Source organism: Altererythrobacter sp. B11, from assembly GCF_003569745.1.
In the GTDB taxonomy this organism is placed as follows: domain Bacteria; phylum Pseudomonadota; class Alphaproteobacteria; order Sphingomonadales; family Sphingomonadaceae; genus Croceibacterium_C.
On record NZ_AP018498.1, the window covers coordinates 2,003,788 to 2,119,130 of the forward strand.

Annotated in this window: 98 protein-coding genes, 1 tRNA gene and 1 pseudogene (2 of these 100 only partly in view); 60 read left to right on the forward strand and 40 right to left on the reverse strand. The window is 66.3% G+C overall.

The window, feature by feature from the left end; translation table 11 throughout:
• A protein-coding gene (gene ligD, locus AEB_RS09600; protein ID WP_119082991.1) for a DNA ligase D crosses the window boundary here: on the forward strand, nt 1–1,297 show its 3' portion. 1,217 nt of this gene lie to the left of the window's left edge; only the last 1,297 of its 2,514 coding nucleotides appear in the window; its start codon lies off the left edge, out of view; the stop codon is at nt 1,295–1,297.
• Between the two features lie 17 nt (nt 1,298–1,314).
• Nucleotides 1,315–1,587 carry a DUF3175 domain-containing protein gene (locus AEB_RS09605; RefSeq protein ID WP_119082992.1) on the forward strand — a complete coding sequence of 91 codons (273 nt, stop codon included), beginning with the start codon at nt 1,315–1,317 and terminating at the stop codon, nt 1,585–1,587.
• A gap of 29 nt (nt 1,588–1,616) precedes the next feature.
• Here the strand turns inward: AEB_RS09605 and AEB_RS09610 are convergent, their stop codons facing one another.
• From AEB_RS09610 to AEB_RS18565, 6 genes are all read right to left on the reverse strand, one after another.
• Nucleotides 1,617–2,468, reverse strand: a complete 852-nt coding sequence (locus tag AEB_RS09610) for a glucose 1-dehydrogenase (RefSeq protein ID WP_119082993.1) — start codon at nt 2,466–2,468, stop codon at nt 1,617–1,619.
• Between the two features lie 17 nt (nt 2,469–2,485).
• Nucleotides 2,486–2,674 carry a DUF3008 family protein gene (locus AEB_RS09615; RefSeq protein WP_119082994.1) on the reverse strand — a complete coding sequence of 63 codons (189 nt, stop codon included), beginning with the start codon at nt 2,672–2,674 and terminating at the stop codon, nt 2,486–2,488.
• A 163-nt stretch (nt 2,675–2,837) separates the two neighbouring features.
• Nucleotides 2,838–3,119 carry a hypothetical protein gene (locus AEB_RS09620; RefSeq protein WP_119082995.1) on the reverse strand — a complete coding sequence of 94 codons (282 nt, stop codon included), beginning with the start codon at nt 3,117–3,119 and terminating at the stop codon, nt 2,838–2,840.
• On the reverse strand, nt 3,116–5,665 hold the full coding sequence (locus AEB_RS09625; protein ID WP_119082996.1) for a cbb3-type cytochrome c oxidase subunit I: 2,550 nt from the start codon (nt 5,663–5,665) through the stop codon (nt 3,116–3,118). Before AEB_RS09625 ends, AEB_RS09620 begins: the two co-directional genes overlap by 4 nt.
• Nucleotides 5,662–6,609 (reverse strand): cytochrome c oxidase subunit II, encoded by a 948-nt coding sequence (locus tag AEB_RS09630; protein WP_119082997.1) that lies wholly within the window; start codon nt 6,607–6,609, stop codon nt 5,662–5,664. The genes AEB_RS09625 and AEB_RS09630 overlap by 4 nt, the downstream gene beginning before the upstream one ends.
• Nucleotides 6,610–6,617: 8 nt before the next feature.
• A complete protein-coding gene (locus AEB_RS18565; RefSeq protein ID WP_331851736.1) occupies nt 6,618–6,833 on the reverse strand; it encodes a hypothetical protein in 216 nt (71 codons plus the stop codon).
• Nucleotides 6,834–7,087: 254 nt separating this feature from the next.
• Here AEB_RS18565 and AEB_RS18405 point away from each other — a divergent pair, with 254 nt between their 5' ends.
• The gene (locus AEB_RS18405; RefSeq protein WP_231958647.1) at nt 7,088–7,819 is read left to right on the forward strand and encodes a c-type cytochrome; all 732 of its coding nucleotides are present in this window, start codon (nt 7,088–7,090) and stop codon (nt 7,817–7,819) included.
• Between the two features lie 10 nt (nt 7,820–7,829).
• Here AEB_RS18405 and AEB_RS09645 read toward each other — a convergent pair.
• Together AEB_RS09645 and AEB_RS09650 are read right to left on the reverse strand one after the other, a co-directional pair.
• A pseudogene (locus AEB_RS09645) lies at nt 7,830–8,354 on the reverse strand (cytochrome b); the annotation flags it as partial.
• Nucleotides 8,351–8,983, reverse strand: a complete 633-nt coding sequence (locus tag AEB_RS09650; protein WP_231958648.1) for a cytochrome c oxidase assembly protein — start codon at nt 8,981–8,983, stop codon at nt 8,351–8,353. The gene AEB_RS09650 and the pseudogene AEB_RS09645, both read right to left, overlap by 4 nt.
• Nucleotides 8,984–9,345: 362 nt before the next feature.
• Here AEB_RS09650 and AEB_RS09655 point away from each other — a divergent pair, with 362 nt between their 5' ends.
• Entirely contained in the window at nt 9,346–9,813 is a 468-nt protein-coding gene (locus AEB_RS09655; protein ID WP_119083001.1) for a superoxide dismutase family protein, read from the forward strand.
• A 44-nt stretch (nt 9,814–9,857) separates the two neighbouring features.
• On the opposite strand, the gene AEB_RS09660 is transcribed toward AEB_RS09655, so the two are convergent.
• From AEB_RS09660 to AEB_RS09685, 6 genes are all read right to left on the reverse strand, one after another.
• Nucleotides 9,858–10,463, reverse strand: a complete 606-nt coding sequence (locus AEB_RS09660) for an isochorismatase family cysteine hydrolase (RefSeq protein ID WP_231958650.1) — start codon at nt 10,461–10,463, stop codon at nt 9,858–9,860.
• Between the two features lie 269 nt (nt 10,464–10,732).
• Nucleotides 10,733–12,559, reverse strand: coding sequence for a glucans biosynthesis glucosyltransferase MdoH (gene mdoH, locus AEB_RS09665; RefSeq protein ID WP_331851737.1), 1,827 nt, complete (start codon nt 12,557–12,559; stop codon nt 10,733–10,735).
• The gene (locus AEB_RS09670) at nt 12,556–14,067 is read right to left on the reverse strand and encodes a glucan biosynthesis protein (RefSeq protein WP_119083003.1); all 1,512 of its coding nucleotides are present in this window, start codon (nt 14,065–14,067) and stop codon (nt 12,556–12,558) included. The genes mdoH and AEB_RS09670 overlap by 4 nt, the downstream gene beginning before the upstream one ends.
• A gap of 105 nt (nt 14,068–14,172) precedes the next feature.
• Nucleotides 14,173–15,372, reverse strand: a complete 1,200-nt coding sequence (locus tag AEB_RS09675) for an efflux RND transporter periplasmic adaptor subunit (RefSeq protein WP_119083004.1) — start codon at nt 15,370–15,372, stop codon at nt 14,173–14,175.
• Nucleotides 15,369–16,400 (reverse strand): TolC family protein, encoded by a 1,032-nt coding sequence (locus AEB_RS09680; protein WP_119083005.1) that lies wholly within the window; start codon nt 16,398–16,400, stop codon nt 15,369–15,371. The genes AEB_RS09675 and AEB_RS09680 overlap by 4 nt, the downstream gene beginning before the upstream one ends.
• Before the next feature lie 148 nt (nt 16,401–16,548).
• The gene (locus AEB_RS09685; RefSeq protein ID WP_231958652.1) at nt 16,549–17,658 is read right to left on the reverse strand and encodes a YihY/virulence factor BrkB family protein; all 1,110 of its coding nucleotides are present in this window, start codon (nt 17,656–17,658) and stop codon (nt 16,549–16,551) included.
• Nucleotides 17,659–17,680: 22 nt separating this feature from the next.
• On the opposite strand from AEB_RS09685, the gene AEB_RS09690 reads away from it, so the two are divergent.
• The 4 genes from AEB_RS09690 to AEB_RS09705 all read left to right on the forward strand — a co-directional run bounded on the left by AEB_RS09690 (nt 17,681) and on the right by AEB_RS09705 (nt 27,025).
• Entirely contained in the window at nt 17,681–20,017 is a 2,337-nt protein-coding gene (locus tag AEB_RS09690) for an autotransporter assembly complex protein TamA (protein WP_231958654.1), read from the forward strand.
• Entirely contained in the window at nt 20,017–24,261 is a 4,245-nt protein-coding gene (locus tag AEB_RS09695) for a translocation/assembly module TamB domain-containing protein (protein ID WP_119083007.1), read from the forward strand. The genes AEB_RS09690 and AEB_RS09695 overlap by 1 nt, the downstream gene beginning before the upstream one ends.
• Nucleotides 24,261–24,458 (forward strand): hypothetical protein, encoded by a 198-nt coding sequence (locus AEB_RS09700; protein ID WP_119083008.1) that lies wholly within the window; start codon nt 24,261–24,263, stop codon nt 24,456–24,458. The genes AEB_RS09695 and AEB_RS09700 overlap by 1 nt, the downstream gene beginning before the upstream one ends.
• 137 nt (nt 24,459–24,595) lie before the next feature.
• The gene (locus tag AEB_RS09705; RefSeq protein ID WP_119083009.1) at nt 24,596–27,025 is read left to right on the forward strand and encodes a TonB-dependent receptor; all 2,430 of its coding nucleotides are present in this window, start codon (nt 24,596–24,598) and stop codon (nt 27,023–27,025) included.
• A gap of 60 nt (nt 27,026–27,085) precedes the next feature.
• On the opposite strand, the gene AEB_RS09710 is transcribed toward AEB_RS09705, so the two are convergent.
• The 8 genes from AEB_RS09710 to AEB_RS09745 all read right to left on the reverse strand — a co-directional run bounded on the left by AEB_RS09710 (nt 27,086) and on the right by AEB_RS09745 (nt 34,990).
• Complete coding sequence (locus tag AEB_RS09710) at nt 27,086–27,298, reverse strand: hypothetical protein (protein ID WP_145985289.1); 213 nt, start codon at nt 27,296–27,298, stop codon at nt 27,086–27,088.
• Nucleotides 27,299–27,391: 93 nt separating this feature from the next.
• Complete coding sequence (locus tag AEB_RS09715; RefSeq protein WP_119083011.1) at nt 27,392–28,429, reverse strand: UDP-glucuronic acid decarboxylase family protein; 1,038 nt, start codon at nt 28,427–28,429, stop codon at nt 27,392–27,394.
• Complete coding sequence (locus tag AEB_RS09720; RefSeq protein WP_119083012.1) at nt 28,426–29,511, reverse strand: CgeB family protein; 1,086 nt, start codon at nt 29,509–29,511, stop codon at nt 28,426–28,428. Before AEB_RS09720 ends, AEB_RS09715 begins: the two co-directional genes overlap by 4 nt.
• Nucleotides 29,508–30,599 carry a CgeB family protein gene (locus tag AEB_RS09725; RefSeq protein ID WP_119083013.1) on the reverse strand — a complete coding sequence of 364 codons (1,092 nt, stop codon included), beginning with the start codon at nt 30,597–30,599 and terminating at the stop codon, nt 29,508–29,510. Before AEB_RS09725 ends, AEB_RS09720 begins: the two co-directional genes overlap by 4 nt.
• Complete coding sequence (locus tag AEB_RS09730; protein WP_119083014.1) at nt 30,596–31,708, reverse strand: CgeB family protein; 1,113 nt, start codon at nt 31,706–31,708, stop codon at nt 30,596–30,598. Before AEB_RS09730 ends, AEB_RS09725 begins: the two co-directional genes overlap by 4 nt.
• Nucleotides 31,705–32,781, reverse strand: coding sequence for a glycosyltransferase family 4 protein (locus AEB_RS09735; protein WP_231958655.1), 1,077 nt, complete (start codon nt 32,779–32,781; stop codon nt 31,705–31,707). Before AEB_RS09735 ends, AEB_RS09730 begins: the two co-directional genes overlap by 4 nt.
• A gap of 26 nt (nt 32,782–32,807) precedes the next feature.
• Complete coding sequence (locus AEB_RS09740; RefSeq protein ID WP_119083016.1) at nt 32,808–33,878, reverse strand: SDR family NAD(P)-dependent oxidoreductase; 1,071 nt, start codon at nt 33,876–33,878, stop codon at nt 32,808–32,810.
• The gene (locus AEB_RS09745) at nt 33,875–34,990 is read right to left on the reverse strand and encodes an NAD-dependent epimerase/dehydratase family protein (protein WP_119083017.1); all 1,116 of its coding nucleotides are present in this window, start codon (nt 34,988–34,990) and stop codon (nt 33,875–33,877) included. Before AEB_RS09745 ends, AEB_RS09740 begins: the two co-directional genes overlap by 4 nt.
• A 231-nt stretch (nt 34,991–35,221) precedes the next feature.
• Between AEB_RS09745 and AEB_RS09750 the strand changes: the two genes are divergently transcribed.
• The 9 genes from AEB_RS09750 (at nt 35,222) to AEB_RS09790 (ending at nt 43,469) form a co-directional block, all read left to right on the forward strand.
• Nucleotides 35,222–35,818 (forward strand): histidine phosphatase family protein, encoded by a 597-nt coding sequence (locus AEB_RS09750; RefSeq protein WP_119083018.1) that lies wholly within the window; start codon nt 35,222–35,224, stop codon nt 35,816–35,818.
• Nucleotides 35,815–36,639, forward strand: a complete 825-nt coding sequence (locus AEB_RS09755) for a TIGR04290 family methyltransferase (protein WP_119083019.1) — start codon at nt 35,815–35,817, stop codon at nt 36,637–36,639. Before AEB_RS09750 ends, AEB_RS09755 begins: the two co-directional genes overlap by 4 nt.
• Nucleotides 36,636–37,571 carry a beta-xylosidase gene (locus AEB_RS09760; protein ID WP_119083020.1) on the forward strand — a complete coding sequence of 312 codons (936 nt, stop codon included), beginning with the start codon at nt 36,636–36,638 and terminating at the stop codon, nt 37,569–37,571. Before AEB_RS09755 ends, AEB_RS09760 begins: the two co-directional genes overlap by 4 nt.
• Before the next feature lie 24 nt (nt 37,572–37,595).
• A complete protein-coding gene (locus AEB_RS09765; protein WP_119083021.1) occupies nt 37,596–38,702 on the forward strand; it encodes an inositol-3-phosphate synthase in 1,107 nt (368 codons plus the stop codon).
• Between the two features lie 5 nt (nt 38,703–38,707).
• Nucleotides 38,708–39,676, forward strand: coding sequence for an MDR/zinc-dependent alcohol dehydrogenase-like family protein (locus tag AEB_RS09770; RefSeq protein WP_231958656.1), 969 nt, complete (start codon nt 38,708–38,710; stop codon nt 39,674–39,676).
• Nucleotides 39,673–40,662 (forward strand): Gfo/Idh/MocA family protein, encoded by a 990-nt coding sequence (locus AEB_RS09775; protein WP_119083022.1) that lies wholly within the window; start codon nt 39,673–39,675, stop codon nt 40,660–40,662. The genes AEB_RS09770 and AEB_RS09775 overlap by 4 nt, the downstream gene beginning before the upstream one ends.
• 134 nt (nt 40,663–40,796) lie before the next feature.
• Nucleotides 40,797–41,456 (forward strand): SRPBCC family protein, encoded by a 660-nt coding sequence (locus AEB_RS09780; protein ID WP_119083023.1) that lies wholly within the window; start codon nt 40,797–40,799, stop codon nt 41,454–41,456.
• A 1-nt stretch (nt 41,457) separates the two neighbouring features.
• Nucleotides 41,458–42,681 (forward strand): zinc-dependent alcohol dehydrogenase, encoded by a 1,224-nt coding sequence (locus tag AEB_RS09785; protein ID WP_119083024.1) that lies wholly within the window; start codon nt 41,458–41,460, stop codon nt 42,679–42,681.
• Nucleotides 42,678–43,469: an SDR family NAD(P)-dependent oxidoreductase gene (locus AEB_RS09790; RefSeq protein ID WP_119083025.1), complete on the forward strand. Its 792-nt coding sequence runs from the start codon at nt 42,678–42,680 to the stop codon at nt 43,467–43,469. Before AEB_RS09785 ends, AEB_RS09790 begins: the two co-directional genes overlap by 4 nt.
• Here AEB_RS09790 and AEB_RS09795 read toward each other — a convergent pair.
• Both AEB_RS09795 and AEB_RS09800 read right to left on the reverse strand, forming a co-directional pair.
• Nucleotides 43,466–44,218 carry a Crp/Fnr family transcriptional regulator gene (locus AEB_RS09795; RefSeq protein WP_231958657.1) on the reverse strand — a complete coding sequence of 251 codons (753 nt, stop codon included), beginning with the start codon at nt 44,216–44,218 and terminating at the stop codon, nt 43,466–43,468. The genes AEB_RS09790 and AEB_RS09795 overlap by 4 nt on opposite strands.
• A gap of 187 nt (nt 44,219–44,405) precedes the next feature.
• The gene (locus AEB_RS09800; protein WP_231958658.1) at nt 44,406–45,089 is read right to left on the reverse strand and encodes a queuosine precursor transporter; all 684 of its coding nucleotides are present in this window, start codon (nt 45,087–45,089) and stop codon (nt 44,406–44,408) included.
• 120 nt (nt 45,090–45,209) lie between these two features.
• Here AEB_RS09800 and AEB_RS09805 point away from each other — a divergent pair, with 120 nt between their 5' ends.
• From AEB_RS09805 to AEB_RS09835, 7 genes are all read left to right on the forward strand, one after another.
• Nucleotides 45,210–46,529 (forward strand): NupC/NupG family nucleoside CNT transporter, encoded by a 1,320-nt coding sequence (locus AEB_RS09805; protein WP_119083028.1) that lies wholly within the window; start codon nt 45,210–45,212, stop codon nt 46,527–46,529.
• A 9-nt stretch (nt 46,530–46,538) separates the two neighbouring features.
• Nucleotides 46,539–47,465, forward strand: coding sequence for an isopenicillin N synthase family dioxygenase (locus AEB_RS09810; protein ID WP_119083029.1), 927 nt, complete (start codon nt 46,539–46,541; stop codon nt 47,463–47,465).
• A gap of 217 nt (nt 47,466–47,682) precedes the next feature.
• A complete protein-coding gene (locus AEB_RS09815) occupies nt 47,683–51,108 on the forward strand; it encodes a TonB-dependent receptor (RefSeq protein WP_119083030.1) in 3,426 nt (1,141 codons plus the stop codon).
• A gap of 99 nt (nt 51,109–51,207) precedes the next feature.
• Nucleotides 51,208–52,899 carry a bifunctional metallophosphatase/5'-nucleotidase gene (locus AEB_RS09820; protein WP_172593051.1) on the forward strand — a complete coding sequence of 564 codons (1,692 nt, stop codon included), beginning with the start codon at nt 51,208–51,210 and terminating at the stop codon, nt 52,897–52,899.
• A gap of 99 nt (nt 52,900–52,998) precedes the next feature.
• Nucleotides 52,999–53,760 (forward strand): trehalose-phosphatase, encoded by a 762-nt coding sequence (gene otsB / locus AEB_RS09825; RefSeq protein ID WP_119083032.1) that lies wholly within the window; start codon nt 52,999–53,001, stop codon nt 53,758–53,760.
• On the forward strand, nt 53,745–55,580 hold the full coding sequence (locus AEB_RS09830) for a glycoside hydrolase family 15 protein (protein WP_119083033.1): 1,836 nt from the start codon (nt 53,745–53,747) through the stop codon (nt 55,578–55,580). The genes otsB and AEB_RS09830 overlap by 16 nt, the downstream gene beginning before the upstream one ends.
• Nucleotides 55,577–56,977 carry an alpha,alpha-trehalose-phosphate synthase (UDP-forming) gene (locus AEB_RS09835; RefSeq protein ID WP_119083034.1) on the forward strand — a complete coding sequence of 467 codons (1,401 nt, stop codon included), beginning with the start codon at nt 55,577–55,579 and terminating at the stop codon, nt 56,975–56,977. Before AEB_RS09830 ends, AEB_RS09835 begins: the two co-directional genes overlap by 4 nt.
• Here AEB_RS09835 and AEB_RS09840 read toward each other — a convergent pair.
• Complete coding sequence (locus tag AEB_RS09840; protein ID WP_119083035.1) at nt 56,974–57,960, reverse strand: threonine ammonia-lyase; 987 nt, start codon at nt 57,958–57,960, stop codon at nt 56,974–56,976. The two genes, AEB_RS09835 and AEB_RS09840, sit on opposite strands and share 4 nt — an antisense overlap.
• A gap of 80 nt (nt 57,961–58,040) precedes the next feature.
• Between AEB_RS09840 and AEB_RS09845 the strand changes: the two genes are divergently transcribed.
• The 5 genes from AEB_RS09845 to AEB_RS09865 all read left to right on the forward strand — a co-directional run bounded on the left by AEB_RS09845 (nt 58,041) and on the right by AEB_RS09865 (nt 63,502).
• The gene (locus AEB_RS09845) at nt 58,041–59,252 is read left to right on the forward strand and encodes a saccharopine dehydrogenase family protein (protein WP_119083036.1); all 1,212 of its coding nucleotides are present in this window, start codon (nt 58,041–58,043) and stop codon (nt 59,250–59,252) included.
• Between the two features lie 4 nt (nt 59,253–59,256).
• Nucleotides 59,257–59,607, forward strand: coding sequence for a DMT family protein (locus AEB_RS09850; protein WP_119083037.1), 351 nt, complete (start codon nt 59,257–59,259; stop codon nt 59,605–59,607).
• Complete coding sequence (locus tag AEB_RS09855) at nt 59,607–60,785, forward strand: carboxynorspermidine decarboxylase (RefSeq protein ID WP_119083038.1); 1,179 nt, start codon at nt 59,607–59,609, stop codon at nt 60,783–60,785. Before AEB_RS09850 ends, AEB_RS09855 begins: the two co-directional genes overlap by 1 nt.
• 229 nt (nt 60,786–61,014) lie before the next feature.
• On the forward strand, nt 61,015–62,217 hold the full coding sequence (locus AEB_RS09860; RefSeq protein WP_172593052.1) for a type III PLP-dependent enzyme: 1,203 nt from the start codon (nt 61,015–61,017) through the stop codon (nt 62,215–62,217).
• A gap of 226 nt (nt 62,218–62,443) precedes the next feature.
• Nucleotides 62,444–63,502 (forward strand): hypothetical protein, encoded by a 1,059-nt coding sequence (locus tag AEB_RS09865; protein ID WP_145985290.1) that lies wholly within the window; start codon nt 62,444–62,446, stop codon nt 63,500–63,502.
• Between the two features lie 7 nt (nt 63,503–63,509).
• Here AEB_RS09865 and AEB_RS09870 read toward each other — a convergent pair whose 3' ends face one another.
• The 3 genes from AEB_RS09870 to murI all read right to left on the reverse strand — a co-directional run bounded on the left by AEB_RS09870 (nt 63,510) and on the right by murI (nt 67,552).
• Nucleotides 63,510–65,342 (reverse strand): diguanylate cyclase, encoded by a 1,833-nt coding sequence (locus AEB_RS09870; RefSeq protein ID WP_119083041.1) that lies wholly within the window; start codon nt 65,340–65,342, stop codon nt 63,510–63,512.
• A gap of 88 nt (nt 65,343–65,430) precedes the next feature.
• Nucleotides 65,431–66,651 carry a 5-aminolevulinate synthase gene (hemA, locus tag AEB_RS09875; protein ID WP_119084571.1) on the reverse strand — a complete coding sequence of 407 codons (1,221 nt, stop codon included), beginning with the start codon at nt 66,649–66,651 and terminating at the stop codon, nt 65,431–65,433.
• Between the two features lie 106 nt (nt 66,652–66,757).
• The gene (gene murI / locus AEB_RS09880) at nt 66,758–67,552 is read right to left on the reverse strand and encodes a glutamate racemase (protein WP_119083042.1); all 795 of its coding nucleotides are present in this window, start codon (nt 67,550–67,552) and stop codon (nt 66,758–66,760) included.
• A gap of 112 nt (nt 67,553–67,664) precedes the next feature.
• Here murI and plsY point away from each other — a divergent pair, with 112 nt between their 5' ends.
• The 6 genes from plsY to AEB_RS09910 all read left to right on the forward strand — a co-directional run bounded on the left by plsY (nt 67,665) and on the right by AEB_RS09910 (nt 74,879).
• On the forward strand, nt 67,665–68,246 hold the full coding sequence (gene plsY, locus AEB_RS09885) for a glycerol-3-phosphate 1-O-acyltransferase PlsY (protein WP_119083043.1): 582 nt from the start codon (nt 67,665–67,667) through the stop codon (nt 68,244–68,246).
• Entirely contained in the window at nt 68,243–69,346 is a 1,104-nt protein-coding gene (dprA, locus tag AEB_RS09890; protein ID WP_119083044.1) for a DNA-processing protein DprA, read from the forward strand. Before plsY ends, dprA begins: the two co-directional genes overlap by 4 nt.
• 86 nt (nt 69,347–69,432) lie before the next feature.
• Nucleotides 69,433–72,015, forward strand: coding sequence for a type I DNA topoisomerase (gene topA / locus AEB_RS09895; protein ID WP_119083045.1), 2,583 nt, complete (start codon nt 69,433–69,435; stop codon nt 72,013–72,015).
• Nucleotides 72,012–72,191, forward strand: a complete 180-nt coding sequence (locus AEB_RS09900; RefSeq protein ID WP_119083046.1) for a hypothetical protein — start codon at nt 72,012–72,014, stop codon at nt 72,189–72,191. The genes topA and AEB_RS09900 overlap by 4 nt, the downstream gene beginning before the upstream one ends.
• 53 nt (nt 72,192–72,244) lie before the next feature.
• A complete protein-coding gene (locus tag AEB_RS09905) occupies nt 72,245–73,666 on the forward strand; it encodes an MFS transporter (protein ID WP_119083047.1) in 1,422 nt (473 codons plus the stop codon).
• 277 nt (nt 73,667–73,943) lie between these two features.
• Nucleotides 73,944–74,879: an OmpA family protein gene (locus AEB_RS09910; RefSeq protein WP_119083048.1), complete on the forward strand. Its 936-nt coding sequence runs from the start codon at nt 73,944–73,946 to the stop codon at nt 74,877–74,879.
• Between the two features lie 197 nt (nt 74,880–75,076).
• Here AEB_RS09910 and era read toward each other — a convergent pair whose 3' ends face one another.
• From era to lepB, 3 genes are read right to left on the reverse strand one after another with little or no spacing between them, the layout of a single operon-like run.
• Nucleotides 75,077–75,982: a GTPase Era gene (era, locus tag AEB_RS09915; protein WP_119083049.1), complete on the reverse strand. Its 906-nt coding sequence runs from the start codon at nt 75,980–75,982 to the stop codon at nt 75,077–75,079.
• Nucleotides 75,979–76,656: a ribonuclease III gene (gene rnc / locus AEB_RS09920; protein ID WP_119084572.1), complete on the reverse strand. Its 678-nt coding sequence runs from the start codon at nt 76,654–76,656 to the stop codon at nt 75,979–75,981. The genes era and rnc overlap by 4 nt, the downstream gene beginning before the upstream one ends.
• The gene (gene lepB / locus AEB_RS09925) at nt 76,656–77,510 is read right to left on the reverse strand and encodes a signal peptidase I (RefSeq protein ID WP_442858061.1); all 855 of its coding nucleotides are present in this window, start codon (nt 77,508–77,510) and stop codon (nt 76,656–76,658) included. The genes rnc and lepB overlap by 1 nt, the downstream gene beginning before the upstream one ends.
• A 160-nt stretch (nt 77,511–77,670) precedes the next feature.
• Here lepB and pgi point away from each other — a divergent pair, with 160 nt between their 5' ends.
• The 6 genes from pgi (at nt 77,671) to AEB_RS09955 (ending at nt 85,153) form a co-directional block, all read left to right on the forward strand.
• Nucleotides 77,671–79,191, forward strand: a complete 1,521-nt coding sequence (gene pgi / locus AEB_RS09930; protein ID WP_119083050.1) for a glucose-6-phosphate isomerase — start codon at nt 77,671–77,673, stop codon at nt 79,189–79,191.
• A gap of 252 nt (nt 79,192–79,443) precedes the next feature.
• Nucleotides 79,444–80,835 carry a DEAD/DEAH box helicase gene (locus tag AEB_RS09935; protein ID WP_119083051.1) on the forward strand — a complete coding sequence of 464 codons (1,392 nt, stop codon included), beginning with the start codon at nt 79,444–79,446 and terminating at the stop codon, nt 80,833–80,835.
• Nucleotides 80,836–80,959: 124 nt separating this feature from the next.
• Entirely contained in the window at nt 80,960–82,306 is a 1,347-nt protein-coding gene (gene gor / locus AEB_RS09940) for a glutathione-disulfide reductase (RefSeq protein ID WP_119083052.1), read from the forward strand.
• A gap of 81 nt (nt 82,307–82,387) precedes the next feature.
• Nucleotides 82,388–83,914 (forward strand): acyl-CoA carboxylase subunit beta, encoded by a 1,527-nt coding sequence (locus AEB_RS09945; protein ID WP_119083053.1) that lies wholly within the window; start codon nt 82,388–82,390, stop codon nt 83,912–83,914.
• Between the two features lie 220 nt (nt 83,915–84,134).
• Complete coding sequence (locus AEB_RS09950; RefSeq protein ID WP_119083054.1) at nt 84,135–84,581, forward strand: DUF488 domain-containing protein; 447 nt, start codon at nt 84,135–84,137, stop codon at nt 84,579–84,581.
• Between the two features lie 56 nt (nt 84,582–84,637).
• On the forward strand, nt 84,638–85,153 hold the full coding sequence (locus AEB_RS09955) for a DUF421 domain-containing protein (RefSeq protein WP_119083055.1): 516 nt from the start codon (nt 84,638–84,640) through the stop codon (nt 85,151–85,153).
• On the opposite strand, the gene AEB_RS09960 is transcribed toward AEB_RS09955, so the two are convergent.
• The 3 genes from AEB_RS09960 to AEB_RS09970 are packed head-to-tail and all read right to left on the reverse strand — an operon-like array spanning nt 85,150 to nt 88,268.
• Nucleotides 85,150–86,544, reverse strand: coding sequence for a peptide MFS transporter (locus AEB_RS09960; RefSeq protein WP_119083056.1), 1,395 nt, complete (start codon nt 86,542–86,544; stop codon nt 85,150–85,152). The two genes, AEB_RS09955 and AEB_RS09960, sit on opposite strands and share 4 nt — an antisense overlap.
• Before the next feature lie 54 nt (nt 86,545–86,598).
• Entirely contained in the window at nt 86,599–87,708 is a 1,110-nt protein-coding gene (gene aroB, locus AEB_RS09965) for a 3-dehydroquinate synthase (RefSeq protein WP_119083057.1), read from the reverse strand.
• Entirely contained in the window at nt 87,699–88,268 is a 570-nt protein-coding gene (locus AEB_RS09970) for a shikimate kinase (RefSeq protein WP_172593053.1), read from the reverse strand. The genes aroB and AEB_RS09970 overlap by 10 nt, the downstream gene beginning before the upstream one ends.
• 200 nt (nt 88,269–88,468) lie before the next feature.
• Between AEB_RS09970 and AEB_RS09975 the strand changes: the two genes are divergently transcribed.
• From AEB_RS09975 to AEB_RS09990, 4 genes are all read left to right on the forward strand, one after another.
• Complete coding sequence (locus AEB_RS09975) at nt 88,469–90,310, forward strand: hypothetical protein (protein WP_119083058.1); 1,842 nt, start codon at nt 88,469–88,471, stop codon at nt 90,308–90,310.
• 5 nt (nt 90,311–90,315) lie between these two features.
• Entirely contained in the window at nt 90,316–91,188 is an 873-nt protein-coding gene (locus tag AEB_RS09980; RefSeq protein WP_119083059.1) for a tyrosine recombinase, read from the forward strand.
• A gap of 9 nt (nt 91,189–91,197) precedes the next feature.
• Complete coding sequence (locus tag AEB_RS09985) at nt 91,198–92,160, forward strand: acetyl-CoA carboxylase carboxyltransferase subunit alpha (protein WP_119083060.1); 963 nt, start codon at nt 91,198–91,200, stop codon at nt 92,158–92,160.
• 85 nt (nt 92,161–92,245) lie between these two features.
• Entirely contained in the window at nt 92,246–93,727 is a 1,482-nt protein-coding gene (locus AEB_RS09990; protein ID WP_231958660.1) for a M48 family metalloprotease, read from the forward strand.
• Between the two features lie 72 nt (nt 93,728–93,799).
• Here AEB_RS09990 and AEB_RS09995 read toward each other — a convergent pair whose 3' ends face one another.
• Complete coding sequence (locus tag AEB_RS09995; RefSeq protein WP_119083062.1) at nt 93,800–93,991, reverse strand: Flp family type IVb pilin; 192 nt, start codon at nt 93,989–93,991, stop codon at nt 93,800–93,802.
• A gap of 93 nt (nt 93,992–94,084) precedes the next feature.
• Nucleotides 94,085–94,249, reverse strand: coding sequence for a Flp family type IVb pilin (locus AEB_RS10000; RefSeq protein ID WP_231958661.1), 165 nt, complete (start codon nt 94,247–94,249; stop codon nt 94,085–94,087).
• Between the two features lie 85 nt (nt 94,250–94,334).
• Here AEB_RS10000 and AEB_RS10005 point away from each other — a divergent pair, with 85 nt between their 5' ends.
• Nucleotides 94,335–94,760 carry a (deoxy)nucleoside triphosphate pyrophosphohydrolase gene (locus tag AEB_RS10005; protein WP_231958662.1) on the forward strand — a complete coding sequence of 142 codons (426 nt, stop codon included), beginning with the start codon at nt 94,335–94,337 and terminating at the stop codon, nt 94,758–94,760.
• A gap of 45 nt (nt 94,761–94,805) precedes the next feature.
• Nucleotides 94,806–94,882 (forward strand) — tRNA-Arg (locus AEB_RS10010).
• A gap of 10 nt (nt 94,883–94,892) precedes the next feature.
• On the opposite strand, the gene AEB_RS18160 is transcribed toward AEB_RS10010, so the two are convergent.
• Nucleotides 94,893–95,069 carry a hypothetical protein gene (locus tag AEB_RS18160; protein WP_172593054.1) on the reverse strand — a complete coding sequence of 59 codons (177 nt, stop codon included), beginning with the start codon at nt 95,067–95,069 and terminating at the stop codon, nt 94,893–94,895.
• Between AEB_RS18160 and AEB_RS10015 the strand changes: the two genes are divergently transcribed.
• From AEB_RS10015 to AEB_RS10025, 3 genes are read left to right on the forward strand one after another with little or no spacing between them, the layout of a single operon-like run.
• The gene (locus tag AEB_RS10015) at nt 95,068–96,546 is read left to right on the forward strand and encodes a phospholipase D-like domain-containing protein (protein WP_119084576.1); all 1,479 of its coding nucleotides are present in this window, start codon (nt 95,068–95,070) and stop codon (nt 96,544–96,546) included. The genes AEB_RS18160 and AEB_RS10015 overlap by 2 nt on opposite strands.
• A complete protein-coding gene (gene folE, locus AEB_RS10020; RefSeq protein ID WP_119083064.1) occupies nt 96,543–97,151 on the forward strand; it encodes a GTP cyclohydrolase I FolE in 609 nt (202 codons plus the stop codon). Before AEB_RS10015 ends, folE begins: the two co-directional genes overlap by 4 nt.
• A gap of 34 nt (nt 97,152–97,185) precedes the next feature.
• Nucleotides 97,186–98,478, forward strand: a complete 1,293-nt coding sequence (locus AEB_RS10025; protein WP_119083065.1) for a UDP-N-acetylglucosamine 1-carboxyvinyltransferase — start codon at nt 97,186–97,188, stop codon at nt 98,476–98,478.
• Nucleotides 98,479–98,550: 72 nt separating this feature from the next.
• Here AEB_RS10025 and AEB_RS10030 read toward each other — a convergent pair whose 3' ends face one another.
• Nucleotides 98,551–99,030 carry a peroxiredoxin gene (locus AEB_RS10030; RefSeq protein WP_119083066.1) on the reverse strand — a complete coding sequence of 160 codons (480 nt, stop codon included), beginning with the start codon at nt 99,028–99,030 and terminating at the stop codon, nt 98,551–98,553.
• A 214-nt stretch (nt 99,031–99,244) separates the two neighbouring features.
• Between AEB_RS10030 and ahcY the strand changes: the two genes are divergently transcribed.
• The 8 genes from ahcY (at nt 99,245) to trxA (ending at nt 112,009) form a co-directional block, all read left to right on the forward strand.
• Nucleotides 99,245–100,651, forward strand: a complete 1,407-nt coding sequence (gene ahcY / locus AEB_RS10035; RefSeq protein WP_442858035.1) for an adenosylhomocysteinase — start codon at nt 99,245–99,247, stop codon at nt 100,649–100,651.
• Between the two features lie 115 nt (nt 100,652–100,766).
• A complete protein-coding gene (locus AEB_RS10040; protein ID WP_119083067.1) occupies nt 100,767–103,109 on the forward strand; it encodes a PAS domain-containing sensor histidine kinase in 2,343 nt (780 codons plus the stop codon).
• A gap of 26 nt (nt 103,110–103,135) precedes the next feature.
• Nucleotides 103,136–103,549, forward strand: coding sequence for a tRNA (adenosine(37)-N6)-threonylcarbamoyltransferase complex ATPase subunit type 1 TsaE (gene tsaE / locus AEB_RS10045; RefSeq protein WP_172593185.1), 414 nt, complete (start codon nt 103,136–103,138; stop codon nt 103,547–103,549).
• Complete coding sequence (locus tag AEB_RS10050) at nt 103,546–104,523, forward strand: aminoglycoside phosphotransferase family protein (RefSeq protein ID WP_119083069.1); 978 nt, start codon at nt 103,546–103,548, stop codon at nt 104,521–104,523. The genes tsaE and AEB_RS10050 overlap by 4 nt, the downstream gene beginning before the upstream one ends.
• A complete protein-coding gene (locus AEB_RS10055) occupies nt 104,520–105,236 on the forward strand; it encodes a nucleotidyltransferase family protein (RefSeq protein WP_231958663.1) in 717 nt (238 codons plus the stop codon). Before AEB_RS10050 ends, AEB_RS10055 begins: the two co-directional genes overlap by 4 nt.
• Nucleotides 105,229–108,186 (forward strand): PD-(D/E)XK nuclease family protein, encoded by a 2,958-nt coding sequence (locus AEB_RS10060; RefSeq protein ID WP_172592936.1) that lies wholly within the window; start codon nt 105,229–105,231, stop codon nt 108,184–108,186. Before AEB_RS10055 ends, AEB_RS10060 begins: the two co-directional genes overlap by 8 nt.
• On the forward strand, nt 108,183–111,632 hold the full coding sequence (gene addA / locus AEB_RS10065) for a double-strand break repair helicase AddA (protein ID WP_119083071.1): 3,450 nt from the start codon (nt 108,183–108,185) through the stop codon (nt 111,630–111,632). Before AEB_RS10060 ends, addA begins: the two co-directional genes overlap by 4 nt.
• Before the next feature lie 56 nt (nt 111,633–111,688).
• On the forward strand, nt 111,689–112,009 hold the full coding sequence (gene trxA, locus AEB_RS10070; RefSeq protein WP_119083072.1) for a thioredoxin: 321 nt from the start codon (nt 111,689–111,691) through the stop codon (nt 112,007–112,009).
• Between the two features lie 6 nt (nt 112,010–112,015).
• Here trxA and AEB_RS10075 read toward each other — a convergent pair whose 3' ends face one another.
• Together AEB_RS10075 and argJ are read right to left on the reverse strand one after the other, a co-directional pair.
• Complete coding sequence (locus AEB_RS10075; protein WP_119084579.1) at nt 112,016–112,798, reverse strand: inositol monophosphatase family protein; 783 nt, start codon at nt 112,796–112,798, stop codon at nt 112,016–112,018.
• Nucleotides 112,799–112,815: 17 nt separating this feature from the next.
• Complete coding sequence (argJ, locus tag AEB_RS10080) at nt 112,816–114,042, reverse strand: bifunctional glutamate N-acetyltransferase/amino-acid acetyltransferase ArgJ (protein WP_119083073.1); 1,227 nt, start codon at nt 114,040–114,042, stop codon at nt 112,816–112,818.
• 87 nt (nt 114,043–114,129) lie between these two features.
• On the opposite strand from argJ, the gene AEB_RS10085 reads away from it, so the two are divergent.
• Nucleotides 114,130–114,393, forward strand: a complete 264-nt coding sequence (locus tag AEB_RS10085) for a hypothetical protein (protein ID WP_119083074.1) — start codon at nt 114,130–114,132, stop codon at nt 114,391–114,393.
• An 88-nt stretch (nt 114,394–114,481) separates the two neighbouring features.
• Nucleotides 114,482–115,343, forward strand: partial view of a preprotein translocase subunit SecA gene (gene secA, locus AEB_RS10090; protein ID WP_119083075.1) — the start only. The gene runs 1,886 nt beyond the window's last position; only the first 862 of its 2,748 coding nucleotides appear in the window; it begins with the start codon at nt 114,482–114,484; its stop codon lies off the right edge, out of view.

Consider the following 115,343-nt stretch of genomic DNA (forward strand, 5'->3'; position numbering starts at 1 on the left):
CGATGCGCGCTATGGCACCGGGCGCGGCAAGAGCTGGGTGAAGGTGAAATGCACGCGGCGGCAGGAATTCGTCATCATCGGCTGGACGAAAAGCTCTGCCCGTGCGCGCCCTTTCGCTTCCCTCGCTCTCGCCCAGCATGAAGGCGGCAAGCTGGTGTACAAGGGGCGCGTCGGCACCGGCTTCAACGCGGACACGCTGAGCGAGCTTTCCGGCAAGTTCCGCTCGCTGGAACGCAAGACGCCCCCGGCGGAGGTGGACAGGACGGAAGCGCGCGGCGTCACGTGGCTCACGCCAAAGCTGGTGGCCGAAGTGGCCTTTGCCGAGTTCACGGCAGAAGGGCGCGTGCGGCACGCGAGCTTCCTCGGTCTGCGTGGAGACAAGGATGCCGCTGAGGTGAAACCAGAGACCGCGGAGCCCGCGCCCGAAGAAACCGAAGAGGAGGTGAAGATCACCAGCCGCGAGAGGGTGGTCTATCCCGATGCCGGCTTTACCAAGGGCGACCTAGCGGACTACTACCAGCGGATTGCTCCGCGCATGCTGGCCTTCGCGGCGAACCGCCCAATCAGCCTCGTGCGGTGCCCCCAGGGTCGGGCAAAGAAGTGCTTCTTCCAGAAGCACGATACCGGTGCGTTTGGGGCTCATGTCCACCATGTGCCGATCCGCGAGAAGGGCGGTGGCTCGGAAGACTACATCTATATCGAGGATGTCGGCGGCATACTCGCCTGCGTTCAGATGGGCACGATCGAGTTTCACGGCTGGGGCAGCCGCAGCATGGATGTGGAGGCGCCGGACCGGATGATCTTCGACCTCGATCCGGACGAGGGACTGGATTTCGAGGACGTGAAGCGCGCCGCGAAGGACATCCGGGATCGGCTGGCCGATCTGGGCCTGACGAGCTTTGCCATGCTATCGGGCGGGAAGGGCGTCCATGTCATTGTCCCGCTGCGGACCGGGCATAGCTGGGATGAACACAAGGATTTTTCGAAACGCTTCGCCGAAGCCTTATCGATGGCGGAGCCTGACCGCTTCGTCGCCACGATGAGCAAGGCGAAGAGGAAGGGAAAGATCTTCATCGACTGGCTGCGCAACCAGCGCGGATCCACCGCCGTGCTGCCCTATTCGGCGCGGGCGCGGGAGGGGGCGCCGGTGGCCGCGCCGATCGCCTGGGGTGAATTGGGCAAGATGAAAAAAGCCAGTGCCTTCACGATCGGTGATGCGGATCAGTTGCTTGCCCGTGCCGGCGGCAAGGGCCTGGCTGGCTGGGGCTTTGCCGATCAGGCGCTGCCGGACTTCTGAACGCGAAAGGATCCAGAATGGCCAAGAAATGGTCGCAGGACGTCACAGAGCATTCCGATGCGCTTGACCTTGAAGAGGGCGTGTTCACCAAGGATGATCCGAAGGCAATCGCCCGCTCCCTGAAGCGGTCGGCCGAAGGCAGCAGGAGGCGCAAGGGCACCCCGCTGCAATCGGCCATGAGCATGCTGACTTTCTACATCAATCGGGCGGGCGACAATCTGTCCAAGGCGGAGCGGGCGAAGCTCGAACAGGCCAAGGAAGAACTGCGGGCGCTGTTCGACAAGGATTGATCCCGCCTCCAGCGCCCGCGATTGCCTGCTCAACTGCCGATCACCACCCCGCCGTTGGGGTGCAGCACCTGCCCGCTCATGTAGCTGGCGTCCTCGCAAGCGAGGAAAAGGTAGCTAGGTGCCACCTCGTTGGGCTGCCCGGGTCGGCCCATCGGCGTTCCTTCCCCGAAGTGCTTGACCTTTTCCTCCGGGGCGCCCCCGCAAGGGTTGAGCGGCGTCCAGATCGGCCCGGGCGCCACGGCGTTTACACGGATCTTCCGCTCGATCAGGTTTTCGCTCAGCGAGCGGGTGTAGGCGGTGATGGCGCCCTTGGTGCTGGAGTAATCGAGCAGGCCGGCGGACCCTTTGTACATCGTGACCGAAGTGGTGTTGATGATCGCCGCCCCCTCGCCGAGGTGATCCAGCGCCGCCTGCGTAAGCATGAACATCGAGAAGATGTTGGTCTGGAACGTGCGGCGCAGCTGCTTCTCGGTGATCTCGCGCACATCGTCGTCCGGATGCTGCTCGCCGGCGTTGTTGACTAGGATGTCGAGCTTGCCGAACTTCTCGATCGTCGCGTCCACCAGCGCCTGGCAGGTCGCCTGTTCGCCAAGGTCGCCTGCGAAGGTGAGGGCTTCGCGCCCCTCTTCCCGTACGATGCGTGCCGTTTCTTCCGCGTCGTCATGCTCGCAGAGATAGGCAATCACGACATCGGCGCCCTCGCGTGCGAAAAGGGCGGCCACCGCGCGCCCGATGCCGCTGTCCGCGCCAGTGACGATCGCCACCTTGTCGGTCAGTCGGCCGGACCCGGGATAGCGGGGTTGCCATTCGGGCTTCGGCTCCAGCTTGCTTTCGTGGCCGGGGAGGGCGTCCTCGTGAACCATTTCTACTGTTTCAGGCATGGCTGTGTCTCCTGCGCTCATGAGGAGCTGGCGTGTTCGGGCTTACCTTTGCGCTTGGTGCTGGCCATGTCGTCCAACTCCTTCTCACTCATGGATTCGTACATGGATCGGGATGCGCCTTGCAGCTCGCTCTTCTTGGTGTCGCCGCGCTTGGCTGAAAGAGCGGCCCCGGCGGCCTTCTGCTGGGATTTAGATTTTGCAGGCATGATGCGTCTCCTCTTCGTGGATGAAGCGAGGGCCTTGCGCCGCTCGCTCAAGCCGTCCGCAAAGGGCGGTATGCGCGGAGAACGGGTGCTGCGGGGCTAGGGTTCCGCCACTCACCGCCAGCCTGAACCGTTCCGCACCAGCAAGAGGCAACGGATTGTTGTTTCAGCCGATCAATGCTGGAAGGGCATCATACGCGACGCCCGCAGCAGCCAGGGCAATCCCGAGCCCCGGAACGGTGTGCAGGCCTGCCACTCTTCGCCACCGCCACAGCGCGCCGAGCGCGGCGAAGGAAATCAGCGTGAATGCGCCCGCAATCCACCGCGCTGCGGGCTCGCCCGGGAAGATGCTGGCGGCGGCCCACACGATCATGAAATGCGCCGCCCATACCGCCATGGCCAGCGCAACGCCTGTCCAGTCCGTTTCGTTGCGGAAGCTCGTACTCACGAGGCGGCACCCGGGAACAGGCGCACAACCAGTGAAATGGCCATTCCTTGCAGCGCTGCGAAGGCGATGAAGCGCGCCACTACGTCGAGGGTGACATTGGCAGGCGCGGTCAGCAGGCCGCGGCCGCTGCGATAGCCGAGATACAGCGCCATGATCAGGGCAATGAAAGCGAGGCAGGCTTGCAGCGAGAGCAGCGCGAAGACGGTCGCTCCATGGCCGGTGGCGTTCGGCGCAAGGCCCGCCTCCCGCCAGCCGGAGATGTCCCACCACACAGCCGCACCCAGCAACGCTGCACCGAGAAAGTTCAGCAGCCACGGTAGCTGCCCCGCATCGGTGCCTTGCCGATGCCCACCAAGCACCTTGCGCGAGCCCCAGCAGGCGAGGACGACCAGTCCGAGCAGGAGCAGGATTGCTGCAGTCTGGAGCAGCGGCGGCGCAGCGATCCACACCTCGGGGTGGATGCCGTAGAGATAAAGGTAGCTGAACAGCGCCATCAGGGCGATCATGCCGATCACCACCATCAAGGTGTTGAGCGCCCACCAGCCGTGGCTGCTCGGCCCGGTGACGGCGATCGGGACCAAGATGCCGGCGCCGATTTCAGCTGTGCGCTGCTCTATGGGGCGGTCGGTCTCCCACAGCCACCTCAATACGCACAGCGTCGCCACGATGCCGCTGAACAGCGAGAATCCATAAGCCTGGACGGTCAGCGCCAGGAAGAAGAAGGCGGTGAACACCGCGGCTCCAAGCGGATAGGGCGAAGGGCCGGGCATAAGCTGCAGATATTGCGGCTCTGCATTCACAGGGCTGGTGATGAGCGTTTCCCGCAGCCCTGTGGCGCTGCGCGGAAGGAAGTAACGTCCTTCGGCCACGTCATCGCAAATCGAGGGGTCATCCCACAAGGGCTCCCGGCTCTTCACCAGCGGGATGGAGCGGCTCGAATATAGCCCGGTCGGCAGCCATTCGAGCGTCCCGCCGCCGTAGATATTTCCCGCGTCGTGATTGGTCGTGAAGCGGAAGTTGCGCGCAAGATCGATCAGGAACAGCAGCACGCCCGCCGCTAGGATGAAGGCCCCGATGGTCGAAATCAGGTTCAGCGTGTCGAACCCGCGATCCGGCAGGTAGGTGTAGACCCGGCGCGGCATCCCCATGAACCCGGTCAGATGCATCGGCAGAAAGGTGACGTGCAGGCCGATGAACATCAGCCCGAACACCCATCTGCCCAGCCGTTCGCTCAGGGCGCGGCGACTGGTCATCCCCGCCCAGTAATAGAAGGCGGCGAACATCGGAAACACCATGCCGCCCAGCAGGACGTAGTGCAGATGGGCGACAATGAAATAGGTATCGTGCACCTGCCAGTCGAAGGGCACCATGCCCACCATCACGCCGGTGAGCCCGCCCATGGTGAAGATCACGATGCTGCCCACGATGAAGAGCGCCGGCGTGCTCCAGCGAATCCTGCCGCTGGCGAGCGTGGCGATCCAGCAGAAGACCTGGATCCCGGCGGGAAGGCTCACCGCCATGCTGGCGGCGCTAAAATAGCCAGTGGACACGCGCGGCATCCCCGTGGCGAACATGTGATGCGCCCACACCCCGAAGCTGATGAAGCCGGTGGCGACCAGCGCGAGGACATTCAGCCGGTATCCAACGAGGGGGGTCTGCGCCACGGCGGCCACCATCATGCTCATCAGCCCGGCTGCCGGCAGGAAGATGATGTAGACCTCCGGATGACCGAAGAACCAGAACAGGTGCTGCCACAGCAGCGGGTCGCCGCCCCGCGTAGGATCGAAGAAGGGCCAGTTGAAGGCGCGTTCCAGCTCCAGCAGCAGCGTGCCAAGTATCACGCTTGGGAAGGCGATCACGATCATCACCGCGAAGACCAGCATGGCCCAGGCGAACATGGGCATGCGGTCCAGCGTCATTCCGGGGGCCCGGGTGCGCAACACGCCCACGATGATCTCGATCGCCCCTGCAATGGCGCTGATCTCGATGAAGCCGATGCCCAGCAGCCAGAAATCGGTGTTGATCTCGGGGCTGTAGGCGATAGATGTGAGCGGCGGATACATGAACCAACCGCCGTCGGGCGCGAGGCCGACGAACAGCGAGGCGAAGAAGCACAGCCCGCCGACGAAATAAGCCCAGAAGGCGTAGGCCGACAGCCGGGGGAAGGGGAGATCCCGCGCGGCCAGCATCTGCGGCAGCAGCATCACGCCCAGCGCCTCCACCGCCGGCACGGCGAACAGGAACATCATTACCGTGCCGTGCATGGTGAAGAACTGGCTGTAGGTTTCCTGCGGCAGGAAATCCTGCAGCGGCGCGGCCAGCTGCACACGCATTCCGAGCGAGAGAATGCCCGCCAGGAGGAAGAACAGGAAGGCGGTCGCGACGTAGAAGAAGCCGATGAAGTTGTTGTTGACCGCCGTCAGCAGGCCCCAGCCCCTGGGGTTGCGCCAGATCCGCTCGAGCTCTTCCAGCTCCCCTTCGCGGCGCGGACTGTGGGTGGGAAACAGCGCGTAGAGCTTGTGATCGAAGCCGGTTTCGGACTTCATCGCGTCTGCCCGAGCCAATCGGCGATGGCGTCTAGCTCCTTCGCAGAAAGCATGTTGTAGCTGGGCATGCGATTGCCCGGCTTGATCGACTGACTGTCCCCGATCCAGCCCATCAGGGCGCCATGGTTGTTGGGCAGGATGCCGGCGCCCAGCGTCAGGCGCGAACCCAGATGGGTCAGGTCAGGCCCGGCAAGGCCGTTGGCCTGCGTGCCGGCAACGCGATGGCAGGCCCCGCAGCCATTCGCCAGGAACAGCTCGGCGCCGGGCGCGCTCGCGGTCTCCTCGCGCAATTCGGCGCTGCGCCGCGCGGCGAACCACTTGTCCCACCCGGCGCGGTCCCGCGCGATGGCGGCAAAGCCCATCAGCGCATGGGGGCCGCCGCAATATTCCGCGCACACGCCGCCATAGCGCCCGGCCTTGTCAGCCTGGATCGGCAGCAGCAACGTGCGCCCGGGAATCATGTCCTTCTTGCCCGAGAGGTGCGGTACCCAGAAGCTGTGGATCACATCGGCGGAGCGCAGCTCCAGCACCACGGGTTCGCCCACCGGCAGGTTGATCTCGTTCGCATCGTGCACCACCACGCGGCCCTGCGGATCGAGATATTCCACGCGGAACCACCACATCTCTCCCGTCACCCGGATGCGCATTTCCTCCCCGGTGACGCCGCGCGTCAGCGAGGCGGTGAGCGTGAGGCCCCAGATCAGCAGCGCGGTAAGCACCACGGCCGGGAAGGCGATTCCACCGATCCACACGGTCTTTTCGCCGCCGAGCCTTGCCTTCAGGGCGGGCGAGCCGCGGACCGCCACCCACAGCGCGGCGAGCACGACAGCCGTCACGAAGAACCCCATTCCGAGCAATGCCCAAGCGAGCGTGGTCACCTTCTCCGCATAGGGGCCGGCAGGATCGAGGACCGGCGGCGGCCAGCCCCACAGCGGTTCAAGCATGGCCGCCCTCACTCATCGTCAATCGCGTGGAGATAGGCCGCCACGTCACGCGCCTCGGCCGAGGTCAGGGGCATGGCGGGCATGGTCGATCCCGCCTTGGCGAGCGGGGCGTTGCGCACGAAAGCGGCAAGGTTGGCCGGCGTGTTCGGCAATTCTCCCGCAATGAGGCCCACATCGTCGAAGCCGCGCAGGGAGGGACCGGTGCGGCCGCGCGGCCAGTCCACGCCGGGTATTTCGTGGCATGCGGCGCAGCCGGCGCTGCGAATCGCGTCCAGGCCCCGAGCGGCCGCCGCCGGATCGGCGTGTACGCGGGACGCTGGTGGCTGCTTGCAGGCGCCGAGCAGCGCCAGGCCAGCGGCTGCCCCCGCGAGGCACCGCCGGCCGGAAGGTCTCGGCAAATCCGGATGTCCCCTCATCGCCATGGGGAACCGGTGGGCGGCAGCGAAGGTTCCCGTTACGGATGACATGTTCTCCCCCCATGATGATGCGTGTGGCTTGCGGGCCGTTGCTGGCCGCTTGCGTTGGCGCATGTACGGAGAATGAGCCGACGACCGGCCGGTTTGAGCAGACCGGCGAACTCATCGCGCTCAGTGGCGGGGATGCCGGGGCGACCGGGGCCTGCATCACCTGCCACGGCACGCAAGGGGAGGGGAATGGCGGAGATGCGCCGCGCCTCGCCGGGCTCGATGCCGGCTATATCGTGAGACAGATGGATTACTTCGCCAGCGGTCTGCGCCGGCATCCGCAAATGGTCTGGATCGCCGATCACACGGACCGGCCGGCGCGTGTCCGCGTTGCAGCCTATTACGCCGCACTGCCCGTGCCGGAGCGGGTGCCCGGCACCGGGCCGCTGGGGCAGGGGGGCTGCACACCGGCAATCGCCCGCCTCTATCACGAGGGCGACTCCGGGCGGGGCATCGAGTCCTGCGCCTCCTGCCACGAAGAGAGCGGGGAAGGGGTGGGAACGGGCAACCCGCCGCTGGCCGGGCAACCGGCCACCTACCTCGCCGGGCAATTGCGGCTGTGGCGCGAGGGGAAGCGCTATGGCGATCCGCTGGACAGCATGACCCACGTCAGTCGCCTGCTGTCGGAGAGGGAGCTGGAGCCCCTGGCGGGTTATAGTTCGGCCCTCCGGGGTGCCACGAGGTATCCGGCACTTCCGGAAGCATGCCTTTCAGAACGTCGTCCCGATCCCAAAAGTGGTGCTTGATCGCCGCCAGTGCGTGAACCGGAACGAGCAGTGCGAGCACGACCACGCAGATGACATGTACCTCAAGAGCCCGGTCCAGGACCCAGAACTGCCATTCAGGCGAAAGATCCTGGAACGGCATGGAGGGAACCGGCACCAGCCCTGCGAGCCGCAGCGTACGCGCGGGCTGTATGGCGGACCAAAGCGCCCAGCCCGAGACGGGCAGGGCCACAAATAGCGTATAGAAAGCAACATGGGTGGCATGGGCGGCGCCGGCACGCCAACCAGGTTCGTCAGCATCGTTTATCGGCCCCGGCACCATCAGCCGCCAGACGAGCCGAAGCGCGCCGAGCAGGAGCAGGGTGAGACCTATTTCGCTGTGATGGCGATAGGCATCGAGCTTATCTGCCCCCACCAGATACCGCTGCATGCTCCAGCCGGAGTAGAGCTGGTAGAGCACTACGGCAGCCATCACCCAATGGAAGGTTACTCCCACGGGCGTGTATTTGCCCCGAGAGCGAAAACGCTCTGCCCAGTCGCGCAAGGGCCCGATCATGCCGTGCGGCCGTTCTGGCTCAGGCCGCGATAAAGGATTGCCATCGCCGCCAGCAGATAAACAGCCGACCCCGGTGCCCACATCACCAGCCCGGCGATCTGCTGGTCCTCAAGGGGTGCCAGCCCCCAAACCTGGGTGGTGAGCCAGTGCGGCGCATAAAGGGCGTGGCCGGCGAAAGTTATCAGGGCGCCGAGGACACCCATCAGCACCATTGCGGCGAGCAGAGCGGCCACTGCCACTGCGGCCGGCGCCTCGCGCAGCTTGATCCACCACGCGGCGGCGCTGCCGGTGATGGAGATCTGCATAAGCCAGAACATCGCGTCGGCAGAAAGCGCAGCGGCGTACAATGGCGGGGCGTGCCATGCCCAGAACATCAAGGCCTGAAGCGCAGTCCAGACAGCCAGTGACCCCGGGAGAGGTCTTTTCCATGGAGGAAGCGAGGCCACGACTAGCGGTGCCAGAACGAGCCCCAGCAGGAGGTGGTGAGCCACCCGTGCTGTGAAGAGAGCCGATGAGAGTGCGCAGAACGGGCTGACGAAGAGAAAGAGGAAGCAGCCCAGCGCGGCAACGGCGGCTCTCTCGCGCCCGTCATTCCCACGGGCGTGCCGCCACCATGCCAACGCCGCCACTGCCGTGACCAAGAGAAGGAAGGGATCGAGGTTCCATCGAGCCAGCCATTCGGCGGGGACGGGCGCCGCACCGCAATAGGGAACCCACTGCGGGCCAGAGGAGGAGAAAGTGCCTATCCCGCTATCCTTTCCTGCGCGCGCGAAGCATCCCGGTGGCAGCGCGTGGTTCCTTGTGCATCGGCCGGGCAGGAAAAAGGTTCCCCGGAATCGGGAACCCTCCGGCGGCTGAATAGCTGCCCCAAGAGGAACAACAGAGGAGGACCCGTGTGAGACATCTCAATTGGACGGCAGGCGCACTTGTACTCGCGCTCGCGGCGTGCGGATCGCCCGAGCCGGCGGACGAAGCGACGCCGGCGGCTGATATGGCTACAACTCCGACTGCTGACGCGAACATGCTGGCGACCGCGACGCTCAAGACTCCGGACGGCACCGATGCCGGTATGGTCACGGCGACACCGAGCGCGAATGGCATCCTGATCTCCCTGAATGTCACCGGCCTCCCCGCAGGGGAACACGGTGCGCATGTTCATACCGTCGGCAAGTGCGAAGGCCCCGATTTCAAGAGCGCCGAAGGGCATTGGAATCCCAGCGATCAGAAGCATGGGCTGGAAGATCCGGCCGGGCAGCATGCAGGCGACATGCCCAATCTCGTAGTGGGTGAGGATGGCAGCGGCACGCTCGAATACACTTTGCAGGGCGGCACTTTCGAAGGATTGCTCGACAGCGACGGTTCGGCCCTCGTGGTCCACGCCGGGCGCGACGATCAGAAGACCGATCCCTCCGGTGACAGCGGCGACCGTATCGCCTGCGGTGTCTTCACGGCCAGCTGAGGCGGGCCACTCCTGGGCGGATCGGTGCGGCTGGCCCGATCCGCCTACCGGGGAAACCAGTCTTCCAAAGCAAGTTCTGCCACGCGCGCGGTCTCAGCGCCAAGATTGCCTTGTATGATAGCCAGGGCCGCCGCGTTCCGCTGCTCGTCTTCGGCTGCAACCGCATCGGCGGGAACCCACAATTTGTAATCCCGCATATATGCGTCCGCTGCGGTGAAGAGGACGCATATGTCCGTTGCGACCCCCGTCAGAATCAGGTTGCGGACGCCGAGCTTCGGGAGAAGAACCTGCAGGTTAGTGGCGTAAAAGCCTGAGAACTGGGGCTTGATGATGAAGTAGTCTCGCTTCCGCGGCGCTATATCCGGGTGGATCAATCGGTCTCCGACATGCTCGACCAGGGCGGACTTCTCCGAGTGCCACTGGCCGAAATTGTCGTTCACGTAGATGACCGGGATATCCAGCCCGTCGGCCGCGGCGCGCAGTTGCAGGATGCTTTCAGCGGCCTTGCGGGCGTAGGGCAGCATCGTTTCGGCGCCCGAGAAGTCAAAGGCATTGATCATGTCGATCACCAACAGGGCAACGCCGTTGCCTTGCTGGTCGCGGGCCGGCGCGGTCGGGTTTTCTCTTGGTGAATTATCGCTGCGGGTCAAAGGAATGATCCTCTCGCACAGGCTGACGTCGCCACATCTTTGGAAGCCGCGTCGAACCGCTCCTGCAAGCGCTCTGCAAGGCACAACCAACGCGGCTGCAAGAACACCAATTTGCCGGCGGTTCTAACCTCAAAGGGTCGTGAACCAGCCAACGAAGCGCCCCCTGCACCAACGGTCTCTCCTCTTGCAACGCCGGGCAAAATTGCCTGCACGTGTGGCAGGAAAGCGCGGGTTACCCGACGGTTCCGCTAATCGAAGGAGCGACATTTCTAATCCAGCGCAGGGCGTTCCTTCAGCGCGCCGGGCGTTGGCTGTGGGGCCTTGTCACCTATCGCGAGCTTGGGCGGCGGCACGATGAACACGCCATGCCGGTGGGCGCAATCGCCCCATTTGCGGCTGGAGGTGAAGGCGATCAGCACGGGCGCGCAGAACAGGCCGAGGATGACCGGTGAGAGCCAGTAGCCCAGCATCGGCTCCAGCACGCCGACGGCAAGGAACAGCAGGCCGAACAGCAGATGCTCCCGGACATTGGGGATCACGGCCCGCAGCGGGATATGGTCCACCTCCCGCTGCTGCGCCGTCCATTGCGAGGGGATGCCAAGCAGAAGGCCGAGCAGCGCCCGCGTCTGGTTCATCATCACCACGGGTGCAGCGAGGATGGACAGGGGGATTTCCACCGCCACCGATTTCAGAATCGAGCCCGCACCGCCGAACGCGTGCCGCCGCCCGCGGTCGGCCAGCATCCAGACGACGGACATCAGCTTCGGTCCGAAGAGATAGGCCAGTGTGAGCATCAGTACGCGCAGCGGGGCAGACCCGTCGAACAGATGGTCCTTGCCCAGCAGAACCTGGGCGCATTCCACGATGATCAGCAACAACCAGGCCGTGGAGGTGAGATAGGCTGAGGCGCCGATCAGCAGGTGCAGCCGGCTGGTCCAGTGGAGCCCGGAGGAATCGAGCAGCCGCAGATGCTGGAGATTGCCCTGCGCCCAGCGTCGATCGCGAACAGCGTGGTCGATGATGGTCGGCGGGTATTCCTCATAACTGCCGTCGATCATAACCATATGGACAGCCCAGCCACGTCGGCGCAGCAGCGCTGCCTCCACCATGTCATGGCTCTGGATCATACCGCCGAACGGCGGCTTGCCCGGAAGGTCCGGCAAGCCGCAGGACTGCGCGAAGGCACGCGTACGAATGATTGCATTATGGCCCCAGAAATTGGCCTCTGAGCCCGACCACCACAGCAACCCGGCCGAAGCGATCGCGCCATAGGCATCGCTGGCGAACTGCATCCACCGCTGGAAAAAGGTCTGCGGATTGGTGATCTTCGGCACCGTCTGCAGCAGACCAACCGTGGGCTTGTTCTCCATGATCGATGCCATGCCCACCATGGCGCTGCCGCTCATCATGCTGTCGGCATCGAGCACGATCATGTGATCGTAAGCGGCGCCGAAGCGGCGCACCCATTCGGCGATATTCCCCGGCTTGCGGCCGATATTCTCCGTCCGGCGGCGGTAATAGAGGCGCATGGGTGATCGCGCCGCCAGCTCAGCCCATGCCTCCTCCTCCCGCTTGCCGTGCAGTTCGCTGGAATCGCTGAGGATAAAGAAGTCGAAATTTTCCGCTGCCCCTTCCGCCGCGATGGAGGCGGTCATTGCCTCCACCCGAGCGAAGATTGCGGAGACGCCTTCGTTGTAGACCGGCATCAGCACTGCAGTACGGCTGGTGAGGGTCGATCGCGGGCGGGGGATCGGGGTAAACCCCGGATGGCGATTGGTCATCAGCTGGACAAAGCCGACCAGCGAGGTGACGAACCCGAAGGCGATCCAGCTGATAAGCGGGACGAACAGCGCCAGCATCACCATGTCGAGCAAATCGACGCCGTCCACCGCGAGGTTGAAGCGCACGTCGGTTGACGCCGCGAGCCCCAGCACCGCCGTGAGCGCGATGATGAGTACGCGCTTGATGAACAGGCCGGGGGGCCGGGTCTTCACCTCCATGGCGGAAGGCGCGTTTCCGTCGAGCCTTTGCACGGGCATGGCGAGCGGGGCTTCCGGCGGAAGCTGGGGGAGGGGGGCGGCGGATCGGATGGTCACGGCTCCAGCGGCTGGATCACGGTTTCGGAGAGAGCATTGTCCCCCCGGCGGAGGAACAAGCGAAATTCCTTGCGGGCACCCTGTTCGACCTTGGTATCGACCACCACGCGCCAGCGGGCTGCCGTGCCGAGTACCGGATAGGCGGAAATCTCGAACAGCGCATCGGTCGGCAGATCGACTACCGGCTGCACGCCGGAGTTGCGGTCCAGTCCCTGAAGCACTGGACCTTCGAAGTCGATCACGAACTTCTTCGCTCCGGTCCGCGCCCGGCCACCCGGAAGGCTGGATGCACCTATCCAGATGTTGGTGGCATGCGCCGCGGTGCCGGCGGAAAGGTCGCGCGAGGTCCAGTGCAGGCGATAGCGCAGATCGCGCCGCTCACCCTTGCGGGCCGGCTTGTCGCTCAGCCAGAATGCGACGATATTGTCCGCCGTCTCGCTGTCTGTCGGCATTTCGTAGAGCATGACGGCGCCTTTGCCCCAGGCGCCCTGCGGCTCCACCCACAGGTTCGGCCGCCGGTCGTACCATACGCCGTCATCCTGGTAATCGGCGAAGTCCCGGTCTCTCTGGATGAGGCCGAAACCCTTGGGATCAGTGGCTGCGAAAGCGGCCGTGCGGGCGCCGGCGGGATTATACAGCGGCCGCCATATCCTTTCCCCGGTGCCGGACCAGAGGGCGAGGCCATCAGAATCATGCACTTCGGGCCGCCAATCGGTCGCCAGCGGGCGCTGCCCCTCGCCATACCAGAACATGCTGGTGGCGGGCGCGATGCCCAGCCGCTCGATGTCCTTGCGGAGGAACAGCGTGGCGGTGACGTCCTGCGTTGTGCCTTCCGCGCCCTTGCTGCTGTCGAAGGTGAAGGCGCCGGTAAGGCTCGGCCCGTCGAGCAGCGCATGGATTATGAAGCGGCTGGCAGACTTCCGCTCGATCCAGAATTCGGTGAAGGACGGGAATTCCTCCGGCCGCGGCAGCGCCGTGTCCACCGCCACGCCGCGGGCCGAAAGACCATATTGTTCCTGGCTTCCCGAAGCGCGGAAGTAGGATGCACCTTGATAGCTTAGCCAGTCGCTGCGCAGATCGGGCGCCATGATGCGGAAGCCCGCCGGATGCGTGGTGCCGCCCGAGAACAATCCGGCGAAGGATTGTACGGTGCGGGCGGTCCCACCCTCGACGACATGGATGACGACCGGTGCCGCTGCCAGGCTGGACACGGGCAGCAGCCGCACGAATTCGGCAATTCGCTCTGCCTCGCCATAGGCCAGCTTCCCGGCTGCGTCGTAGCTTTGTGCGACGTCCTCTGCGGCCGGGCGGGGCTGATAGGGACGCGCGGCAAGCGTGCGGGCGCGCCCGACAAGCTGCTCCCGCGAGAAGGGCTCGGGCGCGCCGAAGCGCGGGGCCTCGGCCCCCTGCGCCCACGCTTCGGCGGGAGCGACTATTGCAAGCGCTGAGACGCCGGCGATAAGGACACAGGCGTTCCGCCGCGAAAGCCGCCCGCCATACGCGCTCATTCCCACATTGTTCCCTTGCACTGCATAGCGCCTGTTACGCCCGATCTGCACCGGTGTTCCCTGTTTCCAACGGAACTGGTCGTCGGCGCCGTCGATTGAAGACCTCTACCGCAATCCCAAAATCACCCGGTCGCCGCGCTGAATGTTGCCGGCGCGGATCTCTCGCAGCGTCCCGTCGGTCATGCCCAGCTCGACCTGGACGCGCCGGGGGCTTCCGTCGCTATCCAGAACATAGACGGCGGTGCCTTCGCTGTCCGGTCTTTGCGCATCGGCGGCGCGGGCAAACGCCAGCGCCTTTTCGGGGATGGCGAGAACCCCCTGTCGCGGCGGAAGGACAAAATGTGCCTCGGCGGGAAGGCCGGGACGGAGCAGGCCGGCGCGGTTGGCCACGGTCAGGACGAAGCGGCGCGCAGGCGCGGCCCCCGGCTGCTCGGCCGGGGTGCCGGTCGGAAGGATGGTATCGACTTGTGCGGCGAAGCGGCCAGGCTGGCCGCGTACGGCCACGCCTACAGGGGAATTCGCGGCCAGCCTTTCGCCGCCCTGCGGTTCAGGTGCGACCTCGAGCCGGAGCCGCTCATAAGGCGCAGCAATCGTGAATAGTGGTGAGCCGGTCGCGCTGCCGCCGACGCGCTGCCCGGGCTGCGCGCTTCGGCTCTGAATCACGCCGGCGATGGGCGCGACTATTTCGGTGGCTGCCAGATCCCGTTCAGCGCGGACGATCTGATCATGTGCGGCGGCGAGTTCGACATTGGCCGCCTCCAGTTCGGTCGCGGCCCGTTCCACTGCCATGCGTGCACTCGTCATTTCCTCTGCGGAGGGCGCGAGTCCGTGAGAGCGTTCGCGCACGCTCTCGAACAGCGCGAGCTTCTGGCGGGCGGCGTTGAGTGCGGCTTGCGCGCGGCCTGCGGCCTGTTCCCGCTCATCCCGCAGAGCCCGGCCGCGGTCGAGCTCGCCCCGGGCCGCCTCGGCGTCCAGCATTGCGAGTACCTGCCCTCGAGCCACCCGAGCCCCCGGCGACACGAGAAGCCGGGCGACGACGCCTTCGCGGCTGGCGCCCACCGGCCGCACGATCATGGGCTGCAGGATGCCCGGTGCGCTGAGCGTCGGATGGAGATCGGCCATTTGCGCCAAGTCGGACTCGTAGAGAGCCGCGTGGCCGCCGGACACGAAGCGTGCGGCAAGAATTGCCAAGGCGAAGAGGCCGCCCAGCACCACCAGTACCAGAACCCAGCGCCTCCACCGCCCGCCCGGCGCGGAGCCGAGCAGGGCATCAACCTCCTGATCGTCCTGTACGGGATCAGTCATTCACCAGCCCGAGCCGTGTCGCGAGCCTCATCCGCCGCGGGCTCCGGCGGGACACCGAGCGCCAGGGAGAAGGCAACCGCCGCAGTCGCACGCTGCATTTGGGCATCGGCGAGGGCGTTGCGGGTGGCAAGCAATGCGCTTTCGGCACGTTCCAGCGAGGGGTAACTGGCTTCACCGCGCCGGTAGCTATCACGGGCCAAGGCCGCCACCTGCCCGGCGCTAATCTGGGCCTGCGTCAGCCGGTCCTCCCGCTCTGCCGCTTGCGTATAGCTCGCCCGGGCAGATTCCACATCGGCATAAGCCGTCAGCAGCGTTTGCCGATAGGCTTGCTCCGCTTCGACGGAGCGGCCGCCCAGGCCGCCTAGCAAGCCTTCACTGCCATAGCGGTCCGCCGCCTTGCGCAGATCATCCCGCTGCTCGGCAAGTTGGGACGGGCGTAGCCCGCCCCATTCGGCGCGACAGCTGGGGATCGGCGCTTCCGTCGCCAGTTCAGGTGCCACCTCGGCGGGCGTGCGGCCGATGAGAGCTGCGATGGTGGCCCGCGCTTGGTCGATTGCGGCCTGTTGCAGCGGCATGTCCGCCGCCGCCCGATCGCGAGCGGCCATCACCAGTGCGGCGTCCAGTGCCGGCACCAATTCTGCCTCGTGGCGGAACTGCGCGAGGCGCAGAAGATCATCCTGCGTGGTAATATAGTCCTGAAGATTGGCGATCTTTCGCTGCGCACCGCGCATGGCGAAATACGCATTTCCCAGTGCGGCGGCGCGCGCATAGAGCCCTTCGCGGGGGCCGGCCGCGATCGCTTGACCGATCAATCCTTCCAGCACTGGGTCCGCGCACATGCGCCACCATCGCGCGCTCGCTTGCGCATCGCTGGCCTCAAGGAAGCCGGCGGATTGCCACGAATAGCTATCGGCAATTCCAAGTTGGGAAAGGGTCGGTGGCGGGGCCTTGGGCGCAAGCGCGCAGCCTGCCACCAGCGGCAGAGCAGCGAGCATGGCTGCACGGGAAAGATAACGTCCTGTGATCATCCGTGAGCGGGCTTCCTATATTTCAGGACGGGTGGTTGGTGACAGCTGCGGGCACGGAGCTTTGCCGCGATAGACGGAGTTATCGCGCGCAGGCAAATGAAACGCGCACCATCGCTTACGGTTTCACGTCTCCTTCCCGCGGTGCTCTTCAAGCATGGCCGGTCTTCCTTGCCAGCCGCCGCGCGCTGCGTCGCTCCGACTTCTCCAGCCATTGTTGGATGCTTAGGTCGCCAGCGACCAGATCGGCCAGCACCGCACCGCGTTCGCCCGCCGGTCGGTCCGGCCCCACGGTGCTATCCATGACGGTCTGCCGCTCGATTTCCGCATTCAGTAAGGCGCCTGCCAGCACACCATAGGCGGAAAGGAACAGCCACATCAGGAAGACGACGATCGCCGAAAGCGATCCATAAGTGGCGTTGTAGTCGCTGATATAGGCCACATAGAGCGAAAAGCCGAAGGAGATCGCGATCCACAGCAGCGTGGCCAGCAGGGCGCCGGGGATGAGCCAGCGCCATTTGGCCGGGCGGCGGTCAGGGCCATAGCGCATGATGAGGGCGAAGCCGATGCTGCCGAGGCTCACCGACGCGACCCAGGCAAGCACCTTGAAGAAGAACTCGGCAAGCGGGCCGATCAGCGAGTTTGCCTGCGTCTGTAGCCAGGCGAAGGCTCCTGCGCTCACCAGCCCGGTAAGGGCGATCATGATCGCCGCCAGCGTAAGCCAGGCGGCGCGCAGTGTGAGCGCGACGAAGCCGCGCGTCTCATGCTCCTCATTGATGATGTTGAGCGCGCCGATCAGCCCGCTTGCAGCCCGCATGCCGCCGTAGATCGCGAAGAACAGCGCCACGGCCAGCGCCAGCCCGGTCACGCCCGAATTGGAGGAGACGACCTCGATCAACTGCCGCTCGATCACCGATGCGGCGTCGCTGGGCACCACTTCCACGATGCTGCGCATCTGTCGGCGCACCATGCCCACATCGCCCACCAGGCCATAGATCATCACCGTCGCGGCAATCAGCGGAGTGATCGCCAGGAAGGTGAAAAAGGCCACACCGGCCCCGAGCAGCGACAGATTGTGGAAGCCCCACATCGTATACATCCGCTTGAGCACCTGCTTCCACGCGCGCCGCGGCATTTGCCAGGGCGAACAGGCCTGCGCCCCGGCGGAGATTTGTGGAGAACCATTTTGCACCTCCGCCGTTACCCCGGAGGGCGCGTTCGCGCCGGTGGCATTTTCGGGGCGGGGGTCTGTTCTGCCCATAATTCAGTTGGATCCTCTTCGCATGAGTCACATGGACCCGGTTGCCCAAACAACAGCGGACAACCAGAATGGTGCCGGAAAGATGTGGGGATTGGGCGGCGGGCTCGCCCTCGCGCTGGCCGCCGTAGCCGTGCCCGCGCAGCTGCACGCGCAGGAGCAGGCGCCGGTGTCCTCGGCTTCCACGACGAGGGAAGATCCGGCCGTTCCTGCACCTCCGGCGGATGCCAACCTTCCCGAGGTGGAGCCGATTATTTCCGAGCAGGAATTCGAGGAAGAAGTGCCTGACCTCGAATCCGTCGGGGATGATGCGTTGGAGGCACCGCTGGAATCGATTGAAGAGTTCGAACGGCGGGTAAGCAGCGAGCAGGCCGATGCCGCACCTGCGGAAGGGCAGGAGGCGCCCCTGGGTGATCCGGCGCTGGCGGACGGCGATGCCAGCGAAGCGATTGGCGATGCGCCGGTGCGCGATGCCGAACTCGCCGCTCCGCTGCCGCCGCTCGACCAATTCGATGTGCAGCCCGTGGAGTTTGCCGAGGCGGAGCAAGACCGGAAGGACGTGGAGATCGCCTATTCCATGCAGGTCAACGGCCTCGAAAAGGCGGATGAGGAATCGGACGCCGATCTGCGCGATATGTTCGATGATCTCTCGGCCCTGCGCGATGGGGACGGTGAGGCCGCGAACGTGGCTCAGATTTCCGCTCGTCTCACCGAGGATAGTGCCCTGATCCAGCGCATTCTCGCTTCGGAAGGCTGGTATGGCGCGGCCGCGACCACGCGGATCGACCGGCCACAAACGGATGACGGCAAACTCGCTGCGGTGATCGATGTGGTTCCGGGCCAACGCTACGTCTTCTCCGAGATCACCATCAAGGCCCCGCCGACCGAGCCTCCTGGCCTCATTCAGGACGCGCTGGCTCTCGAAGTGGGCGAACCGATCATTGCGGAACGGGTTCAGGCGGCTGAGGCAAAGGTCGCCGTCACGCTTCCGCAGAGCGGCTATCCCTTTGCTGACCTCGGACAGCGCGATATCCTCCTCGATCAGGACACGGGGGAGGGGGTCTACACCCTGCCAGTGGATACTGGCCCGCGTTCGGTGTTCGGCGGCATTCGTACGACCGGTGATCTGGCCTTCGATGCGGAACACGTGGCGGTGCTCGCACGGTTCAAGCGCGGTGAATTGTATGACAGCCGCAAAGTCGATGATCTGCGCAAGGCGCTGGTCGCCACGGGTCTGTTCAACACGGTGTCCGTGGAGCCCGAGAAAACCGGCGAGCCGGCAACCGATGGGACCGAATATGCCACCCTGCTAGTGGAGCAGGAAGCAGGGCCGCCACGCACGCTCGCCGGCGGCGCCGGTTACGGCACGGGGCAGGGCCTCCGGGTGGAAGGCAGCTGGAGCCACCGCAATTTGTTCCCGCCAGAGGGCGCCCTGATCGTCAACGCCGTGGCCGGAACGCAGGAGCAGGGTGCGGGGGTGACCTTCCGCCGCTCCAACGCGGGGCGGCGCGATCGCACGTTCCAGCTCAGCGCCGACGCGCTGCACAGCAATTATGATGCCTATGAGGCGTTTACCGGTCGGATCGCCGGCCTCGTCAGCTACAGTTCCACGCCAATCTGGCAGAAGCGGCTGACCTATGCTTACGGGGCGCAGGCCATTATCACCAATGAACAGGATTTCGATCCCGCGATCGGCGAGCGCCGGCGGCGGACGTTCTATATCGCGGGCCTGACGGGCCAGGTCGGCCTCGACACGACGGACGATCTCCTCAACCCCACCGAGGGCTTCCGCCTCACCGCGCTCGTGGAGCCGGAAGGATCGCTCGAGGACGGCTTTACCCCCTATGTGCGGGGGCGCCTGGACGGCTCCGCCTATGTTGGCGTGGGAAGCTCTCTCGTGCTGGCCGGGCGTGTGCGGCTGGGCACGATCCAGGGCATCGACCGATATGATCTGGCACCCTCCCGGCGGTTCTACGCCGGGGGCGGTGGATCGGTGCGCGGCTTCGGTTATCAGGAACTCGGCCCGAAATCCCGCGAGCCCAATCCGGACTACGATCCCACCGATCCGGAGGAGGAAGACGATCCCTTCATCTATCGCCCGATCGGCGGCCGCAGCGTCGTGGAAGGGGCTGCGGAGGTGCGCTATCGCTTCGGCAATTTCGGCGCGGTCGCATTCGTCGATGCGGGGCAGGTCTACGAGGCCTCGATGCCGCAGTTCGATGATATCCGCTACGGCGTGGGCATCGGCGGCCGTTACTACACCAATTTCGGGCCGCTGCGGGTGGATGTCGCCATGCCGATCGATCGCCGCGTGGGTGAAAGCAAGTTCACCGTCTATGTCTCCATCGGGCAGGCCTTCTGATGGCCGAGGAGTTCGAAACCGACGCCGCGGCTGAAGGACGGGAAGAGGCCTTGGATCACCGCGAGCATCATCGCGGCCGTACCATTGCCAAGTGGGCCGGCATCGTACTGGCGGCGATCGTGGTGCTGATCGGCCTCTTGCTGATCGGGCTCAACACCGCGCCGGGCAAGCGCTTCATCGCCAGCCAGATCGAAGGGCTGGGTTTCGAGAACGGGATGTCGATCGGTGTCGGGCGGATCGATGGTTCGATCTACGGCGAAATGATCCTGCACGATCTTGCCATTTCCGATCCGAAAGGCGTGTTCGTCAGTTCGCCCGAAGTGAGGGTGGACTGGCGCCCCTTTGCCTTCATCGGCAACCATGTCGATGTGCGTTCCCTCACCAGCCCGCTCATTACGCTGCGCCGCCTTCCCGAGTTCAAGGAGACGCCGCCTAGCAATGAACCGCTGCTGCCGGATCTCGACATTGATATCGGCACACTGAAGGTCGATCGCTTCGTGGCGGAGGCGCCCGTAAGCGGGGAGCAGCGCGTGGCGACGCTTGCGGGTTCCGCCCATATTGCCGACGGTCGCGCGCAGGTGAAGTTCAACGGACGTACGCTCGCGGCGGCAGGCGCAGCCGGTGGTGACCGGGTGAACCTCACGCTCGATGCCGTGCCGGAACGCAATCGGCTCGACCTCGATCTCGATCTCTCGGCGCCCGCAGGCGGCGTGATTGCGGCGCTTGCGAGGATCGATCAGCCGCTGCTGGTTCAGGCAAAGGGGAAGGGCGACTGGGCCGCGTGGAACGGGCAGCTCTCGGCCGATCTCGGCGGCGAGGAACTGGCACGACTGCAGCTCGAAGCGCGCAACGGCACCTTCGGCCTGCGCGGCCCGACGCGGGTGGCGCGGCTGTTCCAGGGTCCGACGGCGAGCCTGCTTGGCCCTGTGCTCGACGTAAACCTGGCCGCAGCGCTGCAGGATCGCCGCGCCGACCTCAGCGGCGGGCTCTCAAGCGATGCGTTCCAGCTGGATGCCGCCGGCGTGGTCGATCTGGCCAACAACCGCTTTGACGATCTGCAGCTGGCATTCCGCCTGCTGAAGCCTTCGGCCCTTGCGGAGAATCTCAGCGGAAGCGCCATCCGGGCGGCGCTGGGGCTCGATGGCGAGTTTGCAACGCCCACGGTGGACTACAAGATCGATGCCGGCGCGCTGACGATGAACGACCTCGGCCTGCGCGATCTGCATGCAGAAGGCATCGCCAAGGTGGATGCGGAGCATATCATGATCCCGGTCGAGGCCCGTGTCGGCCGGATAGTCGGCCTTGATACGGTAGCGGGGGGCACGCTGGCCAATGTGAGGTTGGCGGGCGATCTCGCGATCGACGGCACCCGTATCCTGTCGGACAATATGCGTATCCGGTCCGATCGGATCGATGCCAAGGTGATCCTGCTCGCAGACACCTCCACCGGGCTTTACACCGGCGCGGTGGATGGGCGGATCGATAACTACCGCCTCGAAAGCGTCGGCATGCTGGACATCCGCACCGACATGGACCTGAAGACCGCGCCGGGCGGCGGCTTCGTCGTGGATGGCCGGGTGGCGGCACGTTCTACCCAGCTGTTCAATGACGGGATCCGCAATTTCCTGGGCGGCAATGCCGCGGCTGCGGCGGACATACGCTATGGTCCGGACGGCACCGTGCGTTTCAGCAATCTTCAGCTGACGGCGCCTGCGGCGCGCATCGTCGGCGGCAGCGGCTCCTATTCCCCGGACGGGCGCATCACGCTTAATGCCGATGGTACCACCCGCGCTTATGGCAAGGTGGGCGTGCGCGTGGCCGGAACGATCAGCGATCCCCGCGCCACGATAACAGCGGAGCGGCCGGGCTTCGGCGTGGGTCTCGCCAATCTCGAAGCGAAGGTCACCGGGGCGCCCAACGGCTACCGCCTCGTGGCTGATGCCGACACGGATTACGGGCCCCTGCAGGCGGATGTGGTGCTCGGCATGGGCCAGCAACTCACGCTCGACATCAACCGCGCAGACTTTGCCGGGATCGCCTTTTCCGGCGGGCTGCGGCAGACGGCTGCCGGCCCATTTGCGGGGCGGCTGGACGCTAATGGTCGCGGCTTGGCCGGGGTGGTGCGGCTCGACGCCGAAGGGAACTACCAGGAAGCGCTGGTCAACCTCCGCGCGCGGGACACCGTGCTGCCGGGGCCGGCCAACCTCTCGATCGGGTCGGCCATCGTGGACGCGCGCGTCGTGCTGTACGATCAGCCCTATGTGGTCGCCAAGGTCGATCTGGCGCGTACGACCTTCGGCGCGCTCAATCTCAACGCTGCGAAGGCGACAATCGATTATCGCAACGGCACCGGAAAGGCGCAGCTGCTGGCGGAAGGCGTCAGTGGCGTTCCGTTCCGCGTGGCTGCCAATGCCGAACTGCAGCCCAAGCTCTGGCGCGCGGCCCTCAAGGGTCGGGTCCGGGGCATCGATTTCCGCACCACCACGCCGGCGCGGATCGTGCCGGGAGAAGGGAGCTACGAACTGCTCCCCACACGGATCGATTTCGGGCAGGGAAGTCTGCGCCTTGCAGGCAAATACGGGGAGGGGATGGAGGTCCAGTCCCGCCTGGATTCGCTTGATCTCAGCCTCGTCAACGCGTTCGTGCCGGGGCTGGGTGTCGATGGCACCGCAACCGGCAGCGTGGATTTCAGCCAGGCGGACGCATCTGCTTTCCCGCGCGCGGATGCACGGCTGACGATCAACGATTTCAGCCGCACGACGGCCGCCTCCGTCAGCCAGCCGATCGATATCAATTTAGTCGGCAAGCTGCTGCCCGGCGGCGGAGAAGCGCGCGCAGTGATGCGGCAGCGCGGTAGCGTGATCGGCCGCATGGTCGCGTCGCTCCAGCCTCTGCCACCTGGTACCGGGTCTTGGAGCGAACGGCTGCTGTCCGCGCCGCTGGGCGGGGGTATCCGCTACAATGGGCCGGCGGACACGCTGTTCTCCTTTGCAGGGCAGGCGGATCAGCGGCTTTCGGGACCGATCGCTGTCGCGGCGGACTTCTCCGGCCGGGTGCAGCAACCGCAATTGCGCGGCATCATTCGCGCAAATGCGCTGACCTATGAGAACCAGACCTATGGCACGCGGCTCAGCAACATGGCGGTTGCGGGCAGCTTCAGCGGTGATCGGCTGCAGCTCGACAAGCTCACTGCGACGGCGGGCGACGGCACGGTGCAGGCGTCCGGCTTCGTCAGCCTGGCTTCCGACAGCGGCTATCCGATGGATCTGCGCGTAACGCTGGACGAAGCGCAGCTTGCGCGCAGCGACGCCCTCGCGGCGGAGGCGACCGGCCAGCTGCGGTTGACGAAGGCCGCAGGTCAGACCGCCTTGCTCTCCGGCCAGATAAGACTGCCCGAAGCGCGCTACCAGATCATCCGGCAGGGCGCGGCCGAGGTGCCCGAACTGACGGGTGTGCGGTTCAAGCCCCCCAAGGGCCCGCAGCGCATCACTGGCGACGAACCGGTGGAGCCGAGCCCCGGCGTGCTGGGCCTGATCCGCCTCGATGTCGCGCTGACGGCCCCGGAGAAGCTCTATGTTTCGGGAATGGGGCTGGAATCCGAATGGGGTGCGGACCTGCGCCTTGCCGGCACGAGCGCCGATCCGCGTATCACGGGTGACGTGGAACTGATCCGCGGTACGCTGGGCTTCGCCGGGCGTTCGTTCGAACTGAGCGAGGGCCGGGTGAACTTTACCGGCGGCAGCGAGATCAATCCCACGATCAACATGGTCGCCACGGACGATATCGAGGATGTGACGGTGAATGTGAATGTGACGGGCCGCGCGATGGACCCGCAGATCGCGTTCTCCAGCGTGCCCGGCCTGCCGCAGGATGAGGTGCTTTCGCGCATCCTCTTCGGAAGTTCGATCGGCAATCTGTCGACCATCCAGGCCGTGCAGCTTGCCGCATCGCTCAATTCGCTGCGCGGATCGGGCGGCGGGCTCAACCCGCTGGGCAAGCTGCGCTCCGCATCGGGCGTGGACCGGCTGCGTATTCTGGGGTCCGACAAGACGACCGGGCGTGGCACCGCACTGGCGGCGGGGCAATATCTGACGGACGACATCTATGTGGAGTTCATCACCGATGCGCGCGGCTTCACCGCTACGCAGCTCGAAATCAGCCTCACGCCGGCGCTGTCCATCCTGAGCCAGGCGGGCGGCTCGGGCTCGACCAACGTCAACCTGCGCTACAAGAAGGACTATTGATGCGGCGCGCCGTCTTGGTCGGGGCAATGCTCCTGCTGGCAGCATGCCAGCGCGAGCCCGATTTCGACGAGCGCTATGCCAAGGCGCAGGCTGACCTTCGTGAGAAGGCGGCGCGGATCGATGCGGAGCTGGCAAAGGGCGCACCGCCCCCTTCGTCGGCTCCGCAGGTCAAGGTTGGGGAGCAGGCGAAACCCTGAGTGCGCTGTTGCTAAATGGTCACAAATCGCAGCCTTTGTGACCGGCGGCCCCTTTTTTGCCGTCGATCAAATCCCAACTCCCCCGGGCGCGGCAAACCGCGCTCCGCCCTTAAAGGCGTGTAGTTGGGAGAAGTTGAATGAGGTTCGTGACCGGCTCGATCGTGGCCGCCCTGTTTGCCACCGCCAGCACGCAGGCCCTTGCCGCGCAGGAACAGGATACGCAGCCGGGCGACAGCGCTGCTGCATCCGCCGCCGAAGAAGGCAATGCCATCATCGTGACCGCGCAGCGCCGCGAACAGAGCCTGCAGGACGTGAGCGCGGCGATCACCGCCATCGGCTCCGACCGGCTGACCGAAGGGCAGGTGAACAGCCTGCAGGATTTGCAGACGGTCGTTCCCAGCGTCAATTTTGGCAGCGATTTCAACCAGGCGAAGATCTTCATTCGCGGTGTCGGCGCTAACACTTCCACCACCGGCAACGCCACTGGCGTGGCGCTGCATGTGGATGGCGCGGTGGTATCGCGGGCGGAAGCGCAGCTTACCTCGCTATTCGACCTCGAGCGGGTGGAGGTGCTGCGCGGGCCGCAGGGCACGCTCTATGGGCGGAACGCCACTGGCGGCTCCATCAACCTCATCACGGCCAAGCCCACGCGCGACTTATCGGGCTATGCAAGGCTGACGTATGGCAACTACAATTCATTGATCTCCGAAGCCGCGATCAGCGGCCCGATCACTGACACCATCCTGTTCCGCATCGCCACCAAGACGGAAGACCGGGACGGCTATGGCGAAAATCCGGTGACGGGTTCCGAGGTGGACGATCTGAAGCGGCGGATGATCCGCGGCCATCTGCAGTTCGACATCACGCCCTCCACCGAACTGCTGCTGACGGGCGAGTATTTCCGACAGGACGATAATTCCGGCGCCATCCATTACCTGCGCGCCTCCTTCCCCGGTGTGCCGCGCCTCGCGCCGCTGGGTGTGGGCGGCTATGCGGTGAAGCCGCGCGATCTTGCTTCGGAAATCGACGGTGGCACGGACACCGAAACCTATGCCTTCACCGGCACCTTCCGCACCGACCTGACCGACAGCCTTACGCTGACCAACATCGCCAATTTCCGCAGCTTCAAGAGCTCGCTGTTTCAGGATCTCGATCTGTCCGCCGTGGTGGACAGCCTGCAGACCAACGGGCAGCCGACCACGGTGCAGGAGCGGCGGATCGACAGCAAGCAGTGGAGCAATGAGCTGCAGCTGAACTATTCGACGGACTTCATCGATGTCGTCCTGGGCGGTTTCTATTTCCACGAGCGGCAGCGGCCGATCGACAACGTCGGGCTTTCGCGCAAGAACGGCATGGCGTCCAACATCCCGCTGCTGCAGGCGGCCGGCGTCGATCTCGACGAAGCCTATGCCCTTTGCGGCTATCAGCCCGACGGCGTGACCGGCGGCAGCAGCGTGATCGCGCCCAAGAGGGTCTGCACCCGGTCCAATCTCGGTACGGATGCCTATGCCATCTTCGGCCAGGCCAATATCGGGCTCGGCCTCTTCTCGGAGGCGCTGGATACGCTGACCGTCAAGCTCGGCGGGCGCTACAGCCACGAGAAGATCGAATCCGCCAACCCGTCGATCATCATCGCCGGCGGCGGGCGCGGTCCGGTGATCCGCTACACCACCGAAGGCACCTATCGCGAACGCAGCTTCAGCGATTTCACGCCGGAGCTCGGCCTGGAGTGGCAGCCGAACCCGGACATCATGGTGTATTACACCTATTCGGAAGGCTTCAAGGCGGGTTCGGGCGAGAACGCCGCGGGCAGCACGACCATCGTCGATCCGGAAACCATCCAGAACCACGAGGCGGGCATCAAGGCGACCGTGATGAGCGGGCTCTCCGTAAATCTCGCGGCCTACACCTATGACCTCGAAGGGCTGCAGCTGAACAAGACGATCGCCGGCGGCCCGACGGGTTACCAGACGATCTTCCAGAATGCCGCGGCGACGACGGCCAAGGGTATCGAGCTGGATATCTTCGGCCGCATCACGCCGAATTTCCGCATGAGCGGCTCGCTCTCCTACACCGATGCGGAGTTCAAGAACTATGCCACGCTCGATCCGCTCAACCCGGCTAATATCCTGACGGCCGGCTCGCCCGCTTATGATCCGGTGACCAACCCCGACCCGACCGCTTACGGCGCGCCGAGCGGGGGTGAGATCCAGCTGGCCGGAAACCAGCTGCGCAATTCACCCAAGTGGGCGTGGAACGTCCACGGCGAGTATGATGTCGATCTGCCCAACGGTGTCATCACCTTCCTGGGCGATGTGTCCTACAAGAGCCGGACCTACTTCACCGAGTTCGAGCGGGAGATCGAAAGCTCCGCCCCCTATGCGATGGTGGACGCCTCCATCCGTTACCAAACGCTGGAGGATCGACTGAGCGTGCAGCTGTGGGCGAAGAACCTGTTCGACACCGACCGTGCGAGCAGCACCTTCGCTCTGGCCACCGGCCGCCTGCTGGGCGTGACCTATCTCGCGCCGCGCACTTACGGCGTTACGGTCGGTTACGACTTCTGATGTGATGCGGCGAAGGCGGCCGGTGGGCTGCCTTCGCCGTACACGGTGCGCTGGCCTCCGTCAGCGCCGGTCTTCGCCTTTCACCTGCCAGCGATCCAGATTATCCTGGCCTTCGCCTGTGGTCTGCGGAGTGTCTCCTGCCGCATCCTTGCGGGGTGGCGTGGCCTCTCGCCGGGCCTCCTCCTCGCGTGGACCGGTGCGTTCCGGCTCGACCGGCGTGCCGGAGGGATTCTGCGTCACGATGCGCGAATCCCGGGGTTCATACTCGCCCATGGTCTTCTCCATTTTCAGCGGCCGATAGCGGCCATGCGATCTCTGCGCTTGGGCGACGGAGTGGTTCCCGGCGCGCCATGCCGGAGGCGACGTTCAGAGCTCACCCATCGCCGAGCCGACCGCCACCCGCGCCGGCATCTGCTGGGCGGGTGCGCGATGGTTCCCCTTCACTTCGCCAGCGAACCACGCCAGCGTCCTCGCCAGCCCCTCGCGCAGCGGCGTGGTTGGTTGCCAGCCAAGCATTTCGCGCGCGCGGCTGATGTCCGGCCGGCGGCGGCGGGGATCGTCGACGGGAAGATCCTTGTGGCGCAGTTCCAGCGGCTGCCCGGCCACCGATGCCAGCGCATTCACCAGCTCACGGATCGAAAGCTCTTCCGGATTGCCGATGTTGACCGGCTGCGGATCGAGCGTGGGATGCTCCATCAGCCGCCGCAGCCCGTCCACCGTGTCGGACACATAGCAGAAGCTGCGCGTCTGGCTGCCGTCGCCATAGATGGTGAGCGGCTCGCCCGAGAGCGCCTGGCAGATCATGTTGGAAACCACGCGCCCGTCATCCATGCGCATATGCGGGCCATAGGTGTTGAAGATGCGCGCCACGCGCACCGCCGCGCGGCCTGACCGGGCGAAGTCGAAGGCCAGCGTTTCGGCCGCGCGCTTCCCTTCGTCATAGCAGGCGCGGGGGCCGGTGCAGCTGACGCTGCCGCGATAGCGTTCCGGCTGCGGGTGCACTTCCGGATCGCCATAGACCTCGCTGGTGGAGGCGAGCAGGAAGCGGGCGCCCGATCGCTCCGCCAGCCGCAGCAACTGCGTCGTCCCCAGCACGCTGGTGAGCATCGTGTGCTCCGGATCGGCCTGATAGAGTGCTGGCGAGGCGGCGCAGGCAAGGTTGTATATCCGGGTCAGATTGCCCGCCTCATGCGTGATTTCGCGCGGGAGGGGTTCGGTGATGTCGGCCTGCACGAAGGAGAAGCCGTCATAGCCTTCCAGGTCGAGGAGGTTGGATTCGCGCGAGGTCTGGAGATTGTCGAGGCAGACGACCCGCTCGCCTTCTTCCAGCAAGGCGCGGCAGAGATGCGAACCGATGAAGCCGGCTCCGCCCGCCACCAGTGTCATTCCATTGCGTGTCTTCATGATGCGACCACTCTTTCCTCGATGGTGGGACGGGTGGCATGCGCTGCCCGCTCCAGATCCTGCTCCAATTGTTCGGCCCGCTTCCCCGCGCTGTGCCGCGCGAGAACCGTTTCCCGTGCCGCCGCGCCCATTCGGCCGGCGTCCGCGTCCAGTGCGGCCAGCACATCCTCCGTGCTGTCCGCCAGGACGATTTCCCTGCCCGGTTCGAACACGCTTTCGATGCCCTGCCAGCGGTCGGAGATGATCGGCGTGGCACAGGCCCCCGCCTCGAACAGGCGGACGGAGGGCGACCAGCCGGCGGCGATCATGTCGGCCCGCGTAACGTTAAGCGTGAAGCGGGAGGACGCGTAGAATTCGGCGTGCCCGGCGGGTGCCAGATGGTCCACGCGCGCCACATTCGCGGGCCATTCGATGTCGGCCGGATATTGCGGCCCCGCGACGATGAAGCGCAGATCCGGGCGGGCGCGGGCCGGTTCGATCAGCAGCCGGGTGAGGGTGGGCTGCCGGTCGGGACTGTAGGTGCCGAGATAGGAGAGATCCCAGCGCTTGGGCACGTCGAGCGGGCGATAGCGTGCCGTGTCCACGCTGCAGAACAGCGGCCGCGCGCAGGGGGAGCCGAACTGCTCTTCAAGCCGGGTAAGCGTGGGGCCGCCGGTGAAGGAGAAGTAGATGTCATATCCCGCGATCAGCCCCTGCGAGACATAGTCGCACTCCCCCCGCTCCAGCGCGGCGAGAGTCACCGGCGTGTCGATGTCATAGAAGCAGGTGGTGCCGCGGGCGTGGCGCTGCACCCATTCGCCCACGGCGATGCCATCGGGGACGTAGGAGCCGACCATCACTGCGTCGGCCACGGCCACCTCGTGCCGCCAGCCGTCCAGCGCGGCGAGATCCGCGTAGTAGCGCAGCTCGCAAAAATCGGGATCGGCGAGGTCGCGGTTCTGCGCATACCAGGGCTGGTCCCGCTCCAGAAACAGCACCTCGTGCCCGCGCGCGGCGAAGGCGGAGAGCAGGGCGCGTAAGGTGGTGGCGTGGCCATTGCCCCAGGAGGACGAGAGGCTGAGGCCGAGGACGACGAGCTTCATGCTACGCCCTCCTGCGCGGGGGCTCTCAGCCGGGCCAGCGCCTCGTCCACTTCGGCCGCGCGCAATTCGTAAGTGTGGCCGGCAAGCACCCGCTTGCGTGCGGCAGCGCCGATCCGGGTGGCCCGTTCCGGGGTCAGCGCGGCGAGGTGATCGGCCACGTCCTGTCCGTCGCGGGCGACGAGCACTTCCTCGTCCGGCTCAAGGAACATCTCGATTCCTTCCCACGCGTCGGTGATCAGGCAGGCGCCCGCGCCCGCCGCTTCGAACACGCGGGTGGCGGGGGAAAAGCCCACGTCCGCCATGGAATCGCGCGCCACATTCAACACCGCCCGCGGCGTGCAGTTGAAGGCGTTGTGGGAGGCCGTGCCGACATGGCCGATGGCCCGCACATTTGCCGGCATGGATTTGTCATGCCAGCCATTGCCGCCCAGCACGAAGCTGCGTTCCGGCAGGAGTGCGGCGGCGCGCAGGAAGAACTCCTCCACCCGTGCCTCCCGGTCCGGCAGGCGATTGGCCAGGAAGCCGAGAGCGCAGGCGAACACCGGATCGGGCGAAACGGGAAAATGCGTCGCCGGATCGAGGGCGTTGTAGATCGGGATGCATTCGCGCGCGCCCATGCTGCGATAGGCCTCCACCACCGGCGGCCCGCCGCCATAGGTGAACACGGCGGTGATCTGCGGCAGGGCGGAGCGCAGCACATGGCCGGGGTCGCGGCGGATTTCGTCCAGCGTGGCGGCGGCGTCCACGTCCCAATAGATCGTGGTGGCGTCCGGGCGTGCTTCGCGCAGCACGCCTTCCAGCAATTCGCGGTCGAACACGCCCACGCCATTGGCCTTCACCACCACATCGGCGTGGCGCGCCTCGGCGAGCACCTCGCGCACGGCGTCCGGCGTGGCGGGATAGACGACCGATCGCGCCCAGTCAGGCGGGTCGATGTCGCGATGCGCCTGCCGGTCGAAGGCATCGGGTTCGTAGAAGGTGATGTCGTGCCCGCGCCGGGCAAGGGCATGCAGAATGCCGCGGTAATAGGTCGCTGCACCGTTCCAGTAGGAGGACAGCAGGCTCGATCCATAGAAGGCAATCTTCACGCAATTCTCCTTGCGGGGGCTGCGGCGGAGAGGTCGTCGATGATGGACAGGAGCTGGTCCACGCGGTGCGCGCAGCTGTGGCGGGCGCGGATCGTTTCCAGCCCGCTGGCCGTCAGTGCGGCGCGAAGGCCGGCATCCGCCGCCAGCGCGCGCAGGTGCCGTTCCATCTCCGCACCGTCGCGGGCGACGAGATAGTCCTGCCCCGGGCGGAACAGGTGCTCGGCATCGCTCCACGGCGCGCTGACCAGCGGGATGCCGCAGGCCAGCGCCTCGAACACGCGGATCGTGGGAATGCCGGGCAGGGTGGTGGCGTAGAAGCGCCGGGGCACATGCACCGTGGCAAGGTGGCGGGCGAAGACCTCCGGCGCCTCGGCATTGGGCGCCCAGCCGCGATAGGCCACGCCATAGCGGCGCAGCGTCTCCTTCGCCTCGGCCGGGTAGCGCACGCCGTAGAGATCAAGCGGCAGATCCGCGGCCCGGGCCGGGCGGAAGAGGAACTCCTCCAGCTCTTCGCTGCGTTCGCCGTCACCCCAATTGCCGATCCACACAAGGCCGCGGCGCTCGCCCTCCTGCTCCGGCGGATGGAAGCGGCGGGTGTCGGCGGCTTCGTGCCAGGTCCACACCCGACCGCTCCAGCCCCACTCGCGATAGACCTCGGACAAGGCTTCGCCGAAGGCCAGCACGCCGTCATAGCCGGAGAGGTCGAAGGCGCGCATCTCCTCCGGCGCGCTCACCGCGCGGTGATGGGTGTCGTGGAACAGCAGCTGGAACGGCGCGCCGCGCTTGCGCAGCTCGCCCACCTGCGCGACGAGCGCGGGGTCGTTCCATTCGTGCATGATCACCACGTCGGCGCCGGCCACCAGCGGCGCCGGATCGGCGCCCGGGGCGTAGGTGGTGGAGGAGAGGCGCGGATATTTCTCCCGCCACGCCGCCAGCCCGGCCTCACCGCTGTCCTCCAGCAGATTGGCAAGGCTCCAGGCGCCTTCCGGCTCATAGGCCCGCACCTCGTGGCCGCGCTCGACCAGCTCGTCGAGCACGCCGCGCAGGAAATGCGCATTGCCGTGGTTCCAGCAGGACCGCAGCGAATGGGTGAAATAGACGATCCTCATGCCGCAGCTTCCCGCGCGGAGAGGAGCGAGTAATAGACGCCTTCGATGCCGGCAGCGGTCGCTTCCGGCGTGTAGCGGGCCGCGCGCGCCGCGGCGGCGGTGCCCAGCCTTCGCCGCTGCTCCTCGTCGCCCAGCACCTCCGCGATCCGGGCGGCGAAGGCCTGCTCGTCCTGCGGATCGGCGAACACGGCGGCGCCGTCCCACAATTCGCGGAACGTCGGAATGTCGGAGAGTACCAGAGCACAGCCGGCGGCGGCTGCCTCCAGAACGGCGAGGCCGAAAGGTTCGAACCGGGCGGCGGAGACGAACACCGGCTGGAGCGCCAGTAGGCCGGAGACTTCCGCTGAGGTCATCTGCCCCAGGCAGCGGAGATGTGCTGGCGCAACCTCCTCGCCATGCGGCCCGCGCAGCGGCCCTGCGGCGAGGAAAGGGTGGGGCAGGTGGGCGGCCACGCCATTGAGGAAGGGCGTGTTCTTCGCCTCGTCCCACAGGCGCCCGACAGTGACGGCGGCATGCAGGTGATGCCCGGCCGGCGCAGAGGCTTCGCCGCGGCGACCGTTGTGAATTGCGGTGGGGGTGCGCGGCAGGCGATAGGTGCTGCGCACACTCCCGGCGAAGCTCGCGCTCGGGGCGATCACCGCATCCGCCCGCAGCAGGCCGCGCCGCGCCAGATCGGCATGCCAGCGAAAGGCGGGGTCGAGCGGCTCGGCACGCGTCGCCTGCCACCAGGTGGCCACGCAGCCATGGGCCACGGCCACCAGCGGCACCGGAAACTCCGCCGCGCCCGCAAGCGCAGGGGAATTGCAGTGGACAAGGTCCACTTCGCGCTCGGCAGCGAGATCGGCGAGGGCGGATGCGGCGCGCTGCACCTCCTCCGCTCCCTCGGCCAACCAGTCCAGCGGTAGGCCCGTTTCGATCAGCTCTACCCCGCGTAGCGCCTGGGCAGCGCTGCGCTGGCTGGCGGTGGGTTCCGGCCCCAGCACCGCGAGTGTGAGGCGATGGCCCTGTTCGGCAAGGCTCGCGCACAGGTCGGTGGAATATTGCCACACCCCGCCCACCGCGTCGGTGGTCATCAATATGTGGAGCCGGGGCGCAGCTCTCATGACACGGCGACCTGCGGCGGTGCAGCCGTCTGCCGCTCGTTCTCCGCGCGCAACCATTCGACAAGGTCGCGCAGGCCGCTGTGCCAAGGCTTGCGGGCGCGCAGGCCCAGCGCTTTGTCGGCCGCGCGTGCATCGGACACGAACCAGCGCTGATCGCCGGGCCGCCAGTCGGAAAACTCCACGCGCGGGAAATGCCCCAGGATCGCTGCGATCTCATCGATCACCGTCAGCAGGCTTACCGCGTTGTCAGGTCCGCCGCCCCAGTTGAAGGCGTGGCCCGAGATCTGCTCGATCCGGTCCATCGCCGCCAGATAGGCCTGGCAGGTGTCATCCACATCGCAGATGTCGCGCACCTGCTCGCCATCGCCGAACAGGGTGATCGGCTCACCGGCAAGAGCGCGCAGAGCGAAATGAGCGACCCAGCCCTGATCCTCGGTGCCCATCTGGCGCTGGCCATAGATGCAGCTCATCCGCAGAACGGCTGTGCGCAGGCCATAGCAGCGGGCGTAGTCGAGCACATATTGATCCGCCGCCCCCTTGGAGCAGCCATAGGGGGTGTGAAGTTCGAGCGGCTGGGCTTCCGATACGCCGTAGCGAGCGGGCTCCATGTCCGCCGGGTGATAGCCGTTGTCCCCGAGGCTGAGCGGGATGGCGGCAAGGTCGCCATAGACCTTGTTGGTGGAGGCGAAGATCACCGGCGCCTGCGGGCGTTCCGTGCGGATCGCCTCCAGCAGATTGAAGGTGCCGCCGATATTGATCTCCAGATCCTCGCGCGGGTCCGCCATGCTGGAGGTCACCGCCACCTGCGCAGCGAGGTGAAATGCGCCGTCCACATCCCGCACCGCGCGGGTGACGGCAGCGGCATCGCGCACGTCCGCAATCAGGGGTTCGATCCGGTCCCCGTGGCGCGCGGTGAGCCATTCGAGATTACGCTCCACGCCGGGCCGGGCAAGCACGTCCAGCACGCGGACGCGGTGCCCCTTTGCAGCAAGCCGGTCAGCGAGATTTGCCCCGATGAAGCCGGCGCCGCCGGTGACGAGGATCGTGTCCATCCGGTCCAGACTCATGCGACCAGCCCGCGCATTTCCAACTCGCTGCGGGCCGTCGCGACACGGTCTTCCGCCGTCTGGTGCGAAACCCACTCGGCCAGTTCGCCCAGGCTCTCTTCAAAGGATTTGCGTGCTTCGAAGCCCAGCCGCTCACGCGCCATGGAGGGATCGCAGAAGCAGTGGCGGATGTCGCCCGCGCGGCCCTTGCGGACCACTTCGGGCTCGATCTCTTCGCGGCCCATGGCGCGGGCGAGGGCGCTGGCCACCTCGTTGACGGAGCGATCCTGGCCGGAGCCGATGTTGAAGGTTCCGCCGGCCGCTTCCGGCCGCGCGAGCGCTTCGGCGAAGGCGCGGGCCACATCCTCCACCTGCACGAAATCACGCCGCTGCTCGCCATCTTCGAAGATCAGCGGCGGCTGTCCGTTCAGCAGGCGCGAGGCGAAGATGGCCAGCACACCGGTGTAGGGGTTGGAGAGCGCCTGGCCGGGGCCATAGACGTTGAACAGCCGCAGGCAGACGCTCTCGATGCCATAGGCGCCGGCCATGATGTGCGTGGATTGTTCCTGCACATATTTGTTCAGCGCGTAGATCGAGGAGAGGCTGGGCCGCTTCCATTCGGGCGTGGCGACGGGCGTCAGCGGCTCGCCATCGGCACCGCGGGGGTTCCATTCCGCCTGCCCCTGCCGGAGCGGGCGGCGCACCGCATCTTCCACCAGCTTGCCGGAGGCGTCGCGATACAGCCCCTCGCCATAGATGCTCATGGAGGAGGCGGTGACCACGCGCCGCACCGGTCGGTGGATGAGCTGTTCGAGCAGTACCGCCGTGCCGACGTCGTTCACCGAGGTGTAGCGTTCCACCTCATACATGGACTGGCCCACGCCCACTTCCGCGGCGAGGTGGATCACTCCGTCCAGCCCTTCCAATGCGCGGCAGACCGCATCGGCATCGCGGATGTCGGCCTGGATCAGCTTTGCTTCGGCGGGGAGGTCGGCGGGCCGCGCCTGCCCGGGGTGGACCTGCGGGATCAGCGCATCGAGGACGCGCACATTGTATCCGCGTTCGAGCAGTTCGCGGCACACCGCGCGCCCGATGAACCCCGCGCCGCCGGTGATAAGAATTGTTTCGGCCAATACGCCCTCCCAAAGTGGTCCAAAGAGTTCACAACTGCACAGTTAACATTTGTTAATGCAAAGAATAACATATGTTATTGAACACTTTGTACTGGTGCATCAGCCTTCGAAATGCGGCTTCTTCTTGTAAGTTCCCCGGCATTTTGAAACATTTTTGACGATCTGTGGAACGTATGACTGCCTTCCCGCATTCGCCACATAGCATCTACTTACATCCTGCGGGCGCGATTCATGACAGCAACCATCCTTCTCATAAGGCACGCCAGCCATGGCGACGTGGGAAAGGTGTTGTCCGGCCGCGGGGGCAACCGCCCGCTGACCGCCGCCGGCGCTGCCGAGGCGCGCGCTCTGGCGGCGCATCTGGGCAGGCAGCCGATCGACGCGATCCACAGCAGCCCGGTCCGCCGAGCACGGGAGACGGCCGCGATTCTGGCGGAGCCGCGCGGGCTGACGGTGCAGGAGGTGCCGGCGCTGGACGAGGTGGACTTCGGCGACTGGACCGGCCGGTCCTTTGCTGAGCTGGAAGACGATCCGCGCTGGCGGGACTGGAACGAGATGCGGGCGCAAACCCGCGTTCCCAAAGGAGAAAACATGGTAGAGGTGCAAGAGCGGGCGATGGGGCACATCGCGCAGGCGGCCCGCGGAATGGCGGGGCGGGTGGTGGCGATGGTGAGCCATTGCGATGTCATCCGCGCGGTGATCGCCGGCTTCCTGGGCCTCTCGCTCGACAATCTGTTGCGCTTCGATGTGTCGCCCGCCTCGGTCAGTCGGCTGGCGGTGAGTGATCACGGAACTACGGTCTTCAATATCAACGGTTTGCCGGCATGAGTTCGGGCCCTTCGCAAATCCGTTCCGTGCGCGGGCAGGCGGTCGAGGCCCTGCGGCAGCAGGTGGCGGAGCTGGCGCCCTGGTTCCAGAATATCGACCTGGGCGACGGCATCCACACCGCGCCAGACCATTTCCTGGGCGATTATCCCGCCTTCAAGTTCCGCCGCTTCGCCGATGCACTGCCAGAACAATTGTATGGGCATGCCGTTCTCGACATCGGCTGCAATGCCGGCTTCTATTCCATCGAGATGAAGAAGCGCGGCGCTGACCGCGTTCTGGGCATCGACAGCGACGATCGCTATCTCGAGCAGGCCCGGCTCGCATCGCGCACGCTGGGGTTCGACGACATCGAATATCGCAACATGTCGGTCTATGATGTCGCCTCGCTGGGCGAGCGATTCGACCTCGTGATCTTCATGGGGGTGCTGTACCACCTGCGCCATCCGCTGCTGGCGCTGGACCTGATCCGCGAGCATGTGGCGGGCGACCTGATGCTGTTCCAGACGATGCAGCAGGGGACGGACGCCGTGCTGCAGGTGCCGGAGGATCATCCCTTCCACAAGCCGGGCACCACCCAGCCGCCGGATTACTTCGACAATCCGGCCTATCCCAAGATGCATTTCATCGAGCGCGAATTCGCGCATGACTGGACCAATTGGTGGGCGCCCAACGCCGCCTGCAGCCAGGCCATGCTGCGCGCCGCCGGCTTCACCATCGAGGCGCAGCCGGAGCCCGAAGTCTATCTCTGCCGCGTCGCGCCGGTGCCCTATGCCGAGCGCGGGCCGGCGGCCGTCTATCCAGCGAAGGGGGGCAAGCCGTGATCGAAGCCGCGATGATCTGGAACGAGCCGAACAACAAGTCACACTGGAATCCCGAGCTCGACCCCGACTGGTCGATCTATGCCGACACGGTGATCCGCGCCGGCTCTGCCATCGCCACCATCAACCCGCAGCTGACACGGGTGCTGGGCGGCATGTCCCCGATCGACCCGCATTGGGTGGAACGGATGCGTCGGCATGGCGCGCTGGACGCGGTGGATGTGGTGGCGGTGCACGGCTTCCCGCTCGACTGGAACCTGTGGCCGATCGACGCCTGGCCCGACAGGATCGCCGAGATCGAGGCCGTGGTGCCCGACAAGCCGATCTGGGCCACCGAAGTGGGTGTGGGCAGCTTCGGCGCGGAGGAGGTGCAGGTCTTCGGCCTCAACCGCACGGCGGAGCTGCTGATCGGGCGCGTGCCGCAAGTCTATTGGTATTCCCTGTTCGACCTGCCGCAGAGCTGGGGCGCCGAAACGCGCCACCGCGAGGCGGAAGGATCGAGCTATTACCGCCATTTCTACATGGGCCTGATCCGCGAGGACGGCACCCCGAAGCCGGCGCTGGAGCATTACGCCCGCGTCGCCGGCGAGATGGGGCTGATGCAGTGGTTCCATTTCGAGGATCCGCGGCTGGACGAGGCGGTGGCATGGATGAAGCGGCTGGGCGTGAAGAAGCTGCGCACCGGCCTCAGCTGGGCGGACAGCTTCCGCCCCGGCGCGCTGGACTGGTTCGACCGCCAGATGGAGGCGCTGGCCGATTTCGAAGTGCTGGTGACCTTCTGCTTCACGCCCGAGCATCTCGGGGTGGAGGCGCACCATACGAGCTGCGCCAAGGAGCCGCAGGCCTTCGCCGATTTCTGCGCCTGGATGGTCGAGCGATACGCCCCGGAGCGCGCGCCGCAGCAGGAGCGGCAACCGCAGCAGGTGCGGGCATGACGAGAACAGCGGAAGGAGCCTGAGATGCTTTCACCCAGCACACGCGGGATCAATGTGGCGCTGGTGGGCGTCGGCAATTGCGCCAGTTCGCTGGTGCAGGGGCTTTCCTACTACCGATCCGGCGCGAATGACATGACCGGGCTGATGCACCCCGAAGTTGGGGGCTATCGCCCGGAGGACATTCGCGTGGTGGCAGCATGGGATGTGGATCGCCGCAAGGTGGGGCGCGATGTGGCGGAGGCGATCTTCGCCAAGCCCAATTGCACCACCGTGTTCTGCGATCAGGTGGAGCGCACCGGCACGAAGGTGCGCATGGGCCGCGTGCTGGACGGCGTGGCGGAGCATATGGCCGCCTTCCCGGACGAGCGGACCTTCCGTGTGGCCGACGAGCCGGAGCCGGACCGCGACGAGATCGTGGCCCTGCTGCGCGAAAGCGATGCGGATGTGCTGATGAACTACCTGCCGGTGGGATCGGAGGAGGCGAGCCGCTTCTATGCCGAGTGCGCGCTGGAGGCGGGGGTGGCCTTCGTGAACAACATCCCCGTGTTCATCGCCAGCGATCCGCAATGGGCCGAACGCTTCCGCCAGGCGGGCGTGCCGATCATCGGGGACGATATCAAGGCACAGATCGGCGCCACCATCGTCCACCGCGTGCTGACCGACCTGTTCCGCAAGCGCGGCGTGAAGCTGGAGCGGACCTATCAGCTCAACACCGGCGGCAACACGGATTTCCTGAACATGTTGGAACGCAGCCGGCTGGCCTCCAAGAAAACCTCCAAGACCGAGGCGGTGCAGTCGGTGGCGGCGGCGCGGCTGGTGGATGAAAACATCCACGTCGGCCCGTCGGACTATGTCGCCTGGCAGAATGACAACAAGGTCTGCTTCCTCCGCATGGAAGGCACCATGTTCGGCGGCGTGCCGATGAATCTGGAAATGCGGCTGTCGGTGGAGGACAGCCCCAATTCCGCCGGGGTGGCGATCGACATGATCCGCTGCGCCAAGCTGGCCAGCGATCGCGGGCTTGCCGGCCCGCTGCATCCGGCGGCCGCCTTCTTCTGCAAGCACCCGCCCGAGCAGATGACCGACGACGGTGCCTGGGCGGCCCTCGAACAGTTCGTAACCGAAAGCTGAAGTCCATGACCGATCAGATGAAGGCGGCGGTCGTTACCGGCCCCGGCAGCACCATTGTGCGCGATGTGGAGCGGCCCGAACCCGGCGAAGGCGAAGTACGCATCCGGCTGGAAGGCTGCGGCGTCTGCGCGTCCAACCTTGGCCCCTGGGCCGGGCCGGACTGGATCAGCTTCCCCATGCCCGCGGGCGATCTGGGGCACGAAGGCTGGGGCGTGGTCGATGCCGTGGGGCCGGGGGTGGCGAATGTGGCCCCGGGCGACCGCGTGGCGGCGCTCAGCTATCGCTCCTATGCCGAAGCCGATGTGGCGAAGGCGGACTCAGTGCTGAAGCTGCCGCCGGAACTGGACGGCCAGCCGTTCCCGGGCGAGCCGCTGGGCTGCGCCTTCAACATCTTCCGCCGCAGCGACATACGGGCCGGGCAATGGGTGGCGATCATCGGCATCGGCTTTCTGGGCGCGGTGCTGACGCGGCTGGCCAGCGAGGCCGGGGCGCGTGTGATCGCCATTTCGCGCCGGCCGGAATCGCTGCAGCTGGCGCGCGATTACGGCGCGGAAGAAACGATCCCGATGGAGGATCACGGCGAGATCATCGAACGGGTGCGGGCAATCACCGGGGATGCGCTGTGCCCGCGCGTGATCGAATGCGTGGGCAAGCAATGGCCGCTCGATCTCGCGGCCGAGCTGGTGGGTTTCGGCGGACGGCTGGTGATCGCGGGATACCATCAGGATGCGCCGCGCCAGGTGGACATGCAGACCTGGAACTGGAAGGGCATCGACGTGATCAATGCGCATGAGCGCGATCTGCAGGTGCAGATGCGCGGCATGCAGGAAGCGGCCGACGCGGTGGCGAGCGGCCGGCTGGACCCCGGGCCGCTCTACACGCATCGCTATGGGCTCGATCAGCTGGCGGAGGCGCTGGATGCCACGCGCGACAAACCCCAGGGCTTCGTCAAGGCGCTGGTGCAACTGGCATGAGCAAGCCGCGCATCGGGTTTCTCGGCACCGGCTGGATCGGGCGCCACCGGATGGAAGCGATCCTGCGCGGCGGCACGGTGGAGGCGGCGGCGATCTGCGACCCTTCGCCGGAGTGCCTTGACGCTGCGGCTGAGCTGGCGCCGGCGGCCGGGCGCTACGCTACGCTGGATGCTATGCTGGACCAGCGGCTGGACGGGGTGGTGATCGCCACGCCCAGCGCACACCATGCCGAACAGGCTATCGCTGCGCTGGACTGCGGGGTGGCGGTGTTCTGCCAGAAGCCGCTTGGCCGCGACGAGGCGGAAGCGCGCGCGGTGGTGGAGGCTGCCCGCCGCGCCGACCGCCTGCTGGGGGTGGACCTTTCCTATCGCCACACCGCCGCCACTGCGGCAATCGAGCCGCTGCTGCGCGAGGGCGCGCTGGGGCGCGTGTTCGCCGTCGATCTCACTTTCCACAACGCCTATGGGCCGGACAAGCCGTGGTTCTATGACCGTGCGCAGTCGGGTGGCGGCTGCGTGATCGACCTCGGCGTCCATCTCGTGGATCTGGCGCTGTGGCTGCTGGGCTTTCCCGAGGTGGAGCAGGTCTCTTCGCGGCTCTATGCCAAGGGGCAGCCGCTGGCGCCGGGGGCGGAGCAGGTGGAGGATTACGCCACCGCGCGGCTCGATCTGGCCGGCGGCGCCAGCGTGCGGCTGGCCTGTTCATGGCATCTCCACGCCGGGCGGGATGCAGTGATCGAGGCGGATTTCTTCGGCTCCGACGGTGCCGCTTCCATCCGCAATGTCGGCGGCAGCTTCTATGATTTCGAAGCCAGCCTGCATCGCGGGACCGGCAGTGAAGTGCTGGCCAGCCCGCCCGACGAATGGGGTGGGAGAGCCGCCGAAAGCTGGGCGCGGCAGCTCGCGGCGGGCGCGCGCTTCACTGGCGAGGCGCAGGAATTGACCGCGGTATCTGCCGTGCTCGACCGCATTTACGCCCCGGACTAACATGCATCAGGCCACGTCGGATGGGTCGTGCCTGAGGTGCGACCGTTCCCCCGGACACTTCCGCCGCTGAGGCGTTGATCTGTCACAGGCCCGGGCCATCCGCCCGGTCGATCACACCGATCGAAAGGCAGATCATGAGCAGAGACGCGAACAACACCCTCTCGCGCGCCGGCGGCATCGCCATCGGCGCGGGACTGATCGGCGCCGCCGTGGTGGGCGGCGCGCTGGCATCCGGCATGCGCCGCGGGCGATCGCCCGACGATGCCCCCGGTCGCACCGCGCGGCGCGGCTTCGGCGAATATGACGTGAGCGGGCGCACGGTCACCATCCGCAAGCCGCGGGCGGAAGTGTTCCGCGCCTGGCGCGAATTCGAAAAGCTGCCGCAGTTCATGGAGAATGTCGTCTCCGTCCGCCCCGGCGACGGGGAAGGACGCTGGCGCTGGACCATCCGCGCCCCGCGCGGGGTGGTGGAGCTGGAGACGGAAGTGGTGCGCGAGCAGGAGAACGAGCTGATCGCGTGGCGCTCCACCGACAAGTCCGAGATCGACACCGAAGGGCGCGTGGAGTTCCGCGATGCGCCCGGCGATCGCGGCACGCAGGTGACTGCGATCATCGCCTATAAGCCGCCGGCCGGCGAGGCCGGGCGCGCCATTGCCAAGCTGTTCCAGCGCGAGCCGCAGATCCAGGCGCGGCATGATCTCAAACGACTGAAGATGCTCCTTGAAACGGGGGAGATCGCCACCTCGGCGCGGACCGCCGACGCCACCCGCAAAGCAAAGATGGAGGAAGCCTGATATGCGTGCACTGACATGGCATGGAACCAGGGACGTGCGCGTCGAAAGCGTGAGCGATCCCGAAATCATCAATCCGCGCGATGCGATCATCAAGGTGACCTCCACGGCGATCTGCGGGTCTGACCTGCACCTGTATGATGGGGTGATCCCCGGCATGCAGTCGGGCGACGTGCTCGGGCACGAATTCATGGGTGAGGTGGTGGAAACCGGCGCCTCCAGCACTCTCAAGAAGGGGCAGCGGGTGGTGGTGCCGTTCACAATCGCCTGCGGCGGCTGCTTCCACTGCGCGGTGCAGCAATATTCCGCCTGCGAGAATTCCAATCCGGTGGAAAAGCAGGACATGTCCGCCACGCTCTATGGCCATCCGATGGCCGGGTTGTTCGGCTATTCGCATCTGACCGGCGGCTACTCCGGCGGGCAGGCCGAATATGTGCGCGTGCCCTTCTCCGACGTGGGGCCGATCATCATTCCCGACCATCTGGAGGACGACAATGTGCTGTTCCTGTCCGACATTCTGCCCACGGGCTGGATGGCGGCGGAGAATGCCGACATCGGCCCGGATGATACGGTGGCGGTGTGGGGCTGCGGGCCGGTGGGCCTGTTCGCCATCCAGTCCGCCCTCGTGATGGGCGCGGCGCAGGTCATCGCCATCGACCATTATCCCCATCGGCTGGAACTTGCCCGCAAGCTCGGGGCCAAGATCATCAACTTCCGCGAGACGAATGTGCGCGAGGCGCTGATGGAAATGTCCGGCGGGATCGGCGTGGATGCGGTGATCGACGCAGTCGGCATGGAAGCCCACGGTTTCGCCATCGACAACATGCTGGATGTCGTGAAGCAGAAGGTCGGCGTGGGCGCAGATCGCGCCTCCGCGCTCAAGCAGGCGCTGCTGGCGGTGCGCTTCGGCGGCCGCGTGTCCATCCCCGGCGTCTATGGCGGGATGACCGACAAGTTCCCCCTCGGCGCGCTGATGGAAAAGGGCGTGCAGCTGCGCACCGGCCAGACGCATGTGCAGAAATATCTCGGCGATCTGCTGGCCAAGATCGAGGATGGCACGCTCGATACCACCTTCCTCATCAGCCACCATCTGCCGCTGGAGGATGCCGCCACCGGCTATCGCAACTTCAAGGAAAAGCAGGACAGCTGGACCAAGGTGGTGCTGCGGCCCGGCATGGAAGCCGGCGCTGCCGGGGCTTCCACCACACGGACGATGGAGCAGGTATGACACGCGGAAAGATCGACAAGCTCACCGGCCTGGTGGTCGTCACCGGCGCCTCCAGCGGCATCGGGCTGGAACTCGCGCGCTGCGCGGCGAAGGATGGGGTGGAGTTGCTGCTGGCGGCCGACACCGACCTCACGACAGCGGAGGCCGAAATGCGCCGCGACGGCGCCATGGCGGTTGAGAGCGTGCAATGCGATCTCGCCACCGAAGAGGGTGTGGACGCCCTGATGGCAAAGATCGGCCAGCGCCCCGTCGCGGCGCTGATCGCCAATGCGGGCCACGGTGGCGGCGGCGGGTTCCTCGATCAGGACTGGGACGAAGTCCGCCACATCATCGACACCAACATCACCGGCACGGTGCGGCTGATCCAGCGCGTGGGGCAGGGCATGCGCGCGCGGGACAGCGGCCGCATCCTCATCACCGGCTCGATCGCCGGGCATATGCCGGGGACGTTCCAGCTGGTGTACAATTCCACCAAGGCCTTCATCAACGACTTCGGCAACGGCCTGCGCAACGAGCTGAAGGACACCGGCGTCACGGTGAGCGTGATCGAGCCGGGCCCGACGGAGACCAATTTCTTCCGCCGCGCCCATATGCTGAACACGCCGGTCGGGGAGAAGGAGAAGGCCGATCCCGCCAAGGTGGCCCGCGATGGCTATGCCGCGCTGCTGGCGGACGAGGATCAGGAGGTAAGCGGCTTCATGAACAAGCTGCAGGCCACCTTTGCCGACATCCTGCCGGATCAGGTGGTGGCGCAGATGCACCGCCGCATGGCGGAGCCGGGCCGCTAGTTCATCGCTGCTGGGCTGCCGGCCTGCCTGCCGAGCTTTCGCGCCAACGCGGCGCGATCCGGCAGGTAGGCCGAGCCGCCGCGCCATTCCAGTTCACCTGCCCGGCGCACAGTCTGCAGCATCCGGTTGAAGTGAACCGTCGTCAGGCCCAACGCATCGGCCATCGTTTCCTGCGTCAGCGGCAAAGGAAATCGCCCGTCGCGGGCAAGGCCGCAGGGTTCCAGCCGGTCATGCAGTTCCAGCAGGAGATCGCTTAATCTCTCCCGCGCCGAAAGGCGGCCCAAGCGAACGATTTGGGCGAGCAGAACGGCTTCGTCTAGCGCCCGAACCGAGGCATAGACCCGGCGCAGAGCACCGCAGTCATCCGCCGGCGGTGCCGCACCCACTGTCATCTCGCTGAGCGAGACGATCGAGCATGTGGCCACCGGCGCCCGATGGTCGCACAGGCCGACGAGATCGCCCGGAAGGATGAAGCATAGCACCTGGCGCTTGCCATTGGGGAGCAGCTTCACACGCGCTGCCCAGCCGCTCACGATGATGAGAGGCGCGCCGACCCGCTGACCGTCGCCCTGCAATTCGTAGCCGGGTGGGAGGTAGCGCGCACCCTCGATGGCGGGGCGCAGCCGCTGCACAGCCTCGCAGTCATCACCGGCAAGCGCCGCCAGCCGCCGCAGAGAGCATTCCTGCTGGGTAGGCGGTGCGGCCGAGCCGCGCCGTTGCGCGACGCTGCGCTGGACGGGCGCGATCATGCTGCCTGGTGCCGATCTCATAGCCGGGGCGCCCCCTTCGGGAGGATGGTTCGCACGGCCAGCGGGCCTGTGCGCACTGGGCCTCAATGAGTCGCCACAGGGCAGGTTCCATCGATCCGAACGGATCGTCTCAAATACGGTGCGGCACGCCTCGGTCAGCGCCAATTCTCAGTGAAGGGTGAGGGGCCTAAGCGGCAACGCTTTCCCGCCCGTCCAGTCTGCGCGCAATTGCCAGCAACAGGCGGATCAGCACCGGCACGACCACGACCGACAGCACCACCTTCGCCAGCGCCTGCCCTGCGATCAGATCGCCTATGGGGCGAACCCCGTAGAAGGAGATGGTGATGAACACGAGCGTATCGACCACCTGGCTGATGAGCGAGGCGATCGCGCCGCGCAGGGCCACGAACCGTCCCCCGATCGCCGCCAGCCGATCGAACAGATAGACGTTGAGCGTCATCGACACGCCATAGGCGACGATGCCCGCCGCCATCAGCCGCCAACTCTGCCCAAGCACGATGGGGAAGGCTTCCTTCGCGGGTTCATACATGGCCGGATCGGTCGGCAGGCGGATGACGAAGAAGGTCAGCAGGATGGCGGTGACCAGCGGCACGAAGCCGAAGCGCACCAGCATATCCGCCACGGGCTTGCCATAATGCGCCGCAACCGCGCTGGAGAGTGCGACCAGCAGCAGGAAGGGGAAGATGCCCGCTTCCACTGCGAGCGACCCCAGCGCGACCTGCTTCGCGCCGAGAACCCCCGCGATGCACACCATCCCGCCATAGAACACGGTGAACAGAAACAGGGCTTTCGGAAGGGTGCCGGGAAGGGCGTGAGGCGGTTCATGGCCGGGCATTGTCTGAGGATCCATCGGGAGGTGCCTGCGGGGCTGCAAAGTGACAGTAGGAAGAAGCGTGCTTGAGCGCACTCTGCTTTTGCTTCAATAACCTCGCCATCGCCCTTTTTGGACTTTCCCCATTTTCCTCGCTTGATGGCTCAATCGCTCACCAGCCTGCTCGGCATTCTCGCGATCCTTGCGATCGCCTTCCTGCTTTCGGCCGACCGCCGGAACATCCGCCCGCGCGTGGTGCTGGCGGCCTTTGCGCTGCAAGCGGGGATGGCGCTGCTGGTCCTGCGCGTGCCGTGGGGCCGGATCGCCATCCGCACGCTGGCGGAAGGGGTGTCGGCGCTGCTCTCCTACGCCAATGTCGGCACGGAATTTCTCTTCGGCCCGGCCGAAAGCAATCCGCTGGCGAACAGCTTCGCGATCTCTGCGCTGCCGGTGATCGTCTTCTTCGCGGCGCTGGTGTCGATTCTCTATTATCTCGGGATCATGCAGCGCGTGGTGCGCTGGGTGGGCGGGGCGATCGGCTGGCTCACCGGCATCAGCCGGGTGGAATCGCTGGGTGCGGCGGCCAATATCTTCGTCGGCCAGTCGGAAAGCCCGCTGGTGGTGCGCCCCTATCTCGCCATGCTGGCGCCATCGCAGCTGTTCACCATCATGGCGGTGGGGATGGCGGGCGTCGCGGGCACCATCCTGGCAGCCTATGCCGGGGTGCTGGGCCCGGATTACCTGCCCTATCTGCTCGCCGCCACCTTCATGTCCGCGCCGGGCGGCATTCTGATGGCCAAGATCATCATGCCTGACGCGCCGGGCGCGAAGGTGGAAGAATCGGGCGAGATCCTGCTGCCGCATGCGCGCATCAGCGCGGAAGGCCCCGCCGCGCTGACCGAAGGGGATAAGCCGCATGAAGTGGTGATCGCGGAAACCTTCGAAGATGGGAAGGTGCCCGCCAATCTGATCGAGGCGGCCGCGCAGGGTGCGCAGACGGGCGTGAAGCTGGCCGCCGCGGTGGGCGCGATGGTGCTGGCTTTCGTGGCGCTGGTGGCGCTCGCGAACGGTCTGCTGGGCGCGGTGGGGGGCTGGTTCGGCTATGGCGAACTGTCGTTCCAGCAGATCCTCGGCTGGATATTCTCGCCCGTGATGTATCTGATCGGCGTGCCGTGGGACGAAGCGGGGCGCGCCGGCGGACTGTTCGGCACCAAGGTGGTGCTGAACGAATTCGTCGCCTTCCTCGAACTCGACAGCATGGATGCGAGTATGCTGGGCGACCGGTCGCGCGCCATCGTGACCTTTGCTCTGTGCGGCTTCGCCAATTTCAGCTCGATTGCGATCCAGATGGCGGTGACCGGCGGGCTGGCGCCCAGCCAGCGCCCGGTGATTGCGCGACTCGGCCTGCGGGCGCTGGCGGCGGGATCGCTGGCCAATCTGATGAGCGCGGCTCTGGCGGGGCTGTTCCTGCCGGTGTAAGCGGCCCGCATGTCCGAAGTCGCATCCGTTTCGCTCGCCCGTCCCCTGGCCGATCTCTCCGGCGAACTGGGCCGATCCTTCACCGAATATGGCTTCGCCATCGTGCGCGATCACGCCATCTCGCCCGAATTGATCGACCGGGCCTGGCGCAAGAGCCAGGCGTTCTTCGCCCTGCCGGAGGAGGTGAAGCGGAGCTATCACATCTCCGGGATGGGCGGCGCGCGGGGATACACGCCTTTCGGCACCGAAAAGGCGAAGGATGCCCAGCTGCGCGACCTGAAGGAGTTCTGGCATGTGGGCCGCAGCCTGCCGCCGGGCGACCCGCTGGAACAGTTCATGCCGCCTAATGTCTGGCCGGACGAGGTAGAGGGCTTTCGCGAGACGTTTGAGGAGCTGTTCCTGGCCTTCGAAACCACGGGGCGGCGGATCCTGGCTGCCATTGCCCTGCATCTGGGCCTTCCCGAAGCCTTCTTCGATCCGACGGTGGAAGACGGCAATTCGGTGCTGCGCCTGCTGCATTATCCGCCCGTAGCCGAATCGCAGGACGGGGCAATCCGCGCCGCCGCGCATGAGGACATCAACACCATCACCCTGCTGCTGGGGGCAGAGGAAAGCGGGCTGCAACTGCTCTCTCGCGAGGGGGAATGGATCGCCGTGGCGCCGCCGGAAGGCGCGCTGGCGGTAAACATCGGGGACATGCTGCAGCGCCTGACCAATGGCGTGATGCGCTCGACCACGCACCGGGTGGTGAACCCGGTCGGCGCAGCGGCGCGGCGCGCGCGCTATTCCATGCCGTTCTTCCTGCATTTCCGGCCAGATTTCGAAATCCGGGCGCTTGCCGGCTGCGTGGAGCCCGGGCGCGAGGCGGAGGTCGAGCCGCCGATTTCTGCGCATGACTATCTCATGCAGCGGCTGAGAGAGATAAACCTGGCGTGAAGGCTGCGCCGCGCTGCACAAACTTCTCTCAGGCTGTTGCAATGCAGCAACATTTGGCAATTTTCGCTTATAATTCAGGTATGTAAATAAGGAGAAATGGCGCTCAAGGCGGGTTGGTTACGGGTGTAACGGCACTGTCATGCACATGACACGGTTGTGTCTTTCGGGGTTCCTACCGCAGTTGCGAATTCAGGGAATCAAGTGAGGAACCCGACCCATGAAATTGAAGTATCTCCTGGCGGCCAGCACGCTCGGACTGTCCACGGCCGTGATCCTGCCCGCGCCCGTGATGGCGCAGCAGATCACCTCCGGGGTGGAAGGCCGCGTGCTGGACGACGCCGGTATGCCGATCGCCGGCGCCACCGCCACGGTCACGGATACGCGGACGGGTGCCACGCGCACGCTCACCACGAGCAGTTCCGGCACCTTCGTTGCGACCAACCTCGTAACCGGCGGCCCCTACACGGTGAGCGTTACGGCCGATGGCTATGAAGGCCAGACGCTTTCCGACCTCAATCTGACGCTGCAGGGCAACACCAGCCTCAACTTCAGCCTGTCCGCCGGCGGCGGGGAAATCGTGGTCAACGCCGCGCGCGTGCAGGTGACTCAGCTCGCCGTAGGCCCCGGGACATCCTTCACGCAGGACGTGATCGAAAACGCCCCGACCTTTAATCGCGACGTGCGGGACATCATTCGCATCGATCCGCGTGTCAGCCTCGATCGCGACGATGGCGGTTCCGGCCAGGACCGCATCTCCTGCCTTGGGGGTAACGACCGCGGCAATGCCTTCACCGTGGACGGCATCAGCCAGGGCGACATCTACGGCCTGAACGACACGGGCTTCTCCTCGCGCAGCTCCACGCCGATTCCCTATGACGCGGTGCGTGAAACGCAGGTGCAGTTCGCCCCGTTCGACGTGGACTACAGCAACTTCACGGGCTGCGCGATCAACGTTGTCACCCGCTCCGGCTCCAACGAGATCCACGGCGGCGCCTTCTACGAATATTCGGACGACGGCATGCGCGGCAACACGGTGAAGGGCATAGAAGTTGCGCCGGTCGAGCCAGACAAGCGCTGGGGCGTGCATCTGGGCGGCCCGCTCATCAAGGACCAGCTGTTCATCTTCGGCGCCTATGAGCATCAGGAAACCGGCTTCTCGCAGGATGAAGGGCCGGCAGGCGGGAACTTCCCGACCCCGATCAACCAGGTGACGGTGGATCAGTTCAACGAAATCTCGGCAATCCTGAGCAGCGTCTATGGCGTGGAGACGGGGCCGTTGGTCACGAACCGGCCGTTCGAGAACGATCGCTACTTCATCCGCGCGGACTGGCAGCTGAACGACAAGCACCGGCTCGAAGCGACCTATCAGCGGCTCGAAGAATCGACGGTGCGGCCGGACGACCAGGCGTCCACGGGTTCCTTTGCAGGCACCGTGGTTGGCGAGAACACCTTCTACTACAGCGGCACCAAGTCGGATTATTATGCCGCCCGCCTCTATTCGCAGTGGACCGACGATTTCTCCACCGAACTGCGCTATTCGCATTCGAAGGTGAAGGATCTGCAGGATCCGATCGGCGGCGGCGAGGCGCAGGATGCCAACCCGATTCCGCGCATCATCGTGGGCGTGGACAACGGCAGCGATCCCGCGGGCGCAGTGGAAGCCGGTCCGGGCTTCTCGCGTTCGGGCAACGATCTCCTGACCAAGCTCGACCAGTATCGCGCCGCGGCGACCTATGAACTGGGTAACCACCGCGTGAAGTTCGGCGTCGAGGCCAACCACGCCGAGCTGTTCAACCTGTTCGTGCAGAATGCCACCGGCACGCTGGTGTTCGAGAATATCGACGACCTCCGCGAAGGTCTGCTGTCGACCGGCACCGACACCTTCAACACGCCTGCCAATGTGGTCAACGGAAGCACCGCCGGTGCCTTCGGCAACTTCTCGGCCACTGGCGACGTGCGCGCCGCCGGCGCCGAGTTCAGCCGCACGATCGTTTCCCCCTTCATTCAGGACGAATGGCAGGTGACCGATCGCCTCTCCGCCACGCTGGGTGTGCGTGTCGACTATTACAGCGGCGACCATCCGACGCTGAACACCAACTTCGTGAACCGTTACGGCTTCCCGAACACCTCGGGCTTCAGCGATCTCGATCCGCTGTGGATGCCGCGCGCGGCGCTGAGCTATGATCTCGATGACTTTGCCGTGTTTTCCCGCGCCCAGCTGCGTGGTGGCGTCGGTATCTTCTCCGGCGGCGATCCGCTGGTGTGGTTCGGCAATGCCTTCCAGAACAACGGCATTGGTTTTGCCACGGGCACGACAGCGGACGATGCCTGCCCGGCAGGCCCGATCGACGTGGTCGTGGACGGCACCTTTACCGGATTGCCCGACTGCTTCCAGGCTTCGGCTTCGGACAGTGCGGCGGCCGGTCTTGGCGATACGCAGTCCATCGCACCCGACATCAAGATGCCGTCGGTGGTGCGCGCCAACATCGGCTTCCAGTCGAACCTCGACTTTGCGCCGAGCGGTTTCTTCAGCGGCTGGAACCTTAACCTGGACTACATCTACAGCCACTTCCGCAACCCGTTCACACTGGTCGATCTGTCGCAGACGGTGAACATCAATCGCGGTATCGGTGGCTATACGATCGATGGCCGGCCCATCTACGCAGCCATCGACCCGACCCGCGCTAACTGCGACGCGACGCTGGTCGATCTGAACCCCGGCCCGGTGTATGATGGTGTGTCGAGTGCGTGTTTCGGCACCAGTCGTGATGACGAACTGATGCTGACGAACTCCGGCGGGTACGACAGCCATGTCGCATCCTTCATCCTGTCGAAGAACTTCAACGGCGGGCTGTTCACCGAAGGCGGCAGCACGTTCATCAGCATCGGCTATTCCTACACCGATGCCGAAGATCGCCGGAACCTGTACAATTCGACGGCCGGCTCCAACTATGACGGTACGGCGGCCTTCGACCGGCAGAACCCGGCGGCGTCGCGTGGCTTCTATTCGAGCAAGCACAATATTTCCGTGGGCGCGAGCCTGGCCAATGAGTTCGTGGACGATCTCGAGACCCGGCTGAACTTCACCTTCGTCGCGCGTTCGGGCAGGCCCTACAGCCTGACCTTCGCCGGCGGCGGCGTGTTCAACGACAGCGCATCCGGCAATGATAACGCGCTGGTCTATCTGCCGACCGGGGCGGGCGATCCGAACATCTCGCCCACTTCCAACATGGCGGCGGTGCAGAACCTGGCGGACTGGGCGGCCACCACCGGTTGCGCCAAGGACTATGTGGGCCAGACGATCCTGCGCAATACCTGCTCGAACGACTGGTACTACGATCTCGACCTGTCCTTCTCGCAGGAACTGCCGGGGCCGATGAGCCTGTTCGGCTACAAGGATGACCGTCTGAAGCTCTATGCGATGATGGACAACTTCCTGAACTTCCTCGATCAGGACTGGAACGTGCAGAAGCGCCGCAACTATGTGGGCCTGCAGGATGTTGCATCGCTCAGCGGGGTGGACTCCGCCGGTCGCTATATCATCACGGGCTTCAACGGCGTGGATTCGATCGCCAGCGACAACCAGATCAACTTCAGCTCGTCCGTGTGGCGCCTGAAGGTGGGCATCAGCTACGATTTCTGATCTTGCTGTGACCCTGTAAACGATACGGCGGCGCCTGCAGGTGCCGCCGTTTTCGTTTCCGCCGCCAGCCGGCGATGTCGAATGCCTGAGGAGATTGCCATGGATCGTGCTGCCCGATCGCTCCGCCACCTGCTTGCCGCCATCCTCGCGGCCGCTTCGCTATCGGCCTGCACCACCGTCACGGAGGTCCCATCTTCACCGGTCACCGTGCAGATCCTGGCGCTCAACGATTTCCACGGCAATCTCGCGCCCCCCGGCGAGGTCAGCTGGACCGATGGCGGCGAGGAGCGGCGGAGCGAGCTTGGCGGCGTCGCCCGTATCGGCGCCACGCTGGCCGGATTACGGCAGGGGCATCCGAACACGGTAACGGTCGCGGCCGGTGACATGATCGGGGCGAGCCCGCTGGCGTCCGGGCATTTCCTCGACGAACCCTCGATCGCGGCGCTGAACTCAATCGGGCTGGACGTCACCTCGGTCGGCAACCACGAGTTCGATCGCGGCGTTCCCGAATTGCGGCGCATGCAGCAGGGCGGCTGCGAGCAATACACCGAGCGCCAGCCCTGCGCGCTTGAACCCTTCGCCGGGGCCCACTTTCCCTACCTCGCGGGCAACACCGTGGATGCGGCGGGCGAGAGCGTTTTTCCCGGCACGTTCATCAAGCAGGTGGGGCCGCTCAAGATCGGTTTCATCGGCATGACGCTGAAGGACACGGCGTTGCTCGTCTCGCCGGCGGCGACGCATGGCTATCGCTTCCTCGACGAGGCGCCCACGGCCAACCGGCTGGCCGTCGATCTCCGCGCGCGGGGGGCGGATCTGGTGGTGCTGCTGATCCACCAGGGCGGCTGGGCGAAGCCCCCCTTCAGTGCCGACGGCTGCGCCGACCTCTCCGGCGACATCCTGCCGATCCTCGACCAGCTCGATCCCTCGATCCAACTGGTCATCTCCGGCCATACGCACAACACCTATATCTGCCGCATGGCCGGCGAGGGCGGTGGCGAGCGGCTGCTGACCAGTGCCGGCCGCTATGGCTATTTCGTTACCGATATCGAGTTGAAGGTCGACCCGCAGACCAGGCAGCTGCTGTCGCTGGAGGCGCACAATGTGCCCGTCACCGCGGCAGCGGGCGAACAGGCCGACACGGCGGAGATCGCCCGGCGCTATCTCGAAGCGGCAAAGCCCGTGGCCGAGCGGGTGATCGGCCATCTCGCGCTGACCGAGCAGCCGGAAGATTGCGCCGATTCGTGGGAAGCCGATCTGATCGCTGATGCGCAGCTTGCCGCCGCTGCCGACCCGGCGCGGGGTAGCGCGGAAATCGCCTTCATGAATTCCGGCGGCGTGCGCGGCGGCGGCATCGTGCCGGGGGAGAGCGGGGCCATCACCTACGGCCAGATATTCACCGTCCAGCCGTTCGGCAGCGCGATAGAGGTGCTGGAGCTGTCGGGCGAGCAATTGCAGGACCTGTTGGAAGACCAGTTCTGCGATGGGCAGGGCGGCACGGCGATCTGCTATTCGACGCTCGTCCCCTCCGCGGGCTTTGCCTATAGTTACGACCTCTCCCGCCCCAAGGGGGAGCGGGTGGTGAGCCTCAGCTTCCGCGGCGCGCCTATCGACCCCCGACGCGTTTACCGGGTGGCGACGGGCAGCTTCCTCGCCAATGGCGGCGATGGCTTCCGCACCTTTACGCAGGGCAAGGTCGTATCCGAAGCAGGGATCGATCTGGACGCGCTGTCCAGCTATCTCGCCAATGGTGTGCAAGCGCCCAGTTGCGGGCGCGTGCGGCAGCTGGATTGACGCGCAAACCCGCCCCCTCGGCCCTTTTGCGCGCCCTGATCGCTTTTTCCGGGCGTTGGCGCCGCGCCCGGGCGTTGGGCGGTTGACGCTTGCCGGGTGATGGGTAAGTCCATTCCTATGGACGGGCAGATCATCCTTGAAGCCCCGCCCGCAGTCGCCGATCTGCGAGGGGAGAGCGAGCTTGCCCTGTTCCTCGATTTTGACGGCACGCTGGTGGATATTGCCGAAGGGCCGGAAGCGATTGCCGTGCCGGCTGACCTGGGACAGCGCCTGCTTGACCTGGGGGAACGGCTCTCCGGCCGCCTTGCGCTGGTGAGCGGCCGGGCTCTTCCGAATATCGAGACGCATCTCGGCCCGCTTGCGCTGGCGCGGGCGGGATCGCATGGCGCGGATCGCCTTCTGGCTGACGGGCAATCGCTGGGCGACAGGCCGGAAGGCCTTCCGGCTGAAGCGCTCGGGATGCTCGGCGATTACGCCGGCCTTCGCGACCTGCTGCTGGAAACGAAGCCGCATGGTGCCGCGCTCCATTTCCGATCGGCCCCCGCGCTGGAAAGCGACGGGCTGCGATTTGCCGAAGGGCTGGCGGATTCCTTCGGCCTTGCCGTGAAACGGGGGAAAAGCGTGATCGAGCTGGTGCAGCCGGGGGCCGACAAGGGCGGGGCCGTGCGCGCCTTCATGGAGGTGGCGCCTTTTATCGGCGCGCGCCCGGTGTTCGTGGGCGATGACATCACCGATGAAGACGGCTTTGCCGCCGCCGAGGAACTGGGCGGTTTCGGCGTGCTGGTGGGCGATCGGGCGCCCAGCGGCGCGCGCTATCGACTGCCCGGAGTTGCAGAGGTTTACGAATGGCTGTCGCTGTGAACGAAGGCGCCAAGGGCGCTTCCCCCGCGCCGCAGGCGGATCTTGAGCTGTGGCCGATCGGCAATTGCCAGGTATCCGGCCTGATGGACCGCCGGGCGGGACTGGTGTGGGGCTGCGTTCCGCGGGTGGACGGCGATCCCGTGTTCTGTTCGCTGCTCAACGGTGAGAGTTCCGGTGCCGGCGTATGGCGGTTCGAGCTGGAAGGCCAGGTTTCCGCGACGCAGGAATATGATCGCAACACGCCGATCCTGATCACTCGGCTGGAGGCGGAGGACGGCAGCGCGGTCGACATCTTCGATTTCTGCCCGCGCTTCGAACGGACCGGCCGCATGTATCGCCCGGTGGCCTTCGTTCGAGTGGTCCGGCCGGTCGCCGGCGTGCCCCGGCTCAAGGTTACGCTGAAGCCGATGCGCGATTATGGCGCGCAGATTGCCGAGACGACCAACGGTACCAATCACATTCGCTATCTGGTGGGGCAGCAGGCGCTGCGCCTCAGCACCGATGCGCCGGTGGGCTATGTACTGGACCAGCGCGTCTATCGCGTGGAGAGCGACCAGCATTTCTTCCTCGGCCCGGATGAGCCGTTCAGCGGCAATATTCGCACCGAAGTGCGCCATATGGAAGCGCAGACGCGCAAATACTGGCAGCTCTGGGTGCGTGGCCTCGCCACCCCGCTCGAATGGCAGGACGAGGTGATCCGCTGCGCGATCACGCTGAAGCTGTGCCAGCATGAGGAGACGGGGGCGATCGTCGCCGCGCTCACCACTTCCATTCCGGAGGCGCCGAACACGGGCCGCAATTGGGACTATCGCTACTGCTGGATTCGCGATTCCTATTACACCGTGCAGGCGCTGAACCGGCTCGGTGCGCTGGACGTGCTGGAGAAGTATCTCGCCTATCTCCGCAACATCGTGGACGATGCAAAGGGCGGGCAGATCCAGCCGCTCTATTCGGTGATGGGCGTGGCGGAACTGGACGAGACGACCGCGCCTTTCCTCGCCGGCTATCGTGGCATGGGGCCGGTGCGACGCGGCAATGCCGCCTATATGCAGGTGCAGCATGACTGCTACGGCCAGATCGTGCTGCCGACCGCGCAGGCCTTTTTCGACAAGCGCCTGCTGCGCATGGCGACGGAACGCGATTTCGCCAGTCTGGAGCAGGTGGGCGAGATGGCGTGGAAGATGCACGACCAGCCGGATGCGGGCCTGTGGGAATTCCGTACCCGGCAGGAAGTGCACACCTATTCTGCCGTGATGTGCTGGGCTGCGTGCGATCGGCTGGCGAATGTGGCCGGCTATCTGGGCAAGGACGACCGTGCGCAGCTGTGGCGCGAACGCGCGGATACCATCCATGCCAGGATCCACGCCGAGGCCTGGGTGGAGAATGGGGAGGAAGGCCATTACGGCGCTTCCTTCGAAAGCGATTATCTCGATGCCAGCCTGCTGCAGATGGTAGAGCTGCGCTTCCTCGAACCCGAAGATCCACGTTTCCTCGCCACCTTCGCCATGGTGGAGCGGGATCTGCGCCGCGGCGAGCACATGCTGCGCTATGCTGCGGAGGATGATTTCGGCCTGCCGGAGACCGCCTTCAACATTTGCACCTTCTGGCTCATCGACGCACTGGCGCGCTCCGGCCGGAAGGATGAGGCGCGGGAGCTGTTCTGCGCCATGCTGGGGCATTTCACGCGCTCGGGCCTGCTGTCGGAGGACATGGACTTCGAAAGCGGCGAGTTGTGGGGGAACTTCCCGCAGACCTACTCGCTAGTAGGGGTGATTAACTGCGCAGGCCTCCTCTCCCGAAGCTGGAACACGGTACGTTGACCAGACTAGTCGTCATTTCCAATCGCGTGGCGGTGCCGAAGGCCCGCGGCGCCGCAGGTGCACAGGGCGGACTTGCCGGAGCACTCAATTCGGCCCTCAAGAAGAATGGCGGTATCTGGTTCGGCTGGTCGGGCCAGGAAACCGATCACTACACCGGCGACATCAGCATCCGTCGGTCCGAAGACGGGGTGACGACCGCTACGGTGGATCTCGAAGCCCAGGATATCGAGGAATATTACAACGGCTACGCGAATTCCACGCTGTGGCCGCTGTTTCATTATCGCATCGATCTTACGGAGTATGAGCGCGAGTTCGGCAAGGGCTATGAACGGGTCAACCAGCGCTTCGCCGAACGCGTGATCCCGCTCATCGAGCCGGACGACACGGTGTGGGTGCATGATTATCACCTGATGCCGCTGGGCGAGCGGCTGCGGGAGCGGGGGGTGAAGAACCGCATCGGCTTCTTCCTCCACATCCCCTGGCCGCCGACGCGGCTGTTCGTCTCGCTGCCCTATCACGAGCGGCTGGTGAAGGCCTTGCTCTGCTATGACCTCATCGGCTTCCAGAACGACGAATGGCTGGAGAGCTTCCTGCATTACTGCCGCAAGGAACTGGGCGCCGAAATCGACGAGAAGACCGGCACAGTGCGGCTGGGCGATCGTGTTGCGCAGGCGCGAGCCTATCCGATCGGAATCGATTACGATCACTTCATGGCCCAGGGCGACACCGGCGACGCGCGCCAGGCGCAGCAGCGGGTCATGTCCAGCACGCGCCGCCGAACTGCTATGATCGGCGTGGACCGGCTGGATTATTCCAAGGGACTACCGGAGCGGATCGATGGGATCGGCCGGTTCTTCGACACCTATCCCGACCGCGTGCGCGACCTCGTCTACATTCAGATCGCGCCGCCCAGCCGCGAGGACATCGGCAGCTACCAGCATATTCGCGCCTTGCTGGAGCAGAAGACCGGGCAGATCAACGGCGCACGGTCCGAAGTGGACGTGGTGCCGATCCGCTATGTGAACAAGGGCTATTCCCAGGCACAGCTGTTCGGCTTCTACCGAGCCTGCAAGATCGGGCTGGTCACGCCGCTGCGCGATGGGATGAACCTGGTGGCGAAGGAATATATTGCGGCGCAGGATCCGGAAGATCCCGGCGTGCTGATCCTTTCGCGCTTTGCCGGTGCGGCGCAGCAATTGCAGGATGCGCTGCTCGTCAATCCGCACAGTTCGGACGACATGGCACACCATATCAACCGTGCGCTGGACATGCCGCTGGAAGAGCGGAAAGCGCGGTGGGAGAAGCTGATCGTCACCGTGCGGGAGGATAACGTTCTCGCCTGGACCGATAGCTTTCTGGCCGATCTGGCGAAGACCGGGCAGAAGGCCGACGCCTAGTCGGCCCCCGCGGCCTCTGCCGCCAGCACGGCGGCATACAGCGCCGCATCCACATTTCCGCCGCTGAGCACGATGGCCGTGCGTCCGTCAGTCGGTACTTTGCCGGCCAGCGCGGCGGCCAGCGCCGCAGCCCCTCCCGGTTCGAGAACCAGACGAAGGCGTGCGAAGGCGAAGCGCATGGCATGGCGCACCTCCGCCTCGCTCACCGCCACTCCGACGGCGCGGCCTTGCAACACCGAGAAGTTGATCGGGAATGTTCGCGGCGTCTGCAGCGCATCGCAGGCGGTCGGCGGAGCATCGGCGCGTACAGAGCGAATTTCTCCTGCAGCGAGCCCTTCTGCCACATCGTCCCAGCCTTCCGGCTCGACGGTCACGATCTCGGCATCGGGGCAGGCAAGGGCGAGGCCGGCGGCCAGCCCGCCGCCCCCGCAGGGCGTGACGATGCGCGTGGGTGGGCCGCCGGCTTGCTCCACCATCTGCGCCGCCAGCTCCACGCCCGCGCTGCCTTGCCCCTCGATCACCCAGGCATCGCCATAGGGGTGGACGAGCGTGCGGCCGGTGCTTTCGGCCAGCGCGGTCGCGATAGCGTCCCGGTCTTCGCCGCCCGGCCGATCATAGGTGACGATCTCCGCCCCCAGTTCGCGCACGCGGCGCATCTTCACTTGCGGCGCATCCACCGGCATCACGATCGTGGCCGCCATGCCCAGCCGCGCGGCCGCCCAGGCGACGCCCTGCGCGTGATTTCCGCTGGAGACGCCGATCACTCCGCGCGCGCGTTCGCTGTCGGGAAGATCGCTCAACCGGTGCCATGCGCCGCGAATCTTGAACACGCCGATCGGTTGCAGGCATTCGGCCTTGCACCAGACAGTGGCGCCCCCGACCGTCGCCGGCAGCAGCGGCGTCGGCGGCAGGATCGCGGCGATCTTTTCCGCCGCGCGCCGGACGCCCGCCGCTGTCGGAATTCTGTCCAATTCGTCCTCCATCTTGCCGTCACGGCCCACTCGCCTAAATGGAGGGCATAGGCGCGGGCGCGGCCGGCCGCAAAGCATCCAGTGGAGTGTTCATGTCGAAGGTATTGGTTATCGGCGCGGGCGGCGTCAGCTCGGTCGCGGTTCACAAGATGGCGATGAACGCTGGCATCTTCAGCGACATTCATCTCGCCAGCCGCACGAAGAGCAAGTGCGATGCCATTGCCGCGAGCGTGAAGCAGCGCACGGGCGAAGAGGTCTCCACCTACGAGATCGATGCCGAAGAGGTGCCGGCGCTCACCAATCTGATCCGCAAGCTGCAGCCATCGCTGGTGGTCAATCTGGCGCTACCCTACCAGGATCTGCCGATCATGGACGCCTGCCTGGCAGCGGGCGTGGACTACCTCGACACCGCCAATTACGAGCCGAAGGAAGAGGCGCGGTTCGAATACAAATGGCAGTGGGCCTATCACGAGCGCTTCAAGGAGAGCGGGTTGATGGCGCTGCTCGGCAGCGGCTTCGATCCGGGCGTCACCAGCGTCTTCACCATGTGGCTGAAGAAGCACCACCTGAAGACGATCTGCACGCTCGACATCCTCGATTGCAACGGCGGCGATCACGGCCAGGCCTTCGCCACCAATTTCAATCCCGAGATCAACATCCGCGAGGTCACGGCCCCGGCGCGCCATTGGGAAAATGGCGAATTCGTCGAAACGCCGGCCATGGCCAAGAAGGTGGAGTTCGATTTCGAGGCGGTCGGCCCCAAGAACATGTACCTGATGTACCACGAGGAGCTGGAAAGCCTCGCGCGCTTCGTGCCCGAGATGCAGCGCGCCCGCTTCTGGATGACCTTCGGTGACGAGTACATCAAGCATCTGACGGTGCTGCAGAATGTCGGCATGACGCGGATCGATCCGATCCTGTATCAGGGCAAGGAGATCATCCCGCTCCAGTTCCTGAAGGCGGTCCTGCCCGAACCTTCCAGCCTGGGCGAGACGACCAAGGGCAAGACGAATATCGGCTGCATCGCCACCGGCGAGGCGCTGGACGGAAGCGGCGAAAAGACCTTCTACATCAAGAATATCTGCGACCACGAAGCGGCCTATGCCGAAACGGGCAACCAGGCGGTGAGCTACACCACGGGCGTGCCGGCCATGATCGGCAGCGCCATGATGCTGACCGGCGCCTGGCGCGGGGAGGGCGTGTTCAACATGGAGCAGTTCGACCCCGATCCCTTCATGGAGATGCTGAACAGCCAGGGCCTGCCGTGGACGGTGGAAGAGCTTCCCGGTCCGGTGGAGTTCTAAGCCGGTGGGCTTCAACCTGCTGGCCCCGATCGGGCTCCTCGCCGGCTCCAACATGGTGATGAACCTGGCCTGGTACGGCCATCTCAAGTTCCCGGCGCGGGCGCTGTGGTTGGCTGTGCTGGTCAGTTGGGGGATCGCGCTGTTCGAATATTGCCTGGCCGTGCCGGCGAACCGCATCGGCAGCCGCGCCTATTCGTTGGCGGAGTTGAAGACCATTCAGGAAGTCATGTCTCTCACCACCTTCGTGCTGGTCGCCTGGCTGCTGTTCGACCAGCGGCCCGGCCTCAGCCAGATCGCCGGATTTGCCCTGATCGGCCTCGGCGCCTTCGTCGTGTTCAAGGCGCCGCTGGGCTGATGGAAACGCGCGCAGGAGATCCCGGGGCCTTCGCCCATTTCGACCTCAACCGGGTCGATTCCCCCGCCTTCGTCGTGGATGCGGCCAAGCTGCGGGCCAATCTGCAGATGCTCGCCGATGTGCGCGATGCGGCGGAGGTCAAGGTGCTGGCGGCGCTCAAGGCCTTCAGCATGTGGTCGGTCGCGCCGATGATCGGTGAGTATCTCGACGGCGTCTGCACCTCCGGCCTGTGGGAAGCACGGCTGGCGGGCGAGTTCTACGATGGCGAGATCGCCACCTATTGCGCCGGCTACAAACCGGAGGATCTGGACGAGATCTGCCGCCTGTCCGACCATGTTATCTTCAATTCCCCGGCGCAATTGCAGCGCGCCTCTCTGATTCTCGATCAGGCGCGGGCGCAGGGTGGCGGCTTCGACGTGGGGCTGCGCATCAACCCGATGAGCCCCGAGGGCGAGGTGCCGCGCTACGATCCTTGCGCGCCGCATTCCCGCCTCGGAATCCCGATCGATCAGCTGGAGGACGAGCATCTGGCGATGGTCGATGGCATCCATTTCCACACGCTGTGCGAGCAGGATCTGGAGCCGCTGAAACGGACATGGGATAAGGTGTTCGATTATATCGAGCCCTATTTCGGCCAGCTCAAATGGCTCAATTTCGGTGGCGGGCATCATATCACGCGGGCGGATTACCAGCGGGAGGAGCTGGTGGAGTTCCTGCGCGACGTGAAGGAAGATACCGGGGCCGAGATCTATCTCGAACCGGGTGAGGCGGTGGCTTTGGACGCCGGCATTCTCGTCGGCACGATCCTCGATTCGCATTGGAACGGCATGCCGCTGGCCATCACCGACGTTTCCGCCACTTGCCACATGCCCGATGTGATCGAGGCCCCGTATCGCCCGGCGATGCTGCATGAGGATGAACGGGGCGGGGGCGAGCCGGTGCGGCTGGGCGGCCCGTCATGCCTCGCTGGCGACGTGATCGGCGATTACCGCCTGCCGGTGCCCTGCCAGCCGGGCGAACGCTTCGGCTTCCTCGATCAGGCGCATTATTCGATGGTGAAGACCACCACCTTCAACGGCGTGCCTCTGCCGAGTATCTGGCTGTGGGACAGCGAGACCGATCACCTCGAATGCGTTCGTCGCTTTGACTACGAGGATTTCCGTGACCGGCTGAGCTGAGGGGCTCGCGCCGCCATAGGCACGACCCGTCGCTTCTATGCTGCGATCCCGCGCATAATCGGGAACGCCGGGGCCCCGCAGAACCGTTGGTTTTGACAAGGTTGCGATGCGGCCAAGAATCCATTTGCGATTAAGAGTCGAAGCCCTATATGCGCCTTCCGCTGCCCCAAGGGGACTTCCTAACCGCAAGGCAGCTTCGTTCAAACTAACCGTTTGGGGGTCCCTTGAATTGCACACTTTCCTCGACGCACGGTCTGTAGTCCGCGAACTCGCGCCGGACGAGCCGGTCATTCTGAACCGCCCGCATGCTGCGGCGCGCGCTGCCCGATTCTTCGCTGAGAAGTTTCCGGGCAAGCCGATGTATGCGGTGAAGGCCAATCCCTCTCCGGATCTGCTGCAGATCCTGTGGGACAATGGCATCACGCATTTCGACGTCGCCTCGATTTCCGAGGTGCGGCTGGTGCGTGAGCTTCTGCCGCAGGCGACGCTGTGCTTCATGCATCCGGTCAAGACGGCGCGCGCGATCACTGAAGCCTATCGCGAACATGGCGTACGCACCTTCAGCCTTGATACTCTGGAAGAGCTCGAGAAGATCGTGGAGGCGACCCGCGCCGATGATGGCGAGATCGCGCGCGACCTGCGCCTGTGCGTGCGGCTGCGCGTCTCCTCCGAATATTCGGAGCTCAGCCTGGCGGCCAAGTTCGGCGTCGATCTGGCCGATGCGGCGCCGCTGCTGCAAGCCACGCGTCAGGTGGCGGACTGGCTGGGCCTGTGCTTCCATGTCGGCAGCCAGGCGATGACGCCCTTCGCCTATGTGCAGGCGCTGGAGCGTACCCGCGCCGCCATCGCCGATTCGGGCGTGGTGATCGACATGATCGACGTGGGCGGGGGCTTTCCCTCCGTCTATCCCGACATGGAGCCGCCGCCGCTGGAGGACTACTTCCAGATCATTCACCGCAATTTCGAGGCGCTGCCGATCGCCTATAACGCGGAGTTGTGGTGCGAGCCGGGCCGGGCCCTGTCCGCCGAATATTCCTCGATGATCGTGCGGGTGGAAAAGCGCCGGGGCGAGGAGCTCTATATCAACGACGGTGCCTATGGCGCGCTGTTCGATGCGGCCCATGTGGAATGGCGTTTTCCCGTGCGTGCGCTGGAGGACGATCTGGTCCAGCCGTTCAGCGATTTCGCCTTCTACGGCCCCACCTGCGATGATGCGGACTTCATGAAGGGCCCCTTCCTGCTGCCGGCGGATATCCAGGCCGGCGACTATATCGAAGTGGGCATGCTGGGCGCCTATGGTGCCGCGATGAAGACCCGGTTCAACGGTTTCGGCGCGGCCGAAGCGGTGACCGTGACCGATGAGCCCATGGCGAGCCTCTACACCGGCGAGCGCGCCCTGCCGCTCAGCGACAATGTGGTGAGCCTCCGCTAACCAAGGCAAGCTCCCGCGCAACCTATGCGCGGGAGCATCCCTTCTCGCCGAAGGGGATTTCCCCATTCCTGCAAGTCTTTACCGCGCCTGCTGAGCAGGGGCGCGATCCCTCGTGCCTGCGCTGAGTTTCACAGGCTGGCCGAATCGTTTTCATTCTAATAATACGTTGTACAAACTATTATCGCGCTGAAGCGGTAAGGTGCACCGTGGGAATGGGAACGGAATGATGAGGGCAAACAGGATCGTGTTGGCAGGTGTCGCCCTGGCGCTGGGGGGAGGGGCTCTGCATGCGCCCGCGCTTCGCGCGCAGCAGGAGGATCTCACTCGCCTCCCGCCCGTGCCGAAGGATTATACACCGGGCAGGACCGCGTGGGGGGAGCCGGACCTTCGCGGCACCTGGCCGATCGACCATCTCAACGGGCTGCCCCTTCAGCGCACCGAGGACCAGGGCAACCGCGTGTTCCTGAATGAAGAGGAACTCGCCGAGCGGCAGGCGCGGATCGACAAGCTGGCCGGCCGCTATGCGGCGGAGGATTCGGAGGACAAGATCGGGCAGGGCCATTGGGTGGAAATGGGCGTGCCCAATCGCCGCACGTCGCTGCTGGTGGAACCTGCGAACGGCCGGCTCCCCGAAATGACTGCGGAAGGCAAGCGGCTCTCGGCCGAAATGCGGTCGAGCTGGCGGCGCGACCAGACTTTCGACTGGCTGACGGATTTCGACAGCTGGGACCGGTGCATCACCCGCGGCCTGCCGGCTTCCATGATGCCGATGATGTACAACAACGGCCTGCGTATCTTCCAGTCCCCCGGGCTGGTCGCGATCCAGATGGAGATGATCCATGAGGTGCGGATCATCCCCACCGATGGGCGACCCTCCATCCCGGCTCAGATCCACAACTGGATCGGCGAGAGCCGGGGCCATTGGGAAGGGCCGAACACGCTGGTGGTGGAGACGGACCATTTCCGGCCCGGCCCCTCGGCCACCAACATCGTGACGTCCGGCTCGCCGCCGGAGAACGACTCCCCGATCAGCGAACAGGCCCGGTTGACGGAGCGCTTCACCATGACGGGGCCCGACAGCATCGTGTATGAATCGCACTGGGAAGATCCGGCGATCTTCACCGCGCCATGGGGCACCCGCCTCGATTGGCAGCGCGACGATGATTATCAGTTCTTCGAATATGCCTGCCACGAAGGCAATGTGCAGCCTCGCAATTATATCTCGGCCTCACGGGCAGAGCGGGCGCAGGCTGCGGCATCGTCGGGCGAGGGGGTGAGCCAGTAGGCGCCCCTTAACCCGGTACGGCGCGCCTTTCCTCGATCATACCCTTGTTGGCGCTGGCGCGCGCAAGTTGCACGCGATCCCGGCCGTTGGCCTTCGCGTGCAGCAATGCCGCGTCAGCCACTGAGATGATGCGGTCGTAGGCGCAAATATCAGGTGCGCCGGCAACACCGATGGAGATGGTGACGGGATCCAAATCAAGTTCGCCCTGACGCACGGTGAGCCTGCCGAGCGCGCGGCGGATCTCTTCGGCCCGCTCCACCGCCTCTTTGGCGCCCGCACCCGGTAGCAGCAGCAGGAATTCCTCGCCACCATAGCGGAAGACCGCATCGCCGCTGCGCGTGAGGCTGGTCAGCAGCGCGCTAACCTCGCGGAGCACCGCATCGCCCGCGGCATGACCGTAGACGTCGTTGATTCGCTTGAAATGATCGACGTCCATCATCAGCGCCGAAAGCGGTTCGCCCCGCTCGGCGGCTCGTTCCGTCAGGTTGCGGAGAACCTGATCGAGCTGGCGCCGATTGGCAAGGCCGGTGAGCGGGTCGGCCATGGCCATGTCGCGCAGCGCGTCGCGCAGCCGGAGGTTGGCAATCGCAAGGCCGATGTTCTCGGCCAGCATGGTCAGATAGACATCGTTCGGCTCCGGCGTTCCGGCAGGGGCGATCCTCCGTTCGAGATAGAGCAGGCCCAGCGTCTCCCGCTGTGCGGTGAGGGGCAGGCACAGCGTTTCGGGAGAGGCGGCGGAGATCGCTCCCAGATGCTCGCAGGGAATGTCCACATGGGTGCCGCTGGGCCTGTGCGGCACCCCGCGGCGTAGTGCCCAGCAGGCGAGCGGGGGAAACTCGGCCACGGAATGCTGTGGTTCCAGCCATGCGCAGGCTTCGACCATCGCGTTGCGCTTGGCGTCCAAGGTATAAAGCCGTCCGGCGCAAGCCGGGGCGATCGCGGGCATGAAGCGCTCCACCACGCTGTACAGGTCTTTCATGCTGTCGCAGCCCTGCATGCGCTGGGTCATGCGCGAAAGCAGGTCCCGTATGGCCTGGTCGCGATCGCGCTCTGCCTCCAGTCGCTGGCGTTCCAGCCCGTTCTCCCGGAACAGGCGCACTGCCTGGGTGATGTCGCCGATCTCGTCGATCTGCTCCACTGCCGGGGGCTCCGCGTCGTAATCCTGCGCGGCAAGCCTCGTCACCACGTCGCTCAGCTTTACCACCGGGCGCAGCACGCGCTGCTTGAAGATGAAGTAGAGCACGCAGAGGAACAGCACGCCGGTGATCGCCAGCACCGCTTCGGAAACGCCCCTCCACAGGGCGGAGATGCGGGTGGCCTCGCGCACGGCGTCCTCGGTCCGGCGGTCGAGTTGAGCGCGGAACTGGTCGAGAAGCGCTTCGGATCGGGAAAGCTCCCGCTCATACTCCGGGCCGAACAGCAATCTGCGCGCGGCTTCGCCATCGCCCGCATTGAAGGCGGCGAGCGCGGCCTTCTGCTCGTCATGGAGCATATCGGCCCAGCGGATCGCGTCCTTCAGAGTGGCGAGTTCTTCCTGAGTGGCACCGCTATCGCGCATGTGCGCGAGGCGCTGTTCCACCGCCGCGAGTTCGGCCGCGTCGTGCCGGTAAAGCAGTTCGTAGGTGGGATCGCTCGTATTGACGAACTGCCGGGCATGGTCGGTGAGCGCGTAAATCTCGGAGCCCAGGCGACCCGTCGCCTTGTTCAGGCGGTAGCGCTGCTCGACGGCTGCGCGCTCTTCCTTTTGCGCGTCGGCTGCGAGCAGCATGGTGGCTGCAGATATGACCGTGAGGCCTACGGTTATCCCGTAGGCCCAATTGGTGATGGTAGCCAATCGCATGCTACGTATTCTCCGCCAGAGAGGCGAAGAAACGGTTAAGATTTTCCCGTGACCGGCCCGCGGGAAAGGCCCTATTTACCCGCGGAGTTTACGCCGCCTGGCGCAGCTCCAGCTCCAGCCGGTCCCAGATTTCGACGAGGGCAGAGGCGAGCTCGTCCATCATCGCTTCGTTGTGGGCCGGACCGGGGGTGAAGCGCAGCCGCTCCGTGCCGCGGGGCACGGTGGGGAAATTGATCGGCTGCACATATACGCCGTATTCGGCCAGCAGAATGTCGCTGATCTTCTTGGCGCGCACGGGATCGCCCACCATCAGCGGCACGATATGCGTGGTGGATTCCATCACCGGCAGGCCCGCTTCGCGGAACTTGCGCTTCAGCATCGCGGCGGCCGCCTGCTGCGCATCGCGTTCTTCGCTGGAGCCCTTGAGGTGGCGCACCGCGGCGAGAACGCCGGCGGCCAGCACGGGGCTGAGCGAGGTCGTGAAGATGAAGCCCGGCGCGTAGGAGCGGATACAGTCCACGATCTTCTTGTCCGCGGCAATATAGCCGCCCATCACGCCGAAGGCCTTGCCCAGCGTGCCTTCGATGATGTCGATCCGCTGCGCCGCCTCGTCCCGCTCGGAGATGCCGCCGCCGCGTGCGCCATACATGCCGACCGCGTGAACCTCGTCGATATAGGTCAGCGCATTGTACTTATCGGCCAGGTCGCAGATCGCATGGATCGGCGCGACGTCGCCATCCATGGAATAGACGCTTTCGAAGGCGATCAGCTTGGGCCGTTCCGGATCCTCGGCCGCCAGCAGCTCTTCCAGATGCTCCACGTCGTTGTGGCGGAAGATGCGCTTCTCGGCGCCCGAATTGCGGATGCCCGCGATCATGCTGGCGTGGTTCAACTCGTCGGAGAAGACCACGCAGCCGGGCAGCAGCTTGGCGAGGGTGGAGAGCGTGGCATCGTTGGACACATAGCCGCTGGTGAACAGCAGCGCCGCTTCCTTGCCATGCAGATCCGCCAGCTCGTTCTCCAGCTGGATGTGATAATGCGTATTGCCGCCGATATTGCGCGTGCCGCCCGAACCGGCGCCGACATCGTGCAGCGCCTCTTCCATGGCGGCGATCACCTTGGGATGCTGGCCCATGGCGAGATAATCGTTGGAGCACCAAACGGTGATCGGCTTCGGGCCATTGTGGCCGTGGAAGCAGCGCGCATTGGGATAGGCACCCTTGTTGCGCAGAATGTCGATGAACACGCGATAGCGGCCTTCCGAATGAAGCCGGTCGATCGCCTGGTCGAATATCTGATCGTAGTTCAGCGGATCTGTCCATTCAGCGCCGCCGGAGCACGTGCGGCCGTGAGTCACGGGCGATTTAGGGGATGACGCAGCGGGATTAAAGCACAGAGTTTGCGACGGATTCGCATTAAAAACGCGCGAGACTGTGAAGGCCATAGGTCTGGAGCACCGGCAGGAGGGTTTCGGCCTCGCCTAGGCTGCCTGTGACCAACGCAACATCCGGGGATGTACGGAGAAAAGCCTGCCCTTCCGTGAGATGGGCGATGCGGCGGGCGATGCCCGCCGCGCCGTGAACGAAGGCTACGCCATCGCCGAAGGCGGCGGCCAGCTGCGGTTGCACCAGCGGGAAATGCGTGCAGGCGAGCACCACCGTGTCGATCCGATCGCCGCCCGGTTGGCTGCGGAGCCCCTCGGCGGCGGCGGCGAACACCGCCGGATCCACCGCCCGGCCGCGCAGCGCCGCTTCGGCCGCCGTTACCAGCTCCGGCGCAGCATGGCGCAGGAGCAGCTTGTCGGCCGCAAATTCCGCCTGGAGATTGTCGACATATGCCTGGCGGATTGTCGCCGCCGTGCCCAGCAGGCCGATCGCCCCGCTCCGCGTCATCGCCGCCGCAGGCTTGATGGCGGGCACCGTGCCGACGATCGGCACCTGCAGAACCTCGCGCACCATGCCCAGGGCGATGGTGGATGCGGTGTTGCAGGCGATTGTGATCAACCGCGGGCGATAGCGTTCCGCCAGCCGGCCGAGGAGGCCGGAGACGCGTGCGGCAATCTCCGCCTCCGTCTTCTCGCCATAGGGAAGGCCTGCCGTGTCGGCGGCATAGATCACCGGCGCATCGGGCAGCAGCCGGCGCAACTCGCCGAGCACGGACAGGCCCCCGATCCCCGAATCGAACAGCAGGATCGGCGCTTTTGAATCCATTTCCGAGATGAAAGCCCCCTATGGTCCGGTGTCAGGCGAAGGGCGGTCTTTACTTTGCCCGGCGAAAAATCAAAGCAGGGGCTTCCGCGCCCCTGCGGATCGGAAGGATTTCATGGATTATATTGCGGCATTGGCGATGGGCTACCTGCTCGGCTCGATCCCGTTCGGGCTGTTGCTCGCGCTGGCGGCGGGCAAGGGCGATATCCGGCAGATCGGCTCGGGCAATATCGGCGCCACCAATGTGCTGCGCACCGGCAGCAAGGGGCTCGCCGCGCTGACGCTGCTGCTCGATCTCGCCAAGGGCTTCTTCGCCGTCTGGCTGGCGTGGCGGCTGTTTCCGCAGCTGGTGCCGGTCGCGGCCTTCGCTGCGGTGGTGGGCCATTGCTTCCCGGTGTGGCTGCGCTTCAAGGGCGGGAAGGGCGTTGCCACCAATGCCGGCGTCAGCTTCGGCCTCGCCTGGCCCATCGGCCTCACCTATGCGGTGGTGTGGCTCGCCGTCCTCGGCCTGATGCGGATCAGCTCGCTCGCGGGGATGAGCGCCGTGGTGGCGGCGGCCATTGCCGCGGCGGTTCTCGGCTATATGCAATTCGTCCCCGTGCTCGCGGGTATAGCGGTGCTGGTGCTGTGGCTTCACCGCGAGAATATCCGCCGGCTGCGGCAGGGAACCGAACCGAAGGTGGGCGGCCGCAAGTGACCGGGGCGGGCACGCTTTCTCAGGCGGAGGCCTTCGCGCGCATCCGCCTGTTACGCTCGCCCAACATCGGCCCGGTCAGCTATGCCCAATTGCTGCGCCGCTTCGGCAGCGCGGCCGATGCGCTCGATGCCCTGCCAGATCTCGCCGCGCGCGGCGGCCGGCCCTATCGCGCCGCACCCCGGGAAGGTGTGGAGCGCGAGATTTCCGCCACCCGAAGGGCCGGCGCGCGTTATCTCTTTCACGATTCTCCGGAATACCCGCCGCTGCTGGCGGCGATGGACAGCGCGCCGCCGATCCTCACAGTGCGGGGCGATGCAGCGCTGATACACCGGCCCTGCATAGCCATGGTAGGCGCGCGCAACGCCTCTGCAGCGGCGGTGAAACTGGCGCGCGATTTCGCCCATGCGCTGGCGGGGCAGGGCTTCGTCGTCGTCTCCGGTCTCGCGCGCGGGATCGATGGCGCCGCGCACGAAGGCGCCCTTCCGGCCACGATCGGCGTGATCGCCAGCGGCATCGACATCGCCTATCCGCCTCAGCACGCCGCCCTGCAGGAGAGGATTGCCGCCGAAGGCCTGCTGATCGCCGAACAACCCCCCGGCACCGAGCCGCGCGGCAGCCACTTCCCCAGTCGCAACCGCATCATCGCCGGGCTTGCCGCCGGCACGCTGGTGGTGGAGGCCGCGCCGCGCTCCGGCTCGCTCATCACCGCGCGGCTCGCGGGGGAGGCCGGGCGGGAAGTGATGGCGATTCCCGGCAGCCCGCTGGATGCGCGCAGCCACGGCTGCAACCAGCTGATCCGCGAGGGCGCCGTATTGGTGCAGACCCCGGAGGATGTGGCGGAACTGCTGACCGGCTTTGACGGCATGGCGCGAACGAGCCTGCGTGTGCCGGCGTCCAGCTTCCACATCGGCATTGCCGAGCTGGCCGAGGATGGCCCAGCGGACCTCGCCAGCCTCCTCACCGCCGCGCCGATCGGCGTGGACGAACTCGTGCGGCAAAGCGGCGCCGCCGCGGGCGAGGTGCAGATGGCGCTGCTGGAGCTTGAGATCGCGGGGCGGCTGGTACGCCATGCCGGCGGGCGCGTTTCGCTGGCGGCCTAGCGGCGCGGGCCGAAGCTGCTTGACGAATCCCGCCGTGGCTCGCCACCCTCGCGCGTACGTACACGTAAGGATTGCCTCACTCGATCATGCAGCTTGTTATCGTTGAATCGCCGGCCAAGGCGAAGACCATCGAGAAATATCTCGGCAAGGACTACAAGGTCCTCGCCTCCTATGGCCATGTGCGCGACCTGCCGCCCAAGGATGGCAGCGTGCGGCCCGATGAGGGCTTCGCGATGGACTGGGAGGTCTATGCCGACAAGCGCAACCGCGATCAGGTGAAGGCCATCGCCGATGCGGCGAAGAAGGCAGACCGCCTGATCCTCGCCACCGACCCCGATCGCGAAGGGGAGGCGATCAGCTGGCACGTGCTGGAGCTGCTGAAGAACCGCAAGGCTGTCCCGCAGGATGTGGAGCGGGTGACCTTCAACGCCATCACCAAGCAGGCCGTGACCGAGGCGATGGCGCATCCGCGCGCGCTGGATACCGATCTGATCGAAGCCTATCTGGCGCGCCGCGCGCTGGATTACCTGTTCGGCTTCACCCTCAGCCCGGTGCTGTGGCGCAAGCTGCCCGGCGCGAAGAGTGCCGGGCGCGTTCAATCCGTCGCCCTGCGTCTGATCGTGGATCGCGAGCGCGAGATCGAAGCCTTCGTCGCGCAGGAATACTGGTCTGTCGTCGCGCGGATGGAGCAGGACGGCACCGGTTTCGACGCCCGTCTGGTGAAGTTCGACGGCGAGAAGCTGGACCGGCTGTCCATCGGCGACAAGGGCACGGCCGAACGCGCGAAGGCGGCGGTAGAAGCGGGCCGCTTCACCGTGGAGGACGTGGAAACCCGGCCGCTGAAGCGCAATCCGGCGCCGCCCTTCACCACCTCCACGCTGCAGCAGGAGGCGGCGCGCAAGCTCGGCTTCTCCGCCAGCCACACGATGCGCTGCGCCCAGAACCTCTACGAGGCCGGGGCCATCACCTATATGCGAACCGACGGCGTGCAGATGGATGGCAGCGCCATCAGCGCCGCGCGCAAGGCCATCGCCGACCGGTATGACGGGCATTACCTGCCCGAAAAGCCGCGCATCTATCAGACCAAGGCGAAGAATGCGCAGGAAGCGCATGAGGCGATCCGGCCGACCGACTTCATGAAGGATCGCGCAGGCTCCGGCGACGAGGCGAAGCTTTACGACCTGATCTTCAAGCGGGCCATGGCCAGCCAGATGGCGGCGGCCAGTCTGGAGCGGACCACGGTGACGCTGCGCGATCCCACCGGAAGGCACGAGCTGCGCGCCACCGGGCAGGTGGTCAAGTTCGCGGGCTTCCTCGCCGTCTATGAAGAAGGCCGCGACCAGAAGGACGATGATGAGGAGGAAGGCCTGCTGCCGCTGATCCGCAAGGGGGATGCGCCGGCCAAGAAGGGGGTGGATGCCACGCAGCACTTCACCCAGCCGCCGCCGCGCTTTTCCGAAGCCAGCCTGGTGAAGCGGCTGGAGGAACTGGGCATCGGCCGCCCGTCCACCTATGCCTCGACCATCCAGACGCTGCGCGATCGCACCTATGTGCGGATGGAAAAGAACCGCTTCTTCGCGGAAGATTCCGGCCGCCTGCTCACCGCTTTCCTCGAACGCTTCTTTCCGCGCTACGTCGCTTACGACTTCACCGCCGGGATGGAAGACGAGCTGGACGAGGTTTCGGGCGGGCGCGCCGAATGGAAGGCGCTGCTCGAGGCTTTCTGGCGCGACTTCAAGCCCAAGAGCGACGAGGTGATGGAACAGAAGCCCTCGGAAATCACCGAGGTGCTCGACGAGTTTCTGTCCGACTACCTGTTCCCGCCCAAGGCCGATGGCAGCGATCCGCGCGCCTGCCCGAAGTGCATCGCCGAAGGCCGCGAAGGCGGGCATCTGGCGCTGCGCGGGGGTCGCTACGGCGCGTTCATCGGCTGCGCGAATTACCCCGAATGCACCTTCCGCCGCCGCTTCGGCCAGCCGGGCGAGGAGGGCGAGGCCGAGGATACGGCCATGGGCGTCGATCCGGAAACGGGGCTGGAAGTGCAGCGCAAGGTCGGCCGCTTCGGCCCCTATGTGCAGCTGGGCGAGGGCAAGGAGGCGAAACGCGCCTCCATCCCGCGCGACCTGCCGGACTTCGACCTGGACTGGGCGCTCAGGCTGCTCAGCCTGCCGCGCACCGTGGGTGTCCACCCGGAGACGGGCAAGGACATCACCGCCAGCATCGGCCGCTATGGCCCCTATCTGGCGCATGACGGGAAATACGCGAAGCTCTCCTCCACCCGTGACGTGTTCGACACCGGCATGAATGCCGCCGTCTCGCTGCTGGCGGAGGCGGCCAATCGCAAGGGTGGCGGCGGCCGTGCCAAGGCCGAACCGATCAAGACGCTGGGCACGCACCCGACCAGCGGCGGGGAGATCAAGGTGATGCCCGGGCGCTATGGCCCCTATGTCACCGACGGCACCACCAATGCGACCATCCCGAAGGATATGAAGCCCGAGGATGTGACGGAAGCACAAGCGGTGGAGCTTATCGACGCGCGCGCGGCCAAGGCTCCGGCGAAGAAGAAGCCGGCCCGCAAGAAGGCCGCGGCCAAGAAGGCGCCGGCGAAGAAGCCTGCGGCAAAGAAGAAGGCCCCCGCGAAAAAAGCCGGCGCGGAGGAGGGGGCGTGAGCGAACCTTTCGCCCGCCACCGCCAGCCCTGGCGTTCGGACGAGGTCGGCAAGCTGCGGACGCTCGCGGCCAAGGGCAAGGGCTTGAAGGAAATCGCCAAGGCGCTCACCCGCACCGAGGAATCGACCCGCGAACGGGCGCGGATCGAAGGGATCGAGATCGCCAAGAAGCGCTAGGCTGCCGCGGGCCGAACGCTTATCCTCTTGAATAGCAGGGCACGTAAGGTCACATGGCCGCGATGCTGCAGGCGCGAAACCCACAGGAAGCGGAAGACAAAGGCGGCAATCCGCCGACTGCTACCGACGCGGACGGCCTGCCCCAGCCGCGCCGCTGGTGGGCGATTGCGGCGATCAGCTTCGGCACGGCGCTGCTGGTGCTGGATGGGTCGATCGCCAATGTCGCGCTGCCCACGATTGCGCGCGATCTCGGCGTAACCAACGGCGCCGTCACCAATGTCGTCACCATCTATCAGCTGGTGCTGGTGATGGTGCTGCTGCCCTTCGCCAGCCTGGGCGACAAGATGGGGCACCGCAAGCTCTACCAATACGGGCAGATGGTCTTCCTCCTCGCTTCGGCCCTGTGCCTGCTGGCGGACAATTTCATCTTCCTGCTGGTGCTGCGCGCCCTGCAGGCACTGGGCGCGGGCATGGCGCTCAGCGTCTCGGCGGCGATGCTGCGGCAGATCTATCCTGCCAGCAAGCTGGGCACCGGCATGGGCATCAACAGCGTGATCGTCGCCTCCTCCAATGCCGTGGCGCCGACGCTGGGCGGCTACATCGTCGGCCATCTGGCGTGGCACTGGGTGTTCGTGGCTGCCGTGCCCTTTGCCATCATCTCGCTTTTCCTGGGCCGCGCGCTGCCTGAACCCACGCCGCGGCCGATCCCGGCCGAATGGCTGAGCGGGCTGTGGAGCGCGGCCACCATGCTGCTGCTGATCGGCGGCGTGCAGGTGGCAACGCATGAGACGCTCGGCCTCGGCATCGCTCTCTCCGCAGCGGGCGTCGTGTCGCTGTTGCTGCTCGTGCGGCGGGAGCGGGCGCGGACGGCGCCGGTGGTGCCGGTCGATCTCCTCGCCAAGCCCGTGCTCGGCCTCTCCGCGCTGGCCGCCTTCACCTGCTTCATTTCCGCCGGATCGCTGATGATCTCCATGCCCTTCCGGCTGGAACAGGCGATGGGCTATGCGCCGCAGGAAGTGGGCCTGCTGCTGCTGCCGTTCCCGCTCACCATGCTGGTGGTGGCCCCGGCCGCAGGCTGGATGTCCGACCGGATCGCGCCGACCAAGCTGGGCGTCACGGGCATGGTGATCGCCATCATCGGCCTGCTGTTCCTCGCCACCCTGCCGAACACGGCAAGCCCGTTCGATGTCGCCTGGCGGCTGAGCCTCTCCGCGCTCGGCTTCGGGCTGTTCTTCGCGCCCAATTCGCGCCTGCTGATCGGTCGCGCCCCGCGCGATCGGGCGGCGGCGGCTGGGGGGCTGCTGTCCACCTCGCGCCTGCTGGGCCAGACCATGGCGGCGGTGGTGGTGGGCATATTGCTGGCAGGCGGCATGGGCATGGGGCCGACCCCGCTGCTGGTTGCCTGCGCATTGGCCGTGGTGGCCGCGCTGTGCAGCCTCGCGCGCTTCCGCACGATGACCCGCGCGCAGCCCTGAGCCCGCACTTCGGCACCTTGCGTTAACCATCGCCTGTCAGGGGCTCGCAAACGGTTCGTCGCACGACTCGCTCCGAATATCTGTCAAATTAACCATTGGACCCAAAATGTTCATCTGCGAGCAATGGCCGCATGAACAGTCGAAGGGGCGTGCATTCCGCACGATCTTTATCGATCGCAATGAAAGAGTTTTCAGCAGCCGCATGGACCATCGCACAGGTGATCGGTCGAAAGGGGCAAAATGCCGAGACGGCTTTGAAGTTTGAGGGAGTAATCAGATGCGTAACATTTCCGGAAGGCCGATATTTCTCTGTGGAGCAGCACTGATCGCCGTGGGTGCGGCGGGCAGCCTGTCCGCCCAGCAGCTGGAGCCGGTGCAGGACACCGCGCAGCGGGCGAGCGACGCCGCCGCGAGCGAGGATTCCATCAATGTCTATGGTGAGGTGCCGACCGATCTTTCCGGCCTGCCCGCGGGGCCGGAGATCGAAGGCATCCTGTCCGCCCGCAAGGGCAACAGCATCCAGGTGACCGATGGTGACGGCGCCAATTCGATGATCAGCCTGAGCGAAGCGACCCAGATCACCGGCAAGGGTGGCTTTCTCGGCCTCGGCCGGACGGACCTCGCGGCGGATTCGCTGCTCAACGGTCTCCCTGTCGCTGTCGAGACGGTGCAGTGGGAAGGCGGCCTGGTCGCCAGCAAGGTAAAGTTCAAGAAGGACGATCTCGAAGTCGCGGAGATGATCCACGGCGGCACCTCGCAGCGCTTTGCCGAGCATGACGTGGCTATCGAGAAGAACGCCGCCGCCACCGAGGCGCTGCGCGGCCGCATGGGCGATATCGACAAATACAACCTGAAGGGCACGACGAACGTCTATTTCGACACGGGCAAGTGGAACCTGTCGCCCGCGGCGAGGACCGAGCTGTGCGCCGCGGCGCAGGATGCAGCGGCAATGGACAACGCCCTGCTGCTGGTGGTCGGCTACACCGACTCCGTCGGCGACCAGGATTACAACCAGACGCTGAGCGAGAAGCGCGCCGGCCGGGTGGTGAACTTCCTGCAGCAGGAATGCCGCTGGGCCCCCTATCGGATGCTCACGCCCACGGGCATGGCCGAAGCCGATCCCACGGCAGACAACACCACGGCCGCCGGGCGGGCACAGAACCGCCGCGTGTCGGTGAACATCCTCGTCAGCAAGGCGGTGGACGAATCCTGACAAGTCTCTGAGCGGGTAGGGGGCGGGCTTCGGCTCGTCCCCTTTCCCTCGCCTCTTCGTCATTCCCGCGCAGGCGGGAATCCAGCAGGCGCAACAGACCGGACGAAGGGCGGGCGCGGCCCGGTGCCGCACTGGATTCCCGCCTGCGCGGGAATGACGAGACGGGGGAAATCGGCCGGCCCCGCTAACCCCGCAGGCTAGCGCACCCAGTCCAGCCCCATTTCCTCATAGACTTCGCGGCTTTCCGCCCAGCGTTCGTCCACCTTCACATGCAGGAAGAGGTGGACCTTCACCCCCAGAATCTCGCTCAGCTCGGCGCGCGCCGCCTCGCCGATGGCCTTGATGCGGGCGCCGCGCTTGCCCAGCATGATCGGTTTCTGGCTGTCGCGCCCGACCACGATCTGCTGGTGGATTTCCACGCTGCCATCGCGGCGGTGTTGATAGCTCTCCGGGCGCACTGCGCTGTCATAGGGGAGCTCTTCATGCAGCTGGCGATAGAGCTGCTCGCGGGTGACTTCGGCCGCCAGCAGTCGCTCGCTCGCATCGCTCACCTGATCTTCCGGGTAGTGCCACGGCCCCTCCGGCATCAGCGAGGCGAGGTGCTCCTTCAGTTCCGGCACGCCGTCGCCGCTCAGCGCCGAAATGAAGAACACCTCCTCGAAGCTCACCTTCCCGGCGAGATCCTGCGCCAGCTCCAGCAGCGGTTCCTTCTTGCTGATGTCCACCTTGTTCAGCGCCAGCAGCTTGCGCTCCGGCCGGTCCTTCAGCACCTCCAGCAACGGCTCCAGTTCGTGGCGGCGCTGCTTGACGGGGTCCACCACCAGCAGGATGGCGTCGGCCGCCACCGCGCCTTCCCAGGCGGCGTTCACCATCGCGCGGTCCAGCCGGCGCCGGGGCGCGAAGATGCCGGGCGTATCGGCCAGGATGATCTGCACCGGGCCGGCCAGCGCGATGCCCAGCAGGCGCGCCCGCGTGGTCTGCGCCTTGGCGCTGGTGATCGCCACCTTCTGGCCAACGAGCTGGTTCACCAGCGTGGATTTCCCCGCGTTCGGCGCACCGATCACGGCGACCACGCCGCATTTGGTTTCTGCGCTTTCGCTCACCCGTATCTCTCCATGAACAGCCGCGCGGCGGCGGTTTCTGCTTCCTGCTTGCTGCCGGCGGTGGCTTCCACCTCGCCGACATTGGCCACGCTCACCCGAACGGTGAAGCGTGCCGCGTGATCCGGCCCGCTGCGGTCGATCACTGAATATTCCGGCGGCTTGCGCCGGTTGCCCGCCGCCCATTCCTGCAGCGCGCTCTTGGGATGCTTGGCGCGGCCGGCCTGTCCTTCGAAGGCGCGGCGCCATTTGGCATGCACGACGCCGCGTGTAGCCTCGAACCCCGCTTCCAGGAAGTTGGCCCCCAGCAGCGCCTCCATCACATCGCACAGTACATTGTCGCTGTCGGCGGCGCCATCATCGCGCGCCTGCTTGCCCAGCCGCAGATGCGCGGGCAGGCCGATCTCGCGCGCCACCCGGGCGCAGGTCTGGCGGCTGACCAGCGCGTTCAGCCGCTGCGCCAGCTGCCCTTCCGCTCCCGCGCTCTGGCGATAGAGCCATTCGGCGATCGAGAGGCCCAAGACGCGATCGCCGAGGAATTCCAGCCGCTGATAATCGCGATCCGCCCCGGTGCTGCCATGGGTCAGCGCCTCGATCCACAGCGCCTCGTCCTGCACCAAAAAGCCCGCTGCCTCCAGCCAGGGGCGCGTTTCGCCCAGCTTATCGAGGTCTGCCATCAGATCGTATGGCCGATGCGGCTCCACCGCGCGGCGGTGAACCAGGTCCACGGCTTCAGCCATTCGGCGCTGCCATCGGTGGAGAAGAAGATCACGCCGGCGCGGCCGACGACATTTTCCACCGGCACCAGCCCCACGCCGCCATTGGGCACGGCGGGATAGCGGCTATCCATGGAATTGTCCCGATTGTCGCCCATCATGAACAGATGGCCTTCGGGCACGATCACGGCGTCCGTATTGTCCTTCGCCTGCGTCGGCCCGAAATCGAGCACGTCGAAGGTGACGCCGTTGGGCAGCGTCTCGCGGAACTGCGGATAGTGGCAGGTCAGCCCGCCATCGGCCGCCTGCACGGCAAAGCGCGCTTCGGCGCAGCCTTCCTGGGGCGTTACGGGGAGGACGAAATCGGGCTGCTTCACGCGCGGCACCGGCCGGCCGTTGATCTCCACCACGCCGCCCGAGACGCGGATCTGGTCCCCCGGCAGGCCGATCACCCGCTTCACATAATCCACCCGGTCGATCGGATGCTTGAAGATGACCACATCGCCGCGATCGGGAATCCCGGCTGGAATGCGCCCGCTCCACAGCTTGATGTCGAACGGCATGGACGCCTGCGAATAGCCGTAAGGCCATTTGGCGGCGAACAGGTAATCCCCTTCCAGCAGATCGGGCATCATCGATTCGCTCGGGATCGAATGGCTGGAGAAAACCAGCGTGCGCACGATGGTGACGATGATCACCAGCTTCACCAGGAACCAGAGGAAGCTGCCTTCCTCCTTCTTCTTCGGCGCGGCGGGCGGCGCCGGGGCCTGCCCGGTGCTGTCCTGTGGGGGTGTGTCGTTCATCGCCACGGTCATGTTGAGCGCGAGGGGGATCGTCAAGCGCGGAGACGCCGGGCGGGCGGACTGCGCCCATTCGGGGCAGGGCGGCGGCGGGGCGGCGAGAGCGTCATTTGGCGGTTGCATTCGCAGTTCAAGGGCTTAGCCCATGCTGCGTTGCAACGGAGGAGAATGAGTGGTGAGCGAGGCTTTCAAGGCCGCATGGGCCCAGTTGGCGAAGCATTCCGATCCCACCCTGGCCGACCTGTTCGCCGCCGATCCGCAGCGGGTGGACAAGTTCACTGGCCGGCTGGAGCTGGGCGAGGGCGGCATTCTCTTCGATTGGTCCAAGACCCATCTCACCGATGCGCTGATTGCCGATTTCACGGCGCTGGCCGAAGCGGCGGGCTTTGACGAAATGCGCCGGCGCATGTTCGCGGGCGAGGTGGTCAACCCCACCGAGAACCGCGCTGCGGAACATTCCGCGCTGCGCGGCGTCGGCCGCGAAGCGAGCGTGGAGGAAGCGGCCGCCCTGCGGGAGCGGATGAAGCTGCTGGTGCAGGCGATCCACGACGGCGCGCTGGGTGAGGTGAAGCACCTGATCCATGTCGGCATCGGGGGATCGGCGCTCGGTCCCGCGCTGGCGGTGGATGCGCTGGGGCGCGATCTCGCGCTGGTGGACGTGCATGTCGTCTCCAATATCGATGGCGTCGCGCTGGAAGAGGCCTTTGCCGCCTGCGATCCGCAGACGACGCTGCTTGCGGTGGCCAGCAAGACCTTCACCACGATCGAGACGATGACGAATGCGCAAAGCGCGCTGGATTGGCTCGCCGCCAATGGCGTGGCCGATCCCGCGGGCCGGGTGATCGCGCTCACCGCCGCGCCCGAGAAGGCGGTGGAATGGGGCGTGGACGAAACGCGCATCCTGCCCTTCGCCGAAAGCGTGGGCGGGCGCTATTCCATCTGGTCCTCCATCGGCTTCCCGGTGGCGGTGGCGATCGGGTGGGAGGATTTCCAGGCCTTCCTCGATGGCGCCGCGGCGGTGGACCGGCATTTCCGCGACACGGCGGGGGCAGCGAACCTGCCGCTGCGCGCCGCCTTCAGCGATCTCTATTATGCGCGGATCAAGGGCGCGGAAACGCGCGCTGTCTTCGCCTATGACGAACGGCTCGGCCTGCTGCCCGACTATCTCCAGCAGCTGGAAATGGAGAGCAACGGCAAGAGCGTGACGGCCGAAGGCGACCCGGTGGATGGCCCCACCGCGCCGATCACCTGGGGCGGTGTCGGCACCGACGCGCAGCACGCGGTGTTCCAGCTGCTCCACCAGGGCACGCATCTGGTGCCGATCGACTTCATCGCCAGCATTGCGCCGGGGGATGCTCTCGATCCCGCGCATCATCGTATCCTGCTGATGAACTGCTTCGCGCAGGGCGCCGCGCTGATGGCGGGCAAGCAGAGCGAGGATCCCGCGCGCAGCTATCCCGGCAATCGCCCCTCCGCCACGATCCTGTGCGACGATCTCGATCCTGCCACCGTGGGTGCGCTGATCGCCTTTCACGAACACCGCACCTTCGCCAACGCCGTGCTGATGGGAATCAATCCCTTCGACCAGTTCGGCGTGGAACTGGGCAAGGAGATCGCCAAGAAGATCGAGAAGGGCGGGGAGCAATTCGATCCCAGCACCGAGGCGCTGCTTGCAAAGGCCGGGCTCGCCGGCTGATCCGGCTTTCCAAAGGGGGCGGCGCGGCATCTGCGGCGCCGCCGCCGCTGCGGGCAGATTGACTTTTCCGCAATTGGCGCCTATGTGCCCGGCCAGCGAAGCGCGCAGGCAGCGTGAACCGGCGGATATCCGCCTCGGCCGCGCTTCGGTTATCCAAAGCTTCCCAATTCACGCGGGCGGTTTTCAACCCCGCGAACGCGCGCCCGGATTCCGGCTGCGCGCAATCGCACACGATGCGAGTTCAACAGTTACATGACATTCGAACAACTCGGCCTGTCGCAGTCCGTACTCCAGGCACTTTCCCTCAAGGGCTATGAAACGCCGTCGCCGATCCAGCAGCAGGCGATCCCCTATGTGCTCGAAGGGCGCGACCTGCTGGGCATCGCGCAGACCGGCACGGGCAAGACGGCGGCCTTCATGCTGCCCTCGATCGACCGGCTGGTCGCCGCGGACAAGCGCCCGCAGCGGCGTTGCTGCCGCATGCTGGTGCTGGCGCCCACGCGCGAGCTGGCTGGCCAGATCGCCCAGAGCGCGCAGGATTATGCCCGCTTCGCTCATCTGAAGATCGCCACCGTGTTCGGCGGCACTTCGGTCAACCGCAACCGGCAGGATCTGGCGCGCGGCGTCGATATCCTCATCGCCACGCCGGGCCGGCTGGTGGACCTGACCGATCAGGGCGCGCTCGATCTCGGCCAGGTGGAAGTGCTGGTGCTGGACGAGGCGGACCAGATGCTGGACCTCGGCTTCATCCATGCACTGCGCCAGATCGTGCGGATGATCCCGAAGCAGCGGCAGACGCTGTTCTTCTCCGCCACCATGCCCAAGGCGATCAAGGATCTGGCGAGCCAGTATCTCACCGATCCGGCGCAGGTTTCGGTCGCGCCCGCGGCCACCACGGCGGAGCGGGTCGAGCAATATGTGTGCTTCGTCAACCAGGCGGAAAAGCAGGCGCTGCTGGGCATCGTGCTGCGCGACGGCTTCAAGGCCGGCGAGATGGACCGCGTGCTGGTGTTCACCCGCACCAAGCATGGCGCCGACCGCGTGGTGCGCAAGCTGGCGCAGGGCGGCATGCGCGCCAATGCGATCCACGGCAACAAGAGCCAGCCGCAGCGCGAACGCGCGCTGGGCGAGTTCCGCGAGGGGCAGGTGCGCGTGCTGGTGGCGACTGACATCGCCGCGCGCGGCATCGACATCACCGGGGTGAGCCATGTGATCAATTTCGAGCTGCCCAATGTGCCCGAGCAATATGTCCACCGCATCGGCCGCACCGCGCGCGCCGGGCGCGAGGGGGTGGCGATTTCCTTCTGCGCGACGGACGAGCGGGATTATCTGCGCGACATCCAGAAGCTCACCCGCGTGACGCTGGACAAGGTCGAGCTGCCGGAGAACTTCCGCGCCGAAGTGGAAATGGTCGCCGCGCGCACCCCGCAGGCCGAGCGTGCCCGCGAGGAAGAGCGCGATGCGCGCCCGCCGCGCCAGGGCGGCGGCAATCGCCGTCCGCGCCGCACCGCCGAAGCCAAGCCGCGTGGCGGCAGCGGCAGTGGCGCCTCGGGCCGTCCGGCAGGCAATTCCGGCAATGCGAGCCGCCCCGGCGGCAACCGCCGGCGGCGCCGTTCGGGCGGGGGTTCCGCCCCCCGCGCGTAATCGCTCCATAGCCGCCGATCGCACGGGCATGGCGCCGCTCCGGCGCCAGCCATGTGCGGGGGCGGTTGGCAAGCGCGCCCCCGGCCGCCATATGCGCGCTCTCTGATCCTGCAGGAGCGCGCATATGGCCGATTACGACTATGACCTCTTTACCATCGGTGCGGGTTCCGGCGGCGTGCGCGCCAGCCGAGTGGCCGCCGCCCATGGCGCGAAGGTGGCCGTGGCGGAGGAATACCGCGTCGGCGGCACCTGCGTGATCCGTGGCTGCGTGCCCAAGAAGATGCTCGTCTACGGCGCCCATTTCGCCGAGGATGTGCAGGATGCGCGCAATTTCGGCTGGACGATGGAAACCTGCCGCTTCGACTGGAAGGTGCTGCGCGACAATGTGCTGAAGGATGTGGATCGGCTCAACGGCCTCTACACCCAGACGCTGGAAAACCATGGGGTGGAGATCATCCCCCAGCGCGCCACCGTGTCCGGCCCCAATGAAGTGACGCTGGGCGATGGGCGCAAGGTCACCGCGCGGCATATCCTGATCGCCGTGGGCGCCCGCCCGCTGATCCCCGAATGCAAGGGGCACGAGCTGGGCATCACCTCCAACGAGGTGTTCCATCTCGACGAACTGCCGCGCCGCATCCTGATTGCCGGCGGCGGCTATATCGCCAATGAATTCGCCGGCATCTTCAACGAATTCGGCACGCATGTGACGATCATCAACCGGTCGGACACGCTGCTGCGCGGCTATGACCAGAGCCTGCGCGACCGTTTGCTGCAGATCTCCGTGATGAAGGGCATCGATTTCCGCTTCAACGCCAGCTTCCGCGGCATCGAGAAGACCGAGGATGGCTGCCTGCGCGTGTCCATGACCAATCATGACGATCTGGAAGTGGATTGCGTGCTGTTCGCCACCGGCCGCATTCCCAACACCGAAGGGCTGGGGCTGGAAGCGGCCGGGGTCACGCTGGGCGAGCGCGGCGCCATCGCGGTGGATGACTATGGCACCACCAATGTGCCCAGCATCCATGCCGTGGGCGACGTGACCGACCGAGTGCAGCTGACGCCGGTGGCGATCCGCGAAGGGCAGGCCTTCGCCGATACGCTGTTCGGCGACAAGCCGACGAAGGTCAGCCATGATTGCATCCCCAGCGCCGTGTTCAGCCATCCACCGATCGCCGCCGTGGGCCTGACCGAGAGCGAGGCGCGCAACAAGTTCGGCACGATCAAGATCTATCAGTCGGACTTCCGCCCGATGAAGAACGTGCTGGCCGGCCGGAACGAACGCAGCCTTTACAAGATGGTGTGCAACGCCGCCGATGGCCGCATCCTCGGCATTCACATGATCGGGCCCGATTCGCCGGAGATCATGCAGGCGGCGGCCGTGGCGGTGAAGGTCGGCCTCACCAAGGACGATTTCGACGCCACCGTGGCGATTCACCCGACCATGGCGGAAGAGCTGGTGCTGCTGAAATAGCCGCCAGCCGCTTCGGCGGCGAAGCGGCTTGCGGGCGCTCCCCCCGGCGGTTACCCCGGAAACAATCTCCGGGGAGAGCCTATGTCCGCCAATATCGAGGAACTGGAACGCCGCCGCGCCGCCGCCCGCCTGGGCGGGGGTGAGAAGCGGATCGCCGCACAGCATGCCAAGGGCAAGCTGACCGCGCGTGAGAGGCTCGACGTGCTGCTCGACGAAGGCTCCTTCGAAGAGCTGGACATGTATGTGGAGCACAATTGCACCGATTTCGGCATGCCCGATCAGCGCGTGCCGGGGGACGGCGTCGTCACCGGCAGCGGCACGATCAACGGCCGGCTGGTGTTCGTGTTCAGCCAGGATTTCACCGTATTCGGCGGCAGCCTGTCCGAACGCCACGCGCAGAAGATCTGCAAGGTGATGGACATGGCGATGAAGGTGGGCGCACCGATCATCGGTCTCAACGACAGCGGCGGCGCGCGCATCCAGGAAGGCGTCGCCAGCCTGGGCGGCTATGCCGAGGTGTTCCAGCGCAATGTGCTGGCCAGCGGCGTGATCCCGCAGCTCAGCCTCATCATGGGGCCATGCGCGGGCGGGGCGGTCTATTCCCCCGCGATGACGGACTTCATCTTCATGGTGAAGGACAGCAGCTATATGTTCGTCACCGGCCCGGACGTGGTGAAGACGGTCACCAACGAACAGGTGACGCAGGAAGAGCTGGGCGGGGCGGTGACGCACACCACGCGCACCGGCGTGGCTGATCTGGCGCTGGACAATGATCTGGAAACGCTGACGGCGGCCCGCGATTTCATCAGCCTGTTGCCGGCCAACAACCGCGACGGCGTGCCCCTGCTGCCCTCTGCCGATCCGTGGGACCGGCTGGAGCCGAGCCTGGACACGCTGGTGCCCGCCAGCGCCAACCAGCCCTATGACATGCACGAACTGGTGCGGAAGGTGCTGGACGAAGGCGAGTTCTTCGAAATCCAGCCGGCCCATGGCGGCAATATCCTGTGCGGCTTCGGCCGGGTGGAAGGGCGCACCGTCGGCGTGGTCGCCAATCAGCCGATGGTGCTGGCAGGCGTGCTGGACATCAACGCCAGCCGCAAGGCCGCGCGCTTCGTGCGCTTCTGCGACGCCTTCAACATCCCGATCATCACCTTCGTGGACGTGCCCGGCTTCCTCCCCGGCACGGCGCAGGAACACAATGGCATCATCAAGCACGGTGCCAAGCTGCTGTTCGCCTATGCCGAAGCGACCGTGCCCAAGATCACCGTGATCACGCGCAAGGCCTATGGCGGAGCCTATGACGTCATGGCGTCCAAGCATTTGCGGGGTGACTTGAACTACGCCTGGCCCACCGCGGAGATCGCCGTGATGGGCGCAAAGGGCGCGGTGGAGATCATTTTCCGCGGCCTCAACAGTGAAGAGATCGCGGAAAAGACGAAGGAATATGAAGACCGCTTCGCCAACCCCTTCGTGGCGGCCAGCATGGGCTTCATCGACGAGGTGATCTACCCGCACTCCACCCGCCGCCGCATCGCCCTCGGCCTGCGCAAGCTGCGCGGCAAGGTGCTGGAGAACCCCTGGAAGAAGCACGACAATCTGCCGCTCTAGGCTGGCGACCATGAGCCGGGCGCGGAATGGATGCTGAAACAAGTTCAGCATGACGATGGTGGCCCAAGGCTGATCCGACGGCAAAGCACACCCTCCCTCTCTTCGTCACCCTGAACTTGTTTCAGGGTCCATCCAGCCCCACCCGCGGAGCCCTGCGGCAAGGGCACAGCGCGGCACCAACACTGCCCTGAGCCGTTCCTCCTGGCAGTAGGAAAGCCAAATGACGCGCAGCATCTTCACCATCGGCTATGCCCACGCCACGCAGCCCGCGCTGGTATCCGCGCTGACGGATGCGGGCGTCGAGCTGCTGGCCGATGTCCGCTACCTCCCGCTCTCGCGCAGGCCCGGTTTCTCCAAGAATTCCCTCAGGGCAGCGGTGGAGGAAGCGGGCGTGGCCTACCGCCATTTCCGCGACCTCGGCACCCCGGCCGAAGGTCGGGCGGCGGCGCGGCGCGGCGATCATGCGGAATTGGCGCGGATCTATTCGGGCCAGCTCGAACTGCCGCAGGCGCTGGCGCAGATGGCCGAATTGCGCGCGCTGGCAGAACAGCAGCGCGTCTGCCTGCTATGCTATTGCGAGGAGCGGGAGACCTGCCACCGCGGCTTGCTGGTGGAGGCACTGCTGGCAGACTTCTCCGTGGTGGACCTGAAGCCCGCGCTGCCCTGAGGAGAGCCTAGGCCCCGAAGCCGGACCCGAGCGGCTTCCCCGCGCGTATGGTCCGTATGTTCTTCGATACTTGGCATGAATTGCTGCGGGTGATCGTGATCACCATCCTCGCTTATGGCACGCTGGTGCTGATCCTGAGGCTGTCGGGCAAGCGCTCGCTGGCGAAGCTCAACATCTTCGATTTCGTCGTCACCGTGGCCTTCGGTTCTACGCTGGCCACCGTCCTGCTGAGCACCGATGTTTCCTTCGCGGAAGGGGCGCTCGCCTTTGCCATGCTGGCGCTGCTGCAATGGCTCGTCGCCTTTCTCTCGCTGCGCCTTTCGTGGTTCAAGGGCCTGATCCGCGCCGATCCGCGGCTGGTGCTGCGCGATGGCGAGTTTCTCGAAGATGCCATGCGGGACGAGCGGATCACGCGCAGCGACATCGAAGGGGCGATTCGCAAGTCCGGCCATGGCACGGTGGAGGATGTCGCCGCCGTGGTGCTCGAAACCGATGGCGATCTCAGCGTGGTCGCCAGCGGCAGGGCGGCGGAGTGCACCGCCCTGCGCTCGGTGGCGGGCTGGCGCGGCTAGGCCGCAGCCTCGCGATCGGTGGTGACGCCCATCAGGCGATCGGCCAGCAGGAACTTGAACCCCGCGAAGGCCACCAGCCCCACGCCCGCGCTGGCGACATGCAGCAGCCAGAAGCTCACGATATCCATGCTGGAATACCAGCCGCCCACCGTGCCCACGGTGAGATTGGCGAGGAAGAAGGCGAGATAATAGATCCCGATGATCGTGCCGTTGAGCGCCCTCGGCGCCAGCCGCGTGAACAGGGCCAGGCTGACCGGCAGGATATGCGCGAAGGCGATCGAATTGATGAGGTGGAACATCACCGGCCAGAACAGGCCGATCTTGCCGCCGCCCTGCGTCAGCGCCGCCATCACCAGGCACATGCCCGCCGCCATGGAGAAGGCGCTGCCGATGATCATCTTGCCCAGCTCGTCCGGCTCGCGCCCGGTGCGATCACCGAACCATTTCCAGAATGCGGCGACCGCTACCAGCATGGAGAAGGACGCGGTGGCGTCGATGGTGATCATCCAGCTCGTCGGCAGGGTGCGGCCGAAGAAGGTCAGCTGGAAATGCGCATCCGCCCACACGAGATAGGCGTTGAAGATCTCCTGATTGGTCAGCAGCGAGACGGCCAGCACCGGCACCAGCACCACCACGGCGGCGATGCGGCTCCAGTCCTGTCGCTTCAGCCGGGGGCGGGGGCCGGCGGCCTTGCCGCGGCCGGCCTCGTCCTGCGGCAGCCAGGGGCGGGCCATCAGGTAGAGCGCGAGGCCCAGCACCATCACCACGCCGGCGGCGCCGAAGCCCCAGTGCCAGCCCACATCCTCGCCCAGCGTGCCGGAAATCAGCGGCGCGGCGATCACGCTGACATTGATGGCGATGTAGAAGATCTGGAACGCCATGGCGCGGCGGGTGTCGCCGTCGCGATAGAGCTCGCCCACCTGGCTGGCGATATTGCCCTTGAACAGGCCGACGCCGACCACCAGCGCCAAAAGGGCGAACAGGAAGCTGCCTTCGAAGGCCATCAGGAAATGGCCCAGCGCCATGATGGCGCCCCCGGCGATCAGCGCGGCGCGGCGGCCCAGCCAGCGATCCGCCGCAATGCCGCCGAGGATGGGGGTGAGATAGACCAGCGCGGTGTAGTCGCCAAAAATGGCCGAGGCGAGCGGCTGCCCCTCCAGCCCGCCATAGCGCCATTGCTGCAGCCAGCCGAGCCCCGCCACCGCGTCGAACCGCTGGGGCAGCAGGTAATTGACCATGTAGAGCACCAGCAGGGTCTGCATGGAATAATAGGAAAAGCGTTCGCAGCCTTCGACGAAGGACAGATAACCGAGGCCCTTGGGGTGGCCGAGAAAGGCCCGGTCGTCCCGCGTCTCGAAATCGAGTTCGGGGGTGGCTTCAGCCGTGGTCATATCCGCGTCCCGCTGGTTTCAATTGCAACCTCCTAGCCGGCACGAGCGGCAAGCTCAACGCGCCTGCAATTGCTCGTCGAGGAAGGCCGCCACATCCTCCAGCGACACCGCGCGATCAAGGAAGGCCTCGCCAATGTCGCGCAGCAGGACGAAGGGCAGGGTGCCCGCGTCCATCTTCTTGTCATGCAGCATGTGGCCGGCCAGAGTCGCCCCGTCGCAATTGAGGCCCAGCCCTGCGATTTCGACCGGCAGGCATGAAGAACCAATTGCACTGGCGATGCGGGCGGCTTGTAAATCGTCGATATAGCCCCGCCGCGCGGAGTAGCGCGCGGCCAGCACCATGCCCAGCGCCACCGCCTCGCCATGCAGCAGCCGGTCGGAAAAGCCGGTCTGCGCTTCCAGTGCGTGGCCGAAAGTGTGGCCAAGGTTAAGCAGCGCCCGCGCCCCGGTCGTCTCCCGCTCATCCTCTGCCACGATCCGCGCCTTGGCCTTCACGCTCTCGGTCACGGCATATTCCTGCGCCGCCTTGTCCCCCGCGATCACCTGCGGCCCTTCCGCCTCGCACCATTCGAAAAAGGCGCGATCGCCGAGGATTCCGTATTTGATGACCTCGGCATAACCCGCCGCCATCTCGCGCCGGGGAAGGGTGTCGAGCGCGGCGAGATCGGCGAGGACGAGCGCCGGCTGATGGAAGGCGCCGACGAGGTTCTTCCCCGCCCCGGTGTTGATCGCCGTCTTGCCCCCAACGCTGCTGTCCACCTGCGCCAGCAGAGTGGTGGGCAGCTGGATGAAACCGCAGCCGCGCTTGAGGATCGCCGCCGCGAAGCCGGTGAGATCGCCGATCACTCCGCCGCCCAGCGCCAGGATGTGATCGCCGCGCTCCACCTCCTCCGCCAGCAGCCAGTCCATCACCAGCTCGAGCACCTGCCAGCTCTTGGCCCCTTCTCCGGGGGCCAGCACCAGGAAGCGGGGTTCGTGCCCGGCAGCCTCGAGCGAGGCGGCCAGCGTGTCTTTCCAGTGACTTGCCACATTGGCATCGGTGATCACCGGCACGCGGCGCTTGCGCAGCAGCTTGCCGCATTGCGCCGCCGCATCAGCCAGCAGGCCGGTGCCGACGCGCACTTCGTAGGAGCGGCCGGCGAGTTCAACGGGAATCAGTGCCATTCGATCAGTGCCTTCAGAATGCGGTTCACCGTCTCCCCATGGGGGCCGGCATCGCTCATCACCTTGATGGGCGCGGCGGAATAGGCAGGCTCCCGCTCCGCCTTCAGCCGCGCCATGATCTCGCGCGGGTCGCCGCCGCGCAGCAGCGGCCGGCTGTCCTTGCGGCCGACCCGCTCCACCAGCGTATCCACGTCGCTGTCCAGCCAGATGGCGAGCCCGCGCTGCAGGATGAGCTCGCGCGTGTCGGCCTGCACGAAGGCGCCGCCGCCCGTGGCGATCACGCTCGGCCCGCCGTCCATCAGCCGCGCGATCACGCGCCGCTCGCCGTCGCGGAAATATGCCTCGCCGAACTGCTCGAAGATTTCCGCGATCGCCATCTGCGCGGCCTTTTCGATTTCGTCATCCGCGTCGGTGAAGGAGAGGCCGAGCAATTGCGCCAGCTTGCGCCCGATGGTGGACTTTCCCACGCCCATCATGCCGACCAGCACGATCGGCCGGTCGATACGGGCGGCAAGGGCGCGGATCTCGCCATCGGTGGGCATGCGGGTTTCGATCATCATTGCCGCAGTGCCTATAGATAGGCTAACCGCCCGTGCAAGTTTGCGGGAAAGGGCTTGCGGCTGGTGGCGATGCGCCGGGAAAGAATATTGATGGGTCTTTGCGTCGTGCTGCTGCTGTTCCTGCTGTTCGCCTGGTACGACGGCGGACGGGAACCGCAGCGGATGATCGAGCAACCGGTGGAACTGCCGGAGGGCGCGCAGTGAGGCGCGCCGTGCTGCTGGGCGGGATCGCGCTGGGGCTGAGCTCCACCCTTGCGCTGGCTGCTCCCGAATCGCTGCTGCCGCCGGGGTTCGGCAATCCGGCCCCCGCACCTGCGCCCACTCCGCGCCCCAGCCGCAGTGCCGCCACGCCTGCCCCGGGGGCGAGCCCGACACCCGGACCGGCCCCACTGCCGACCGCCGGCCCCGTGATCCAGCCTTTGCCTGGCGTCATTCCGGGCGAGGAAACACCGGTCGCCCTGCCGGAAAATTTCCCCTCGCTGGCCGAGCTCGAGAGGATGGAGCCGGACGAGATCGACGAGGTGCTTGGCCTCAAGCCGAAGTACGACGTCCCTCCGGGCGCGCGCCGGGCCTTGCGCCGGGTCGGCGTCATCGCCTCTTCCGAAGGCGGCTTTCCTTCCGGATCGCTGGCCGGGCAGCCAGCGGCACTGGTTCGTGCCGCGCTGGCGGGCACCCGCGCGCCGCTGGTTTCCCGCTGGGGTCATATCCTGCTGCGCCGGGCGCTCGCCAGCCGCCTGAATGCTCCCTCCGGCATGGACCCGGTGGAATTCGCCGCGTTGCGCGCCGCGCTGCTCAACCGGATGGGAGAGCCCGTGGTGGCGCGCGCGCTGGTGCAGGATGTGGATTCCGACAACTACAATCCCGCGCTCGCCTCGGCGGCTTTTGCTGCCTACCTTGCCACCGGTGACGTGCTCGGCATGTGCCCGGTCGCCCGGCTGCAGAGCGGGCTGCTGGAAGATCCGCAGTGGGAGCTCACCCGCTCGATCTGCACTGCCTATGGCGGTGACGCACGGAGCGCGGACCGGGAGCTGAACCGGGCGCTCGGCCGGGGCACCGCGCCGCGTATCGACGTGCTGCTGGCCCAGCGCTTTGCCGGCGCTGCGGCGGAAGGGCGGCGCGCGGTGAATATCGAATGGGACGATGTGGAGGAACTGACGCCGTTCCGCTTCGGCCTCGCCCGCGCGCTGGGCGTGGAAGTGCCCGACAGCCTGCTGGACGATGCCGGCCCGCTCTACACCATTTCCGATGCGCTGATTCCTGCCGTGCCGCTGCCCGCCCGCGCGGAGGCAGCCGGGCTGGCCGCCGGGCGGGGGGTGCTGTCCGCGGCGGCCATGGTCGATCTCTACAGCCAGCTGTGGAGCGTGGCGGAGGCGGATGGAGAGGACAATGCGCGCGCCACCGCGCTGCGCGACGCCTATGTTGCCGCCGATCCGGCAGACCGTGTCGCTGCCATGCGGCGGCTGTGGGATGAAGGCGGCTATGGCAGCGAAGTGCTGACGGCCTATGCCGCCGCCCGCCTACCGGTCAGTGATGCGCTGGCCGCCGACGCGCCGCGTCTGATCGGCTCGATGCTGACGGCCGGGCTGGATCGCAACGCCATGTTGTGGAGCGAAGTGGTGGATGAAGGCAGCCCCGCCTGGGGCCTGCTGGCGCTGGCGCAGCCGCAGCGCTCCACCGGCGTGAGCCGCAGCGCCTTCGACAGCTTCGCCGAGGCGGATGAAAGCGCCGGCCAGCGCAAGTCCCGCTTCCTGCTGGCGGGGCTGGCGGGGCTGGGGCGGCTCGATCCGGGCGATGTTTCGAGCCTCTCCGATCGCTTCAAGGTGGATCTCGATCGTCCGGGCGCATGGGCGCGCAAGATTGATCGCGCGGCCGAGCTGGACAATCCGGCGCTGGTGGCCCTGCTGGCCGCGGTTGGCATGCAGGGCAGCAGCTGGGACAAGATGACCGCGCGCAACCTGTTCCATATCGTGCGCGCGCTGGAGCAGGTGGGGCTGGACGCCGAAGCCCGCATGATCGCGGCCGAGGCGGTCGCGCGGGCCTAGCCCGCATGGCGATCGAAAGCTTCCTCGCCATGCTCGCGGCGGAGCGGGGCGCGGCAGCCAATACGCTGGCGGCTTATCGGCGCGATCTCGAAGGCGCGGAGGAGGTGCTGGGCGATCTGCTGCATGCCGATCGTGCAGCGCTGGCGCGGCTGGGGCAGGCCTGGGCCGATCTCGCGCCGTCCACGGTCGCCCGCAAGGCCTCCGCCCTGCGCCAGTTCTACGGCTTTCTGGTGGACGAGAAGCTGCGGGAGGATGATCCCTCCGCCGCCCTGCCACGCCCGGTCGCGCGCCGGCCGCTGCCGAAGATCCTCTCGCACGAACAGGTCGAGTTGCTGTTCCGGCAGGCCGAGGAGGAGGCAGAGAGCGCCCGCCCGCCCGCCTTGCGCCTGCTGGCATTGCTGGAGATGCTCTATGGCTCCGGCCTGCGGGCGACCGAGCTCGTGGCCTTGCCGCTTTCCTCCGTGCCGCGCGACGCGCCCTTCATCACGGTGTCGGGGAAGGGTGGGCAGCAGCGGCTGGTGCCCGTCTCCACCCGCGCGCGGCAGGCGCTGTCCCGCTGGCTGGCGGTACGGCCGGCCGATGGCCCCTATCTCTTTCCATCTCGCGGGAAGCACCTCACGCGGGTGCGGCTGTTCCAGCTGCTCAAGGAACTCGCGCTGCGCGCCGGGCTCGATCCGGCGAAGCTCAGCCCGCATGTCCTGCGCCACGCCTTCGCGACGCATCTGCTGGAAGGCGGCGCGGACCTGCGCGTGCTGCAGACGCTGCTCGGCCACGCGGATATCGCCACGACGCAGATCTACACCCATGTGGATTCGGCGCGTCTGGTCGCGCTGGTGAACGAACGGCATCCTCTTGCGGGCGGCGCACGGGGCGGTTAGCGCACGAACATGATTTCCTATCTCGAATTCGAAAAACCCGTTGCCGCCCTGCAGGAGCGGATTGCCGAACTCCGCGCTGCCGGCGGCGACGATGTCGACATTTCTTCCGAGCTGCAGAAGCTGGAGAAGAAGAGCGACGATCTGCTCGCGCAGGCCTATGCCTCGCTCACGCCGTGGCAGAAGACGCAGGTCGCCCGCCATCCGCAGCGCCCGCATTTCCGCGACTACGTGGACCACATGTTCACCGACTTCATGCCGCTGGGTGGGGACCGCCATTTCGGTGAGGATGAAGCGATCATGGGCGGCTTTGCCACGCTGAACGATCGCAAGGTTATGCTGATCGGGCATGAGAAGGGCAACGACACGCAGAGCCGGCTCCGTCACAATTTCGGCATGGGCAAGCCCGAAGGCTATCGCAAGGCGATCCGCCTGATGGAACTGGCCGGCCGCTTCGGCCTGCCGGTGGTGACGCTGGTGGACACATCGGGCGCCTTCCCCGGCATCGAGGCGGAAGAGCGGGGGCAGGCGGAAGCCATCGCCCGTTCCACCGAGGCTTGCCTGGCGCTGCCGGTGCCGATGGTGGCGGCAATCGTGGGCGAGGGCGGTTCGGGCGGCGCGGTGGCGCTGGCGAGCGCGGAACGGGTGCTGATGTTCGAACACGCCGTCTATTCGGTGATCTCCCCTGAAGGTTGCGCCTCGATCCTGTGGCGCACGGCGGAAAAGGCCCCGCAGGCGGCGGAGGCGATGAAGATGACCGCGCAGGATCTCATCGGGCTCGGCGTGATCGACCGCATCGTGCCCGAGCCGGTCGGCGGAGCGCATCGCGATCCGGCGCAGGCGGCGGGGGCTCTCGCCGGTGCGCTGGAAGAAGAGCTGGACATGCTCGGCGGGAAAAGCGCCAAGCAATTGCGCCGCATGCGCGAGGATCGCTTCCTCAAGATCGGCGCGTCACCTCGCACGCGCCGGGGCTGAACGGGAACCTGCGACGGGGGCTGCTGGTTTTGCGGGGCAAAAGACGGATGGCGTGCCGCCATCCCTTGCCATGGGGGAACAAGACATGACAGCTATCCGCCCTTTCCTGAGCCGGGCCCTCTTCGCCGGCTGCGCCGCCGGTGCGCTGGGCGCCTGCGCCACCGTTCCGGGCGCCGGCATTGCCCCCGGGACGCCCATTACCCCCGCGGAAGCGCAGCAGGGCGCGCAGTATCACGAGCAATTCGTCCGCGAATTCGGGGGCGAAGTCAGTGGGCCGCAGGCGGATTATGTTGCCAGCGTCGGCCAGAAGATCGCAGTGCAATCCGGCCTCGCCACCACGCCCGGCGCCTTCGACGTGACGCTGCTGGATAGTTCGGTGAACAACGCCTTCGCCGTGCCGGGCGGCTATGTCTATGTAACGCGCCAGCTCGTCACGCTGATGAACAATGAGGCGGAACTCGCCGGCGTTCTCGGGCACGAGGTCGGCCATGTCTCCGCCCGCCACTCAGCCCGTCGGCAGCAAGCGGCGCAGCGCAACCAGCTGCTCGGTGTGTTGGGCTCAGTGCTGTCCGGCGTTTTGCTGGGGGATTCGGCGCTGGGTGATCTCGGGCAGCGGGTGGCCTCCACCGCGCCGCAGCTGGCGACCCTCAGCTATTCCCGTTCTCAAGAGCTCGAGGCGGACGACCTCGGCGTGCAATATCTCGAAAGCGCCGGCTACGATCCCCACGCGATGGCGACCGTGCTGGCGAGCCTGGCCGCGCAGAACTCGCTGGATGCGCAGCTGCAGGGGCAGGGGGACGCCACCGTTCCGCAGTGGGCCTCCACCCACCCCGACCCGGCCAGCCGCGTGCAGAACGCGCTCCAGCTTGCGGGCAATCGCACCGGGGCTACCAATGCCGATGTGTTCCTGACCCGGATCGACGGCCTGGTCTATGGTGACAGTCCCAAGCAGGGCGTGATCGAAGGCCGCAGCTTCATCCACCCCGTGCTGCGGCTGAGCTTCACCGCACCCGATGGCTTCTACATGGTCAACGGCTCGGATGCCGTGTCCATCAGTGGCAGCGGCGGGCAGGCGCAGATGTCGGGCGGCAGCTATTCAGGCAATCTGGAAACCTATGTCCGGCAGCAGTTCCAGGCGCTTGGCGGGCAGAACAGCACGCTCGCGCCGCAGGAGATGAAGCGCACGACGATCAACGGCCTGCCGGCTGTCTATGGCACGGCACGCGTGACCAGCAGTGGCAACCAGGTGGATGTGGCGGTGTTCGCCTACGAATTTTCGAACACGCAGGCCTTTCACTTTACCGCCATCGCCCCGGCGGGTCAGATCGGCATGTTCAACCCGATGTTCCAGTCCATGCGGCGGATTTCCACCGCCGAGGCGGGGCAGGTGGTGCCGCGGCGGATCGATGTGGTGACGGCGGGGCGGGGCGACAGCGTGCGCAGCCTGGCCGCGAAAATGGCGTACACCGACGCGCAGGAAGCGCGCTTCCGCGTGCTCAACGGGCTTTCATCCTCCGATCAGGTGGTGCCGGGGCGCAAGTACAAGATCGTCATCCGCAGCAACTGAGCCGCGGAATGCGTGCAAAGAAAAAGGGCGGCGAGTTGCCTCGCCGCCCTCTTCTTGAACCGAAGCTCGATCTTACGTCGCGGCCGGGGCCGGAGTGTTGGTCGTGGCCAGCTTGTCGCCCACCGTGGTGAACGTCTCGCTCAGCTCGCCGCCGAGGCTCTGCATGGCGGTGATCGCGGCAACGGCGATCAGGGCGGCGATCAGGCCGTATTCGATGGCGGTGGCGCCCTGCTCGTCACGGAGCAGCTTGTTGAAAAACTTCATGGTGGTCTCCTAGTCTCTCTTCGGTACCCGACTTGAACCCCCGTTTCGCGGATCAAGTGACTGTACTATTAGGGGCGATGTGTTGATAAATGCCTAACCCATCACCGCGTGTACTTGCTCGCGGATCGTGGTCCAGATTTCGATCGTGCCATCGGCCACGCCCTGCAGCGCCGCCATCATCGCGATCACGATCAGCGCCACGATCAGCCCATATTCGATGGCCGTTGCGCCGCTTTCGTTGCGCAGGATGGTCTTCAAGAACTGGGCTGCTCGCACCGCAAGTGTCCCCCGATTAACGGTCCGGTAGCGCGGCTTTTCCCATCACATCACTAAGGAAGCGTTGATGAGTGCGGCGGAAATGGCAGGGAATCCGACGGTGATGCTCGTGGTTGCCGCCGCGATCCGCGACGGGGAAGGCCGCCTGCTGCTGCAGCAGCGCCCGCTGCACAAGCGACACGGCGGGCAGTGGGAGTTCCCCGGCGGCAAGGTCGAACCCGGCGAAAGCCCGCGGCCCGCGCTGGCGCGCGAGATCGAGGAGGAACTGGGCGTGGCGCTGGATATTGCCGCGATGGAACCGGCGGGCTTCGCCGAGGAGAGCGGCGCGAACGGCGTTTCGGCGATCGTATTGTTTCTTTACACCTGCCGCGCTTTCGCCGGTGAGCCCACGGGCCGCGAGGGCCAGAACTGGGGCTGGTTCACGCTCACCGAGGCGGCCGAACTGGACCTTGCCCCCATGGACCGCGCTTTGTTGGCGAAACTTCGCGAATGACTGTTGCCAAGCCGGAAACACCTGCCTATGTGGCGCCCTCCAAGCGCGCCCGTAGCTCAGCTGGATAGAGCACCAGACTACGAATCTGGGGGTCAGAGGTTCGAATCCTTTCGGGCGCGCCATTTTCCTACATCACTGCTTTTCGCGCTCGATGATGGCGCCCTTTTGCGGTTTCAGGCCCTTCAATCCCTTTGCCGAATACCCTAGGTAGGCGGCGAGCAGGCCGGAGAAGCAATTGTCGAAACAGGTGGAACCGGCCGAGGAGTTCGATGATAGCTCGGCCGAACCCGGTGTCTGGCGGTATGCCATGGCACGCCGGGTCAGCGTGATCGTCGACGCGGAAGATTATTTCGCGCTGATGCAGGATGCGATGTTGCGTGCGCGCCAGCGAATCCTGCTGATCAGCTGGGATTTCGATACGCGCATCCACCTGATCCGCGGCCGTCGCTGGTGGCAGAAGGGCCGGGCGCGCCAGTATCCCTCGCGCCTCGGCAGCTTCATGGTCTGGCTCAAGCGTCATCGCAAGGATCTGGACATCCGCATCCTCACCTGGGGATTCGGCTTCCTGATCTTCCTTACGCGCGGCGCCATGGTGTTCGACCTTATCCGCTGGGGCATCAATCGCCGGATCGATTTCAAGCTCGACAGTGTCCATCCGATAGGCTGCAGCCATCACCAGAAGATCGCGGTGATCGACGATGCGCTGGCGGTGTGCGGCGGCATCGACATGACCCATGCACGGTGGGACACGCGGCTGCACGAACCCGCAGACCCGCGCCGTTCCGGGCCGGATGGCAAGCTCCACGGGCCGTGGCACGACCTGACCATGATGATGGAAGGGCCGGTGGCGTGTGAACTGGGTGTCCTCGGCCGCGATCGCTGGCGCAGGGCCGGAGGGAAGCCGCTTGAACCTGCGCGTCCGGCCGAGCACGATGTGTGGCCTGAAGCGCTGGTTCCGCAATTCGAGAACGTGGAAGTGGGCATTGCTCGCACCCGGGCGGAATATAATGGCTCGCCGGGGGTGCATGAGATTGAGGAACTGTTCCTCCAGCACATCGCCCGGGCCAAGCGGTTCCTGTATATCGAGAACCAGTATTTCGCCTCCCGCATGATCTCGGAGGCCTTGGCCGCGCGGCTGCAGGAAGAGGATCCGCCGGAGATCGTCGTAGTGCATCCGCTGAGTGCCAATGGCTGGGCGGAAGCCCATGCGATGGACCCGGCGCGGGATGGGCTGGTGCGGGTGCTGCAGGAACTCGATAGCCACGGTCGGTTCCACATCTACATCGCGCGCTCGGGCAACGAGACGATCTATGTGCACGCGAAGCTCCTGATCGTGGATGACGAAATCCTCCGCGTGGGCTCGGCCAATTTCAACAATCGCTCGATGCGGCTGGACAGCGAATGCGACGTGTTCATCGATTGCGCCCGGCCTGCCAATGAAGGCGTGCAGGAGAATATTCGTGCCCTACGGTATTCCCTGCTGGCGGAACATTGCGGGTTGTCGGAAGATGAGGTCGGCCCCCTGCTGGAGGAGGCAGGCGGCTCCATGGCGGAGATGATCGCCCGGCTGGGCGGAGGCCGGCGGCTTCGGCTGGAGCCCTTCGTGCCGCGTAAACTGGACGAGATCGAGCGCCAGATCGTGGACAACGAACTGCTCGATCCCGAAGACCCTTCGATGATGTTCCACCCGGCGAAGCGAGGACGTGGCCTTTTCCGTCCCGGCAGCCTATTGGGGCGCGCCAAGCGCAAGCTGGATGCTTTGGACAGAAGGCGTCGGAAGAGATGAGTAGCCTGGTTGGACCCGATGAAGATGATGGCCGCGGCAAGATGCCGGTGCCGGACGATGTGCAGGATGCGATCCGCACCCTCATTCGCTGGGCGGGGGACGATCCCGCCCGCGAAGGGCTGATCGATACGCCCGCGCGCGTTGCGCGCGCGTGGAAGGAATATTGCGTCGGCTATGAGGAGGATCCTGCATCCCACCTCAGCCGCGTGTTCGAGGAAGTGGGCGGCTATGACGAGATCGTGCTGCTGAAGGACATTCCCTTCCAGAGCCATTGCGAGCATCACATGGCGCCGATCATCGGCAAGGCGGCGATCGCCTATCTCCCCACGAACCGGGTGGTGGGCATTTCCAAGCTCGCCCGCGTGCTGCACGGTTTCGCCCGGCGGCTGCAGATCCAGGAACGGCTGACGGCGGAAGTCGCCCAGTGCATCTGGGACAATCTGGAACCCCGCGGCGTGGCCGTGGTGATCGAGGCGAGCCATGCCTGCATGACCGCGCGCGGCGTGCGCACGCCGGGCGTCAACATGGTCACTAGCCAGGTGATGGGCACCTTCCGCAGCGATCACAAGAGCCGGCAGGAAGTCCTGCAGCTGATGGGCTATTGATGGGCCTAGCCCACCCTTTTCGGAGAATGATGGAATGACTGCGCTGCTCGTGCGCGGCGGCCCCCGGCTGTCGGGCAGGATTGAACCTTCGGCCAACAAGAACGCGGTGCTGCCGGTTCTCTGCGCGACGCTGCTGACGGATGCGCCGGTGACGCTGCGCAACGTGCCCGAAATTACCGATGTGCTGCGGATCGTGGAGTTCTTCGGAGAGCTTGGCTCCACCGTCACTTGGGACAAGGCGGCCAAGCGCCTCGACATCGATCATTCCACCGTGCGTAAGACGGCCAAGGCCCGCCTGCCGCAGGCGATGCGCGCCTCCATCATGATGATTCCCGGCCTCCTCGCCCGTCTCGGCGAAGCGCGGCTGGAGCATGAGGTGAAGGGCTGCACGCTGGGCGCGCGCGAGATCGATCCGCATGTCGCCGTGTTCCGCGCACTCGGTGCCCAGGTGGCGCAGGAAGGCCCTGAGATCGTGTTCCGCAGCACGGGGAAGGGCCAGGCCACGCGCATGTGGCTCGAATATGCCTCCGTCACCACGACCGAGAACTTCATCCTCAGCGCGCTGACGGTGAAGGGCACCTCGCAGATCGTGAATGCCGCCTGCGAACCGCATGTGCAGGAAATGTGCAGCTTCCTGGAGCTGCTCGGCGCGCCGATCATCGGCAAAGGCACCTCCATGGTTTCGGTGGAAGGCGGTAAGGAACTGGGCGGCGCCGATTACACCTTCATCGAGGATTTCCACGAGATCGCCACCTTCCTCGCGCTGGCGGCGGTGACGGGCGGCGACATCGCGGTGCGCAACGCACATCCCGAACATTTCATGCTGATAGACCGCACTTTCGAAAAGTTCGGTGCCGAGGTGAAGCATGAGAATGGCTGGTCGCGCCTGATCGCGCCGGAGCGGCTGAAGGTGGAGGAGAACTTCACCTCGCACCTGATCACCAAGGTGGAAGCCGCGCCATGGCCCTATATCCCGGCGGACCTGCTGCCGATCTTCATCGCGCTGGGCGTGAAGGCCGAAGGACAGACCATGTTCTGGAACAAGGTCTATGAAGGCGGTCTCACCTGGCACACCGAACTATCGCTGTTCGGGGCGCATACGCTGCTGTGCGATCCGCACCGGCTGATTACCTTCGGCGGCAACCACCTCGCGCCGGCCACAGTCACCTCGCCCTATATCATTCGCGTAGCGATCGCTCTGCTGATGGTGGCAAGCTCGGTGGAGGGCGAATCGCGCATCCTCGATGCCGATCCGATCCGCCGCGCGCATCCCGGCTTCGTGGACAATTTCGTCGCGCTCGGCGCCGACGTGCAGTGGGAAGCCTGAGACCTCCTGCACCCTGATACGAAAAAGGGGCGCCGTTGCGGGCGCCCCTTTTCATTTGGTCTGCGAAGGATCTCAGAGCTGGCCGAGCATGTGCTCCGCGCTGCTCACCTTGAAATCGCCGGGCTGTTCCACGTTGACTTCGGTCACCGTGCCATCGTCCACGATCAGCGAGAAGCGCTGGCCGCGCTTGCCCATGCCGAAGCCGGTGCCGTCCATCACCAGGCCCAGTGCTTCGGCGAAGTCGCCATTGCCGTCCGCCAACATGGTCACGTCGTCGCTGCCGGAAGCCTTGTTCCAGGCGCCCATCACGAAAGCATCGTTCACCGCGGTGCAGACGATCTCGTCCACACCCTTCGCCTTCAGTTCGCCTGCCTTGTCGACGAAGCCCGGCAGATGCTTGGCCGAGCAGGTGGGGGTAAAGGCGCCGGGGACGGAGAAGAGAGCCACCTTCTTGCCGGCGAAATACTCGCCGCTCTGCACCTTCTGCGGGCCTTCGGCTGTCGCCTTGACCAGCGTCACGTTGGGCAGCTTGTCTCCCTTGGAAATCGTCATGAGCGAAATATCCCTTCCTGTTTGGTTCCGTCCAGCCGCGTAGATAGAGACTGCCGGGCAGGGCGCAACCGGGCGATGCGGCGAAGCGCCCGCTGCGTGCCCTGCATGGCGCCGGCGGGGTTTACCTCGTGGTGGGAGAGCGTATATGCCCCTTGCAACAGCGCCGCGTGGAGCCCCGGCTGCGCTTTCACCCCAAATCTCAGGAGAAGTGTAAGTGGCGACTCTGGCTGCCGAACAGGATTACATCGTGAAGGACATCTCGCTGGCCGAATACGGCCGGGACGAGATCGCCATCGCCGAAACCGAAATGCCCGGCCTGATGGCCACGCGTGAGGAATATGGCGCGAGCAAGCCCCTGAAGGGCGCGCGCATCACCGGCTCGCTGCATATGACGATCCAGACCGCGGTGCTGATCGAAACCCTCGTGGCGCTGGGCGCCGAGGTCCGCTGGGCGACCTGCAACATCTTCTCCACCCAGGATCACGCCGCGGCGGCGATTGCGGATCAGGGCATTCCGGTGTTCGCCATCAAGGGCGAGAGCCTGGCCGATTACTGGGATTATGTCGGCCGTATCTTCGACTGGGGCGATGACACCACCGCCAACATGATCCTGGACGATGGCGGCGATGCCACCATGTTCGCCCTGTGGGGCGCGCGGGTGGAAGCCGGCGAAAGCCTGCCCGAACCCGGCAATGCCGAGGAGATCGAATTCCAGCGCGCGCTCAAGGAATTCATCAAGCGCAAGCCCGGCTATCTCACCCAGTCGGTGAAGAACATCCAGGGCGTTTCGGAAGAGACGACCACCGGCGTCCACCGCCTCTATCACCTCGCCAAGCAGGGCAAGCTGCCGTTCCCGGCGATCAATGTGAACGACAGCGTCACCAAGTCGAAGTTCGACAACCTCTACGGCTGCAAGGAATCGCTGGTCGATGCGATCCGCCGCGCGACGGACGTGATGCTGGCCGGCAAAGTGGCCTGCGTCGCCGGCTTCGGCGATGTCGGCAAGGGTTCGGCCGACAGCCTGCGCAATGGCGGCGCACGCGTGATGGTGACGGAAATCGATCCGATCTGCGCCCTGCAGGCGGCGATGGAAGGCTATGAAGTCGTCACCATGGAAGAGGCGGTGAAGCGGTGCGACATCTTCGTCACCACCACCGGCAATGAAGACGTGATCACGGCCGAGCACATGAAGGCGATGAAGCCGATGAGCATCGTGTGCAACATCGGCCACTTCGATTCGGAAATCCAGATCGGCGCCCTGTCGAACTACGAATGGAAGGAAGTGAAGGCGGGCACCGATCTGGTGACCTTCCCCGATGGCAAGCAGATCATCGTGCTGGCCAAGGGCCGGCTGGTGAACCTGGGCTGCGCCACCGGGCACCCCAGCTTCGTGATGAGCTGTTCCTTCACCAATCAGGTGCTGGCGCAGATCGAGCTGTTCACCAAGGGCGATGAGTACGACAAGGACGTCTATGTCCTGCCCAAGCACCTCGACGAGAAGGTGGCGGCGCTGCATCTCGACAAGTTGGGCGTGCAGCTGACGAAGCTGACCCAGAAGCAGGCGGATTACATCGGCGTGCCGGTGGAAGGGCCGTTCAAGCCCGATCACTATCGCTACTGATTGCATGGCTGTTGCGAGCTCCCGCCCCGGCGGGAGCTCGCCTTTCCTGCGCATGGCTGTGTGGAGCGTGCCGCCGGCCATTGCATCCGCTCCGCGCCGGTCATAGCTGACAGGCATGGAGTTCTCGCCCACTGCGCTGGTTTTGCTCGGCTTGCTGCTCGCGGGCTGGACTTCCGGGGCCGTGTGGCTTGTGCTTGCGGCGCAGAAGCGTGCGCGACAGGCGCGCGCCGCCCGCGGCACGGCGCGCCGCCTCACCCACATGATCGAAAATTCGCCGGCGGTTCCCATGCTGGTGCGTGCGGACGGCCGGATCGAGGGGCCGGATCGCCTTGCTGCGTGGCTGGGGCTTGAACAATTGCCCGATTTCCTCAGCGAGCTGACCGACGGCTCGGCCGGGCTCGAGGCAGAGGACCTCGCCTATCTGCGTGAGGCGGTGCGCCGCGCGCAGAAAACGGCATCGCCCTTCCGCATGGTGGTGACCCCGCAAGGTTCGAACAAAAGCCTCGCCGTGCGTGGCTATCTGGCCGATCCTGCCGTGGCGGCGGGCGGGGCGGCGCTGCTGTGGTGGTTCGACTTTTCCGAGAGCCAGGGCGAGCTTTCCCGCCTGCGGGCCGATGCGCGGCGCGCGCGGGACGATTTCGCCGCGCTGGTGGGGCTGATCGAAGCCGCGCCCTTGCCGATGTGGTTCCGGGGCGATGACAGTCAGCTGCGCCTGGTCAACAGCGCCTATGTGGACGCGGTGGGCGCGGAAAGCGCCGACGCGGTGGTGGAACATCAGATCGAGCTGATCGAAGTGGTGGACGGCCTCTCCGCCGCGCAGGTGGCCAGCCATGCGCGCGACAAGGATCTGCCGGTGGAGCGGATCGTGCAGGCGACCGTGGGCAACCAGCGCCGGACACTGCGCGTCAGCGATCTCCCGCTCGGCAAGGAGGGCGTCGCCGGATACGCCTTCGATATCGAGGAGATGGAGGAGCAGTCCCGCGCCTTCCGCGCCTTCCGCGAGGCGCAGCGCTCCATGCTCGATCTCCTTTCGATCGGCGTGGCGCAGTTCGACACAGACCGACGGCTGGCCTTCGCCAACCAGCCCTTCCGCCGCCTGTTCGCCTTGCCGGGTACCACGCTGCTCGATCCGCCGGACTTCGACCGCTTCCTCGATATTGCTCGCGATGCCGGTCGCCTTCCCGAAACACGCGATTTCCCCGCCTGGCGCAAGGAACTCGGCGCGTGGTTCGCGAAGGGCGACGCCACTGAGGATGCCTGGACCCTGCACGACGGGATGCATCTGCGCATCGTCGCGCAGCCCATGCCGGACGGGGGGCTGGTGCTGGTGGCCGAGGACCGGTCCGAGCAGTTGGCCCTTTCCGCCATGCGTGACACGCTGCTGCGGACGCGCACGGCCACCTTCGACAGCCTGTTCGAATCGCTGGCCGTCTTTGCGCCCGACGGTCGGATGCAGCTGTGGAACCGACGCTTCCCTGAAATCTGGGGCGTGCCGGAGGAGTTCCTCGACGAACATCCGCGGGTGGATGATCTGCTGGAGCGGATCGCGGTACGGCTCAAGCGGCCGGGCCAGCGAAGCGCAATCGGCGAAGTGGTCCGCGCGGCCACGCTCGATCGCCGGCAGCGCGGCGGCCGGGTGGAGCTTTCCGATGGCCGCACGCTGGAATTTGCGGGCGTGCCGCTGCCTGACGGGAACGGCCTCCTGACCGTGCTCGACGTCACCGACAGCAAGAAGGCGGAAGATGCCTTGCGCGAACGGGCGGTGGCGCTGGAAGAGGCCGACGCGGTGAAGACGCGCTTCCTCGCCAATATGTCTTACGAGTTCCGCACGCCGCTCACTTCGATCGGCGGCTTCGCCGAAATGCTGCAGTCGGGGATGGCGGGTGAACTCACCCCCACGGCGCAAGACTATGTCGCGGCGATCATCACCTCGGTGGAGCGGCTCTCGACCCAGATCGAAAGCGTCTTGGACCTGACGCAGAGCGAAGTCGGACTGCTGCCCATCGCCACGGAGGAGGTGGAGCTTCTGCCGTTCGTGACCGAGGTGGTCCGCGAGCGGGAGGAAGCAATCGAAGCGGGCGGGCTGTCGGTGGATCTGCGCGGCGATCGCACCGCAGGCAAGGTGATGGCGGACAAGCGGCAACTGGCCAAGGCGCTGGGCAATATTCTGGACAACGGCATTTCGGCGACGCCCAAGGGCGGCCGGATCCTCATCACGCTGGCGCGCCAGCGGCGCGGGGTGAAAGTGGTGGTCTCCGACAATGGCGAAGGGATGAGTCCCTCCGAACTCGCCCGCGCAATGGACGGCTATCAGATCGGGCCGGATGGCAAGCCGGCCAAGCGCCGCGGCGGGCTGGGCCTGCCGCTCGCGCGGCAACTGATCGAGGCGCACGGCGGCAAGCTGGAGCTGCAGTCCGAAAGGGGCATCGGCACCACGGCCACGATTTCCCTGCCGTGATCTTCGATTGCCCCGATCTTTCGGCAATGGAGGCCTTGGGCGCGCGCATAGCGGCGCAGCTGCAGGCCGGCGATGTGGTGGCGCTGGAAGGCGGGCTGGGTGCGGGCAAGACCACGCTCGCCCGCGCAATCATCGCCGCGCTTGGGCATGTCGGGGAAGTGCCGTCCCCCACCTTCACCATTCTTGAAACCTATGATCCGCCTGCCGTGCGCCTGCCGCTGGTTCATGCCGATTTCTACCGCCTCCGCGATCCGGCGGAGGTGGAGGAACTTGGGCTGGACGATTATCGCAGCGACGCCGCACTGCTGGCGGAGTGGCCCGATCACGCCGGAGGCTTCGCGCATGAGCCAGGCTGCCTCTCCGTCCGGCTGGAAATCGCCGGGGCAGGCAGGAAGGCGATTGTCGAAGCCGGTGCCAATTGGCAAAGCCGTTTCCCATGAGCGAGAGACTGCCCGAAGGGCTGGACGAATTCCTGGACGATGCAGGCTGGGGCGGCGCGGTGATCGAGCCGCTCCCCGGCGATGCCAGCTTCCGGCGCTATTTCCGCATCCGCAACGGCGGGCAAAGCGCGATGCTGATGGACGCACCGCCGCCCAATGAGGATCCGGCGCCGTTCCTCCACGTGGGCAAGTGGCTGGCGGAACAGGGTCTGCGTGCCCCGGGCATCTATGCCGAGCGGCCGGAGCAGGGCCTGGTGCTGATCGAGGACTTCGGGCAGGATCGCATGCGCGACTGGCTGGATACGCATCCGGACGAGGAGCGTGCGGTCTATGCCAAGGCGGTGGACGCGCTGGTGGAACTGCATCGCTGCCCGCCGGGGCCGTTCGACCCCTATGACATGGCCGTCTATCTCCGAGAGGCGGAGCTGTTCGTGGAATGGTATTGCCCGGCGGTGGGCCTCGCCGTGGATGGTGCGGGCTTCCGCGCTGCGTGGGAGGCGGTGCTGCAGCCCATGCTGCCGCGCCAGCGCCCCGGCGTGACCGTGCTGCGCGACTATCATGCGGAAAATATCATGCTGCTGGCCGATGGCGCGCAAGGCCTGATCGACTTCCAGGACGCGCTGGTCGGGCATCGGGCCTATGATCTCGTCTCGCTGCTGCAGGACGCGCGGCGCGATGTTTCGCCCCGGCTGGAGCGGGAGATGCTCGATCGCTACATCGCCGCCGCCGCGCCGGATGCGCAGTTCGAGGCTGACTACGCGCGGCTGGGCGCGCAGCGGAACGCCAAGATCGTCGGCATCTTTGCGCGGTTGTGGAAGCGTGACGGCAAGCCGCGCTACCTGCCGATGATCCCGCGCGTATGGGATGCGCTGGAGCGTGATCTGGCCCATCCGGAGCTGGCGCCGGTGGCGGAATGGTTCGCCGCCAATGTCCCGCAGCATCTGCGCGATGCGGGCGGGGGAGAGATCGCGTGAGCCGCCTCGCTTCCGATACCGCCATGGTGCTCGCCGCCGGGCTGGGCAAGCGGATGCGCCCACTCACCGCGACGCAGCCCAAGCCCCTGGTGCGCGTGGCCGGCAAGCCGCTGATCGACCACGCGCTGGATCGGCTGGCGGAGGCGGGCGTGGCCCGCGCGGTGGTGAACGTGCACTACCTTGCCGATGCGCTGATCGCCCATCTGCAGGATCGCAAGGCGCCGCAGGTGACGATCTCGGATGAACGGGCGCAATTGCTGGAAACCGGGGGCGGGCTGATCCGGGCGGCCGATCTCCTGCCCGATCCGTTCTTCTGCGTGAACAGCGACAATATCTGGCTCGACGGCCCCTATGACGTGTTCCGCCAGCTGAGCGAAGCCTGGGATCCGGCGGCGATGGACGCGCTGCTGCTGCTCGTCTCGCACACCGGGGCGCGCAATTTCCGCGGCAAGGGGGATTTCCACATGGCCCCCACGGGGCGGCTGATCCGCCGTCGCTCGGGCCGCGTGGCGCCCTTCGTCTTCACCGGAATCCAGCTGGTTTCCAAGCGTTTGCTGCGCGACGCGCCGGATGGCCCTTTCTCGACCAATGTACTGTGGGACCGGGCGATTGAGGAAGGCCGGCTTTACGGCCACGCCTTCAGCGGCGAATGGTTCGAAGTGGGCGATCCGCGCGCGATCGCGCCCACGGAAGCTGCCCTGGCCGGTGTCTGAACCTTCGTCCCTGGAGAGGGCGCCGAAGGTCTATTCGATAGCCGCCCATCGCGGCTTCGCCGATGCGCTGGTGGCCGGGCTGGTGCCGCGTTACGCCGATCCCGAAGTGGGGCTCGCCCGGCTGACCCTGCTGCTTCCCAGCAGCCGTGCGGCCCGCACGGTGAGCGAAGCCTTCATCCGCCATTTCGGCGCAGCCGAAGCGCCCGGCCTGCTGATGCCGCGCATGGCGGTGGTGGGCGATCTGGACCTCGACGAGACGCTGGGCGCGCTGCTCGATCCGCTGGGCGCCGGCAGCGAGATTCCACCGGCCGTCGATCCCACGCGCCGCTGGCTGCGGCTCGCACGCATCATCGCGGAAGAGCGCGGGGCAGAGGCGCCGAAGGGCAGCGCGCTGCTGCGCCTCGCCTTCGAGATGGGCCGCACGATGGACCGGCTTCTGGTCGAGGAGATCGGGCCGGAGGAACTGCTGCAGGAACGGGTGATCGGCCTGCTCGGCGATCTGTCCGAACATTGGCGTGGCAGCCTGCATCTGTTCATGCGCGTGCAGGCGCGCTGGCTGGATGAGCTGATGGCGCGTGGAGAGCTCGATCCGGCGGATCGGCGCAACCGCCTGTTCCGCCACGCCGCACGCAGCTGGCGCCGCGATCCGCCTGCGACTCCGGTGGTGGCGGCCGGCGTGACCAGCGCGGCGAAGGGCGTGGCGGCGCTGCTGCGCGCGGTGGCGCGCCTGCCGCAGGGGGCGGTGGTGCTGCCCGATCTCGACCTCTCCATGGACGATGCCGTGTGGGAGGAGCTGGGCAGTGCCGGCGCGCCCGATGCGGAAACGCCCTTCGGCCGCGACGACGCGGTGACGCATCCGCAATATCACCTCAAGCTGCTGCTCAACCGCATGGGCGTGGCGCGGGGTGAGGTGCAGCATTGGCACCGCGCCGGGCTTGGCAAGGGCCCGCCGGAGCGCAGCCATGCGATCTCCAGCCTGTTCCTGCCGCCGGAGGCCAGCAAGAGTTGGGTCGATCTCCCGGCGGAGCGCAGGCGGCTTTCCGGGGTGCGCCTGATGCAGAGCGCCAATCCCGAGGAAGAGGCGCAGGCGATCGCCCTTCTGGTGCGGGAAACGCTTGAAGAGAAAGAGAAACGCGTCGCCCTCGTCACGCCCGATCGCGGCCTCGCCGCGCGGGTGGTGCAGCATTTGCGGCGCTGGCATGTGGTGGCGGATGACAGCGCCGGGCGGCCGCTGTCGCAAACCGCCGCCGGCCGCCTGTTCCTGCTGTTGGCCGAAGTCGGCGCGGAACAGGCTGCGCCCGTGCCGCTGGTGGCGCTGCTCGAGCATCCGTTGGTGCGGCGCGAGCAGGACCGGGCCGAGTGGCTGGAGCATGCGCGCGCCTTCGAGCTGAAGCTGCGCGGTCCGCGGCCCGCGCCGGGCCTTGCCGCGCTGCGGCCCTATGCCCGGCGCCACTTCGACTGGTGGGAGGAAGTGGAAGCCATCCTCGCGCCGCTGATGGCAGCCGAAGAAGCATCCCTGGCCGACCTGCTCGACCGCCTCGTGATCGCGGGGGAGGCGCTGTGCGGTGACGCGCTGTGGGAGCATGAGGATGGCCGCGCGCTCGCCAGCTTCGTGGAGGAACTGCGCCAGCAGGCGCGCGAGGTCGGCCTTCCGCTCGCGCCGGACGATCTCCCGGCCGTGCTGCGCGATGCGATGGACCGGGTGGCGGTGCGACCGCCCTATGGCGGCCACTCGCGCCTCGCCATCTACGGCCTGCTCGAATCGCGCATGACACGCAGCGATCTGGTGATCTGCGCCGGTCTGAATGAGGGCACCTGGCCCGCCGCGCCGGCGGCCGATCCGCTGCTCGCCCCCGCCGTGCTGCGCGCGCTGGGCGTGCCGGACGCCGATTTCCGCATCGGCCTTGCCGCGCATGACCTTGCCGGTGCGCTGGGCGCGCCGGAAGTGGTGCTGAGCCGGGCGGAACGCGATCCCTCCGGCCCGGCCATAGCCTCGCGCTTCTGGCTCCGCGTTGGGGCCTTGCTGGGGGACGATCTGGCGGAGCGGCACGTCGATCAGGGCCCCGTGCTCCTCGCCCGCGCGCTGGACGATGCGCGGCCCGTGCCGCCGCATCCGCAGCCGGCCCCGCGCCCCACGGCCGAACAGCGCCGCGTGGACGTGTCGGTGACTGCGCTGGACAATCTGATTGGCGATCCGTTCCAGTTCTATGCCGCGCGCATCCTGCGCCTGCGCGCCCTCGATGCGCTGGATGCGGAGCCGTCCCCCGCATGGCAGGGCACGCTGGCGCATGAAATCCTGCGCCGCTGGCACGACGAGGGCGGGGACATCCACGCCATCGCGCAGGAGGAACTGCGCGCCATGAACGCCCACCCGCTGATGCGGGGGCTGTGGCAGCCGCGCCTGTTCGAAGGCCTGCGCTGGGTGGCGGAGGAAGTGGGCGCCATGCAGGGGCGCGAAGTGATCGCCGTAGAGAAGGACTGCGAGATGCGCGTGGATGGCGTGCGCATCCATGGCCGCGCCGACCGGATCGACCGGCTGCCCGACGGCACGCTGGCCGTGGTCGATTACAAGACCGGCGCGCCGCCTTCCGCCGCGGAAGTGGCGAAGGGCTATCGCCTGCAACTCGGGCTGGTGGGGCTGATCGTCCAGGCCGGCGGAGTGGCCGGCGTGGATGGCGAAGTGACCGGCTTCGAATATTGGTCGCTGGCGAAACGGCGCGGGGGCGAGGGCTTCGGCTATGCCGACACGCCGCTGCAGGTAGGGAACAAGCGCAGCGGCCTGTCGCCGGAGGAGTTCCTGCCCGAAACGCGGCACTATCTGCACGATGCGATCACCGGCTGGATCCTGGGCGACCGGCCGTTCACCGCGCGGCCCAATCCGGATTTCCCCGGTTACAATGATTACGACCAGCTGATGCGGCTCGACGAATGGATGGGGCGGGAGGAATGAGCGACAAGGTCTTCCCGCTGAAGGGCAATCAGGCGCTGGCGGTCGATCCGGCGGACAGCGTTTGGCTTTCCGCCTCGGCCGGTACGGGCAAGACGCAGGTGCTTTCGGCCCGCGTGCTGCGCCTGCTGCTGCGGCCCGATGTGCGGCCGGAGCAGATCCTGTGCCTCACTTTCACCAAGGCCGGCGCGGCGGAAATGGCGGAGCGGGTGAACGCCGTGCTGGCCGGCTGGGTGCGCATGAAGCCCGAGGCTCTGTCGCGCGACCTGATTGCCATCGGTGCGGACAATTCGCCCGCCGCGCAATCGCGCGCGCGCACCCTGTTCGCCAGTGTGCTCGATTGCCCCGGCGGCGGCCTGCGGATCGACACGATCCATGCCTTCTCGCAATGGCTGCTGGCGGCCTTCCCGGAAGAGGCGGGGCTGATCCCCGGCACCAAGGCGATGGAGGACCGCGATCGCGATCTGCTGGCGCACCGCGTGCTGGCCGATCTGCTGGTCCGCTGGCAGCAGGAAGGCGACGAGGCGATGCTGGGCGCGCTGGAGGTGCTGTCCCTGCGGCTCGGCCCCGATGGCGCGCGCAGCTGGCTGATGCGCTGCGCCGGCGCGCGGGAGGCGTGGTTCGGCCCCGGCAGCTGGCAGGAACCGATGGATGAGCGGGTGCGCCAGCTGTTCGGCCTGGCGGCGGATGCGGGGCCGGAAAGCCTCGCCGCCCTGTGCGCCGATGGGGCGTTCGATTGCGCCGCGCTGCGCCGCTGCATCGCCGCCAATGCGGCGTGGGGCACCAAGACGGGGCTGGAAGGCGCCGCTGCCTGCGAGGAATGGCTGGCGCGCGATCCCACCGGGCGGGCCGCCGCGCTGGACGATCTGTTCAAGGCGCTGTTCACGCAGAAGGGCGAAGTGCGCTCGCTGAAATCGCTCGAAAAGCAGGATGCGGATATCGCCGGCCACGCCGCCTGCGTGCTGGCCTGTCTCGCCGCCGCGCTGGAGCATCGGGCGCTGCTGGGGCTGGCGGATTATGTCACCCCGGCGCTCAGCGTCGGCCGCCGCTTCGCACTCGCCTGGGAAGAGGCGAAGGAGCGCGAAGGGATGGTCGATTTCGACGATCTGATCCGCCGCGCGGCGGAGTTGCTCGCGAAGCCCGGCCTCGGCGAATGGATTCGCTACAAGCTCGATCGCAGCTTCGATCACATCCTGATCGACGAGGCGCAGGACACCAATGAAGCGCAATGGTCCATCGTCCATGCGCTGACCGACGATTTCTTCGCCGGTCTGGGGCAGCGTGGCGACAAGCTGCGCACCATCTTCGTGGTGGGCGATTACAAGCAGGCGATCTTCCGCTTCCAGGGCACCAGCCCGGAAAATTTCAGCCGCGCGAAGGAACGGTTCCGCCGCGCCATGGCGGATCGGGCGGCCAATGCCCGGCAGCTGCGCGAGAATATCGATGCGCGCGAACTGGTCGATCTCGGCCTCGGCCGCTCCTTCCGCACGGCGCAGCGTGTGCTGTCTTTCGTCGATCAGGCGATCGGTTCCATCGGCCACAGCCATTTCGGCCTGTCGGACATGCCGGAGCCGCATGTGGGCGATGAACGCCCCGGCCTCGTCACCCTGTGGCAGCCGGTCGATGCGGCGGCGGGGGATGAGGCGCAGGAGGATGCGCCCGACACCTGGCTCCCCGCGCCCGAGCGGCGGATGGCGGACAAGATCGCGCGCCAGATCAAGGAAATGATCGGCACCTTTCCGCTGGCCAAGGGTGAACCGCGCATGGCGGGGCCGGGGGACATCATGGTGCTGGTGCGCAAGCGGCGCGAGCTTGCCGGGCTGATCGTCGCACGCCTCCATGCGGCGGGCGTGCCGGTGGCGGGTGTGGACCGGCTGCGGCTGGGCGCGCCGCTGGCGGTGAAGGATCTGATGGCGGCGCTGCGCTTCGCCGCGCAGCCGCTGGACGATCTCAGCCTCGCCGGCCTGCTGGTATCGCCGCTGTTCGGCTGGAGCCAGGAGCAATTGCTGCGCCATGGGTATCGCGAAAAGGGCGTGGCGCTGTGGGCGCATCTGCGCCAGAGCCGCGAGCCCGAGGCGATGGCGGCGGTCGCCATGCTGCGCGACTTGCTGGCCCTGGCGGATTTCGAGCCGCCGCAGGCGCTGCTGCACTGGCTGCTGGTGGGGCCGTGGCAGGGGCGGCGCAAGCTGGTGGCGCGGCTGGGCCGGGAAGCGGGCGATCCGATCGACGAATTGCTCAACGCCGCGCTCGCCTATGCCAGTTCGCATACGCCGAGCCTGCAGGGCTTCATCCAGTGGTTCGATGCAGGGGAGGGGGAGTTGAAGCGCGATCCCGGGGCCGGGGCGGGGCTGGTGCGGGTGATGACCGTGCATGGTTCCAAGGGCCTGCAGGCGCCGATCGTGATCCTCGCCGATGCCACCGGCAATCCGGACAATTCGCCCGTACGCGGGCTATCGCTGCGCGATGGGGAGCGCGAGATCCCGCTGCCCGGCCTGCGCAAGCCCGAGAAGGTGCAGCGCATCGCCGCGGCGGAAGAGGCGGAAAAGCTGGCGGAGCGGCAGGAGCACTGGCGCCTGCTCTATGTGGCCATGACCCGGGCGGAGGAGGCGCTGTTCATCGGCGGCGCGCTCGGCCCGCGCGACAAGGGCGAGCCCGCGCCGGACAGCTGGTATGCGCGTCTGGCGCCACTCTTCGCCGGCGATTGGCTGGACGATCCGATCTGGGGCGCGCGGCGCGAACTGGGCGAGTGCGCGCCGGTGGTGGCGGGGCAGGGGCAGCAGGAATTGCCCATGCCCCCTGTGCTGCCCGTTTGGGCCACGACGGCAGTGGGGCCAGAGCCGCGCCCGCCGCGGCCGCTGGCTCCCTCGTCAGCGGGGGAAGATCAGGGGGCCGATCCGCCCTTGCCGCCCGAAGTCACGGCAGCTGCTGCACGCCGGGGCGTGCTGATGCACCGCTTGCTCGAACGGCTGCCCGAAGTCGCGCTCGATCTGCGGGAGGAGCGGGGCAGCGCATGGCTGGCACGCAATGCCGCCGATGTGGCGGAGGACCAGCGGGCGGATATGCTCGCCCGCGCGCTCGCCGTGATCGCCGCGCCCGAATGGGCCGAGCTGTTCGGCCCGGCGGCTCTCGCCGAAGTGCCGCTGGCGGCAACGGTGGAGGGGCAGGTGATCGCCGGCACGGCCGATCGCCTGCTGGTGACGGCGGAGCGTGTGCTGGTGGCCGATTTCAAGACCGCGCGGCGCCCGCCGGCAACGCTTGCGGAAGTGCCGCTGGGGACGATCCGCCAGATGGCCGCCTATGCCGCGGCGCTCGCCACGATCTATCCCGGCCGGCGGATCGAGGCGGCGGTGCTCTACACCCAGGTCCCGCGCCTCATCGCCATTCCCTCGGAGATGCTCGCCGCCCACAAACCCCGCTTGGCTACGGTGCAGGAAAGCTTGGACAGCTAAATGCTTGCCACGGGCCCGGCGGCCCCTAGATTCACTGCAAACACAGGAGACAGACCATGGCCACCAAGAGCGTCACCGATTCCAGCTTCCAGAGCGACGTGCTCGAATCCGATCAGCCGGTGCTGGTCGATTTCTGGGCGGATTGGTGCGGGCCGTGCAAGATGATCGCCCCGGCGCTGGAGGAAATCAGCGAGGAACTGGCGGGTAAGGTGACCATCGCCAAGATGGACATCATGGAAAACCCCGACGTGCCCGGCAAGCTGGGCGTGCAGTCGATCCCCTATATGGTGATCTACAAGAATGGGGAGCCGGTAGCCCAGAAGATCGGCGCCGCTCCCAAGAGCCAGCTGAAGGGCTGGATCGAAAGCGTCATCTGATCCCGGTCAGGCGGGGAATGCCGCGAGGCGCCCCGCCAGATCGTCCCACAAGTCCGGCGAGGCGGCACCGATCAGACCGGTGCGGCCTCGCTCGTTCGCCCGATAGGGCGATCCGTCGGGCCGCGCGGCCTTGCCGCCCGCCTCGTTCAGCCACAGCGCACCCGCCGCATGGTCCCACGCCAGCGTCCGCTCGAAAACGGACACGTCGTTCACCCCCAGCGCGAGGCGAGGATATTGCTCCGCCGCGCAATAGGGGATGTCGACCAGCCGGTAATGCGGTGCGATCGTATCGAGCATCGCCGCGCGCTTGGCATCGTCCATGAAGATCATGGAGATCGCGGCGACCGGCGGTTCCTCGCCCGTGGCACGGGCGCTGATCTGTTCCCCGTCCACGAAGGCGCCCTTGCCGAGGTGAGCGGCGCAGAAGCGGCCGCTCAGGCAATCGAAGATCCAGCCGGAATGCGCCTCGCCGCCATCGGCCAGCGCCACGATGATGCCGAAGGGCGCCTGCCCGGCGGCAAAATTGCGGGTGCCGTCCACCGGATCGACGATCCAACACGGCCCATCCAGCCGGTCGAGGATCGCAGGCTCGGCATGGGCCGCTTCCTCGCCCACGAAGCCGATGCCGGGGTTGAGCTTCGCCAGCCCTTCGCGCAGCGCCGCCTCGGCCTCGCGGTCGGCCACGGTCACGGGATCGTTGCCGCCCTTGTCGAACACTTCGCCTTCCGCAAGGTTCTGGAAGCGCGGCAGGATCACGTCCTGCGTCACCTGCCGCATCAGCGCGAGCATTTCGCGGTCGAGCAGGCTCACGAGCGGTAATCCGCATTGATGGCGATGTAGCCATGGGTGAGATCGCAGGTCCACACCGTGGCCGCGCCGTCGCCCAGTCCGATGTCCACCTCGAGGTCGATCTCCGCCCCGGCGAGGTGCTGTGCCACCGGCCCTTCGTCATAATCGGGCAGCGGCTGCCCGTCTCGCGCGGCCCAATGGCCGCCGAAGGCGATGCCCAGCCGGTCGCGGTCGGCCGGCTCGCCGGCCTTGCCCACGGCCATGACCACGCGGCCCCAATTGGCGTCGCCCCCGGCGATGGCGGTCTTCACCAGCGGCGAGTTGGCGATGGCGAGGCCGATCCGCCGCGCGCTCTCGTCGCTCATCGCGCCGCGCACATGCACGGCGATGAATTTCTGCGCCCCTTCGCCGTCGCGCACCACCAGATGGGCGAGCTGGCGACAGACATCGTGGATTGCCGCCGCAAAGGCATCGGCGCCTTCGCTGTCGAAGCTCTCCAGCCGCGCATTGCCGGCCTTGCCCGTGGCGAAGGCCAGCACCGTGTCGCTGGTGGAGGTGTCCGAATCCACCGTGATGCAGGAGAAGGTCTCGCGATTGGCGGCAGAGAGGCACTGCTGGAGGAAGTCCGGCGCCACCGCGGCATCGGTGACGATATAGCCCAGCATGGTCGCCATGTCGGGCGCGATCATGCCGCTGCCCTTGATGATCCCGCCCACCGTCACCCGCGTGCCGCCGATCACCGCCTGCGCCACCGCGCCCTTGGTAAAGGTGTCGGTGGTGCCGATGGTCGCCGCCGCCTCTTCCCAGCTGCAGGGCTGTGCCTCCAGCACCGCGGCCACGCCCGCGCGCGCCTTGTCCTTGGGCAGCGGCACGCCGATCACGCCGGTGGAGGAGACGAAGACTTCGGCGGGAGCGCAGCCGAGATGGTCGGCCACCTGCGCCATGATCTGCTCCACCGCCTCGCGCCCGCGATAGCCGGTGAAGGCATTGGAATTGCCGGCGTTGACGATCAGTGCCCGCGCGCTGCCTGCGGCCACATTCTCCCGCCCCAGTTCCACTTCGGAGGAACAGCAGACATTGCGCGTGAACACGCCCGCTACGCTCGTCCCCTCGTCGAAGGCGATATAGGTCAGGTCGCAGCGGTCCCACGCCTTGTAATGCGCCCGCGCGATGCGCGGCACGGCACCCGCGATCGGCGGAATGGCGGGGAAGGGCAGGGCGAGCGGCGAACGGGCGAGATCCATGGCCCCGGCCCTTATACTCGGCTCGTCCGCGCGTAAACGCGCTTCGCCGCTGGACCTTTGCGCGTCACGCACCTATCTTGCCGCGCAATGCTACGCCAGCTGCTCGCCGCATTCATCATGCTTACCGGCCTCGGGGCCGTTGCCGCGCCTGTGCAGGCGCGCGTGGTGGATGTGGAAAATGTGGGGCAGGCGCAGCTGCAGGATGCGGGCTGTGTGCTGCACGCCCGCTCGGCCGCCGCCGGCTACAGCTGGTCGCTCGATCGGCCGGATAGCGCACGCATGTGCCCGCGGCCGCGCATCGTGGTGATGCTGCCCCCGCTGATGCTGCAGGTCGACCGCGCGCACGAATAGCGCGTTTGCGTCAGAACCTTGTTCCACCGTGTTCCAGGGCCGCATGATCGCGTGCGGCCGCCCCCAATGCCATAGTTAGGAAACGCCCATGTTCGGCGCGCTCGCCAAGTCCATTTTCGGTTCGGCCAACGATCGTTACGTCAAGTCGCTGGAAAAGATCGTCGGCAATATCAACGCGCTGGAGCCCCAGCTCGAAGGCTTCTCCGATGAGGAGCTGGCGGCGCAGACGCAGAAGTTCCGCCAGCAGCTGGAAGCCGGGCAGACGCTGGACGACATCCTGCCCGAAGCCTTCGCCACCGTGCGCGAAGCGTCCAAGCGCGTGCTCGGCATGCGGCACTTCGATGTGCAGATGGTCGGCGGCATCGTGCTCCACCGCGGCGAGATTGCCGAAATGCGCACGGGCGAGGGCAAGACGCTGGTCGCCACGCTCGCCACCTATCTCAACGCGATCGAGGGCAACGGCGTCCACATCGTGACGGTGAACGATTACCTCGCCCGCCGCGACGCGGAGCATATGGGCCGGCTCTACAAGTTCCTTGGCCTCACCGTGGGCGTGATCGTGCCCAACCTCAGCGAGCCGCAGCGGCGCGATGCCTATGGCGCCGACATCACCTATGGTACCAACAACGAATTCGGCTTCGATTACCTGCGCGACAATATGAAGCACGAGCGGAGCCAGCAGGTGCACCGCCCGTTCAATTTCGCCATCGTGGACGAGGTGGACTCGATCCTGATCGACGAGGCGCGCACGCCGCTGATCATCTCCGGCCCCACGGAGGACAAGTCCGAACTTTATGTCTCGATCGACGCGATCGTGAAGGGGCTGGAGAAGGAATATTACGAGGCGGACGAGAAGAGCAAGAATGTCTCGCTGACCGAGGAGGGCGTGGAAGAGGTCGAGAAGCGGCTGATCGCCGCCGGCATGCTCGAAACCGAAAACCTCTACGACG

Coding starts and splice junctions, on each gene's coding strand:
- AEB_RS09750 (WP_119083018.1), top strand. CDS start 35,222: ATGACAGCAACCATCCTTCTCATAAGGCACGCCAGCCATGGCGACGTG.
- AEB_RS09950 (WP_119083054.1), top strand. CDS start 84,135: ATGACGCGCAGCATCTTCACCATCGGCTATGCCCACGCCACGCAGCCC.
- AEB_RS09910 (WP_119083048.1), top strand. CDS start 73,944: ATGCGTAACATTTCCGGAAGGCCGATATTTCTCTGTGGAGCAGCACTG.
- AEB_RS09730 (WP_119083014.1), bottom strand. CDS start 31,708: ATGAGGATCGTCTATTTCACCCATTCGCTGCGGTCCTGCTGGAACCAC.
- AEB_RS09755 (WP_119083019.1), top strand. CDS start 35,815: ATGAGTTCGGGCCCTTCGCAAATCCGTTCCGTGCGCGGGCAGGCGGTC.
- AEB_RS09810 (WP_119083029.1), top strand. CDS start 46,539: ATGTCCGAAGTCGCATCCGTTTCGCTCGCCCGTCCCCTGGCCGATCTC.
- AEB_RS09790 (WP_119083025.1), top strand. CDS start 42,678: ATGACACGCGGAAAGATCGACAAGCTCACCGGCCTGGTGGTCGTCACC.
- AEB_RS18405 (WP_231958647.1), top strand. CDS start 7,088: ATGATGATGCGTGTGGCTTGCGGGCCGTTGCTGGCCGCTTGCGTTGGC.
- AEB_RS09990 (WP_231958660.1), top strand. CDS start 92,246: ATGACAGCTATCCGCCCTTTCCTGAGCCGGGCCCTCTTCGCCGGCTGC.
- AEB_RS09795 (WP_231958657.1), bottom strand. CDS start 44,218: ATGATCGCGCCCGTCCAGCGCAGCGTCGCGCAACGGCGCGGCTCGGCC.
- AEB_RS09715 (WP_119083011.1), bottom strand. CDS start 28,429: ATGAAGACACGCAATGGAATGACACTGGTGGCGGGCGGAGCCGGCTTC.
- murI (WP_119083042.1), bottom strand. CDS start 67,552: ATGGATTCAAAAGCGCCGATCCTGCTGTTCGATTCGGGGATCGGGGGC.
- otsB (WP_119083032.1), top strand. CDS start 52,999: ATGGGTAAGTCCATTCCTATGGACGGGCAGATCATCCTTGAAGCCCCG.
- AEB_RS09815 (WP_119083030.1), top strand. CDS start 47,683: ATGAAATTGAAGTATCTCCTGGCGGCCAGCACGCTCGGACTGTCCACG.
- AEB_RS09955 (WP_119083055.1), top strand. CDS start 84,638: ATGTTCTTCGATACTTGGCATGAATTGCTGCGGGTGATCGTGATCACC.
- lepB (WP_442858061.1), bottom strand. CDS start 77,510: ATGACCGTGGCGATGAACGACACACCCCCACAGGACAGCACCGGGCAG.
- AEB_RS09770 (WP_231958656.1), top strand. CDS start 38,708: ATGACCGATCAGATGAAGGCGGCGGTCGTTACCGGCCCCGGCAGCACC.
- tsaE (WP_172593185.1), top strand. CDS start 103,136: ATGGAGGCCTTGGGCGCGCGCATAGCGGCGCAGCTGCAGGCCGGCGAT.
- AEB_RS09775 (WP_119083022.1), top strand. CDS start 39,673: ATGAGCAAGCCGCGCATCGGGTTTCTCGGCACCGGCTGGATCGGGCGC.
- AEB_RS09690 (WP_231958654.1), top strand. CDS start 17,681: ATGAGTCACATGGACCCGGTTGCCCAAACAACAGCGGACAACCAGAAT.
- AEB_RS09710 (WP_145985289.1), bottom strand. CDS start 27,298: ATGGGCGAGTATGAACCCCGGGATTCGCGCATCGTGACGCAGAATCCC.
- AEB_RS09705 (WP_119083009.1), top strand. CDS start 24,596: ATGAGGTTCGTGACCGGCTCGATCGTGGCCGCCCTGTTTGCCACCGCC.
- AEB_RS09765 (WP_119083021.1), top strand. CDS start 37,596: ATGCTTTCACCCAGCACACGCGGGATCAATGTGGCGCTGGTGGGCGTC.
- AEB_RS09800 (WP_231958658.1), bottom strand. CDS start 45,089: ATGGATCCTCAGACAATGCCCGGCCATGAACCGCCTCACGCCCTTCCC.
- AEB_RS09655 (WP_119083001.1), top strand. CDS start 9,346: ATGGCTACAACTCCGACTGCTGACGCGAACATGCTGGCGACCGCGACG.
- AEB_RS09995 (WP_119083062.1), bottom strand. CDS start 93,991: ATGAAGTTTTTCAACAAGCTGCTCCGTGACGAGCAGGGCGCCACCGCC.
- AEB_RS09675 (WP_119083004.1), bottom strand. CDS start 15,372: ATGACTGATCCCGTACAGGACGATCAGGAGGTTGATGCCCTGCTCGGC.
- AEB_RS09845 (WP_119083036.1), top strand. CDS start 58,041: ATGTCGAAGGTATTGGTTATCGGCGCGGGCGGCGTCAGCTCGGTCGCG.
- AEB_RS18160 (WP_172593054.1), bottom strand. CDS start 95,069: ATGGCATACCGCCAGACACCGGGTTCGGCCGAGCTATCATCGAACTCC.
- AEB_RS10040 (WP_119083067.1), top strand. CDS start 100,767: ATGGAGTTCTCGCCCACTGCGCTGGTTTTGCTCGGCTTGCTGCTCGCG.
- rnc (WP_119084572.1), bottom strand. CDS start 76,656: ATGGCAGACCTCGATAAGCTGGGCGAAACGCGCCCCTGGCTGGAGGCA.
- AEB_RS10075 (WP_119084579.1), bottom strand. CDS start 112,798: ATGCTCGCGCTGATGCGGCAGGTGACGCAGGACGTGATCCTGCCGCGC.
- AEB_RS09960 (WP_119083056.1), bottom strand. CDS start 86,544: ATGACCACGGCTGAAGCCACCCCCGAACTCGATTTCGAGACGCGGGAC.
- trxA (WP_119083072.1), top strand. CDS start 111,689: ATGGCCACCAAGAGCGTCACCGATTCCAGCTTCCAGAGCGACGTGCTC.
- AEB_RS09865 (WP_145985290.1), top strand. CDS start 62,444: ATGAGGGCAAACAGGATCGTGTTGGCAGGTGTCGCCCTGGCGCTGGGG.
- topA (WP_119083045.1), top strand. CDS start 69,433: ATGCAGCTTGTTATCGTTGAATCGCCGGCCAAGGCGAAGACCATCGAG.
- AEB_RS09670 (WP_119083003.1), bottom strand. CDS start 14,067: ATGAGCGCGTATGGCGGGCGGCTTTCGCGGCGGAACGCCTGTGTCCTT.
- AEB_RS09720 (WP_119083012.1), bottom strand. CDS start 29,511: ATGAAGCTCGTCGTCCTCGGCCTCAGCCTCTCGTCCTCCTGGGGCAAT.
- argJ (WP_119083073.1), bottom strand. CDS start 114,042: ATGGATCTCGCCCGTTCGCCGCTCGCCCTGCCCTTCCCCGCCATTCCG.
- AEB_RS09820 (WP_172593051.1), top strand. CDS start 51,208: ATGGATCGTGCTGCCCGATCGCTCCGCCACCTGCTTGCCGCCATCCTC.
- AEB_RS09610 (WP_119082993.1), bottom strand. CDS start 2,468: ATGCCTGAAACAGTAGAAATGGTTCACGAGGACGCCCTCCCCGGCCAC.
- AEB_RS09625 (WP_119082996.1), bottom strand. CDS start 5,665: ATGAAGTCCGAAACCGGCTTCGATCACAAGCTCTACGCGCTGTTTCCC.
- AEB_RS09935 (WP_119083051.1), top strand. CDS start 79,444: ATGACATTCGAACAACTCGGCCTGTCGCAGTCCGTACTCCAGGCACTT.
- AEB_RS09700 (WP_119083008.1), top strand. CDS start 24,261: ATGCGGCGCGCCGTCTTGGTCGGGGCAATGCTCCTGCTGGCAGCATGC.
- AEB_RS09680 (WP_119083005.1), bottom strand. CDS start 16,400: ATGATCACAGGACGTTATCTTTCCCGTGCAGCCATGCTCGCTGCTCTG.
- AEB_RS10015 (WP_119084576.1), top strand. CDS start 95,068: ATGGCACGCCGGGTCAGCGTGATCGTCGACGCGGAAGATTATTTCGCG.
- AEB_RS10005 (WP_231958662.1), top strand. CDS start 94,335: ATGAGTGCGGCGGAAATGGCAGGGAATCCGACGGTGATGCTCGTGGTT.
- gor (WP_119083052.1), top strand. CDS start 80,960: ATGGCCGATTACGACTATGACCTCTTTACCATCGGTGCGGGTTCCGGC.
- AEB_RS09980 (WP_119083059.1), top strand. CDS start 90,316: ATGGCGATCGAAAGCTTCCTCGCCATGCTCGCGGCGGAGCGGGGCGCG.
- AEB_RS09970 (WP_172593053.1), bottom strand. CDS start 88,268: ATGATGATCGAAACCCGCATGCCCACCGATGGCGAGATCCGCGCCCTT.
- AEB_RS09985 (WP_119083060.1), top strand. CDS start 91,198: ATGATTTCCTATCTCGAATTCGAAAAACCCGTTGCCGCCCTGCAGGAG.
- aroB (WP_119083057.1), bottom strand. CDS start 87,708: ATGGCACTGATTCCCGTTGAACTCGCCGGCCGCTCCTACGAAGTGCGC.
- AEB_RS09780 (WP_119083023.1), top strand. CDS start 40,797: ATGAGCAGAGACGCGAACAACACCCTCTCGCGCGCCGGCGGCATCGCC.
- AEB_RS10050 (WP_119083069.1), top strand. CDS start 103,546: ATGAGCGAGAGACTGCCCGAAGGGCTGGACGAATTCCTGGACGATGCA.
- AEB_RS09685 (WP_231958652.1), bottom strand. CDS start 17,658: ATGGGCAGAACAGACCCCCGCCCCGAAAATGCCACCGGCGCGAACGCG.
- AEB_RS09870 (WP_119083041.1), bottom strand. CDS start 65,342: ATGCGATTGGCTACCATCACCAATTGGGCCTACGGGATAACCGTAGGC.
- AEB_RS09615 (WP_119082994.1), bottom strand. CDS start 2,674: ATGCCTGCAAAATCTAAATCCCAGCAGAAGGCCGCCGGGGCCGCTCTT.
- AEB_RS09695 (WP_119083007.1), top strand. CDS start 20,017: ATGGCCGAGGAGTTCGAAACCGACGCCGCGGCTGAAGGACGGGAAGAG.
- AEB_RS09630 (WP_119082997.1), bottom strand. CDS start 6,609: ATGCTTGAACCGCTGTGGGGCTGGCCGCCGCCGGTCCTCGATCCTGCC.
- AEB_RS09840 (WP_119083035.1), bottom strand. CDS start 57,960: ATGGAGGACGAATTGGACAGAATTCCGACAGCGGCGGGCGTCCGGCGC.
- AEB_RS09830 (WP_119083033.1), top strand. CDS start 53,745: ATGGCTGTCGCTGTGAACGAAGGCGCCAAGGGCGCTTCCCCCGCGCCG.
- AEB_RS10025 (WP_119083065.1), top strand. CDS start 97,186: ATGACTGCGCTGCTCGTGCGCGGCGGCCCCCGGCTGTCGGGCAGGATT.
- AEB_RS09905 (WP_119083047.1), top strand. CDS start 72,245: ATGGCCGCGATGCTGCAGGCGCGAAACCCACAGGAAGCGGAAGACAAA.
- AEB_RS10030 (WP_119083066.1), bottom strand. CDS start 99,030: ATGACGATTTCCAAGGGAGACAAGCTGCCCAACGTGACGCTGGTCAAG.
- AEB_RS09805 (WP_119083028.1), top strand. CDS start 45,210: ATGGCTCAATCGCTCACCAGCCTGCTCGGCATTCTCGCGATCCTTGCG.
- folE (WP_119083064.1), top strand. CDS start 96,543: ATGAGTAGCCTGGTTGGACCCGATGAAGATGATGGCCGCGGCAAGATG.
- AEB_RS09855 (WP_119083038.1), top strand. CDS start 59,607: ATGGAAACGCGCGCAGGAGATCCCGGGGCCTTCGCCCATTTCGACCTC.
- AEB_RS09740 (WP_119083016.1), bottom strand. CDS start 33,878: ATGAGTCTGGACCGGATGGACACGATCCTCGTCACCGGCGGCGCCGGC.
- AEB_RS09785 (WP_119083024.1), top strand. CDS start 41,458: ATGCGTGCACTGACATGGCATGGAACCAGGGACGTGCGCGTCGAAAGC.
- AEB_RS09735 (WP_231958655.1), bottom strand. CDS start 32,781: ATGACCACCGACGCGGTGGGCGGGGTGTGGCAATATTCCACCGACCTG.
- AEB_RS09605 (WP_119082992.1), top strand. CDS start 1,315: ATGGCCAAGAAATGGTCGCAGGACGTCACAGAGCATTCCGATGCGCTT.
- plsY (WP_119083043.1), top strand. CDS start 67,665: ATGGATTATATTGCGGCATTGGCGATGGGCTACCTGCTCGGCTCGATC.
- addA (WP_119083071.1), top strand. CDS start 108,183: ATGAGCGACAAGGTCTTCCCGCTGAAGGGCAATCAGGCGCTGGCGGTC.
- AEB_RS09945 (WP_119083053.1), top strand. CDS start 82,388: ATGTCCGCCAATATCGAGGAACTGGAACGCCGCCGCGCCGCCGCCCGC.
- AEB_RS10085 (WP_119083074.1), top strand. CDS start 114,130: ATGCTACGCCAGCTGCTCGCCGCATTCATCATGCTTACCGGCCTCGGG.